The organism is Streptomyces sp. NPDC043876 (assembly GCF_056435825.1).
This window is the reverse complement of sequence record NZ_JBWKDV010000003.1, coordinates 113,300-226,320: the sequence shown is the minus strand read 5'-3', so window position 1 is coordinate 226,320 and position 113,021 is coordinate 113,300. Positions and strand designations below refer to the sequence as shown.

General features: G+C 74.6%; 98 protein-coding genes, 1 tRNA gene and 2 riboswitches (2 of these 101 running past the window's edge). Of the genes, 43 read left to right on the top strand and 56 right to left on the bottom strand.

Features of this window, described 5'->3' with window-relative positions; translation table 11 throughout:
* Window positions 1-86, top strand: the 3' end of a protein-coding gene (locus tag AC0693_RS10395) for a GNAT family N-acetyltransferase (RefSeq protein ID WP_478801486.1). Its footprint begins 1,690 nt before the window's first position; only the last 86 of its 1,776 coding nucleotides appear in the window; the start codon falls outside the window, past its left edge; it ends in the stop codon at window positions 84-86.
* Window positions 87-98: 12 nt separating this feature from the next.
* Here the strand turns inward: AC0693_RS10395 and AC0693_RS10390 are convergent, their stop codons facing one another.
* Entirely contained in the window at window positions 99-2,129 is a 2,031-nt protein-coding gene (locus tag AC0693_RS10390; RefSeq protein ID WP_478801485.1) for an AMP-binding protein, read from the bottom strand.
* Window positions 2,130-2,240: 111 nt separating this feature from the next.
* Between AC0693_RS10390 and AC0693_RS10385 the strand changes: the two genes are divergently transcribed.
* Entirely contained in the window at window positions 2,241-4,193 is a 1,953-nt protein-coding gene (locus AC0693_RS10385; RefSeq protein ID WP_469315738.1) for an ABC transporter ATP-binding protein, read from the top strand.
* A 20-nt stretch (window positions 4,194-4,213) separates the two neighbouring features.
* On the opposite strand, the gene AC0693_RS10380 is transcribed toward AC0693_RS10385, so the two are convergent.
* The 3 genes from AC0693_RS10380 to AC0693_RS10370 form a co-directional block, all read right to left on the bottom strand.
* On the bottom strand, window positions 4,214-4,858 hold the full coding sequence (locus AC0693_RS10380; RefSeq protein WP_356414285.1) for a hypothetical protein: 645 nt from the start codon (window positions 4,856-4,858) through the stop codon (window positions 4,214-4,216).
* Between the two features lie 283 nt (window positions 4,859-5,141).
* Window positions 5,142-7,358, bottom strand: a complete 2,217-nt coding sequence (locus AC0693_RS10375) for an ATP-binding protein (RefSeq protein WP_478801484.1) — start codon at window positions 7,356-7,358, stop codon at window positions 5,142-5,144.
* Between the two features lie 54 nt (window positions 7,359-7,412).
* On the bottom strand, window positions 7,413-8,123 hold the full coding sequence (locus tag AC0693_RS10370) for a FadR/GntR family transcriptional regulator (RefSeq protein WP_469315736.1): 711 nt from the start codon (window positions 8,121-8,123) through the stop codon (window positions 7,413-7,415).
* 172 nt (window positions 8,124-8,295) lie between these two features.
* Here AC0693_RS10370 and AC0693_RS10365 point away from each other — a divergent pair, with 172 nt between their 5' ends.
* The 3 genes from AC0693_RS10365 to AC0693_RS10355 all read left to right on the top strand — a co-directional run bounded on the left by AC0693_RS10365 (window position 8,296) and on the right by AC0693_RS10355 (window position 13,347).
* Entirely contained in the window at window positions 8,296-8,862 is a 567-nt protein-coding gene (locus AC0693_RS10365; RefSeq protein WP_469315946.1) for a gluconokinase, read from the top strand.
* 12 nt (window positions 8,863-8,874) lie between these two features.
* Window positions 8,875-10,275, top strand: coding sequence for a GntT/GntP/DsdX family permease (locus AC0693_RS10360; protein WP_478801483.1), 1,401 nt, complete (start codon window positions 8,875-8,877; stop codon window positions 10,273-10,275).
* Window positions 10,276-10,437: 162 nt separating this feature from the next.
* On the top strand, window positions 10,438-13,347 hold the full coding sequence (locus AC0693_RS10355; RefSeq protein WP_478801482.1) for a tetratricopeptide repeat protein: 2,910 nt from the start codon (window positions 10,438-10,440) through the stop codon (window positions 13,345-13,347).
* A gap of 50 nt (window positions 13,348-13,397) precedes the next feature.
* Here AC0693_RS10355 and AC0693_RS10350 read toward each other — a convergent pair whose 3' ends face one another.
* Window positions 13,398-14,216 (bottom strand): serine hydrolase, encoded by an 819-nt coding sequence (locus tag AC0693_RS10350; protein ID WP_478801481.1) that lies wholly within the window; start codon window positions 14,214-14,216, stop codon window positions 13,398-13,400.
* Window positions 14,217-14,470: 254 nt separating this feature from the next.
* Here AC0693_RS10350 and AC0693_RS10345 point away from each other — a divergent pair, with 254 nt between their 5' ends.
* Window positions 14,471-15,997: an MFS transporter gene (locus AC0693_RS10345; RefSeq protein WP_478801480.1), complete on the top strand. Its 1,527-nt coding sequence runs from the start codon at window positions 14,471-14,473 to the stop codon at window positions 15,995-15,997.
* 73 nt (window positions 15,998-16,070) lie between these two features.
* Window positions 16,071-16,736 (top strand): DUF6629 family protein, encoded by a 666-nt coding sequence (locus tag AC0693_RS10340; protein ID WP_478801479.1) that lies wholly within the window; start codon window positions 16,071-16,073, stop codon window positions 16,734-16,736.
* On the opposite strand, the gene AC0693_RS10335 is transcribed toward AC0693_RS10340, so the two are convergent.
* The 3 genes from AC0693_RS10335 to AC0693_RS10325 form a co-directional block, all read right to left on the bottom strand.
* Complete coding sequence (locus AC0693_RS10335) at window positions 16,700-16,927, bottom strand: DUF6126 family protein (RefSeq protein WP_478801478.1); 228 nt, start codon at window positions 16,925-16,927, stop codon at window positions 16,700-16,702. The genes AC0693_RS10340 and AC0693_RS10335 overlap by 37 nt on opposite strands.
* A gap of 18 nt (window positions 16,928-16,945) precedes the next feature.
* Entirely contained in the window at window positions 16,946-17,542 is a 597-nt protein-coding gene (locus tag AC0693_RS10330; RefSeq protein WP_478801477.1) for a helix-turn-helix domain-containing protein, read from the bottom strand.
* A gap of 72 nt (window positions 17,543-17,614) precedes the next feature.
* Window positions 17,615-19,183, bottom strand: a complete 1,569-nt coding sequence (locus AC0693_RS10325) for an ATP-dependent DNA ligase (RefSeq protein ID WP_478801476.1) — start codon at window positions 19,181-19,183, stop codon at window positions 17,615-17,617.
* Between the two features lie 130 nt (window positions 19,184-19,313).
* On the opposite strand from AC0693_RS10325, the gene AC0693_RS10320 reads away from it, so the two are divergent.
* The 7 genes from AC0693_RS10320 to AC0693_RS10290 all read left to right on the top strand — a co-directional run bounded on the left by AC0693_RS10320 (window position 19,314) and on the right by AC0693_RS10290 (window position 29,613).
* Window positions 19,314-22,058 carry an alpha/beta fold hydrolase gene (locus AC0693_RS10320; RefSeq protein WP_478801475.1) on the top strand — a complete coding sequence of 915 codons (2,745 nt, stop codon included), beginning with the start codon at window positions 19,314-19,316 and terminating at the stop codon, window positions 22,056-22,058.
* On the top strand, window positions 22,055-22,921 hold the full coding sequence (locus tag AC0693_RS10315) for an ABC transporter permease (RefSeq protein WP_356414314.1): 867 nt from the start codon (window positions 22,055-22,057) through the stop codon (window positions 22,919-22,921). The genes AC0693_RS10320 and AC0693_RS10315 overlap by 4 nt, the downstream gene beginning before the upstream one ends.
* A 295-nt stretch (window positions 22,922-23,216) precedes the next feature.
* The gene (locus tag AC0693_RS10310; RefSeq protein WP_478801474.1) at window positions 23,217-24,416 is read left to right on the top strand and encodes a substrate-binding domain-containing protein; all 1,200 of its coding nucleotides are present in this window, start codon (window positions 23,217-23,219) and stop codon (window positions 24,414-24,416) included.
* Between the two features lie 127 nt (window positions 24,417-24,543).
* Window positions 24,544-25,935, top strand: a complete 1,392-nt coding sequence (locus AC0693_RS10305) for an ABC transporter substrate-binding protein (RefSeq protein WP_478801473.1) — start codon at window positions 24,544-24,546, stop codon at window positions 25,933-25,935.
* 932 nt (window positions 25,936-26,867) lie between these two features.
* Window positions 26,868-27,716 carry a carbohydrate ABC transporter permease gene (locus AC0693_RS10300; RefSeq protein ID WP_478801472.1) on the top strand — a complete coding sequence of 283 codons (849 nt, stop codon included), beginning with the start codon at window positions 26,868-26,870 and terminating at the stop codon, window positions 27,714-27,716.
* Complete coding sequence (locus AC0693_RS10295) at window positions 27,713-28,588, top strand: carbohydrate ABC transporter permease (protein WP_478801471.1); 876 nt, start codon at window positions 27,713-27,715, stop codon at window positions 28,586-28,588. Before AC0693_RS10300 ends, AC0693_RS10295 begins: the two co-directional genes overlap by 4 nt.
* 26 nt (window positions 28,589-28,614) lie before the next feature.
* The gene (locus tag AC0693_RS10290) at window positions 28,615-29,613 is read left to right on the top strand and encodes a hydroxyacid dehydrogenase (protein WP_478801850.1); all 999 of its coding nucleotides are present in this window, start codon (window positions 28,615-28,617) and stop codon (window positions 29,611-29,613) included.
* On the opposite strand, the gene AC0693_RS10285 is transcribed toward AC0693_RS10290, so the two are convergent.
* Together AC0693_RS10285 and AC0693_RS10280 are read right to left on the bottom strand one after the other, a co-directional pair.
* On the bottom strand, window positions 29,601-30,410 hold the full coding sequence (locus tag AC0693_RS10285) for a sugar phosphate isomerase/epimerase family protein (RefSeq protein WP_478801470.1): 810 nt from the start codon (window positions 30,408-30,410) through the stop codon (window positions 29,601-29,603). The two genes, AC0693_RS10290 and AC0693_RS10285, sit on opposite strands and share 13 nt — an antisense overlap.
* On the bottom strand, window positions 30,407-31,483 hold the full coding sequence (locus AC0693_RS10280; RefSeq protein WP_478737665.1) for a LacI family DNA-binding transcriptional regulator: 1,077 nt from the start codon (window positions 31,481-31,483) through the stop codon (window positions 30,407-30,409). Before AC0693_RS10280 ends, AC0693_RS10285 begins: the two co-directional genes overlap by 4 nt.
* 185 nt (window positions 31,484-31,668) lie before the next feature.
* Between AC0693_RS10280 and AC0693_RS10275 the strand changes: the two genes are divergently transcribed.
* The 5 genes from AC0693_RS10275 (at window position 31,669) to AC0693_RS10255 (ending at window position 38,991) form a co-directional block, all read left to right on the top strand.
* Window positions 31,669-32,820 carry a Gfo/Idh/MocA family protein gene (locus AC0693_RS10275; RefSeq protein WP_478801469.1) on the top strand — a complete coding sequence of 384 codons (1,152 nt, stop codon included), beginning with the start codon at window positions 31,669-31,671 and terminating at the stop codon, window positions 32,818-32,820.
* Window positions 32,817-33,971: a dihydrodipicolinate synthase family protein gene (locus tag AC0693_RS10270; protein ID WP_478801468.1), complete on the top strand. Its 1,155-nt coding sequence runs from the start codon at window positions 32,817-32,819 to the stop codon at window positions 33,969-33,971. Before AC0693_RS10275 ends, AC0693_RS10270 begins: the two co-directional genes overlap by 4 nt.
* A complete protein-coding gene (locus tag AC0693_RS10265; protein WP_478801467.1) occupies window positions 33,968-34,801 on the top strand; it encodes a sugar phosphate isomerase/epimerase family protein in 834 nt (277 codons plus the stop codon). The genes AC0693_RS10270 and AC0693_RS10265 overlap by 4 nt, the downstream gene beginning before the upstream one ends.
* An 86-nt stretch (window positions 34,802-34,887) precedes the next feature.
* Window positions 34,888-37,281, top strand: a complete 2,394-nt coding sequence (locus AC0693_RS10260) for a polysaccharide lyase 8 family protein (protein ID WP_478801466.1) — start codon at window positions 34,888-34,890, stop codon at window positions 37,279-37,281.
* A gap of 75 nt (window positions 37,282-37,356) precedes the next feature.
* Entirely contained in the window at window positions 37,357-38,991 is a 1,635-nt protein-coding gene (locus AC0693_RS10255) for a N,N-dimethylformamidase beta subunit family domain-containing protein (RefSeq protein ID WP_478801465.1), read from the top strand.
* 17 nt (window positions 38,992-39,008) lie between these two features.
* Here the strand turns inward: AC0693_RS10255 and AC0693_RS10250 are convergent, their stop codons facing one another.
* Window positions 39,009-39,563: a DUF3291 domain-containing protein gene (locus tag AC0693_RS10250; RefSeq protein WP_478801464.1), complete on the bottom strand. Its 555-nt coding sequence runs from the start codon at window positions 39,561-39,563 to the stop codon at window positions 39,009-39,011.
* 302 nt (window positions 39,564-39,865) lie between these two features.
* On the opposite strand from AC0693_RS10250, the gene AC0693_RS10245 reads away from it, so the two are divergent.
* Window positions 39,866-40,261 (top strand): VOC family protein, encoded by a 396-nt coding sequence (locus AC0693_RS10245; protein WP_478801463.1) that lies wholly within the window; start codon window positions 39,866-39,868, stop codon window positions 40,259-40,261.
* Between the two features lie 55 nt (window positions 40,262-40,316).
* Here the strand turns inward: AC0693_RS10245 and AC0693_RS10240 are convergent, their stop codons facing one another.
* The 4 genes from AC0693_RS10240 to AC0693_RS10225 all read right to left on the bottom strand — a co-directional run bounded on the left by AC0693_RS10240 (window position 40,317) and on the right by AC0693_RS10225 (window position 43,491).
* Window positions 40,317-41,105 (bottom strand): ABC transporter ATP-binding protein, encoded by a 789-nt coding sequence (locus AC0693_RS10240; RefSeq protein WP_469315715.1) that lies wholly within the window; start codon window positions 41,103-41,105, stop codon window positions 40,317-40,319.
* On the bottom strand, window positions 41,102-42,163 hold the full coding sequence (locus AC0693_RS10235; RefSeq protein ID WP_469336222.1) for a FecCD family ABC transporter permease: 1,062 nt from the start codon (window positions 42,161-42,163) through the stop codon (window positions 41,102-41,104). Before AC0693_RS10235 ends, AC0693_RS10240 begins: the two co-directional genes overlap by 4 nt.
* Window positions 42,127-43,155 carry an ABC transporter substrate-binding protein gene (locus AC0693_RS10230; RefSeq protein WP_478801462.1) on the bottom strand — a complete coding sequence of 343 codons (1,029 nt, stop codon included), beginning with the start codon at window positions 43,153-43,155 and terminating at the stop codon, window positions 42,127-42,129. The genes AC0693_RS10235 and AC0693_RS10230 overlap by 37 nt, the downstream gene beginning before the upstream one ends.
* Window positions 43,156-43,191: 36 nt before the next feature.
* Window positions 43,192-43,324, bottom strand: a riboswitch (cobalamin riboswitch).
* Window positions 43,325-43,418: 94 nt separating this feature from the next.
* A tRNA-Trp gene (locus AC0693_RS10225) sits at window positions 43,419-43,491 on the bottom strand.
* A gap of 145 nt (window positions 43,492-43,636) precedes the next feature.
* Here AC0693_RS10225 and AC0693_RS10220 point away from each other — a divergent pair.
* The 5 genes from AC0693_RS10220 (at window position 43,637) to AC0693_RS10200 (ending at window position 51,623) form a co-directional block, all read left to right on the top strand.
* Window positions 43,637-44,212, top strand: coding sequence for a DUF4352 domain-containing protein (locus AC0693_RS10220; RefSeq protein WP_478801461.1), 576 nt, complete (start codon window positions 43,637-43,639; stop codon window positions 44,210-44,212).
* 194 nt (window positions 44,213-44,406) lie between these two features.
* Complete coding sequence (locus AC0693_RS10215) at window positions 44,407-45,741, top strand: glycoside hydrolase family 18 protein (protein ID WP_478801460.1); 1,335 nt, start codon at window positions 44,407-44,409, stop codon at window positions 45,739-45,741.
* A 256-nt stretch (window positions 45,742-45,997) separates the two neighbouring features.
* On the top strand, window positions 45,998-47,632 hold the full coding sequence (locus AC0693_RS10210; RefSeq protein WP_478801459.1) for a sigma-70 family RNA polymerase sigma factor: 1,635 nt from the start codon (window positions 45,998-46,000) through the stop codon (window positions 47,630-47,632).
* A gap of 245 nt (window positions 47,633-47,877) precedes the next feature.
* Entirely contained in the window at window positions 47,878-50,379 is a 2,502-nt protein-coding gene (locus tag AC0693_RS10205) for a helicase associated domain-containing protein (RefSeq protein ID WP_478801458.1), read from the top strand.
* 173 nt (window positions 50,380-50,552) lie between these two features.
* Window positions 50,553-51,623, top strand: a complete 1,071-nt coding sequence (locus AC0693_RS10200; protein WP_478801457.1) for a S41 family peptidase — start codon at window positions 50,553-50,555, stop codon at window positions 51,621-51,623.
* A gap of 54 nt (window positions 51,624-51,677) precedes the next feature.
* On the opposite strand, the gene AC0693_RS10195 is transcribed toward AC0693_RS10200, so the two are convergent.
* Complete coding sequence (locus AC0693_RS10195; RefSeq protein WP_478737691.1) at window positions 51,678-52,628, bottom strand: DUF1906 domain-containing protein; 951 nt, start codon at window positions 52,626-52,628, stop codon at window positions 51,678-51,680.
* A 146-nt stretch (window positions 52,629-52,774) separates the two neighbouring features.
* A complete protein-coding gene (gad, locus tag AC0693_RS10190) occupies window positions 52,775-54,193 on the bottom strand; it encodes a glutamate decarboxylase (RefSeq protein WP_469315707.1) in 1,419 nt (472 codons plus the stop codon).
* Between the two features lie 302 nt (window positions 54,194-54,495).
* Between gad and melC1 the strand changes: the two genes are divergently transcribed.
* Together melC1 and melC2 are read left to right on the top strand one after the other, a co-directional pair.
* Window positions 54,496-54,885, top strand: coding sequence for an apotyrosinase chaperone MelC1 (melC1, locus tag AC0693_RS10185; RefSeq protein WP_468468396.1), 390 nt, complete (start codon window positions 54,496-54,498; stop codon window positions 54,883-54,885).
* A complete protein-coding gene (gene melC2, locus AC0693_RS10180) occupies window positions 54,885-55,721 on the top strand; it encodes a tyrosinase MelC2 (protein ID WP_356412531.1) in 837 nt (278 codons plus the stop codon). Before melC1 ends, melC2 begins: the two co-directional genes overlap by 1 nt.
* Here melC2 and AC0693_RS10175 read toward each other — a convergent pair.
* Window positions 55,688-56,410: a response regulator gene (locus AC0693_RS10175; protein WP_469336080.1), complete on the bottom strand. Its 723-nt coding sequence runs from the start codon at window positions 56,408-56,410 to the stop codon at window positions 55,688-55,690. The genes melC2 and AC0693_RS10175 overlap by 34 nt on opposite strands.
* The gene (locus tag AC0693_RS10170) at window positions 56,407-58,017 is read right to left on the bottom strand and encodes a sensor histidine kinase (RefSeq protein WP_478801456.1); all 1,611 of its coding nucleotides are present in this window, start codon (window positions 58,015-58,017) and stop codon (window positions 56,407-56,409) included. The genes AC0693_RS10175 and AC0693_RS10170 overlap by 4 nt, the downstream gene beginning before the upstream one ends.
* A gap of 105 nt (window positions 58,018-58,122) precedes the next feature.
* On the opposite strand from AC0693_RS10170, the gene AC0693_RS10165 reads away from it, so the two are divergent.
* Together AC0693_RS10165 and AC0693_RS10160 are read left to right on the top strand one after the other, a co-directional pair.
* Window positions 58,123-59,520 carry a cation:dicarboxylate symporter family transporter gene (locus tag AC0693_RS10165; RefSeq protein ID WP_478801455.1) on the top strand — a complete coding sequence of 466 codons (1,398 nt, stop codon included), beginning with the start codon at window positions 58,123-58,125 and terminating at the stop codon, window positions 59,518-59,520.
* Between the two features lie 278 nt (window positions 59,521-59,798).
* Entirely contained in the window at window positions 59,799-61,556 is a 1,758-nt protein-coding gene (locus AC0693_RS10160; protein ID WP_478801454.1) for a S8 family peptidase, read from the top strand.
* 72 nt (window positions 61,557-61,628) lie between these two features.
* Here the strand turns inward: AC0693_RS10160 and AC0693_RS10155 are convergent, their stop codons facing one another.
* The 3 genes from AC0693_RS10155 to AC0693_RS10145 form a co-directional block, all read right to left on the bottom strand.
* Entirely contained in the window at window positions 61,629-62,303 is a 675-nt protein-coding gene (locus tag AC0693_RS10155; protein WP_478801453.1) for a (2Fe-2S)-binding protein, read from the bottom strand.
* Between the two features lie 88 nt (window positions 62,304-62,391).
* The gene (locus tag AC0693_RS10150; RefSeq protein WP_478801452.1) at window positions 62,392-63,456 is read right to left on the bottom strand and encodes an SIS domain-containing protein; all 1,065 of its coding nucleotides are present in this window, start codon (window positions 63,454-63,456) and stop codon (window positions 62,392-62,394) included.
* A 73-nt stretch (window positions 63,457-63,529) separates the two neighbouring features.
* Window positions 63,530-64,783: an MFS transporter gene (locus tag AC0693_RS10145; RefSeq protein ID WP_478801451.1), complete on the bottom strand. Its 1,254-nt coding sequence runs from the start codon at window positions 64,781-64,783 to the stop codon at window positions 63,530-63,532.
* Between the two features lie 336 nt (window positions 64,784-65,119).
* Here AC0693_RS10145 and AC0693_RS10140 point away from each other — a divergent pair, with 336 nt between their 5' ends.
* The gene (locus AC0693_RS10140) at window positions 65,120-65,812 is read left to right on the top strand and encodes a GNAT family N-acetyltransferase (protein WP_356412517.1); all 693 of its coding nucleotides are present in this window, start codon (window positions 65,120-65,122) and stop codon (window positions 65,810-65,812) included.
* Between the two features lie 40 nt (window positions 65,813-65,852).
* Here the strand turns inward: AC0693_RS10140 and AC0693_RS10135 are convergent, their stop codons facing one another.
* Genes AC0693_RS10135 through AC0693_RS10125 form a run of 3 tightly spaced genes read right to left on the bottom strand, consistent with a single transcriptional unit; the run spans window position 65,853 to window position 69,140 of the window.
* On the bottom strand, window positions 65,853-66,881 hold the full coding sequence (locus tag AC0693_RS10135) for a TolB family protein (protein WP_469315698.1): 1,029 nt from the start codon (window positions 66,879-66,881) through the stop codon (window positions 65,853-65,855).
* A gap of 28 nt (window positions 66,882-66,909) precedes the next feature.
* Complete coding sequence (locus AC0693_RS10130; RefSeq protein WP_469315697.1) at window positions 66,910-68,247, bottom strand: MFS transporter; 1,338 nt, start codon at window positions 68,245-68,247, stop codon at window positions 66,910-66,912.
* A 2-nt stretch (window positions 68,248-68,249) separates the two neighbouring features.
* Entirely contained in the window at window positions 68,250-69,140 is an 891-nt protein-coding gene (locus tag AC0693_RS10125; protein WP_478801450.1) for an alkaline phosphatase family protein, read from the bottom strand.
* Window positions 69,141-69,398: 258 nt separating this feature from the next.
* Between AC0693_RS10125 and AC0693_RS10120 the strand changes: the two genes are divergently transcribed.
* On the top strand, window positions 69,399-70,733 hold the full coding sequence (locus AC0693_RS10120; protein ID WP_469315696.1) for an alpha/beta hydrolase: 1,335 nt from the start codon (window positions 69,399-69,401) through the stop codon (window positions 70,731-70,733).
* Here the strand turns inward: AC0693_RS10120 and AC0693_RS10115 are convergent.
* Complete coding sequence (locus AC0693_RS10115) at window positions 70,711-72,183, bottom strand: carboxylesterase/lipase family protein (RefSeq protein ID WP_478801449.1); 1,473 nt, start codon at window positions 72,181-72,183, stop codon at window positions 70,711-70,713. The genes AC0693_RS10120 and AC0693_RS10115 overlap by 23 nt on opposite strands.
* 159 nt (window positions 72,184-72,342) lie before the next feature.
* Here AC0693_RS10115 and AC0693_RS10110 point away from each other — a divergent pair, with 159 nt between their 5' ends.
* Both AC0693_RS10110 and AC0693_RS10105 read left to right on the top strand, forming a co-directional pair.
* Window positions 72,343-72,669, top strand: a complete 327-nt coding sequence (locus AC0693_RS10110; protein WP_469315694.1) for a hypothetical protein — start codon at window positions 72,343-72,345, stop codon at window positions 72,667-72,669.
* Between the two features lie 114 nt (window positions 72,670-72,783).
* Complete coding sequence (locus AC0693_RS10105) at window positions 72,784-73,065, top strand: chaplin (protein WP_469315693.1); 282 nt, start codon at window positions 72,784-72,786, stop codon at window positions 73,063-73,065.
* Window positions 73,066-73,164: 99 nt separating this feature from the next.
* Here AC0693_RS10105 and AC0693_RS10100 read toward each other — a convergent pair whose 3' ends face one another.
* Complete coding sequence (locus AC0693_RS10100; RefSeq protein ID WP_478801448.1) at window positions 73,165-74,031, bottom strand: tyrosinase family protein; 867 nt, start codon at window positions 74,029-74,031, stop codon at window positions 73,165-73,167.
* A gap of 65 nt (window positions 74,032-74,096) precedes the next feature.
* Entirely contained in the window at window positions 74,097-74,471 is a 375-nt protein-coding gene (locus AC0693_RS10095) for a tyrosinase family oxidase copper chaperone (protein ID WP_478801447.1), read from the bottom strand.
* A 160-nt stretch (window positions 74,472-74,631) separates the two neighbouring features.
* Between AC0693_RS10095 and AC0693_RS10090 the strand changes: the two genes are divergently transcribed.
* Entirely contained in the window at window positions 74,632-75,054 is a 423-nt protein-coding gene (locus AC0693_RS10090) for an SRPBCC family protein (RefSeq protein ID WP_356412498.1), read from the top strand.
* Entirely contained in the window at window positions 75,051-75,485 is a 435-nt protein-coding gene (locus AC0693_RS10085; protein ID WP_469315690.1) for a MarR family winged helix-turn-helix transcriptional regulator, read from the top strand. The genes AC0693_RS10090 and AC0693_RS10085 overlap by 4 nt, the downstream gene beginning before the upstream one ends.
* A gap of 37 nt (window positions 75,486-75,522) precedes the next feature.
* On the opposite strand, the gene AC0693_RS10080 is transcribed toward AC0693_RS10085, so the two are convergent.
* The 7 genes from AC0693_RS10080 to AC0693_RS10050 all read right to left on the bottom strand — a co-directional run bounded on the left by AC0693_RS10080 (window position 75,523) and on the right by AC0693_RS10050 (window position 82,160).
* The gene (locus AC0693_RS10080) at window positions 75,523-76,350 is read right to left on the bottom strand and encodes a DUF6042 family protein (RefSeq protein WP_478801446.1); all 828 of its coding nucleotides are present in this window, start codon (window positions 76,348-76,350) and stop codon (window positions 75,523-75,525) included.
* A gap of 112 nt (window positions 76,351-76,462) precedes the next feature.
* A complete protein-coding gene (locus AC0693_RS10075; RefSeq protein WP_356412493.1) occupies window positions 76,463-76,585 on the bottom strand; it encodes a hypothetical protein in 123 nt (40 codons plus the stop codon).
* Between the two features lie 96 nt (window positions 76,586-76,681).
* On the bottom strand, window positions 76,682-77,566 hold the full coding sequence (locus AC0693_RS10070; RefSeq protein WP_478801445.1) for a helix-turn-helix domain-containing protein: 885 nt from the start codon (window positions 77,564-77,566) through the stop codon (window positions 76,682-76,684).
* A gap of 119 nt (window positions 77,567-77,685) precedes the next feature.
* Window positions 77,686-78,576 carry a geranyl diphosphate 2-C-methyltransferase gene (locus AC0693_RS10065; RefSeq protein WP_469315687.1) on the bottom strand — a complete coding sequence of 297 codons (891 nt, stop codon included), beginning with the start codon at window positions 78,574-78,576 and terminating at the stop codon, window positions 77,686-77,688.
* A 28-nt stretch (window positions 78,577-78,604) separates the two neighbouring features.
* Window positions 78,605-79,882 (bottom strand): family 2 encapsulin nanocompartment cargo protein terpene cyclase, encoded by a 1,278-nt coding sequence (locus AC0693_RS10060; RefSeq protein ID WP_478801444.1) that lies wholly within the window; start codon window positions 79,880-79,882, stop codon window positions 78,605-78,607.
* Between the two features lie 62 nt (window positions 79,883-79,944).
* Complete coding sequence (locus AC0693_RS10055) at window positions 79,945-81,357, bottom strand: family 2B encapsulin nanocompartment shell protein (protein ID WP_478801443.1); 1,413 nt, start codon at window positions 81,355-81,357, stop codon at window positions 79,945-79,947.
* Window positions 81,358-81,566: 209 nt separating this feature from the next.
* Window positions 81,567-82,160, bottom strand: a complete 594-nt coding sequence (locus tag AC0693_RS10050; RefSeq protein ID WP_469336119.1) for a GNAT family N-acetyltransferase — start codon at window positions 82,158-82,160, stop codon at window positions 81,567-81,569.
* 646 nt (window positions 82,161-82,806) lie between these two features.
* On the opposite strand from AC0693_RS10050, the gene AC0693_RS10045 reads away from it, so the two are divergent.
* Window positions 82,807-83,145 carry a MerR family transcriptional regulator gene (locus tag AC0693_RS10045; protein ID WP_356412489.1) on the top strand — a complete coding sequence of 113 codons (339 nt, stop codon included), beginning with the start codon at window positions 82,807-82,809 and terminating at the stop codon, window positions 83,143-83,145.
* An 82-nt stretch (window positions 83,146-83,227) separates the two neighbouring features.
* Window positions 83,228-84,322, top strand: coding sequence for a DUF5954 family protein (locus tag AC0693_RS10040; protein WP_478801442.1), 1,095 nt, complete (start codon window positions 83,228-83,230; stop codon window positions 84,320-84,322).
* 36 nt (window positions 84,323-84,358) lie between these two features.
* On the opposite strand, the gene AC0693_RS10035 is transcribed toward AC0693_RS10040, so the two are convergent.
* Entirely contained in the window at window positions 84,359-85,255 is an 897-nt protein-coding gene (locus AC0693_RS10035) for an NAD(P)H-binding protein (protein ID WP_469315682.1), read from the bottom strand.
* Window positions 85,256-85,308: 53 nt separating this feature from the next.
* Complete coding sequence (locus tag AC0693_RS10030) at window positions 85,309-85,812, bottom strand: DUF6817 domain-containing protein (RefSeq protein WP_468468614.1); 504 nt, start codon at window positions 85,810-85,812, stop codon at window positions 85,309-85,311.
* A 323-nt stretch (window positions 85,813-86,135) separates the two neighbouring features.
* On the opposite strand from AC0693_RS10030, the gene AC0693_RS10025 reads away from it, so the two are divergent.
* Window positions 86,136-87,065, top strand: a complete 930-nt coding sequence (locus AC0693_RS10025; protein ID WP_478801441.1) for a LysR family transcriptional regulator — start codon at window positions 86,136-86,138, stop codon at window positions 87,063-87,065.
* A gap of 234 nt (window positions 87,066-87,299) precedes the next feature.
* On the opposite strand, the gene AC0693_RS10020 is transcribed toward AC0693_RS10025, so the two are convergent.
* From AC0693_RS10020 to AC0693_RS10010, 3 genes are read right to left on the bottom strand one after another with little or no spacing between them, the layout of a single operon-like run.
* Window positions 87,300-88,427: an acyl-CoA dehydrogenase family protein gene (locus AC0693_RS10020; RefSeq protein ID WP_478801849.1), complete on the bottom strand. Its 1,128-nt coding sequence runs from the start codon at window positions 88,425-88,427 to the stop codon at window positions 87,300-87,302.
* Entirely contained in the window at window positions 88,406-89,587 is a 1,182-nt protein-coding gene (locus tag AC0693_RS10015) for an acyl-CoA dehydrogenase family protein (protein ID WP_478801440.1), read from the bottom strand. The genes AC0693_RS10020 and AC0693_RS10015 overlap by 22 nt, the downstream gene beginning before the upstream one ends.
* Window positions 89,584-90,558, bottom strand: a complete 975-nt coding sequence (locus AC0693_RS10010) for an NADPH:quinone oxidoreductase family protein (protein WP_478801439.1) — start codon at window positions 90,556-90,558, stop codon at window positions 89,584-89,586. The genes AC0693_RS10015 and AC0693_RS10010 overlap by 4 nt, the downstream gene beginning before the upstream one ends.
* A 166-nt stretch (window positions 90,559-90,724) precedes the next feature.
* Here AC0693_RS10010 and AC0693_RS10005 point away from each other — a divergent pair, with 166 nt between their 5' ends.
* On the top strand, window positions 90,725-91,711 hold the full coding sequence (locus AC0693_RS10005; RefSeq protein WP_478801438.1) for an SDR family oxidoreductase: 987 nt from the start codon (window positions 90,725-90,727) through the stop codon (window positions 91,709-91,711).
* Window positions 91,712-91,735: 24 nt separating this feature from the next.
* On the opposite strand, the gene AC0693_RS10000 is transcribed toward AC0693_RS10005, so the two are convergent.
* The 4 genes from AC0693_RS10000 to AC0693_RS09985 form a co-directional block, all read right to left on the bottom strand.
* Window positions 91,736-92,569: an enoyl-CoA hydratase/isomerase family protein gene (locus tag AC0693_RS10000; protein WP_478801437.1), complete on the bottom strand. Its 834-nt coding sequence runs from the start codon at window positions 92,567-92,569 to the stop codon at window positions 91,736-91,738.
* Between the two features lie 64 nt (window positions 92,570-92,633).
* Window positions 92,634-93,389, bottom strand: coding sequence for a PIG-L deacetylase family protein (locus tag AC0693_RS09995; protein ID WP_356412474.1), 756 nt, complete (start codon window positions 93,387-93,389; stop codon window positions 92,634-92,636).
* A 102-nt stretch (window positions 93,390-93,491) separates the two neighbouring features.
* Entirely contained in the window at window positions 93,492-94,814 is a 1,323-nt protein-coding gene (locus tag AC0693_RS09990; protein ID WP_478801436.1) for an alpha/beta fold hydrolase, read from the bottom strand.
* 204 nt (window positions 94,815-95,018) lie between these two features.
* Entirely contained in the window at window positions 95,019-96,104 is a 1,086-nt protein-coding gene (locus AC0693_RS09985) for an S-(hydroxymethyl)mycothiol dehydrogenase (protein ID WP_478801435.1), read from the bottom strand.
* Window positions 96,105-96,559: 455 nt separating this feature from the next.
* Window positions 96,560-96,805: riboswitch (cyclic di-AMP (ydaO/yuaA leader) on the top strand.
* Between the two features lie 4 nt (window positions 96,806-96,809).
* Here AC0693_RS09985 and AC0693_RS09980 point away from each other — a divergent pair.
* Window positions 96,810-97,592 carry a LysM peptidoglycan-binding domain-containing protein gene (locus AC0693_RS09980; protein ID WP_478801434.1) on the top strand — a complete coding sequence of 261 codons (783 nt, stop codon included), beginning with the start codon at window positions 96,810-96,812 and terminating at the stop codon, window positions 97,590-97,592.
* Window positions 97,593-97,641: 49 nt separating this feature from the next.
* Here the strand turns inward: AC0693_RS09980 and AC0693_RS09975 are convergent, their stop codons facing one another.
* Window positions 97,642-99,291 carry a beta-N-acetylhexosaminidase gene (locus AC0693_RS09975; protein ID WP_478801848.1) on the bottom strand — a complete coding sequence of 550 codons (1,650 nt, stop codon included), beginning with the start codon at window positions 99,289-99,291 and terminating at the stop codon, window positions 97,642-97,644.
* A 42-nt stretch (window positions 99,292-99,333) separates the two neighbouring features.
* Window positions 99,334-100,551, bottom strand: coding sequence for an MFS transporter (locus tag AC0693_RS09970; protein ID WP_478801433.1), 1,218 nt, complete (start codon window positions 100,549-100,551; stop codon window positions 99,334-99,336).
* Window positions 100,552-100,758: 207 nt separating this feature from the next.
* Between AC0693_RS09970 and AC0693_RS09965 the strand changes: the two genes are divergently transcribed.
* A complete protein-coding gene (locus tag AC0693_RS09965) occupies window positions 100,759-101,214 on the top strand; it encodes a MarR family winged helix-turn-helix transcriptional regulator (RefSeq protein ID WP_356412465.1) in 456 nt (151 codons plus the stop codon).
* On the opposite strand, the gene AC0693_RS09960 is transcribed toward AC0693_RS09965, so the two are convergent.
* The 4 genes from AC0693_RS09960 to pdxR all read right to left on the bottom strand — a co-directional run bounded on the left by AC0693_RS09960 (window position 101,192) and on the right by pdxR (window position 105,050).
* Window positions 101,192-102,010, bottom strand: coding sequence for a hypothetical protein (locus AC0693_RS09960; RefSeq protein WP_478801432.1), 819 nt, complete (start codon window positions 102,008-102,010; stop codon window positions 101,192-101,194). The two genes, AC0693_RS09965 and AC0693_RS09960, sit on opposite strands and share 23 nt — an antisense overlap.
* Window positions 102,007-102,741 (bottom strand): RNA polymerase sigma factor, encoded by a 735-nt coding sequence (locus tag AC0693_RS09955; protein WP_478801431.1) that lies wholly within the window; start codon window positions 102,739-102,741, stop codon window positions 102,007-102,009. The genes AC0693_RS09960 and AC0693_RS09955 overlap by 4 nt, the downstream gene beginning before the upstream one ends.
* 28 nt (window positions 102,742-102,769) lie before the next feature.
* Complete coding sequence (locus AC0693_RS09950; protein ID WP_468468465.1) at window positions 102,770-103,267, bottom strand: LAETG motif-containing sortase-dependent surface protein; 498 nt, start codon at window positions 103,265-103,267, stop codon at window positions 102,770-102,772.
* A 154-nt stretch (window positions 103,268-103,421) separates the two neighbouring features.
* Window positions 103,422-105,050: a MocR-like pyridoxine biosynthesis transcription factor PdxR gene (pdxR, locus tag AC0693_RS09945; RefSeq protein WP_478801430.1), complete on the bottom strand. Its 1,629-nt coding sequence runs from the start codon at window positions 105,048-105,050 to the stop codon at window positions 103,422-103,424.
* A gap of 29 nt (window positions 105,051-105,079) precedes the next feature.
* On the opposite strand from pdxR, the gene AC0693_RS09940 reads away from it, so the two are divergent.
* Together AC0693_RS09940 and AC0693_RS09935 are read left to right on the top strand one after the other, a co-directional pair.
* Window positions 105,080-106,060, top strand: coding sequence for an EamA family transporter (locus tag AC0693_RS09940; RefSeq protein WP_478801429.1), 981 nt, complete (start codon window positions 105,080-105,082; stop codon window positions 106,058-106,060).
* A 16-nt stretch (window positions 106,061-106,076) separates the two neighbouring features.
* The gene (locus AC0693_RS09935) at window positions 106,077-106,859 is read left to right on the top strand and encodes a crotonase/enoyl-CoA hydratase family protein (protein ID WP_478801428.1); all 783 of its coding nucleotides are present in this window, start codon (window positions 106,077-106,079) and stop codon (window positions 106,857-106,859) included.
* Between the two features lie 22 nt (window positions 106,860-106,881).
* On the opposite strand, the gene AC0693_RS09930 is transcribed toward AC0693_RS09935, so the two are convergent.
* From AC0693_RS09930 to AC0693_RS09905, 6 genes are all read right to left on the bottom strand, one after another.
* Window positions 106,882-107,487 carry a response regulator gene (locus AC0693_RS09930; RefSeq protein ID WP_478801427.1) on the bottom strand — a complete coding sequence of 202 codons (606 nt, stop codon included), beginning with the start codon at window positions 107,485-107,487 and terminating at the stop codon, window positions 106,882-106,884.
* A gap of 10 nt (window positions 107,488-107,497) precedes the next feature.
* Window positions 107,498-108,628, bottom strand: coding sequence for a sensor histidine kinase (locus AC0693_RS09925; RefSeq protein WP_478801426.1), 1,131 nt, complete (start codon window positions 108,626-108,628; stop codon window positions 107,498-107,500).
* Between the two features lie 148 nt (window positions 108,629-108,776).
* On the bottom strand, window positions 108,777-110,408 hold the full coding sequence (locus tag AC0693_RS09920; RefSeq protein ID WP_478801425.1) for a peptide-N4-asparagine amidase: 1,632 nt from the start codon (window positions 110,406-110,408) through the stop codon (window positions 108,777-108,779).
* A gap of 1,033 nt (window positions 110,409-111,441) precedes the next feature.
* Window positions 111,442-112,344 carry a DUF4097 family beta strand repeat-containing protein gene (locus AC0693_RS09915; protein ID WP_478801424.1) on the bottom strand — a complete coding sequence of 301 codons (903 nt, stop codon included), beginning with the start codon at window positions 112,342-112,344 and terminating at the stop codon, window positions 111,442-111,444.
* Window positions 112,341-112,994, bottom strand: coding sequence for a response regulator transcription factor (locus tag AC0693_RS09910; protein ID WP_356414072.1), 654 nt, complete (start codon window positions 112,992-112,994; stop codon window positions 112,341-112,343). Before AC0693_RS09910 ends, AC0693_RS09915 begins: the two co-directional genes overlap by 4 nt.
* Window positions 112,982-113,021 carry the 3' portion of a sensor histidine kinase gene (locus AC0693_RS09905; RefSeq protein ID WP_478801423.1) on the bottom strand. It continues 1,208 nt past the right edge of the window, so 40 of the gene's 1,248 nt are visible here — the last part of the coding sequence; its start codon lies off the right edge, out of view; its stop codon occupies window positions 112,982-112,984. The genes AC0693_RS09910 and AC0693_RS09905 overlap by 13 nt, the downstream gene beginning before the upstream one ends.

Here is a 113,021-nt window from a genome sequence, read left to right as displayed (position 1 = left end):
ACACCCGGGAGGCGGTGGACGCGGCCGAAGCGCTGGTCCGCGCGGAGGCGGCGGCCGTGGGGGCGATGTTCGGCGACTCCTTCTGACGCGCCTCTTCCTCAGGCGGCGCGGGACGGTTCGCGGGTGGCGAAGACGGCGACGATGACGGCGGCGATCATGAGCGGCACGTTGAAGGCGTAGACGAGGACGGCCTGGCGCGGCCAGTCCTGCTTCGCGGCGAGCCGGTAGAGGTTGTCCTGCGGCCACCAGGCGACCAGCAGGTAGACGAGCGCCAGGTGCGCGGCGGCCGTGAGGGCGCGCCCGCGGCCCTGTCGCCGCAGGGCCGGGCGCCCGACCAGCAGGAGCACCACCCCGAGGCCGAAGGACAGCCATTCGAAGCCGTACAGCAGGGTGAAGAGGGTCCTGTACCCGCTGGGGACCCCCGTGAGGTCGGTGGAGCCGGGCCAGAGGATCCCGGTGAAGGAGAAGGCGACCATGGCGACGAGCAGCGCCCCGCATCCGACCCCGCACGAGGTGGGCACCTCGCCCCCCGAGGCGGTGTACTTGCCGGAGGCGCGCACGCCCCGCCCGGGCGCCCCGGACACCGGCAGCGGGAGGGCGGCGCGGTCCTCCCGGCCCGAGCGGGCGCGGGGCAGCGCGCGCAGCCTGACCACCGCTCGCGGTATCTCCTCCTCGGGGAGCCGGGAGGAGAGGTAGCGGCCCAGGGTCTCGGTGTCGGGGAGTTCCCCGTCGGTGGACGCGTCGGTGGACCTGTCGGCGAACGCGTCGCCGGACGGCCCGGAGCCGTGCCGGGGCCGGGGCAGCGGGCCGCCCCCGGCGGGCGGGCTGACGCCCGGTGGGGCGACGTACGCGACGAGGCGCACCTTCGAAGGGCCGTCGGGAACGCCGCGCACCAGCGCCCCGCCGATCCCGGGGTGACCGCGCAGGACGGACTCGATCCGGTGGGGGTCGACGGTGCGGCGGCCGATCGTGATCCGGTCGCGGCGACGGCCGGCGAATTCCAGCAGCCCGTCCTCCCGGGCGCGGGCGAGGTCCCCGGTGGCGATGGCCGCGCCGCCCCCGGGCGGGGTGAGCCGGATCTCGCCGCCGGTGAGCTCCACCCGGAAGCCGGGGAAGGGGACGCCGATCAGGCTGACGCCCTCGGCCGCGTCCACCGGGCGCGGCAGCAGCGACAGCTCGAACCAGGTACCGGCGCCGGCGGTCTCGGTGAGCCCGTAGACGTTCACCAGGCGGGCGCCGGGGCGCAACGACAGGTGCAGGGCGGCCTGTTCGTCGAGGTGGAGCCGCTCGCCGCTGACGGTGACCAGCCGCAGCGACCACAGATCGGCGTCGGGTGCGCGGCGCGCGGCCTGCCCGCTCCCGGCGCCGAGCAGGCGGGGCGCGGACCCGGGGTCGGTGTGCAGGACGGAGACCCGCTCCTCGCGGATCAGGTCGCGCAGCTCTTCGTGGCTCCACTCGGAGCGCGGCGCCAGGACCAGGGCGCCGCCGGTGCACAGGGCCCGGGTCCAGCCGGTGGCGAAGCCGGTGAGGTCGGGCCGGGCGGTGATCAGGTGCCGGTCGTCGGGGGTGAGGCCGCCGGTCTCCGCCCAGCCGTCGTGGGCGGCGAGCAGCCGGGCGTGGTCGATCCGCACCGCCCGCGGCTCCTCGCCGCCGGTGAAGACGACCGCCGCCGTGTCGCCGAGGGCCGGCGCGGGGGCGTCCGCCGGTTCACCGGAGCGGGCGGCGATCGCCTCCGCCTCGGTGTCGAGGCAGATGACGCGCGGTCCGGTCCCCTCGTCGAGGAAGGGCAGGTGCGCGCGGTGCGTCAGGAGGGCGTACGGCGCGGTCGCGGCCAGGTTGCGCCGCGCCGCCGCGGGATGGTCCGGGTCGAGGAGGGTGTAGGCTCCGCCCGCCTTCAGTACGGCGAGCAGCGCGGTCAGGACCTCCTCCTGCCGGGCGCTGCCGATGGCCACGGTGGCGCCGGGCGGCAGTCCCGCGGCGAGCAGGTGGGCCGCCAGGCGGCGGGAGCGCCCGTCCAGTCGACGGTAGGTGAGGACGGTCGGGCCGCGGAGGACTGCGGGCGCCTCGGGCGTTTCCCGTGCCCATCGGCGGAAGCGGTGGAGCACGCTGTCGGCGGGTTCCCGGTTCATGAGCCGATGATGCCACCGGGCACCGACAGCGCACGAGGGTCCGTCCGCCGGGGCCTCGGCGCTCCACCGGACCTTGACCTCAACTTTCCTTGAGGTACTAACGTTCCTGGCATGTCTATGGAAATGACCGCCTGGTCCTCGCTCCACAACGCGCTCAACGCCCAGCAGGAGCGCCGGGCCCCCACCCGCGAGAGCCTGCGCCGGGTCGCCGCCTTCGCCCGCCCGCACCGCCGCGGGCTGCTGCTCTTCCTGCTGCTGAGCATCGTGACCGCTTTCCTCGCGGTCGCCACCCCGGTGCTCGCCAGCCGGGTCGTCGAGGCCATCGTCGGCGGCCGGGAGAGCGGGACGGTCACCCGGCTCGCACTGCTCATCGCACTGATCGCGGTGGTCGAGGCGGGCCTGGGCCTGCTGACCAGGAAGCTGTCGTCCACCCTGGGCGAGGGGCTGATCCTCGACCTGCGCACCGCGGTCTTCGACCACGTGCAGCGGATGCCGGTCGCCTTCTTCACCCGGACCCGGACCGGGGCGCTGGTCAGCCGGCTCAACAACGACGTGATCGGCGCGCAGCGGGCGTTCAGCAACACCCTCTCCGGGGTGGTCGCCAACACGGTGACGCTGCTGCTGACCCTGGCCGTGATGCTCAGCATCTCCTGGCAGATCACCCTGCTCGCGCTGGTGCTGCTGCCCCTCTTCGTCATCCCGGCACGGCGCACGGGCGCCCGGATGGCGCGGATGCAGCGCGAGGCGGCGGCCCTGAACGCCTCGATGGGCACCCAGATGACCGAGCGCTTCTCCGCGCCCGGCGCGACGCTGGTCAAGCTGTTCGGGCGGCCCGCCGATGAATCCGCCGAGTTCGCGGCGCGGGCGGCCCGGGTGCGGGACATCGGGATCCGTACCGCAGTCGCGCAGTCCGCCTTCATCACGGCGCTCACCCTGGTCTCCGCGCTCGCCCTGGCCCTGGTCTACGGGCTGGGCGGCTACTACGCGCTGCGCGGCACGCTGGACGCCGGTTCCGTGGTCGCGCTGGCCCTGCTGCTGACCCGGCTGTACGCCCCGCTGACCGCGCTGGCGGGGGCCCGGGTCGAGGTGATGAGCGCGCTGGTCAGCTTCGAGCGGGTCTTCGAGATCCTCGACCTGGAACCGCTGATCGCCGAGAAGCCGGACGCCCGCCGGGTGCCCGAAGGCCCGGTGACGGTGGAGTTCGACCGGGTGTCCTTCGGTTACCCGGCCGCCGACAAGGTCTCGCTGGCCTCGCTGGAGGAGGTGGCGACGCTGGACGCCCGGGGCGGTACGCAGGTGCTGCACGAGGTCTCGTTCCGCGCCGAGGCCGGGCAGATGATCGCACTGGTGGGCTCGTCCGGCGCCGGGAAGTCCACCATCGCGCAGCTCCTCCCCCGGCTGTACGACGCGGACGCGGGCGCGGTCCGGCTGAACGGGGTCGACGTGCGCGACCTCACCGCCGACTCGATCCGCGACACGCTCGGCATGGTCACCCAGGACGGGCACCTCTTCCACGAGTCGGTGCGCGCGAACCTGCTGCTGGCCCGTCCCGGGGCCACGGAGGAGGAGGTCTGGGAGGCCCTGCGCCGCTCGCGCCTGGACGGGCTGGTCGCCTCGCTGCCCGACGGGCTGGACACGGTGGTCGGCGAGCGCGGCTACCGGCTCTCCGGCGGCGAACGCCAGCGGCTGACCATCGCCCGGCTGCTGCTGGCCCGCCAGCGGGTGGTGATCCTCGACGAGGCCACCGCGCACCTGGACTCCACCTCGGAGGCGGCGGTGCAGGAGGCGCTGGGCGAGGCGCTCGCCGGCCGGACCGCCGTGGTGATCGCGCACCGTCTGTCGACCGTCCAGGCGGCGGACCTGATCCTGGTCGTCGAGGAGGGCCGGATCGTGGAACGCGGCACGCACACCGAGCTGCTGGCCCTGGGCGGACGGTACGAGGAGCTGTACCGGACCCAGTTCGCGACGGGGGGCGCCGCGGCCGGCGGCGCGTCCGCGGTCACGGCGGACGGGGCCGTGACGGGAACGGAAGCGGGAGCGGAGGCGGGCGCGGGAGCGGCGTGAGCCCGACCCCGTCCGGCCGCTCACTCCCCCTTCGGCGCCGCGGCCTCCGCCGGGAGCCGCCGCTCGGCGGGGGTGCCGAGCAGCCGTACGGGGAGTGCGCCCAGCCGCGCGTGCGGCGAGAACCACCACGTGGCCGCGCCCCAGGGGTCGTGGTCCGCGTCGAGCAGCCGGTTCACCTCGTGGACCACGGGGACGGGCCGCCCGTCGGCGCCGAACTGGAAGGCGGGCAGCCGGACGAAGCCGCCCGTGGCGCGCAGCCGGATGAGGCCCGGCCCGTAGGGGTCGCAGCCGCCCTCCAGCGCCTCCGCGTCGCCGACGGACGGCTCGGCGAGCAGCCGGTCGCGCACCTCGCCCAGCACCGGGCCGACCATGCGGTGCCCGTCCAGGACGAGGACGGCCAGGTCGTCCGCGATGAAGCCGAGGTGCCCGGCGGCCCGGGCGGACGCCGCCGGGGCGAGGCGGCTCTCGCCGGGGAACCGGTCGGGGAGCTGCTCGCCGAGCAGCCGGGCGGCCAGCAGGGCCGCGCGTTCGGCCACTTCACCGCCGGCCAGCCTTAACGAGGCGAGCAGCAGCGCGAGTTGGCGCAGTGCCACGGGTGCCAGGCGGGGGTGCAGGTCGTCCCATTCGGCGGCCGCGACGGCCAGGCGCGTATAGGGGTTCGTCACGTGGGCATCCGTTCACTGATCGTGGCTCCCGGACCGGAGCGGCTGGCGACCCGGCTCGCACGGTCGGACGTCCCGGCCCGACCCGCTTCCCTCACCCCGCGGGGCCCCACGACCGGGCGGAGGGGTGAGCGACATGCCGGAAGGATCGCACCGCACGCGCACCCGGACAAGCCGCGTCCGGTACCCGGGGGCCCCGGGCCGGACCGGGTGGCCGGAACCGGTGCCCGGGCCCGGACCGCGGACCGGTGGCACGGCGCGGGCCGGTCGCGGTCCCGGGGGGCGTTCAGTCCTGGTGGGGGCGGGCCCGCAGGAGGTGGCCGTGCCGGACGCCCTGCCGGAAGGCGGCCTCGTACGCCTGGTCGCCCAGCGCCCCGCGCGCGGTGCGCTCGGACTCCTCGCGTACGGACTTCAGTTCGGGCGTGCCGCGCTGCGGATGGCCGACCGCCTGCCAGTAGGCGTGGCCGGTGCCGTAGGCCCGGGCCGCGCCCGCGCCGTCGCCCTGGGCCGCCCGGGCGGCGGCGAGCAGGTCCAGTCCGAGGGCGGTGCCGAAGGTGTCGCCCAGTTCGCCCTTGCTCTCCAGCATCGCGCGGGCGTGCGCGGCGGAGGCGGCGGGGCTGCCCTCCCGCAGGGAGATCAGGGACAGCTGGTACTCGGCGTAGGCCCGCGTCCAGTGCTCCTCGCGGGCGGCGCAGCCGGCGCGCAGCACCTCGGCCTCGGCGCGGGCGTCGGTGAACAGGCCCATGGCGGTGAGGGCGAACACGTGCACGAGGTGGCAGCGCAGCCGGGCCGGGGAGTCGAAGGGCGTCCCGGGAGCCGCGCCGAGGGCGTTCTCGGCCACGACGCGCGCGGCGAGCGGACGCCCCGCCATGAGGTGGCTGAGGCCCAGCAGGTAGGCGGCGTCCAGGGCGAGGCACGCGTCCCCGTCCGGATCCGCCCCGGGATCCCCGGCCGCGCCCTCGGCCGGGAGGCCGGCGGGCCCGCCGTGCGGGGGTCCGTACCGGTCGTCGTCCGGGCCTTCGGAAAGGGAGGGGCCGGCGGATCCCGGCGTCATGGCCAGGGCCTCGCAGCCGACGGCGAGCTGGTGCGCGGCGTCCGCCTCGCCCTGGAGCAGCAGGGTGACCCCGAGGGCCCACAGCGCCCGCACCCGCACCGCGCGGGTGACCTCCTCGGGGCGCGCGGCGGCCAGGGCCCGCTCCAGGTGGGTGCGGGCGGCGTGCAGGTGGCCGCAGCAGGCCCAGAAGAAGCCGACGCGGCCCGCCAGGTCGAGGGCCCGGGCGGGGGCGGTGGCCAGGTAGTGGTCCAGGGCGGCGCACACGTCGCCGTGCGCCGCGCCGACCCGCCGGTATCCGGCGCGCTGGCCGGGACCGAGCCATTCCCGGTCGGCCCTGCGCACCAGGGCGAGGAAATGGGCGGCGTGCCGGGCCCGCAGGGCGTCCTGTTCGCCGAGCTCCGCGAGCCACATCGCCCCGTACTCGCGGATCGCGTCGAGCATGCGGTAGGAGCCGTCGGCGCCGCGCCGCACCACGGACTTGGCGACCAGGGCGGCCAGCAGCGGCGGCACCTGCGCCTGCGACAGCGGGGCGGCGGAGCAGACGGCGCGGGCCGCCGCCTCGTCGAAGGGGCCGCCGAAGACGGACAACCGCAGCCAGAGCAGGCGTTCGCGCGGCGCGCACCACTCGTGGCTCCAGCCGATGGCGGTGCGCAGCGCGCGGTGGCGGGGCGGCTGGAGGGGGCGGCCGGTGGCGAGCGCGCCGATCCGGCGGGTCAGCCGGTCGGCGAGTTCCTCGACGGTGTGGTCCGTCAGCTGGGCGGCGGCCAGTTCCAGCGCGAGGGGGATCCCCTGGAGGCGTGCGCAGATGGACCGGGCGGCGGCGAGCCGCTCCTCGGACCAGGGGGCGGCCGTGCGGGGCGCGGCCTCGGCGGCGCGGGCGCGGAAGAGGGCCAGGGCGTCCCCGGCCCCGGCGGCGTGCGGGAGCGGACCGATCTCCATGACGTGCTCCGCGGGCAGCCCGAGCGGCTGGCGGCTGGTGAGCAGCAGTACGAGGTGCGGCGCCGCGCCGAGCAGGGCGCGGGCGAGCGTACGGACGGCGGGGACCAGGTGTTCGCAGCAGTCGAGTACGAGCAGCAGGCGGCGGGCGCCGATCCACTCCCCCACGGCCTCCACGAGCGAGCGGGCGGTGTGGTCGGCGAGGCCGAGGGCGTCGGCCACCGTGTCGGCGAGCAGCCGTGCGTCGGGCAGGGGGGACAGGTCGGCCCAGTGGATCCCGTCGCGGAACCCCCGCCCGCCCGAGGCGATCCCGGCCGCCTGGCCGTCGACGGGGACGTCCCCGGCCAGGCGGGTCAGGGCCTGGCGGGCCAGGCGGCTCTTGCCGACGCCGCCCGGCCCGGTCAGGGTGACCAGCCGGTGGGCGCTCAACGCCCGGTCGAGCACGGCCAGTTCGCTGCGGCGTCCGACGAAGGACGCGGGCCCGCCCGGGGGCCCATCGGCTTGTGCCAGCACGGCACCAGTGTGGCCCACCGCGGAGCGCTTGCGGACCGGCCGGGCGGGGAGCGGCTACGGAGCGAGGACGTCCAGTTCCTCCAGCGCCCCCGCGGTGATCTCCCGGGTGAGCGCCTCGGCGCGGGCCGCGTCCCCCTCCCGTACCGCCTCGGCCACCCGCACGTGCAGGGTGACGGCGGCCGGGTCGGGGTCGGGGAACATCACCGCGTGCTGGGTGCGGCCGGTCAGCACCTCGGCGACGACGTCACCGAGGCGGGCGAACATCTCGTTGCCGGAGGCGTCGAGCACGGTTCGGTGGAAGGCGACGTCGTGCCGGAGGTAGCCCTCCAGCTGGTGGCCGCGCGAGGTGCGGACCATGCCGAGGGCCGCTTCGGTGAGGGCCGCGCACTGCTCGGGCGTGGCCCGTACGGCGGCGAGGCCGGCGGCCACGGGCTCGACGGCCGAACGCAGCACGGTGAGCGAGCGCAGCTGGCGGGGCCGGTCGGCGCCGGCCAGGCGCCAGCGGATCACCCGCGGGTCGTAGACGTTCCATTCGTCCGCCGGGCGCACGGTGACGCCGACCCTGCGGCGGGAGGCGACGAGCGCCATGGATTCCAGCACCCGGACGACTTCGCGGACGACGGTGCGGGAGGCGCCGAACTCCTGGGCCACCTCGTCGGTGCGCAGCACGCTGCCCGGCTGGTGCTCGCCCGCGGTGATGGCGAGGCCGAGGGCGTCGAGCACGTGTGCGTGGAGTCCCCCCGCGGGACCGCCCTCGGTTGTCATGGCGCAAGCGTACGGGGTGCGCAGCGGGGTCCCGTGCCGGGAGGATCACGAGAAAAGGTGTGATGTTTTATAGATGAACCCTTGAATAAGTACTACTTAATAGGCTTCAGTGGTGCCAGATGTCGATGAGGACATCGCCGAGAACAGCGAGGTATCCCCCATGGGCTACGGAGTGAGCACCGCCCGCGTCATCGTGGTGATGGGCGTGGCGGGGACGGGCAAGACGACCGTGGGGCAGCTGCTCGCCGCCGCGCTCGCCCTCCCCTACGCGGAGGGCGACGCCTTCCACCCGGCGGCCAACGTCGCCAAGATGGCGTCCGGCGTCCCCCTGGACGACGACGACCGCCGGCCGTGGCTCGACGCCATCGGCGAGTGGGCCCGCGGCCGCGGCGAGCGGGGCGGGGTGGTCTCGGCCTCGTCGCTCAAGCGCGCCTACCGCGACCGGCTGCGCGCCGCCGCGCCGGGCGCCGTCTTCGTCCACCTGACCGGCGAGCGGCCGCTGATCGAGCGCCGGATGGCCGCCCGCACCGGGCACTTCATGCCCGCCACCCTGCTCGATTCGCAGTTCGCCGCGCTGGAGCCGCTGGAGCGGGACGAGCGGGGCGTGAGCGTCGACGTCGACGGCTCGCCCGAGGACATCACCTCCCGGGCCCTGGCCGCACTGCGGCAGGTCCCACCGCCCGGCCCGCCCGAGGGGCCCGGCTCCCCCGCCCCCACTGCGACCCCCCGCGAAAGCTGAGGAACCGTCACCGTGACCATCACTCCCGGCGCCGGGGCCCTTGCGGCGGCCGTCGCCCCCATCACCTCGGCGGGCAACGCACGCCTGGGCATCGCCGTCCTCGCGGGCATCGCCCTCATCATCCTGCTCATCACCCGCCTCTCGATCCACGCCTTCCTGGCCCTGACCATCGGGTCACTGGCCCTCGGGGTCTTCGCGGGGGCGCCGCTGGAGAAGACCCTCGCGAGTTTCACCGCGGGCCTCGGTTCCACCGTGGCGGGTGTCGGCGTCCTGATCGCGCTCGGCGCGATCCTCGGCCGGCTGCTCGCCGACTCCGGTGGCGCGGACGAGATCGTGGACACGATCCTCGCCCGGGCCAAGGGGCGGGCCATGCCCTGGGCCATGGTGCTGATCGCGTCCGTGATCGGGCTGCCGCTGTTCTTCGAGGTCGGCATCGTGCTGCTGATCCCGGTGGTCCTGCTGGTGGCCCGGCGGGGCGGCTACTCGCTCATGCGGATCGGCATCCCGGCGCTGGCCGGCCTGTCCGTGATGCACGGCCTGATCCCGCCGCACCCCGGCCCGCTGGTCGCGATCGACGCGCTGCACGCGAACCTCGGCGTCACCCTTGCGCTCGGGGTGCTCGTCGCCATCCCGACCGTGATCATCGCCGGGCCGCTGTTCTCCCGTTACGCCGCCCGCTGGGTCGACATCCAGGCCCCCGAGCAGCTGACCACCGCGCCGTCCGAACCCGTGGACCGCGCGCACCGGCCGCGGTTCGGCGCGACGGTGGCCACGGTGCTGCTGCCGGTGGCCCTCATGCTGGTGAAGGCGCTCGTCGACATCGTCGTCGACGACAAGACCAACGGCGTGCAGAAGGTCACCGACATCATCGGCGCGCCGATGATCGCCCTGCTCGCGGCCGTCCTCGTCGGCATGTTCACCCTGGGCCGCGCGGCGGGCTTCACCCGCGCCCGGCTGTCGGTGACCGTGGAGAAGTCCCTGGCCCCAATCGCGGGCATCCTGCTCATCGTCGGCGCCGGCGGCGGTTTCAAGCAGACGCTGATCGACGCGGGCGTGGGCCGGATGGTGCTGGACCTGTCCGAGAGCTGGTCGGTGCCGGCCCTGCTGCTGGCATGGCTGATCGCGGTGGCCATTCGGCTCGCGACCGGTTCGGCGACCGTGGCGACGATCTCGGCGGCCGGCCTGGCCGCCCCGCTGGCCGCGGGGATGTCCACCACCGGAACCGCGCTGCTGGTCCTGGCGATCGGCGCGGGCTCGCTCTTCTTCAGCCACGTCAACGACGCCGGTTTCTGGTTGGTGAAGGAGTACTTCGGGATGGACGTCGGACAGACGCTGAAGACCTGGTCGGTGATGGAGACCATCATCTCGGTGGTCGGCCTCGGCTTCGTCCTGCTGCTGTCCCTGGTGCTGTAGGCCTGTCACTGGTGCTGAAGGCCGAGAACGCCCGGCACCGCCCCTGAGACCGGCCCCCGGACGACCCTGAGATGTCCCCGATCCCCGTCCCGATGCCCTGCCGCGTCCGCCGCGGCAGGGCATCATGCCCTCACGGGACGCGGCGGTGGGGCGGGGGGTCCGATGGGCGAACGGGCGGTCAGCCGGCAGGAGCTGATCCGGCAGCGGCGGCGGGGCGGGTTCGTCGGACGGCGCCGTGAACTGGCGGTGTTCGAGGAGAACTTCGCACGGCGCGCGGACGACCCGGCGTACCAGTTCCTCTTCCACGTGCACGGGACGGCCGGCGTCGGGAAGACCTCCCTGCTGCGCCAGTGGGAGGCCGCCGCCCGGCGCCGGCAGGCGGTCACCGCCTTCCTCGGCGACGAGGTGCACGGGGTCCTGGAGGCGATGGAGGCCGTCAGCTCCCAGCTCCTGCGCCAGGGCTTCCCGCTCAAGGCGTTCGACAAGCTGCTGGCCACCTACCACCTGCGCCGCCACGAAGCGGAAGCGGCGCCGCCGGACCAGGGACAGGAGCCCGGCGCCGCGGCCGCGGACCCCTCGCCCGCCGGCCGGCTGGTCGCCCGCGCCGGGATGGCGGGCCTGGGCCTGGTCCCCGGGCTCGGTCCGGTGGCCGGGGCGTTGGACCCCGGCGAGGTGGCGGCGGGCGCCGAACGGCTGCGGGTCGCGCTCAGCGCCCGCCTGCGCAGCCGCGAGGACGTCCAACTGGTGCTCTCGCCGCTCCAGGTGCTCACCCCGGTCTTCCTCGCCGACCTCGCGGCGGTCGCCGGCCGGGCGCCCTGGGTGGTGCTGTTCTTCGACACCTACGAGCGCACCGCGCCCGTGCTGGACGAGTGGCTGCGGGACGTGCTGATCGCCGAGCGGTACGGGCCCGTGCCGGTCAGCGTCCAGGTGGTGCTGGGCGGGCAGGGGCGGCTCGACCCCCGCTGGTGGGCCGATTCCCTCGAACTGATCGCGCCCGTGGCCCTCGACGTCTTCAGCGAGGAGGAGGCGCGGGCCCTGCTGGCCGCCCGCGGGGTGACGGGCGGGGCCGTGGTGGACCTGGTGCTGCGGCTGTCCGGGCGGCTCCCGGTCCTGGTGGACCTGCTGGCCCAGGCGCGCCCCGCGCACCCGGACGCGGTGGAGGACCCGTCCGACACGGCCGTGGAGCGCTTCCTCAAGTGGGAGGCGGATCCGCACCGCCGGGCCGCGGCGCTGGACTGCGCCCTGCCGCTGTACCTCGACGAGGACGTCTTCGCGGTGGCCGTGGCCGGGAGCGCGGGGGACGGGGAGCGGCCGGCCGCCGGCTACGGCTGGCTGCGCGGGCTGTCCTTCGTCACCGACCAGGCCGGGCGCTGCCGCTACCACGACGTGGTCCGGGCGGCGATGCTCCGGGTCCGGCGGGCCCAGTCCCCGGCCCGGTGGCGGAGGGACCAGCTGCGGCTGGCCGACGCGCTGCGCCGGTGGCGGCAGGACCGGGAGGGCGCGCGGCCGGGGGCCCGGGACCTGTGGGAGGACCCGGTGTGGCGCGAGCACCGGCTGGGCGAGATGTACCACCTGCTGTGCGCGGACCCGGCCGCGGCGCTGCCCGCGGCCCTGGACACGCTGGTGCACGCCTGTGACGCGGGGACCACCGCGGCCCACCGCGGCGCGTGGACGGCGGAGCGGGCGGGGCAGGACGCGGGGGATCCGGCGGTGGCCGCGCTGGGCCGGGCGCTGCGGGAGGCGGCCGACACCGGGGGCGGGGACACGGTGCGGATGCTGACGCTGCTGCTGGGCGCGCCGGCGCTGGCCGCGCCGTCGCGCGTGCTGGCCCACACGCTGCGGGGCCGGGACCACCGCAACTCCGGGCAGGACGCCCGGGCACTGGCCGACTACGGCCGCGCGCTGGCCCTGGACCCGGGCGCGCTGCGCGCGTACTTCGGCCGGGGTGCCACCCACGTACGGGCGGGCCGGTACGTGGAGGCGCTCGATGACCTGACCCTCTTCACGCAGCGGGAGCCGGGGGCGGCCCACGGCTGGCTGGAGCGGGGGAAGTGCCTGCACTACCTGGGCCGGACCGAGGAGGCGCTCGCCGACTTGGACCGGGCCCTGCTGCTGAAGCCGGAGGATCCGTGGACGCTCTGCTTCCGCGCGCAGGCCCAGGTCGGCCTGGGCCGGGCCGAGGAGGCCATGGCCGACTTCGACGCGGCGGTCGCCCGCGACCCGGAGGACGGCTGGATCCGTGCGTGGCGGGGTTCCGCGCTGCACGGCCTGCGGCGTTACGAGGAGGCGCTGGAGGACCTGGACCGCTCGCTGGAGCAGCGGCCCGAGTACGTGTGGGCGCTGGTCCAGCGGGCGGGGACCCTGGGGTCCCTCGGCCGGTTCGAGGAGGCACTCGCCGATCTGGACGCGGCCCTGCGGCTGCGCCCGGACGCCGGATGGGTCCTGGTCCGGCGGGGGCACCTGCTCCGGCGCACGCGTCGCCACGCCGCGGCGCTCGCCGACTTCGACGCGGTCCTCGCGGCCGACCCGGCGAACGGCTGGGCGCGGGCGGGCCGCGGCGAGACCCTGCGCTGCCTGGGCCGGACCGGGGAGGCGCTGGCCGAGTTCGACCGCGCGCACGCGCTGGACCCCGCCGACCCGTGGATCCTCGCCTGGCGCGGCCGTCTCCACCGCAGGTGCGGGCGCCTCGAACGGGCGCTGGCCGACCTCGACCGGGCGCTCGCCCTCGCCCCGGACAGCCCGTGGGACGTGTACGAACGCGCGCTGGTCCTGCGCCTGACCGGCGTCGGCGCGGACGCCGAACTGCGCCGCGCCGCCGACCTGTTCGCACGGGAGGCACAGGCCCCCGGGGTGGACGGCGTCCGCTCCCGCGGGAACCTGATCGTCGTCCTGTGCGCGCTGGGCGACTGGGAGCAGGCCGCGGCGCAGACCGCGGCGTTCCTGGCACCCGGCCGGCCGGGCTGGCAGATCGAAGAGGTACTGGCCGATCTGGCGGACCTGTGCGGTGTCCGGGACCCGGACCCGCGCCGCAGCGCCGAGCTGACCGCCCGGCTGACGGCGGCCCTCGGCTGAGGGTTCGTCGTCGCGTCGGGCACCGTCCCCCCGACCCGGGCTTCGCGCGCTCAGCCGAAGGCGGCCGCGCGGAAGGCACCCCGCACCGGCGCGTCGGCACAGGGCGCGACCAGCAGCGCCCAGCGGCCGCGCAGCGGCGAGACCCACAGGTCGGCGCCGCCCGGCCCGTGGTGCGTCCAGGTGTCCTGTCGACGGTCGGTGCCGGGGGCGGGGTGCCAGAGCAGGCCGCGGGCGGGCGTGAGTTCGCCGGTCCGGATCCGCAGGGATTCGGTGATCCAGGCACGGGTGAGCGGCTGGTCCGGTCCGGCGAGCAGGTGGCGCAGGAAGCGGCCGAGGTCCTCGACCGTCGAGTGGAGCAGCCCGGCGCCGGTGAGGACCGTCCGGACCATGCCGAGCGGATGCCAGACCCGGGTGGCCGCCAGGTCGGCCAGCGGACGGCCCGTGAGGTGTTCGGCGATGCCCCCGAGGGTGGCGCAGGAGCCGGCGTCCGCGGCGTGGGTGAGCAGGTGGTGGGCGGTGGCTCCGCCGGTGGCCTCGTCGCAGTAGGCGGTGAGCGGGGTGTGCAGGCTCAGCGCGCCCTCGGCGACCAGGGTGCCGATGACGGGCCAGAGGGCGACGACGGGGCCGAGGCCGTCGGCCTCGACGGGGGCGTCGGCCGGTCCGGACCCCGCGAGGACGCCCTCGCGGTCGCCGATCGCCCAGGTCGCGGCGGGCCCCGCGGCGGCTTCGGCGGCCGCCCTCAGCTCGTACGCGGCGGGCCGCTGCGCGGGTTCCGGCCGGATCGGCCGCTCCCCGCTCGCGGTGGCCCGGTCGGTCTGCGGCGTCGCGGGCATCTGCGGCGCCTGCGGTGTCGGCGGCGTGGGATTCATCGCGTTTCCCGGCTTTCCGATGATGGGACGGCGGAGACCCGGTCACGTTAGCCACGTCCGGCCGCCGGTACGGGCGCGCCGCCCCGGCATCGGCGCGCGCCACCCGAATGCCCGTACCGACCGGCCGGGACCGGCGAGATACAGCAGGTCGCCGTCGTTGTCGCTGCCGCCGTCGCGGGCCCGTCGTCGCCGGCGGCGATCCGGTCCCCTCCACCGGGTGGCTTTGGGCGGCCGGGCGGGTGAGCCTGGGAGGCATGGACGACGACGGCCCTTCCGGCCCGCAGGTGCGCCTCGACTCCGCGCGGGGCCGGTGGATCCTGTTCACCACCGTGCTCGGCTCCTCGATGGCGCTGCTGGACTCGACCGTCGTCAATGTGGCCCTGCCGCGGATCGGGCGGGACCTCGGCGCGGATCTCGCGGTGCTCCAGTGGACGGTCAACGCCTACCTGCTCACCCTGGCCGGGCTGATCCTGGTGGGCGGGGCGCTGGGTGACCGGTACGGCCGGCGGCGGATCTTCGTCCTCGGCGTGACGTGGTTCGCCCTGGGCTCGCTGCTGTGCGGGATCGCCCCCAACGCGGGGGTGCTGATCGCCTCCCGTGCGCTCCAGGGCATCGGCGGGGCTCTGCTCACCCCCGGTTCCCTCGCGCTGATCCAGGGTTCGCTGCATCCCGCGGACCGGGCGCGGGCGGTGGGCCTGTGGTCGGGGTTCGGCGGGGTGGGCGCGGCCGTGGGGCCCTTCGTCGGCGGCTGGCTGGTGGACGGGCCCGGCTGGCGCTGGGTGTTCCTGCTCAACGTGCCGCTCGCCGCGCTGTGCGTGCCGGTCGCGCTGCGGCACGTACCGGAATCGAAGGATCCGCAGGCGCACGGGCGGTTCGACGTCGGCGGGGCGGTGCTGGGGGCGGCCGCGCTGGCGCTGGTGACGTACGCGCTGATCGAGGCCCGGTCGGGCTCCGCGCTGGTGGTGGCGGCAGCCGTGGGCGGCGTGGCGCTGGCCGTGGCTTTCGTGCTGCTGGAGCGGCGGCGGGCGGATCCGATGGTGCCGCCCGGGATCTTCGCCTCGCGCCAGTTCACCGCCGTCAACCTGGTCACGCTGTGCGTGTACGCGGCCTTCGGCGGGTTCTTCTTCCTCTCCGTGCTCCAGCTCCAGGTGGTCGCCGGATACTCGGCGCTGGCCGCCGGCGCCGCGCTGCTGCCGACGACCGCGCTGATGCTGCTGCTGTCGGCGCGCTCCGGGGCGCTGGGCGAGCGGATCGGGCCGCGCATCCCGCTGACCGTGGGGCCGCTGCTGTGCGCGGCGGGGATGCTGCTGATGCTGCGGGCGGGGCCGGGGGCCTCGTACGTGCGGGACGTGCTGCCCGCGCTGCTGGTGCTGGGGGCGGGCATGGTCACCCTGGTGGCTCCGCTGACCGCGACCGTACTGGCCTCCGTGGACCCCGGCCGGGCGGGGCTGGCCAGTGGGATCAACAACGCGGCGGCCCGGGCCGCCGGGCTGCTGGCCGTGGCGGCGCTGCCGCTGCTGGCCGGGATGGGCCCGGACGCCTACCGCTCGGCCGACGGGTTCGACGCCGCCTTCGGCCGGGCCATGCCCTGGTGCGCGGGGGTGCTGGTGCTCGGCGCCCTGGTGGCGTGGGCGACCGTACGCTCCCCCGCGCCCGGGTCGGCCCGGCCGCAGTGCCGCACCCAGTGCGCGGTGACGGCTCCCCCGCTGGAGGCTCCCCGGGCGCCGGAGCGGCCGGAGCCGCCTGCGGCCGGCTCCCCCGCGACCGGGTCACCGGCCTGACGCGGCGGGCGGGCGGACCGGGGCGCCCGCTCGTACCGTGGGGATCACCTGTCACTCCTGCGCCGGGGGTCCCATGTGCTGGAGCGCGACGGCCGACCTGGCCGCCGGTACGGCGATCACCGCCGCCGGGCTGGTCTGCGTCGCCCGGGCGCGCCGGGCCCGCGATCTGCCGGTGGCAGCGCTGCCGGTGATCCTGGGCGGTCACCAGCTGGTCGAGGCGGCCCTCTGGCGCTCCGGGGGCGGCTGCGGCCCGGCCACCACCGCCTGGGCGGTGATCGCCCTGCCGCTGCTGGCGGCCTGGGTGCCGCTGGCCGTGCTCCTCGCGGCGGGGCCCGGTGCGGCGCCCTCGGTGCGGCGCCGGCTGCTCTTCCCCACCGCCGCGGGACTGGCCACCGCGGCGGTCCTCGCGTACGGCCTGGCCACCCGCCCGGTGACCGCCGAGATCCGCGGACACGTCATCGGCTACGGGGTGAGCGTGCCGTACGCGCCGCTCGTGGTCGCGGGCTATCTGGTCGCCACCCTCGGCTCACTGCTGCTGGCCGGGGACCGGCGGCTGCGCGTCCTGGGCGCGGCCATGGCCGCCGGGGCGGCGCTCTGCGCGCTGTTCTGGCGCCTGGAGTTCGCCTCGACCTGGTGCGCCTTCGCCGCGGTCGCGTCCCTGCTGGTACTGGGCTGGGTGCGCCGCGGTGAGGACGGGCCGGGTCACTGGTTCTTGGCGCCCAGGACGAAGAGCAGGTAGACGAAGAAGGCGAAGAGGTGCCCGACGAACAGGTACGCGACGAGCCGGATGATCAGGCCGCGCGGGAACTTGGATTCGATGCGCTTGACCACGGCGGGCCGCTGCGCGGGAGCCTGCGCCGGCCCCGCCGAAGCTTCCGGCGCTTTCGACACCTCTGACACCTCTGACGACACGTTCTCTCCCAGGGACATGCGGCGACTCCTCGGTTCTCAGTGGTGCGTGGTGGCCGCGCCGCCGAGGCACAGCCCGGCGAGGCCGCTCTGCAGCAGGGTGTGCACGAACAGCAGATCGGCCCCGCCCTCGGTGGCCGCGCCGATCCGGTGCGGGGTGAGCGAATCGAAATGGGCGCTGTCCCCCGGCTCCAGCACGTGCCGGGTCTCCGCCAGGTAGAGCCGCAGCCGCCCCTTGAGGACGTACAGCCATTCCTCGCCGGGGTGGACGCGGACCAGCTCGCCCTGCTCCCGGGCGTACGGCACGTGCACGCGCAGCGCCTGCATCGCGCGGCCCGGGCCGCCGGCCTGCCAGTACGTCCAGCCGTCGGCCTCGCGGGCGCCCGGCCCGCCGGCCCGTACGATGGGATCGGCCACGGCCGGGGTCTCCCCGAGCAGTTCCGAGACCGTCGTGGCGTAGGTGCGGGCGAGTTCCAGCAGCAGCGGCAGCGAGGGCTGTCGGCGGCCGGTCTCCAGGCGGGACAGGTGGGCGGGCGAGAGCCCGGCCCGGGCGGCGGCGGCCTCCAGGGTGAGGCCGGCCCGGCGGCGCAGTTCGCGCAGCTGCGGGGCGACCGTGGCGGAGGGCTCGGGGTTCATGCTCCGATTGAGCCAGAGTCTTGCCTGCCGGGCAATTTTCTTGCCCCAGAGGCAAAAAGCGGGCGGTCGCGGTCAGTCCGCGCTCTCCGCGCTCTCCTCGCTTCCCGCCGTCCCGGCCCCTTGGGCCAGTACGTCCTCCAGGGTGTCCGCCTCGGCCGCCGATTTGTCCGGCCGGTAGCGCAGGACCCGGGCGAACCGCAGGGCCACCCCGCCCGGATAGCGCGGGGACCGCTGGAGCCCGTCGTAGGCGATCTCCACCACCAGCTCGGGCCGGACCCGCACGGTGTAGCCGTCGTCCTCGACGGCCAGTTCGCCGAGCCGGGCGGTCTGCCAGCGCAGCAGCTCGTCCGTGAGCCCCTTGAAGGTCTTGCCGAGCATCACGAACGTCCCGTCGGCGCCCCGCGCCCCCAGGTGCAGGTTCGACAGCAGCCCGGTGCGCCGGCCGTTGCCCCGCTCGACGGCGAGGACCACCAGGTCGAGCGTGTGCACCGGTTTCACCTTCAGCCAGTGTTTGCCGCGCCGCCCGGCCGCATAGACGGAGTCCAGCGCCTTGACCATCACGCCCTCGTGCCCGCGGGCCAGGGCCTGCGACCAGAACGCGTCGGCCGCCTCCCCCGCCGCCTCCGGGTCCTCGACGACCAGGCGCCGTACCCGCGACTCCTCGGGCACCAGGGCGGCCAGCGCCGCGTACCGTTCGCGCACCGGCAGGTCCAGCAGCGGTTCCCCCTCGACGGCCAGGACGTCGAAGAAGGAGGGCGTCAGCGGGAGCGTCAGGCGGGCGGCGGCCACGTCGGTCCGGGAGCCGACCCGGCTCGCGACCTCCTGGAAGGGCACGGGCCGGCCGCCCGCCCCGAACGCGATCACCTCCCCGTCGAGCACGAACCGGTCCCCCGGCAGCGACCGCGCCAGCTCTACCACCTCGGGCAGCCGGCCCGTGATGTCGTCCAGCGACCGCGTGTACACGCCCACGTCGTCCCCGTCCCGGTGCACCTGCACCCGGACCCCGTCCAGCTTCTCCTCCACCGCGCAGGGCCCGAGCGCCGCCAGCGCCTCCCCCACCGACTTCGCGGTGCTCGCGAGCATCGGCTGTACGGGCGTGCCCACCCGCAGCGTGAAGGCGCCCAGCGCCTGCGCGCCCCCGGCCAGCACCGCGCCCGCCACCCGCGGCAACGACCCGTCCAGCATCACCGCCCGGCGCAGCGCGGTCTGCGGAACCCCCGCGGCCTCGGCGACCGCGGCCAGCGCCACCGCGTCCAGCGCCCCCTGGCGCACCTCGCCGGAGAGCAGGCTGCGCAGGAACCGCTGCTCCTGCCCGGTCGCCGAGCCCAGCAGTTCCGCGAGGATCCGCCGCCGCTCCCCCTGCGCGCCGGGGCCCGCGACCGAGGCGAGCACGGTCACCGCCTCGTCCACCGCGCGCACCGTGAGCGTGGGCTCGGCGGCGGCCTCGGTCTCGGCGCTCAGCGCGCGCCAGCCGATGCCGGGGCGGCCCTGCGGCAGCCGCCCGGCGAGGTAGGAGATCACCAGCGCGGCCTCGTCGGGAGGCGCCGCCGCGAACAGCGCGGCGAGCAGCGCCACCTTCTCGGACCGGGAGGAGGTCCCGGCCACCTCCCGGGACACCCGTGCGACATCGGCCAGCAGCATGGGGCCATCCTGCCCCGGCCGCGCGTACCGCGCCCGCGGTACGCGCGCCGAGCGGAGTAGTCCTCGAGGAGGTGCGGAGGTACGCCCGTGGGCGCTCGGGGCGGGGGCCGGGTGCGACTAGGGTTTCCGCATGAAGCTCCAACTGCCCCGGCGCCGCCGAAGCCGCCTGCTCGCGGGCGCCGCCGCGCTCGCCGTCGTCGCGGGGGCGGGCACCTGGACCGCCGCGGCCTCGGCGGACGACGCGCCGGCCGTGCACCGCCAGGACCGCCTCTTCGAGATGCCCGGTGCCGCCATCGACACCTCGTACTTCACCGCCGGGGGCGGCGCGAAACGGCCCGCCGTGCTGCTCGCGCACGGCTTCGGCGGCAGCAAGGACGACGTCCGGGCCCAGGCCGAGCAGCTGGCGCGCGACGGGTACGCCGTCATGACCTGGTCGGCCCGCGGCTTCGGCCGCTCCGGCGGCAAGATCGGTCTCAACGATCCCGAGTACGAGGTCAAGGACGTCTCCCGGCTCATCGACTGGCTCGCCACCCGCCCCGAGGTGCGGCTCGACGCGGCCGGGGATCCGCGCGTGGGCGTGAGCGGCGCCTCCTACGGCGGCGCGGTCTCGCTGCTCGCGGCCGCCTACGACCAGCGGGTGGACGCGATCGCTCCGGAGATCACCTACTGGAACCTGGCGGACGCGCTCTTCCCGAACGACGTCTTCAAGAAGTTGTGGGCCGGAGTGTTCTTCACGACCGGCTCCGCGGGCGGCATGCAGCCCGCGGGCGTCCCGGGGGCCGCCGGAGCGGCAACCGCCGGACCCGGCGACCCCCTCGCCGCCCCCGGCTGCGGACGCTTCCAGCCGGACCTGTGCGCCATGTACGAGCGGGTGGCGGTGGCGGGCAAGCCCGATCCGCAAGCCCGTGAGCTGCTGGAGCGGCGCAGCCCGTCCGCGGTCGGGGACCGGATCAAGGCGCCGGCCCTGATCGTGCAGGGGCAGGCCGATTCCCTCTTCCCGCTCGGCCAGTCCGATGCCATGGCGGCGGCGCTCACGAAGAACGGCGCCCCGGTCGCGGTGGACTGGGCGGCGGGCGGCCACGACGGCGGGATGCCGGAGGAGGGCCGCATCCACGGCCGGGTCACCGCCTGGTTCGACCACTACCTCAAGCAGGACGCCGCGGCGGACACGGGCCCGGCGTTCCGCGTCTCGCGCACCGGAGGAATCGATTCGACGGACGGCGCCGTCAAACTCCGCGGCGCCTCCGACGACCGCTACCCCGGGCTGGCCTCCGGCGGGCGGAGGATCGCGCTGACGGGCGCCGAGCAGACCTTCGCCAACCCGGCGGGCGGCGCGCCCCCCGCGCTCTCCTCGCTCCCCGGGATCGGCGGGCAGCTCGCCGGGCTCGGGGCGAGCCTCGCCCTCGACTTCCCCGGTCAGTACGCGCGCTTCGAATCGCAGCCGCTGGAGCGGGAACTGCGGATCACCGGCACGCCCACCGTCACCCTCAGGGTGCGCTCCAGCGCCGCGGACGGCTCGGCCGTGCTCTTCGGCAAGGTGTACGACGTCGGCCCGGACGGCCGGCAGCAGGAGCTGCCCAGCCAGCTGGTCGCCCCCGTGCGGGTGGAGAACGCCGCGCAGGGCGCCGAGGTGAAGCTCGCGCTTCCCGCCATCGACCACGGCGTCCAGCGCGGCCACCGGCTGCGGCTCGTGGTCGCGGCGACCGACCTGGGCTACGCCACCCCGGCCGCCCCGGCGACGTACGCGGTGTCCACGGCCGACGGGATCCTCACCGTGCCGTTCGCCGACGACGTGCGCACCGCCTCCGCGGCGCTGCCCGCCTGGACCTGGGCGCTGCCGCTCGGCGCGGCCGTACTGGCCGCCGCCCTGCTCGGCATCCGGCGCCGCGGCGGCGGATCGGCGCCGGACGCCCCGGCCGCAGGGACGCCCGGCGGGCCGGAGCACGAGGCGGCGCTGGACGGCGTACCGCTCCAGATCACCGGGCTGACCAAGCGGTACGCGAAGGCGCGGGACCGGTACGCGGTCCGCGACCTGTCGATGCGCGTCGAGAAGGGCCAGGTCCTCGGGCTGCTCGGACCCAACGGGGCCGGCAAGACCACCACCCTGCGGATGCTGATGGGGCTGATCTCGCCGGACGCGGGCGAGATCCGGGTGTTCGGGCACGCGGTACGGGCCGGGGCCCCGGTGCTGTCGCGGGTCGGCGCCTTCGTCGAGGGGGCGGGCTTCCTGCCGCACCTGTCGGGCCGCGCCAACCTGGAGCTGTACTGGCGGGCCACCGGCCGTCCCGCCGAGGACTCCCACATGGACGAAGCCCTGGAGATCGCCGGTCTCGGCGACGCGCTGGAGCGCGCGGTACGGACGTACTCGCAGGGCATGCGGCAGCGGCTGGCCATCGCCCAGGCCATGCTCGGCATGCCGGACCTGCTGATCCTCGACGAGCCGACGAACGGCCTGGACCCGCCGCAGATCCGGGAGATGCGGGACGTGATGATCCGCTATGCGGCGGGCGGCCGGACCGTCATCGTCTCCAGTCACCTCCTGTCGGAGGTCGAGCAGACCTGTACGCACCTCGTGGTCATGGACCGTGGCCGGCTGGTCCAGGCCGGGCCCGTGGCCGAGATCACCGGGGGCGGGGACACCCTGCTGGTGACCCTGGCGGGACCCGTCCCCGACGCGGCCGTCGAGAAGGTGGCCGCGCTGGAGGGCGTGGATTCGGTGGTGGCGGCCGAGGACGGGCTCCTCGTCCGGCTCGACGGGGCCACGGCCACCGCGCTCATCGCCGAACTCGTCCGGCTGGAGGTGCCGGTGACCGGAGTGGGACCGCACCGCCGGCTCGAGGACGCGTTCCTGACCCTGATCGGAGGTCCGGCGTGAGCGCCGTACAGGAAGTGGCGCCCGGATACCGGGCGAGCCGGACGCTGCCGCTGCGCGTCGAGGCCCTGCGGCAGTGGCGCAGGCGCCGCACGCTCGTCATGGGCGGGGTGCTGGCCGCACTGCCCTTCATCATGATCATCGCGTTCGCGGTGGGCGGCGGCTCGCAGGACGGCGGCCCGGGCGGCAACGGCCGGATCACCCTCATCGACACGGCGACCGCGTCCGGCGCGAACTTCGCGGCGACCTGCCTGTTCGTCTCAGCGGGTTTCCTGCTGGTCGTGCCGGTCGCCCTGTTCTGCGGGGACACGGTCGCCTCGGAGGCCAGCTGGTCCTCGCTGCGCTACCTGCTGGCCTCGCCGGTGCCGCGGGCGCGGCTGCTGTGGAGCAAGCTGGTGGTCGCGCTGGGCTTCAGCCTGGCGGCGATGGTGCTGCTGCCGGTGGTGGCCCTGGCCGCGGGCACCGCCGCCTACGGGTGGGGGCCGCTGAAACTCCCGACCGGCGGGGAACTGGCGGCCGGGGACACGCTGCCGCGCCTCGCGCTGGTGGTCGCCTTCGTCTTCGTATCGCAGTTGGTCACGGCCGGGCTGGCGTTCTGGCTCTCGACCCGGACGGACGCGCCGCTCGGCGCGGTCGGCGGGGCGGTCGGGCTGACCATCGTCGGGAACGTGCTGGACGCGGTGACCGCGCTCGGGTCCTGGCGGGAGTTCCTGCCCGCGCACTGGCAGTTCGCCTGGGCCGACGCCCTCCAGCCGCACCTGGAGTGGGGCGGGATGATCAAGGGCGCGGCGGTGTCCGTGTCGTACGCGCTGGTGCTGTTCGCGCTCGCCTTCCGGGGGTTCGCGCGCAAGGACATCGTGTCCTGAGACCCCCTGGTGCTTGCCGTGACCCGGAACGCCGTCTCCCCGCTCGGGGGAGGCGGCGTTCCGGCGTCGTGTGGAGCGGTGGGGCGGGGCATGGTGGGGCATGGTGGGGCGGGGTGGGCACACCGTCCCTATCGAATCGATCGCGAACGATCGAATCGATCGTTCGCGCGCCGCCGGTTATCTATGATGACGGCGGAGCGGAGCGGATGATCAGGGCGAGGATGGCCGCAGCGCCGCACACGAACCACCGCACGCCGGGCCGTACGCGCTCGTCGGCAGAGCCCAGGGGGACCCCGTGAGACCACATGTAGACCAGCGCCAGGCCCAGGTGCTCGCGCTCGTCCGGGCCCGGGGCAGCGTGCGGGTGACGGACGTGGCCCGCGAATTGGGCGTCTCCCCCGTCACCCTGCGCCGGGACATCGAGGCGATGGCCGCGCGGGGCGAGATCCTGCGGCTGCACGGGGTGATCAGCCGGGTCGAGCCCGCGACGCCCGGAGGGCGCCTCGGGGAAGGCGCGGCGGGCACCGCTCCCCGGGGCGACGCCGCGCCGGGTGGACCGGGCGGACCGGGCGGACCGGGCGATGCGGCGGGCCTCGTGGTCGGCATGGTCGTGCCGACCACCGAGTACTACTACGCGGAGGTGGTGCGCGGCGCCCGCGAGGTGGTCGAGGCGCGCGGCGCGCGGCTGACCGTGGGACTGACGCGCTACCTGCCGGGCGAGGACCGGACGCAGGCCGACCGGCTGCTGTCGACCGGGGCCGACGGGCTGCTGCTGACCCCCAACTGGGACACCGGATCGCCGGGCCCCGGCGAGGGGGTGTGGACGGCCGAGTTGCCGGTGCCGACCGTGTTGGTGGAGCGGTGGGCGCCGCCGGGGCATCCGGCGGCCGCCCTGGACCGGGTCGGGTCGGACCACGCCCACGGGGCGGCGCGGGCGGTCCAGCACCTGGTGGAGCTGGGCCACCGGCGGATCGCGCTGGCCTGCCAGGAGACGCCGACGAGCGCGCGGCTGCGGGCCGGGTTCGAGGCCGCCGTCGCGGCGCTGGGCCTGGAACCGGCGCCGCCCTGGCCGTCGGCCGGGCCCGGGGGGACGCCGGTTGCGGCGCTGTCGGTGGCGGACCGGTTCGCGCGGACGCTGGAGTACCTGTGCGAGGCGGTCGCCGGGGGCGGGGGCCCGGATGCGGGCAGGCGTGAGGGCGGGGTCACGGCCGCGCTGATCCACAGCGACACCGACGCGATCATGCTGATCCCGCGCCTCCAGGCGCGGGGGGTGCGGGTGCCGGAGGACCTGGCGGTGATCACGTACGACGACGAGGTGGCGGGACTGGCCGACGTACCGCTGTCGGCCGTCGCTCCCGCCAAGCGGGAGGTGGGGGCACGGGCGGCGGAGCTGCTGCTGGACCGGCTGTCGGGGGCCGACGAAACGGCGTACGGGCCGCACGGCAGCCCGCGGCAGCACCTGGAGCTGCTCCCCCGGCTGACCATCCGCTCATGAGGCGTCAGTTGAACTGATTGTTTCGATCGAGTCGTGCGTTCGCTCTTGACGGTGTGCGTGTTCGCACAAAAGATGGGCCGCGTTCTCCCATCCGCCGCCCGGAGCGGTCGCCCGTAGGAGTCGAACCATGTCGCGCAGCCTGCCTTCTTCCCGCATGCCGTCGTCCCGCCCCCTGCTCTTCCGTCCGCTGGCCTCCCGGCCGCTGCTCTCCCGGCCGCTGTCCCGTCTCGCCCTCACCGCCTCGGTCGCCTCGCTGGCCCTGCTCGCCACCGCGTGCGGGGCGGGCAAGGAGGGGACGGGGACGGCGGCCGAACCGGTGGGGTCGGTCGACCAGCCGGTCACGATCACGTACTGGTCCTCCAGCGCGGGCGCCCAGCAGACCGCCGACGCCTTCAACAAGACGCACCCGAACATCCGGGTGACCTTCTCGGCCGTGCCCGGCGGACCAGACGGCGCGGCCAAGCTCTCCAACGCCGTCAAGGGCGGCAACGCTCCCGACATCGCGACGATGGACTATTCCTCGCTCCCCGAGTTCGCGAGCGGCGGCAACCTGGAGGACCTGAGCGCGACCTCCGGCACGCTCGTCGCCGAGAAGTTCCCCAAGGCGGTCCAATCGCTGGTCGCCCTCGGCGGCAGGACCTGGGCGGTGCCCTTCGACGTCACGCCGCTCGAACTCTTCTACCGCAAGGACATCTTCGAGAAGCACGGGGTGGCCGTGCCGACGACGTGGGACGAGTACCGGCAGGCAGCGGAGAAGATCAACAAGGCCGACCCGTCGGTCCGGATCACCAACTTCGGCGGCGGCGACCCGGCCGTGCTCGCGGGCCTCTCCTGGCAGGCGGGCGCCCACTGGTACGGGACGGAGGGCGACCGGTGGAAGGTCGCCATCAACGACCCGGCCTCGCGGAAGGTGGCCTCGTACTGGAACGGACTGCTGGCGTCGGGCCTCGCGTCGAAAACCCCGCTGTGGGGCGAGGGCGAGGCGAAGGAGCGCTCGTCCGGTCAGGTCGCGACGGTCATCGGCGCCGCCTGGACGGCCGGTACGTTCCTCGCGAGCTACCCGGACCTCAAGGGCAAATGGGGCATCGCGCCGCTGCCCACGTGGGACGGGAAGCCCGCGACGGGGATGTACGGCGGCACCTCCTACATCGTGCCGAAGGGCAGCAAGCACACCCGGGCCGCGGCGGAGTTCATCGCCTGGGTCACCACCGACCCGGAGGCCGTCAAGGCCCGCCTCAGCTCGCTGAGGGCTCCCAGCAGCGCCCTGCCGGCCAACCCGGAGATGCGGGCCGCGGCCGCGAAGCTCTTCGACGCCTCGTACTTCGCCGGGCAGGACCCGTACGCCCTGGCCGGCGCGGCGGCAGACACCATCGTGCCCGGCTGGACCTGGGGCCCGACCCACCTCCAGGTCAACGCGGCCCAGAACGCGGCCGGGGCCGACCACCTCAAGGCCCTGAGCGAAGGCCAGAGCGCCGCCGAGAAGGCCATCACGTCCCGCGGCCTGGGCCTGGCCCACTGATGCCCCCGCCCCGCCCGCGAAACCCCCGAACGCCTCCCGGTCGCCCCACGCAACCCGATACCGGCCCGACCACACCCGTGAGCACGGACAGCACCACCGGCACGGCGCCTGACACGCGGCCCACCCGCGGCACAGGCAACGCCGACGGCACGGTGCCGGCCCCCGCCCCGGGCAGGGGCACGGGCAACACCCCCGGCACGGTGCCCAGCCCTAGGCCCGGGTCCGGCACTGAGCCCGGGTCTGGCCTTGGGTCGGAGGCCGGCACTTGGCCCGGGTCCGGCCCTGGACCCGGGTCCGGCACTTGGCCCGGCCTCGGCGACAGCCCCAGGCTCTTGGACGGCCCCGAGCCGGCCGCCGCTACGAGATTTACCCCCGACGCGGTCGCCTTCGGCGTGGGGTTCGGCTATGGCTCCGGCACGGCACCCAACGCAGGTCATGGGGCCGAGCCCGGCACTTTTGCCGACCTCGGCGACGGCCCAGGTCGCGTCGGCGGCCCCGGGCCGGCCGCCGGGACGCAAACCAGCCCCGGCACGGGCGACGCCCCAGGCGCCGCGCCCGCCACCGCCCTCGACACGGGGCCCCGCCTTGGCAACCGCCCTGGGCCGGCCGCCGGACTGGGGACCAGCCCAGACACTGCCATCGCCTCCGGCGCGGAGCCCACCACCGGCACCGGACCGGGGCCCGGCACCGGACCGGCGGGCGCCCGCCGAACGGGGTTGGACACCGGTCCCGGCTCGGCAGACGCCCGCGTAACGACGCCGGGCATCGGCACAAGGCCCACCACCGGCACCGGCGCAGCTACTGGCACCGGCGAAACCACCGGCACGGGATCCACCACCGGCACCGGCGAAGCCACCGGCACGAGGGCCGGTTCGCAACGCCGAGCCAAGGGCAGCCGCCTGCCCGGCACGGTATCGGCCCCCGTGCTCTTCATGGCTCCCTTCTTCCTCCTCTTCGCCCTCGTCACCGTGGCCCCCATCGGGTACGCCGCCTGGTTGAGCCTCTTCCACGACGAGCAGTCCGGTCTCGGCTTCGGCGGCACGCAGCGCGTGTTCAGCGGAATCGGGAACTACACCAACGCCCTCGGCGATCGCCTCTTCCTGGCCTCCTTCCGCCATGTCGCCGTCTACTGCCTGCTCTACGTCCCGGTCATGGTCGGCGGCGCCCTGCTCCTCGCCCTCCTGCTGGACTCCACCCTCGCCCGCGCCAAACGGTTCTTCCAGATCGCCTTCTACCTGCCGCACGCCGTCCCCGGCCTGATCGCCGCCGTGATCTGGCTGTACCTGTACACCCCCGGCCTGAGCCCGGTGCTGGACGTCCTCGACGGCGCCGGACTCTCCTGGAACTTCTTCGGCCGCGACGAGGCCCTGCTGTCCGTCGTCAACATCTCGGCCTGGCAGTGGATGGGCTACAACATGATCATCTTTTTCGCCGGGCTCCAGGCCGTACCCCGGGAGACCCTGGAGGCCGCCACCATGGACGGCGCCGGAGCCATCCGCACCGCGTTCCAGGTCAAGGTGCCGAGCATCCGGCCCACCCTCGTCCTCACCGTGCTGTTCACCTGCGTCGGCGCGGTGCAGCTCTTCGACGCACCCCAGTTGCTGCAACTCCGGGCCAACGAAATGGGCGAATCCTGGTCCCCGACGATGTACATCTTCAGCGCCGCGTTCAAGAGCCACGACTACGGCCTCGCCGCGGCGGCCGCCCTGCTCCTCGCCCTGGTCGCGGGAGCCGCCTCGTACGTCGTCACCAAGCTCGGCAACCGCTGGAGGGCCGCATGACCCACACGCTCGCCCGGCCCGCCGTACGGCGCGGGCCCTCCGGCCTCCTCTCCAAAGCCGCCGTCAACGCCGCCCTGCTGCTGGTCGCCCCCTACACCCTCATGCCCCTCGCCTGGCTGGTCATGGCCGCCACCAAGAACCGGCGCGACCTCTTCGCCACCGATCCCTACGCCTTCGGCGCCTTCCACCTCCTCGCCAACCTCCGCGATCTCTTCTCGTACAACGACGGCATCTTCGGCCGCTGGCTCGGCAACAGCCTCCTCTACACCGTGATCGGCTCCGCGGTGTCCGCCCTCATCAGCGTGGCCTGCGGATATGCCTTCCACGCCTACGACTTCCGGCACAAGGAACGGCTCTTCGGCGTCGTCCTCGCCGGTGTCCTGGTACCCGCGACCGTGCTCCAACTCCCCCTATACCTGATGGCCTCGGCCGCCGGGGCCGTCAACACCTACTGGGCCTATCTGGTCCCCGCCCTCGTCAACCCCTTCGGGGTGTACCTGGCCCGGGTGTTCGCCGAGGGCTACGTCCCCGACGAGGTGCTCGCCGCCGCCCGGATGGACGGCGCGAGTGAACTGCGCGTCTTCACCCACGTGTCGTTCCCGATGCTCCGGCCCGGGTTTGTGACCATCTTCCTGTTCACCTTCACGGCCATCTGGAACAACTTCTACGGCGCGCTGACCATGCTGAACGACGAGCGCCTCTACCCCGTCAGCCTCGGCCTGTTCATGTGGAACCGCAGCGTCTACCAGCAGCCGGAGCTGTACCCCCTCGTCATTACCGGTTCGCTCGTCGCCGTCGTCCCGCTGGTCCTGGCCTTCCTCGGTCTCCAGCGCTTCTGGCGCTCGGGTCTCACAGCGGGAGCCGTCAAGTGATCCACCGTCCCGTCACCCTCCTCGCGATGAGCCCCGGCACCCGCGCCGCCGTCCTGAGCGATCCGCGGACCCTCTCCGAACTCCACCGGATCGCCGATGTGGACCCCGACCTCCTTCTCACCGACGCCACCGACCTCACCGACCCCGCCGCCCTGGCCGGTCACCGGCTCGACGCCACCGAGGTGCTGCTCACCGGCTGGGGCTGCCCGCCGCTGGACGCGGCGGCCCTGGAACGGATGCCCCGACTGCGCGCGGTGGTCCACGCGGCCGGCAGCGTCAAACACCACGTCACCGAGGCCTGCTGGGAACGCGGGCTGCTCGTGTCCAGCGCGGCCTCGGCCAACGCGGTGCCCGTCGCCGAGTACACGCTCGCCGCGATCCTCTTCGCCAACAAACGCGTGCTGGAATCGGCTCACCTCTACCGGACCACGCGCGGCCCGATCGACCTGCTGAGCCGCTATCCGGCCGTGGGCAACTACCGCCGTACGGTCGGCCTGGTCGGGGCCTCCCTGATCGGGCGGCGGGTGCTGGAGCTGCTGCGCCCCTTCGACCTGCGGGTGCTCGTCTACGATCCGTACGCAGACGCTGCCGAGCTCGAAGCGATGGGCGCGGAGTCCGTCGCCCTGGACGAACTGCTGTCCCGCAGTGACGTGGTCAGCCTCCATGCCCCCGCGCTCCCCCGGACCCGCCACCTGCTCGACGGGCCCCGGCTCGCCCTGATGCGGGACGGCGCCACGCTGATCAACACCGCCCGCGGCGCCCTGGTCGACACCGCGGCGCTGACCGAGGAACTGGTCTCCGGCCGCCTGCACGCCGTGCTGGATCACACCGAACCGGAAGTCCTGCCCAGCGCCTCCCCCCTGTTCAACCTGCCGAACGTGCTCCTCACCCCCCATGTGGCCGGTTCGCTGGGCGGGGAGCTGGACCGTCTGGCGGCCACGGCCATCGAGGAGTTGGAGCGGTACGCCCGCGGTGCCGGTTTCCGCTACGCCGTCGATCCGGGCCGACTGGCCTACTCGGCGTGAGCCGCCTCCTTCCGCGCCGCCCGCACCAGCCCGGCCAGGTGCTCCCGGCCCGAGGTGAGCAGGCCCGGCAGCTCTTGTGCGCCGGGGTACCAGCGTCTCTCGTACTCCCAGCACAGCCAGCCCCCGGGCGGCGCCGCGGCCACCGCCTCGGCCAGCGGGAGCGTCCCGCACCCCAGGCCCAGTGGGGTCAGGTCCGCAGCCGATGCCACGTCCTTCACCTGTATGTAGCCCAGGTGGCCGGTCAGTTCCCGGGCCGACCGGGCCGGGCTCTCGCCGCCGAGCCAGGTGTGCAGTACGTCCCAGAGGACGCCCGCGCCGGGATGCCCGACGCGGTCCAGTACCCGGGCGGCGTCGGCCCCCGTGCGGTGGGAGTCGTGGGTCTCCAGGAGGATCCGGACTCCCTCCCGCTCGGCGAACGGCGCGACGGCGGCGAGTCGGCGCACTGCCGTCGCATCCGCTGCGGAAGGTTCCCGGTCTCCCCCGCCGGGGAAGACCCGGACGTAGGGGGCACCGAGGTCGGCGGCGAGGGCGGTCAGCCCCCGCAGTTCGTCGAGGACCGGTTCGTCGGGCCCCTCGGCCGCGACCCGGGCGTAGCCGGCGACGGTGAGGATGCCGACCCCGGCGGCGGCGAAGGCCTGGACCGCAGCGGTCCGGTCGGTGGCCGGGGAGCCGCGGTGGAGGGACTCCTCGGGATGGACGCGGAGTTCCACCCCGTCGTATCCGTGGGTGGCGGCAAGGGCCGCGGCCTCCCCGAGCGGGGTGCCCGGCATGCCGAGCGTGGAGAAGGCGTACTTCATGACCGGCTCCCGGTGGGTGGGGGCGCGGTGGAGCCGCGCACCATCAGTTCGGTGGGCAGGGTGGTGATGCCTCCGGGCGGGGGCAGTCGGCGTCCCGTGACCAGCTGCGCGGCGAGCGTGCCGGCTTCCCGCAACGGCACCCGCACCGTGGTGAGGGCCGGGGCCGTGTCCACGCAGAAGGGCAGGTCGTCGAAGCCCGCCACGGACACGTCCTCGGGGATCCGTATCCCCTCCTCCCGCAGGGCTGCGGCGACTCCGGTCGCGACCGTGTCGTTGGCGGCGACGACCGCGGTGAAGGACGCTCCGCGGCGCAGGAGTTCACGGGTGGCGTCATAGCCGGCGGAGCGGTCGAAGCTCGCGTGCACGGTCAGTGGAGCGCAGGCCCTGGCCAGGGCGGGATCCTGGCGGTGCAGGGCGGCGCGGTGTCCGGCGAGGCGTTCGCGGGTGGTGCTGAGACCGGGGGGCCCCGCGACGTAGGCGATCCGGCGGTGTCCCAGGCTCAGCAGGTGTTCCGCGAGGCGGAACGCGCCGCCGTGGTCGTCGAACATGACGGTGGCGACGGGCAGCGCCGCCGGAACGGGCAGCGGAGGGCGGCCGCACAGCACCACCGGGACGCCGGTGGAAGCGATCCGGGTGACGCGGGCGGTCAGCGCCGCGGTGTGCGCGGGCTCCTCCGCGGCGCCGCCGGTGAGCACGACGCCCCCGGCCCGCTGGCCTTCGAGCAGGGTCAGGTAGGCCAGTTCGGCCGCGGGCTCGCCTTCGGTGTTGCAGACCACGGCGAGCCGCCGGCCCCCGGGGTGGCCGCTCTCCGGGCCGAGTGCGCTCTGCAGCGAACCGGCGAGGATGCCGAAGAAGCTGTCGGCCACGTCATGGACGAGGACACCGACCAGGTCGGAGGTGGCCGCCGCGAGGGCGCGGGCCGGACCGTTGGCCACATACCCGAGTTCCTCGATCGCCCGCTCCACCCGGGTCCGGGTACCGCCCGCCACGGGGTATCCGCCGTTGAGTACGCGCGAGACCGTCGCGGGCGATACACCCGCGTGGTCCGCGACCTCTGCCAGAGTCACCGCCATCACTTGGCCCCTTCCGTGCTGCCCGGACCTCGTCCGGTCCGGTGTGTGGAGCTCCATGGTCGCAAATTTAGAAAGCGCTTTCTATCACCCGAAAGAGTCTTGCCGCGCCCAGATCCACAGCTCTAGCCTGAACACAGTGAAAGCGCTTTCTATCGAGCACCGGCAGCACGGAGAAGGAGGTCACCATGGAGCGCAGGACGATCAAGATCGCCATGAACGGCGTGACGGGGCGGATGGGGTACCGCCAGCATCTGGTCCGTTCCCTGCTCGCGCTGCGCGAGCAGGGAGGGCTGGACCTGGGCGACGGCACCGTGCTCTGGCCCGAGCCGGTGCTGGTGGGCCGCCGGGAGGCGGCGCTGCGCACCCTCGCCGAGCGGCACGGCCTGGAGCACGTGAGTACGGACCTCGCTGCCGTCCTCGCCGATCCCGAGGTGGAGATCTACTTCGACGCCCAGGTCACCAGCGCCCGCGAGGCGGCTCTGGCCGAGGCCATCACCGCGGGCAAGCACGTCTACTGCGAGAAGCCGACCGCGCTCACCTTCGCGTCGTCCCTGCGGCTGGCCGGGCTCGCCGCGTCCGCCGGGGTCAAGCACGGCGTGGTCCAGGACAAGCTGTTCCTGCCCGGTCTGCTGAAGCTGAAGAGGCTGATCGACGGCGGCTTCTTCGGGGAGGTCCTCTCCGTGCGGGGCGAGTTCGGCTATTGGGTCTTCGAAGGGGACTGGCAGCCCGCCCAGCGGCCCTCCTGGAACTACCGCTCGCAGGATGGCGGCGGCATCGTCGCCGACATGTTCCCCCACTGGGAGTACCTGCTGCACGAACTCTTCGGGCCGGTCCGCACGGTGCAGGCACTCACCCGCACGCACATCGGCCGCCGCTGGGACGAGGACGGCAAGCCCTACGAGGCCACGGCGGATGACGCGGCCTACGGCATCTTCGAGCTGGAGGGAGGGGCCGTCGCCCAGATCAACTCCTCGTGGGCGGTGCGGGTCCACCGGGACGAGCTGGTGGAGTTCCAGGTGGACGGTACCCACGGTTCGGCGGTGGCGGGTCTGCGCGACTGCCGCGTCCAGCACCGGGCGGCGACCCCCAAACCCGTCTGGAATCCGGACCTGCCGCAGACCGAGCCGTTCCGGGCCCAGTGGCAGGAGGTTCCGGACAACACATCCTGGGACAACGGGTTCAAGGCGCAGTGGGAACTCTTCCTCAGACACGTCGTGCGGGACGAGCCCTGGCAGTGGGACCTGCTCGCCGGAGCGCGGGGGGTGCAGCTCGCCGAGCTGGGCTTGCGCTCCTCGGCGGAGGGCCGGCGGCTGCCGGTTCCGGAGGTGGCGCTGTGAGCATCCGACTGCCCTCGGCGGACGGCGGGCTCCGCGTCTACGAGCCCTGCGCCGACCCGTTGGAACCGCTCGCCTTCCTCCCGGCCCGCAGCCGCCGGTTCTACTCCGCCGCACATGTGGTCGCCGATCCACTGGCCGCCTGCGCAGTGGGCCCGCCCGCGGTCGACTGGGGGAGCACGCTCGCCTTCCGACATCGGTTGTGGGCCCAGGGACTCGGGGTGGCCGAGGCGATGGACACCGCGCAGCGCGGGATGGGGCTCGACTGGCCCACCGCCGCGGAGTTGATCCGCCGCTCCGCAGCGGACGCCCTGGCGGTGGGGGGCCGGATCGTCTGCGGGGCGGGTACCGACCAGCTTCCCCCGGGCAGGCACACCCTCGCCGTGATCACCGCCGCCTATGAGGATCAGCTGGCCCACGTCGAGGCGTGCGGCGCCCCGGCCGTCCTGATGGCCTCGCGGGCCCTCGCCGCCGCGGCCCGAGGTCCGGAGGACTACCTGGAGGTGTACGGGAGGCTCTTGCGCCAGAGCGCCCGGCCGGTGGTCCTGCACTGGCTGGGCCCCATGTTCGACCCCGAGCTGACCGGCTACTGGGGGCACCAGGACCTGGACGACGCGACCGACGTCTTCCTGAAGCTCATCGCCGAGCATCCGGAGAAGGTGGACGGCATCAAGGTGTCCCTGCTGGACGCCGGCCGCGAAGTGGACATCCGGCGGCGGCTGCCCGCCGGGGTGCGCTGCTACACGGGCGACGACTACCACTATCCGGAACTGATCGAGGGAGACGAGCACGGCGCGAGTGACGCGCTGCTGGGCATCTTCGACCCGATCGCCCCGCTGGCCGCGCGGGCCGCCTCGGCCCTCGACGAGGGAGATCCGGTGCGGTTCCGGACACTGCTGGACCGCACGGTGGGCCTGGCGCGGCACGTGTTCGCCCCACCGACGCGCTACTACAAGACCGGGGTGGTCTTCCTGGCCTGGCTGGCCGGACACCAGGACCACTTCACGATGCTGGGCGGGCTCCAGTCGGCCCGCTCCCTCCCCCATCTGGCCACCGCCTACGAGGAAGCCGATCTGCTGGGTCTGTTCCCGGATCCGGAGCGGGCGGAGCGCCGGATGCGCCGTCTCCTGGCGGTCCACGGGGTGGCGTCGTGACGGGGGCGCCGGCTCGGCTGAGCCTCAATCAGGAGACGATCCGGCAGTGGTCGGTGCCCGAGCTGGTGGCCGGATGCGCCGCCGCGGGGGTGACGGCGGTCGGGTTGTGGCGCGATCCGGTACGGGCCTTCGGGGTGCGGGAGACCGCGAAGCTCGTCGCGGACGCCGGGATCCGGGTCAGTTCGCTGTGTCGCGGCGGGTTCTTCAGCGCCGCCGAACCCGGGGAACGGGCGGCCGCGCTCGAGGACAACCGCCGGGCCGTGGTGGAGGCGGCGGAACTGGGCGCCGACGTGCTGGTGCTGGTGTCGGGCGGGCTGCCCGAAGGGGACCGGGACCTGGTGGGGGCTCGGGAGCGGATCGCCTCGGTCCTGAGTGAGCTGGCGCCGTGGGCGGCCGCCCACGGGGTGCGGCTGGGCATCGAGCCGCTGCATCCGATGTTCGCCTCGGACCGCTGTGTGGTCTCCACCCTCGGCCAAGCGCTCGACCTCGCCGAGCTGTTCCCCGCCGAGCAGGTGGGGGTGGTGGCGGACGCCTACCACGTGTGGTGGGACGAGCGGCTCCCCGCCGAGCTGCGCAGGGCGGGTGAAGGCGGGCGGATCGTGTCCGTGCAGGTGGCGGACTGGGTCACGCCGCTCCCCGAGGGCGTACTGCTGGGGCGTGGGCAGCTCGGCGACGGATGCATCGACCTGAGGTCCTTCCGCGAGCTGGCCGACGCGGCGGGTTACCGGGGGGCGGTCGAGGTGGAGATCTTCCAGCCGGGTCTGTGGGCCCGGGACGGCGCGGAGGTGCTGCGGGAGGTGATCGAGCGCTACCGCGCCCATGTCGAGTGACCGATCGGCCGATGGCCCTGGAACGGCGATTCGGCGATTCGGCGATTCTGCGATTTGACGGATCCACGGACCGAAAGGAGTTGGCGATGACGGATTCATGGAGTCGGCGTGCCTTCCTCTCCACCGCGGGCGGCGGTGCGTTCCTCCTCGGGGCGCCCGCCGGACGGGCGGCCGCCGACGCGGCGGGGGATGTCCACGACGGCATGCGGGCGGTGTGGCGCGGCCTCGTCCTGGGCGGTGATCCCGACATCGCGGCCGAGCCGTTCCGCTCCCGGCTGGCCGCGCTCGGCGACATGACCGGGGGCTGGATGGCCGCCATGGCACCGGGTCCCGGTTCGCTCTGGCCCGACCTCGGGTTCTCCACGGATCCCGAGATGCTGATGCAGAGCTACTACCGGCTGCGGACCATGGCGGAGGCCTACGTCCGGCCCGGGACGGGGTTGACGGGCTCTGCGGCCCTGCGTACGGCACTGCTCACCGGACTGGACCACCTCCACGCCCAGGCCTACCACGCGGGACGGGCGCCGTACGGCAACTGGTACTGCTGGCAGATCGGTGCACCGCAGGCGCTGCTGGACCTGTGCGTGCTGCTGTACGAGCAGTTGTCGGCGGAGCGGATCGCCGATTTCTGCGCGGCCGTGGACCACTTCGTGCCGGACAGCGCGGTCGGTGCGTACAGCGGGACGAGTACCGGCGCGAACCGGGTGGATCTGTGCCGGGTGCTGGCGGTGCGCGGCGTGGTCGGGAAGCAGTCGGCCAAGATCGCCCTGGCCCGGGACTCCCTCGCGCCGGTCTTCCCCTACGTGACCGCTGGGGACGGTCTGTACCGCGACGGGTCGTTCATCCAGCACTCCTGGGTGCCGTACACGGGCACGTACGGTGCGGTGCTGCTCGGCGGCCTGGGCATGCTGGCCGGGGTGCTGAAGGGGACGCCCTGGGCCCTGACCGATCCCGGGGCGCAGATCGTTTTCGACGCGGTGGAGCGGGCGTGGGCCCCCTTCCTCTACAACGGCCTGATGATGGACTGCGTCTCCGGCCGGGCGATCAGCCGGGGTCTGGCCGCGGCGGACGTCCGGCAGGTGCGGCAGGACGACCACGCCCGGGGCCACGCGGTGCTCGCCGGGATCGTGCTGCTCGGAGAGGGAGCGAGCGCCGCCGAGCGGGCCCGCTGGCGGGCGCTGGTAAAGGGGTGGATGGCGCGCGATTACTACAGCCGCCCGCTCGCCGACGAGTCCCTGCCCCTGGCTTCCTTGATCCGGCTGGCCGCGGTCGCGGAGGACCCGGCGGTCCTGGCCGCGCCGGAGCCGGTCGGCCACCGGGTGTTCGGCGCGATGGACCGGGCCACGCACCGGCGGCCCGACTGGGCGGCGTCCCTCTCCATGGCCTCGCGGCGCATCGCCCACTACGAGACGGGCAATGGGGAGAACTTGCGCGGCTGGCACACGGGCAGCGGAATGCTCTCCTGGTGGGGCGCCACGTACGGGAACGGGCAATACGCCGATGCCTTCTGGCCGACCGTGGACCCCTACCGGCTGCCCGGGACCACCGTCTCGCGCAAGGTGCTGGCCGACGGCGCGGGGGGCGACTGGGGGGCCTCCCGACCGGACGCGGTGTGGGTGGGCGGCTCCACGGACGGGGAGTTCGCCTCGGTGGGCCAGCACCTGCGAGGGCTGTCCAGCACTCTCACCGCCCGCCTGTCCTGGTTCTTCCTGGCCGACACGATCGTGTGCCTGGGCGCGGGGATCCGGGCCACGGACGGCGCCGTCGTCGAGACCGTCATCGACAACCGCAATCTCGGGCCCTCCGGTACGCACGCACTGACGATCGGTGGCGCGGTCCAGCCGGCGAACCCGGGCTGGTCCGCGGCCTTCCCCTCGCCGGGCTGGGCCCACATCGCGGGGTTCGGCGGGTACGTCATATCGGGGGCGGGCGCGTTCCGGGCCTTGCGGGAGCAGCGCAGCGGACGGTGGAGCGACGTGAACCGGAGCGGTTCCCCCAGCGTGCTGACGCGCCGCTACCTGACCCTCTGGTACGACCACGGAACCGATCCCACCGCGGGGTCGTACGTCCACCAGATACTCCCGGGCGCCACCCCGGCACAGACCGCGGCGCGGGCCGCCGCCCCCGGCTGGTTGACCGTCCTGGCCAACTCGGAGGTGGCGCAGGGCGTGCGCGTCCCGTCTGTGGGATTCACCGGGGTGAACCTCTGGCAGGCGGGGACGGCCGGTCCGGTGGAGGCGGGCGGACCGTGCTCGGTGACCATCCGGGAAAGGGCGGACGGGACGGCGAGGGTCCGGGTCTGCGATCCGTCCCGGACCCGGACCGCCTTGACCGTGGTGTGGCACCGGCCCGTCACCGGGGTCCTCTCCCGGTCCGCGGGAGTGGTGTCGGCCGCCCCCGGCGCCGTATTGCGGCTGGAGTTCGCCGATCTCACCCGCTCGGCGGGGGCCGCCGAGGAGGTGATGGTGCGTCTGGGCTGAGGAACCGGGGGGCGCGAGAACACGTCGTCCTGCCCGGTTCGAACACACCCGAACGGGTGACATACCGTGCCCTTCATGGATCAGCAGCACATCGCCGGGCACGGCGAAGGAGCGGGCAGGCGACGGTTCCTCACGATCGCGACGGGCGCGGCCGCGGTGGCCGGACTCGGCACCGCGGTGGCGGGCTGCGCGCAGGGCGCGGACTCCGCCGACGGCCCGGGCGGGGGCCGTGCGCCGGGCGGCGGCCCGAAGCCGTCGGGTTCCGCCGGTTCCGGGGGGACGGCGGGGGCGCACGCCTTCGACGTCAAGGCCGAGAACGCGCGGCCGGGCAACGCCGACTGGGCCGTGACCAAGGCGGGACCCGCGCGGGCGATCGAGGGCTTCGCCGACCGGGTGAGCGTCCTCGCGGGTGAGTCGTTCGGGCTCCACGTGTCGACCACGGCACCCCGGTTCACCGTCTCCGCCTACCGGATGGGCTGGTACGGCGGAGCGCGGGCGCGTCTGGTGTGGCGGTCGCAGGCCATCACCGGTGCCCGTCAGCCCGAGGCCTCGGTGGAGCAGGGCACGCGGATGGTGCGGGCCCGGTGGGCGCGGACCACCACCGTCGAGACCAAGGACTGGCCGGAGGGCAGCTACCTGCTGCGCCTGGACGCGCAGGGCGGCGAGGGCCAGCGGTTCGTCCCGGTCACCGTGCGGTCGGCCACGACCAGGGGCCGCACCGTCATCGTCAACGCGGTGGCGACCTGGCAGGCGTACAACAAGTGGGGCGGGTACAGCAGTTACGACGGCCCGAGCGGCGGCTTCGCCTCCCGTTCCCTGTCGGTGACCTTCGACCGGCCGTACGAGTACGACGACGGCGCGGGGCTGTTCCTGGTCTACGAGGCCCCGCTGATCGCCCTGGCCGAGCGGCTCGGCATACCCCTCGCCTACACCACGACCACCGACGTGGCCCGCGAGAAGCGCCTGCTGGAGGGGGCCACGACGGTCGTCTCGCTCGGGCACGACGAGTACTGGTCCCCCGAGCAGCGCGCGCACATCACGGCGGCCCGGGACGCGGGGAGCAACATCGCGATACTCGGCGCGAACTGCTGCTACCGCCGCATCCGCCTGGAGGAGAGCGACCTCGGCCCGGACCGCACCGTCGTCTGCTACAAGACGTCCTACGCTCAGGACCCGGGCTTCACCCGGGGTCACCCGGCCACCGTGGACTTCCGTTCCGCGCCCGGGGCGGACCCCGAGAGTTCGCTGCTGGGCGTGATCTACGACGGCTACCCGGTGGACGCCCCGTACGTGGTGACCAACCCGGGGCACTGGCTCTTCGAGGGCACGGGCGTGAAGCCCACCGACCGTTTCCCGCACCTGGTGGGAGTGGAGTACGACAAGGTCAGCACCGGTTTCCCGACGCCCCGGCCGATCGAGATACTGGCCCACTCCCCCGTGGTGTGCGAGGGCCGGCCCAGTCACCAGGACACCGCCTACTACACGACTCCGAGCGGCGCCGGCGTGTTCGCCACCGGGACGATGCGCTGGGTCGAGGCCCTCGACGCGAAGGGTGACGGGCGCGGCGGCGCCAACCACGGGCTGGACGCGCGCGCCGGGGCGCTGACGACCCGGGTGACGGAGAACCTGCTGCGGGTGTTCGCGGCGGGCCCGGCCGGCCGGACGCATCCGGCCCAGGACAACGTCAAGGCGGTGTACGGCGGTGCGTGACCGCGCCGACCGGCGACTCAGCGCGCCCGGTCGCGCTGCGGCCCGGTGCCGGTGCACGGAGTCCCCTCCGGGGTGAACGAGTGCCGGAAGGTGAAGGCGTGCGGCGCCGGGCCGTGGGCATGGAGGTGTTCCAGCCTGGAAACCCCGTCCTGCCAGGTGGGTGTCACATCGTCGGAGGTCCACCAGAACGCGTAATTCGGGTGTCCCGTCCTCTCGAACCAGTCGTGGCGCCTGTTCAGCGCCTCGCGGTGCGAACCGGTGTAGATGGCTTCGAAGGCGGGGCGCAGATCGGTCCAGAGGGACAGGGTCGCCGCCAGGGCGGTGGTTTCCGCCGTGCGGCCCTTGCCGTACCAGGCCGGCACGGCGAACTCTCCCCACGCACCCCAGTCCGCGTCGAAGAGCGCACCCCGGCCGCCGCCTTCTGCCGCTTCGGCGTGCGCGAGGTACCCGGGGTACTGGCTGATCGTCCGGTAGACGGCCTCACCACTGTCGTAGAACGCGCGGGTGAGAGGTCCGGGATCGGCGAGCGGTGAGGTCAGGACGCCGAAGGTGTACAGGGCAAGACGGGGCATGCGTCTCTCCTTGGGGACGGGCCGCTTGATGTGGAGGACGGGGATCGCCGGACGGGGAACTCCTGCGCAACCGTGGGCGATCGCCGCGACCAGGTGAAGGTAACCGCCTGGGCCGGACCTGTCGAAGTTGCGTTTCGCCGCTCCAAGTGGCCTCCCGCACCGGCTGGGCCGCCTTCGGTGCTCGGGCCGTCCGCGCTTCGCGGCGCCGACCGTTTAGGATCGTGTTCACGTCATCGCGTGCCGGTCACCGTCCGGGTGAGGCATGGAGGTGACCGTGAGGTGCCTTACGGAGGCATTCACCCATGTCGGTCGAGTTGAACCACACCATCATCCATTCCCGGGACGGCCGGGAGTCGGCGCAGTTCCTGGCGCACGTCCTCGGACTCGAAGTCGGCGCCGAGTGGGGGCCCTTCATCCCCGTCGGCACCGCCAACGGCGTCACGCTGGACTTCGCCACCGTCCCGTCCGGGACCATCACCCCTCAGCACTACGCCTTCCTGATCTCCGAGGCGGAGTTCGACGCGTCCTTCGCGCGGATCCAGGCCGCAGGCGTCCCGTACTTCGCCGATCCGATGCAGAAGCAGCCCGGCGAGGTCAACCGCAACGACGGTGGCCGGGGCCTGTACTTCCTGGACCCGTCCGGGCACGGAATGGAAATCATCACCCGCCCCTACGGCAGCGGCGCGACCCCGCAGTAAACCGCGCCGGGCGGGTCCGGGGACGGCCGTCCCCGGACCCGCCCGGACCGCCCGCTCACGGCAGATAGACGATGTGCGGCGCCCCCGTCGTCGGGTGGACCTGGATGCGCGTGCGCACGCCGTACACCTCGGCCAGGAGTTCCTCCGTCAGCACCTCGCCCGGCGGCCCCGAGGCCACCGCGCGGCCCGCGTCCAGGACGTACAGCCGGTCGCAGAAGGCCGCGGCGAGGTTCAGGTCGTGCAGGACCAGCAAGGCCGTGGCGGGCAGGTCCCGGACCAGGCGGAGGACGTCCAACTGGTAGCGGATGTCGAGGTGGTTGGTGGGCTCGTCGAGCGCGAGCAGGGCGGGGTCCTGGACGAGGGCGCGGGCCACCAGCGCGCGCTGGCGCTCGCCGCCGGACAGTTCGTCGAAGCGGCGGGCGGCCAGGGCCTCGGCGCCGACCGTCGCCAGCGCTGCGGTGACGCGCCGGGCGTCAGCCGGCCCGTCCTGTTCCCAGAACCGCTTGTGCGGACCACGCCCCATGGCCACCACCTCGCGCACGGTCAGCCCGAAGGTGCCGCTCGCGTCCTGCGGCACGACCGCCACCCGCCGGGCCCGCTCCTTGACGCCCAGAGTGGCCGCGTCCACGCCGTCCAGGAGCACCCGGCCTGCGGTGGGCCGCAAGGTGCCGTAGACGCAGCGCAGCAAGGTGGTCTTGCCGCTGCCATTGGGACCGACCACGCCGACCGTCTCACCGGGGCGGGCGGTGAGGTCGATGCCGCGCAGCAGGGTGTTCCCGTCGACCTCGTAACGTACGGCCTCGGCCCGCAGTTCCAGCGGCGCGGAGGTCACCGGCGCCGTCATCCGGCCACCCCCTCGGAGCGGCCGGAACGCCGCAGCATCCACAGGAAGAACGGCCCGCCGATCAGCGCGGTGACGACGCCGACCGGTATCTCCTCGGGCGCGGCGGCGGTACGGGCGACCAGGTCGGCCAGCGTCAGGAACACGGCCCCGCCCAGCGCGGCCACCGGCAGCAGTGCCCGGTGCCCGGCTCCCACGACCATCCGGGCCGCATGGGGAACCATCAGCCCGACGAACCCGATCGCGCCGCTGAAGGCGACCAGCACCCCGATGACGAGAGAGGCCAGCACGAAGGCGGCGGCCCGGAAGCGTCCGGTGTCGAGTCCCAGGGTGCGCGCGTCCTCCTCCCCCGCGAGCAGCAGGTCGAGCGGCCGGGCGAGGGCGAGCAGCAGTCCGGTCCCCACCGCCAGGACCACGGCGGCCACGGCCAGTTGGTCCCAGCGCGCCCCGCCGAGGCCGCCGAGCGTCCAGAAGAGGATGGACCGGACCTGCTCCGCCCGGGCCGAGAGGACCAGCGCGAGGCTGGTCAGCGCGGAGAGCACGTACTGGACCGCGACGCCGGCGAGGATCAGCCGCCCGGTGGTCATGGCGCCGCCGCGCCGGGCGAGGGCGTACACCGTGACGAGGGCGCCGAGCGACCCGGCGAAGGCGGCGAGGGGCAGGGTGACACTGGTCGCGACGCCCGCCCCGAGGCCGAGCACGATGACGGCCACGGCGCCCGCCGAGGCGCCGGAGGACGCGCCGAGCAGGAACGGATCGGCCAGCTGGTTGCGTACGAGGGCCTGCAGCACGGCGCCCGTCACGGCCAGCCCGGCTCCGACGGCCATGGCGAGCAGCACGCGCGGCATCCGCACGTCCCACACGATGGAGGCGAAGGCGCCGGGACGCGGTCCGGCCAGGACGATGTCCAGCACCCGGCCGGGAGCGATCCGCACCGGCCCCAGGGCCAGGCCCGCCACCGCGCCGCCGACCAGCGCGAGGGCGAGGAGGACGAGGACGAAGGGGGCCCGGCGGCGGTCCGCCGTCACGCGGCGTCGGGGTGCAGCCGGCCGGCCAGGGATGTGACGGCGTCGGCGACGCGCACCCCGAGGACGGCGGAGGACAGCGGAAGGACGACGAAACGGCGGTCCCTGATCGCGGGAACCCGCGCGAGGGCCGGATCGTTCACCAGACGCTGCTTCTTCGCTTCGACGCTCGTCCCGCCGTAGTCGTAGATCAGCACGGTGTCGGGCTCGCGTTCGATGACCTTCTCCCAGGACACGTCGCCGAAGGTGTCCTTGAGGTCGGCGAACACGTTCCTTCCGCCCGCGAGGGAGACGATCTCGTTGCCGATGCCGTTGCCGCCCGAGGTGAAGGCGGCGGCCTCGCCGGAGTCGTAGACGAAGACGTTCGGGCGCGCCTTGTCCTTGACGCGGGCGGTCACCGCGTCGATGCGGCGCTGCTCGTCCTCGATCAGCCTCGCGCCCCGCTCGGGCACGCCGAAGGTGCGGGCGACTTCGGTGATCTCGGTCTTCAGCTGCTCGAACCGGACCGGTCCGGGGGTGCAGTACTCCACGCTGAGCCGGGTGTTGATGCCGCTCTTGCCCAACGCGGCGCGGTCGCGGCCCTGCGCGGCGTCGAAGGCGCTGGAGTAGCCGCCGTAGACGAAGTCGGGGTCGGCGCCGAGGAGCAGCTCCTTCGAGGGGTACTCCTTCGCCAGCACCTTGATCTTGTCGTAGGCCGGCCGGTAGGCGGGCAGGACGGCGTCGTCGAGGTAGGCGGTGCCCGCCATCCGGTCCCCGAGGCCGAGGGCGAGCAGCATTTCGGTGGCGTGCTGGTTCATGGCGACGGCGCGGCGGGGCGGCGCCTTGTACGTCGTCGTCACACCGCAGTTGGTCACGGTGGACGGGAATCCCCCGCTCCCGGGGGCGGCCGCCGACCGGGTGGTTCCGTCCGGCGCGACGCCGTCGCGGGCCCCTTCGTCCGGGGTGGCGGCGCAGGCGGCGAGCGGTATCAGGAGCGCCAGGGCGGCGAGCGGGCTGAGCGCGCGCAGGGCGGCGCGGAAACGCGGCATGGCGAAGCCTCTCCGGGGGATCCTCGTCCCCTGGTCGAAGTGAAGAGGCGGCGCGTCAGTGTCTGACTCCCGGGCCGCGAGGGCCCGGTCACAGTGGCGGGACCGTACCGGTTTCACACCGGTTTCCTGGTCCGCGCCGCCCGGGTAACCCGGCCGAGTCTGCCAGACCGGCCGCGCCCGGGCCATCGGCGGGGCGCGTCGGCACCACGCGAAAGCCCAGGGGGAGCGGGCTCCCACCTGGGCTGTGGCGGATCTTCTTCGTGCAGGGGCGGCAGGACTCGAACCTACGGCATTTGGTTTTGGAGACCAACGCTCTACCAACTGAGCTACGCCCCTCCGGTGGAACCAGCTTCGCACGCGGCGGGCGGATGATCCAATCACTTCCACGATGTGGTCGCCCGGCCCGTGGGAACCACGCGGGTGGCGGGGCACGGAGAAGGGACGGATGGTGGAGGTGTCCCGTGCCCGAGGAGGTCCCGCCGTGCGCCGTCTCCGGTCCCCCCTGGCCACCCTCGCGCTCGCCGTACCGGTCCTGCTCGGTCTCGGCGCCGGGCCGGGGACGACGGCCGCCGGACTCATGGCGACGGCCGCCGCCGGGCCCGGGGCAACCACCGTCAGCGGGCCCGTGGCGACGGCCGCCACCGACCCCACCGGCGAGACCATCGCGCTCCGCGGCAACCGCCCGGGCGAGCTGCTCGACGTCACCCTCGTCGCCGTGACCGACCCGGCGGCCCCGCGCGCCGCGCACGCCCTGCGGGATCCGGCCGGGCGCCTCGTCGCGGTCGAGTTCCGCCTGCTCAACACCGGTACAGCCGCTTACGCCGACCCGCCGCGCAGCGGCTCGTACCTCCTGGACGCCGACGGTGAGCGCCATCCCGGCGTGGCGTTGCCGACGACGGCCGGGGCCGAGTTCCCCGAAGGACGGTCCCTGGCGCCCGGCGACTCCGCCACCGGCTGCGTCACCTTCGAACTGCCGCAGGACGCCCGCGCCTCGGCCGTGCAGTTCGCACTGAACAGCGGGTCCGCCGACGACATCGGCCAGTGGAGCCTGCCCTGAGCCGGACCGCCGGCCGCCCGACCCCGCGGCACGTACGCCACCTGCACCCCTGACCACGCCCGCCACCCGCGCCCTTGACCACATCGGCCGCCCGCCCCCTTGACCACTCTGGTCCAGACCAATAGCTTCCGGATGCACAGCACGCGCACAGCACGGCTCAGGAGCACCACTCCCCGCATCCGCAAAGGAAGCCCATGCGCCGCAGTACGCTCGGCAGGCTGGCCGCCGCCGCCTGTTCCCTGTCCCTCCTGGCGGCCATCGCGCCCGCCGCAGGAGCCGCCACCGCCCCTTCCGAGGGCGGCTCCGGTCACGGACGCGCCTACCACCGCGTCGGATACTTCACCCAATGGGGCGTCTACGGACGCGACTTCCAGGTCAAGAACCTCGAAACGGGCGGCGCCGCCGCCAAGCTCACCCACGTCAACTACGCCTTCGGCAACATCGGCGCGGACGGCACGTGCTTCACCGGCAACGTCCCCGGCGAGGCCGACGCCTGGGCGGACTACGGCCGTCCGCTCGACGCCGCGGGCTCGGTCGACGGCGTGGCCGACACCTGGGACCAGCCGCTCGCCGGCAATTTCAACCAGCTGCGCGAGCTGAAGGCCCGGCATCCGGGCCTCAAGGCACAGATCTCCCTGGGCGGTTGGAGCTGGTCCACGCACTTCTCGGACGCCGCCCGGACACCCGCCTCGCGCAAGGCGCTCGTCGCGTCCTGCATCGACCTCTACATCAAGGGCAATCTGCCGCAGGACGGTGCCCGCGGCGGCGCGGGCGCGGCCGCGGGCCTCTTCGACGGGATCGACCTCGACTGGGAGTGGCCGGGGTCGGCCGGGGACACCGACACCACCCACCGCCCGGAGGACAGGCGCAACTTCACGGCGCTGGTCCAGGAGTTCCGTACCCAGCTCGACGCCTACGGGCGGACCCAGAAGAAGAAGTACCAGCTGACCGCCTTCGTCCCGACCGCCCCCGCCAAGATCGACGCGGGCTTCGAGGTCCCGAAGATCATGCGGAACCTGGACTTCGTCACGCTCCAGGGTTACGACTTCCACGTCTCCGGCGAGAAGACCACCGCCCAGCAGTCGGCCCTGTACGCGCGGAACGACTTCAGCGTCGACGGGACGGTGGACGCGTGGCTGCGGCGCGGGGCACCCGCGGGCAAGCTGGTCATGGGCATGCCTTTCTACGGTCAGGGCTGGACCGGGGTCACCGGCGGCGGCGACGGCATGGGCCGCCCGGCGACCGGGCCGGCGCCCGCGACGTGGTCCGCCGGGTACGAGGACTACAAGGCGCTGAGGAAGCTGGCCGACTCCGGCGCGTACACCCTGCACCGGGACCGCCGGGCGGGCAGCGCGTGGCTCTTCGACGGCACGACGCTGTGGACCTACGACGACCCGCAGGTGCTGCGCACCAAGACGGCGTACATCCGCGAGCACGGCCTCGGCGGCGCGATGTTCTGGTCGCTGGACGGCGACACGGCGGACGGCGAGCTGATGACGGCCGTGGACCGGGGGCTGCGCGGCCACTGACCCGACGGCCGGCGGGGGCCCCGGGTGGCGCGAACCGACACCCGTCCGGCACCGGCCCCCGCCCCGGGAGAGGGTCCCCCGACCGGCCGCGCGGCCGGCCCCGGGGTCCCTCCGTCGGCCCCTTCCATCGGCCCCCCGTGCGCCCCCCGCCCCCTTGTGCGAGAGAGTGCTCACCGATAAGTGTTATCGGGGCCCCGCTCGGCGGTCTCCCAGGTATTGGGCACCATCGACCGCCGGTACGGACAGGGATCATCACATGAGTACTCAGCACATCGCAGCGCTGGTGTCGGCCGCCCGCGCGGGCGATCCGGGGGCGCAGGACGAACTCGTCGGCGCGCACCTGCCGCTCGTCTACAACATCGTCGGCCGGGCCCTGAACGGCTCCGTAGACGTGGACGACGTGGTCCAGGACACCATGCTGCGCGCCCTCGACGGCCTGGGCGGGCTGCGCTCCGACGAGAGCTTCCGGTCGTGGCTGGTGGCGATCGCGATGAACCGGGTACGGGCGCACTGGCAGGCCCGCAGCACCGGACCCGACGCGAGCGGGCTGGAGGCGGCGCGGGAACTGGCCGATCCCGGCGCCGACTTCGTGGACCTGACCGTCGTCCAGCTGAACCTCACCGGGCAGCGGCGCGAGACGGCACGGGCCACGCGCTGGCTGGAGCCGGACGACCGGGCGCTGCTGTCGCTGTGGTGGCTGGAGTGCGCGGGGGAACTCACCCGGGCGGAGGTCGCGGCGGCGCTGGAGCTGTCCCCGCAGCACACCGCGGTCCGCGTGCAGCGGATGAAGGCGCAGCTGGAGTCCGCGCGGGTGGTCGAGCGGGCGCTGGACGCCCAGCCGCCGTGTGAGGCCCTGCGCGCCGTGGCGGCCGGCTGGGACGGGCTGCCGTCGGCGCTGTGGCGCAAGCGAATAGCGCGGCACGCGCGGGAGTGCGTGCGCTGCGCGGGCCTGTGGAACGGCCTCGTCCCGGCGGAGGGGCTGCTGGCCGGGCTGGCGCTGGTCCCCGTGTCGGCGGCGGTGCTGGCCGCGGTCCGCCAGGCGAGCACGGTTCCGGCCGCGTTCGCGTACGACGCTCCCTCCCCCGGCGCCGCGAAGGGCCCGGGGGCGCACGCGGCCGGTGCGCGCCATGACGCGGGCCGCGGTGCGTCCCGCAAGCGGCGGCGCACGCGCCGCAGGGTCATCGCGGGCGGTGTGGTCGTTGCCTGTATGGCCGGTGGTGGGGCGCTGTACCTCGGGGGCGCGCTGCCCGGCTCGGGCGAGACCGGGACGACCGCCGCCGCTCCCGGCGCGCCGCTGGCCGCGCTCTCCACGACGGGGGCGGTCGTCCCCTCCGCCTCCGCTTCGGGTTCTCCGTCGGCCTCCGCCTCTGCGTCCGCCTCGCCCTCTCCCTCGGCGTCGGCGTCCTCCTCCGCTTCCGCCTCGGCCTCCGCATCGACTTCGGCCTCGGCGAGCGCGAGCGCGAAGCCGACCCCGAAATCCTCGGCTCCGCGTCCGGCGGCCGCCGCGCCGCAGGGGACCGTGGCCCAGGTGATCGCGCTGGTCAACCAGGAGCGTGCGGCCGCGGGCTGCGGCCCGGTCAAGGACGACGCGCAGCTGCGCGCCGCCGCGCAGGACCACTCGGACGACATGGCGGACCGGGACTTCTTCGCGCACAGCAACCCCGACGGCGCCGACCCGGGCAAGCGGATCACCGCCGCCGGGTACCGCTGGTCGACGTACGGCGAGAACATCGCGATGGGCCAGCAGACGCCCGCCTCCGTCATGGACTCCTGGATGAAGAGCCCGGGGCACCGCGCGAACATCCTCAACTGCTCGTTCAAGGACCTCGGGGTCGGCGTCCGCCAGGGGGCGGGCGGTCCGTGGTGGACCCAGGACTTCGGCGCCCGCTGACGTTCCGCAGCAGCCCTGACGCTCCCCGGCCGGCGCCGGCGGGACGCGCTCGCCCGCGTCCCGGAGCGTTCCGCGGCACGGGGCGCCGCCCGCGTCCGCGCAGCGCCGTCCGGCCGGAGCGCGGCCGTCCGCTCAAGGACCGCTCGATGACACACCCCGCGTCGGCCCTGAATGCTTCAATTTCGGGGCAGGATAGTCACAGGAGCCGAATCGGCTGATCAGACGGGGCGAGCGGAGTACACCGGATGGCGAGGAAGGTCCTGCGTCCGCATCAGCGCGAGGCCGTCGACGCCGTCGTGCGGGCACTGGAGCTGCCCCCGGGCGGGCAGCCCCCGGAGGCCGGGCTGCGCACCCAGGTGATCATGGCCACCGGATCCGGGAAGTCGCTGGTGGCCGTCCGCTCCGCCGAGGCGCTGGGGGCGGGGCGGGTACTGGTCCTGGTGCCCTCGCTCGACCTGCTCGTGCAGAGCGTCGCCGCCTGGCGCGACGGCGGCCGTACCGGTCGCTTCCTCGCCGTGTGCTCGCTGCGAGGGCCGGAGGCGGGCGTGCCCAGCACCACCGATCCGGAGCGGATCGCCGCATGGTGCCGCCCGGTGTCACGGGTGACGGTCTTCGCCACCTACGCCTCCCTCGGCCTCGGCATCGTCGAACGGGCCCACCAGGCCGGGCTGCCGGCCTGGGACCTGGTCGTGGTCGACGAGGCCCACCGCACGTCCGGGCGGATCGGCAAGCCGTGGGCGGTGGTGCACGACAACGCGCGGATCCCGGCGGTCCGCCGGCTGTACATGACCGCCACGCCCCGGATCTGGCAGGACCCCGAGACCACCGGTGACCTGCGCGTCTCCCCCGCCTTCGGGGGGTCCGAGGAAGCGGAGGGGCCGCAGGGCCCCGCGGAGTCACGGGCCGCCTCCGGGCATCGGAGCGCCGTCGGCCGCGCGCCCGGCGGGGCGCTGGTCGCCTCGATGGAGGACGATCCGGACGGCCCGTTCGGCGCGCGCTGCCACACGCTGTCCCTGTCCGAGGCCATCGACCGGGGCATCTGCGCGCCGTACCAGGTGGTCTGCGTGGACGTCAGCGACCCGGAGTTCCAGGCGGCGGTGCTGCTCGGCCCGGAAGGGCGCTCCGACGCGGTGCGCGGCGCCCGGCTGGCCGCGCTCCAGACCGCGCTGGTCAAGGCGGCCGCCGAGCAGGGCTTCCGGCGGACCCTGGTCTTCCACCACCTGACCCGGGAGGCCGAGGCGTTCGCGGCGGGCCTGCCCGCGGTCGCGGCCCGGCTGCGGATGACCAGTCGGGCGCCCCGTCCGGTGTACCCGCGCACGGTGTGGGCGGACTGGCTGGGCGGCCAGCACCCGGCGGCGCACCGGCGGCGGGTCCTGGACGCCTTCGCGGCCGACCGGATCGCGGAGAAGGCGTTCCTCGGCAGTGTCCGGGTGCTGGGCGAGGGCGTCGACACCAAGGAGTGCGACTCCGTGTTCTGGGCGGACGTGCGCGACTCGATGCCGGACCTCGTGCAGGCCGTGGGCCGGGCGCTGCGGATCCGGCCCGGGGAGGGGAAGGTCGCCTCGCTGGTGGTGCCGGTCCTGCTGGAGCCGGGCGAGACGCCGGAGACGATGCTGACCTCGCGGGCGTACGGGAGCCTGGCGCGGCTGCTGGAGGCGCTGCGGGCGCACGACAGCAGGCTGGTGGAGTCGCTGGCCCAGCCGCAGCGGCCGAGCCGGACGCCCGCGCCCCCGGCGGCGGCCGGAGCGCCGGGCGCTCCCGGCGCGGCGGCCCGGGCCCTGCTGAGCTTCTCCACGCCCCGCGATCCGGCGCTGCTGGCCGCCTTCGTCCGGCTGCGGGTGCTGCACCCCGAGCACGAGCACTGGCGGCGCGGGCTGGCGGCCGCCGCCGTCTACGCGGCCGCGGCCGGGGACCTGAAGGTGCCCTTCGGGTTCAAGGCGCCGTCGGGAGACGGCTGGCCGCCCGGGCTCGCCCGGTTCCCGCTCGGGCAGTGGATCTCGGACGCCCGCCGCGCGTACCGCCGGGGCGCGCTGGGTCGGCAGCGGACGGCGGAACTGGACGCGCTCGGAATGGTGTGGAGCGCCTTCGACGTGGCCTTCGAGGAGGGGCTGTCGGCGGCCCGCGCATGGGCCGCGGCGCACGGCCACCTGCTGCCGCCGGTGGAGGCGACCTGGGAGGGGCACCCGGTCGGCGTCTGGGTCAAGAACCAGCGCGCCGCGGCCCGCCGCGAAGGCCCGGGCGCCCTGTCGCCGGAGCGCCGCGAGGCCCTGGACGACATCGATCCGGGGTGGTGTCCGGACTGGGACATCTCCTGGCAGCGCGCCTACCGGCTGACCCGCATGCGGCTGGAGGCGGGCGGGACACTGCCGACGGGCCCCGGCGAGGCGCTCGTACAGGGCGAGGACCTCGGGCAGTGGCTGCGGACGCAGCGCCTGGGCTGGGACCGGCTGACCGGCGCGCAGCGGTGGCTGCTGGAGCACACGCTGGGGACGGGCCCGGCCGAGGAGTCCGAACGCCCCCGGCCGCGCCGGGCGCACGCCGACGCGTGGGCGGCGAACCTGGCCGCCGCCCGCCGCTTCCGGGAACGGGAGGGCCACCTGCGCGTGCCGCGCACCCATGTGGAGCCCCTGGGCGGTGAGCAGCTCCGGCTGGGGTCCTGGATCGCCAACCAGCGCTCCCGGGCGGCCGCCCTGACCCCGGAGCGGCGCGCGGCCCTGTCGGAACTGGGGATGCGCTGGGCCTCCTGACCGCCGCGCCCGCCCGTCGGCGCACCGCCGAGGGGGCGGCCGCCCCTTGTGCCGGGGCCGTTCGCTCGCGAAGATGATCTTCCGGCGGGTCCCCCGCACAACCGGGTGGACGTGGACCGCCGCCGTGCCGGGCGTCCGCCCGCCGTACGCGCAGCCCAGGGAGGCGGTCCGGCATGACCCCGACGAGGTCCTCGCCACGGTGGACCGGCGTGCGGTCCGCGGTACGCCGCTGGCGCGCCGCCCCGGCGTTCCTGGCGGTCGTCCTGCTCGTGGCCGGGGACGGCTGGAGCGCGTCCGGTTCCGCCGGCCGGCAGGCGCCGCAGAGCGCGCGGGCCTACCTCGCCGCCGCGCTGGACGTGATGGAGGCCCGTTCCGTGCGCCGGAACCAGGTCGACTGGCCGCGCCTGCGGCGGACGGCCTTCGCCCGGGCCGAGGGGGCGCGCACCCCGTCGGACACCTACGCCGTGATCACGGAGGCGCTCGCGGAACTCGGGGACCACCACAGCACGTTCCTGACCGGCACCGAGGCGGCCATCTCCCGGCAGCGGACCGAGGACACGTTCACCGGTCTGACCGGCCGCCGCCTCCCCGGCGCGGTGGGGTACCTCGCGCTGCCGGCCGTGGGCGGGGCCGACGAGACCCTGGACCGCTACGTGCGCCAGGGCCGTGCGGCGGTCGGGGAGGCGGAGCGGGAGGGCGGGGCCTGCGGCTGGATGCTCGACCTGCGGCAGAACACCGGCGGCAACGTCTGGCCGATGTTCGCCGTCGCCGCACCGCTGCTCGGTGAGGGGAAGGTGGGCGCGTTCGTCACCGCGGACGGCGCCGCCACGCCGTGGTCCGTCGAGAACCGCAGGCCGCGCCTCAACGGTGAGGAATCGCCCTGGGGGCCAGCCGATCCGCTCGGGACGCCGGACCCCCCGGTCGCCGTGCTGACCGACGGCGGCACCGCCAGTGCGGCGGAGGCCCTCCTCATCGCCTTCAAGGGGCGCCCGGACACCCGGACCTTCGGAACGAGCACCTACGGCGTACCCACGGGCAACGACGGTTTCCCGCTCTCCGACGGCGCGGTCATCAACCTCACCACGGAGCTGGACGCCGACCGCACCGGCCGGACCTACGACGGGGCGATCCCGCCCGATGAAGAAGTGCCCGCCTCCCGCGCCGGCATCGGTACGGACCGCGACGAGGTGGTCAAGGCCGCCGCCCGGTGGCTGGCCGGGCAGGGCACCTGCCGCCGGCCCTGACCTCCGCGGGACCGCGCCGCAGGGCGCCGTCCGCGGGGACACCGGGGCGGCCGGTCAGCCGTGCCTGCGGGTGGGCGCGGCCGCGACCGGGGCGTCGAGGAGGTTGCGGTCGATGGTGAGGGTCACCCCGCCGTGGGTCTCGCGCACGTTGCCTCGGTACTGGTGGATCCGCCGGTGGCCCGGCCACAGCCCGGCGGCCAGGGCGCCGCTGTCGGCGGTGTCCGCGCGGTGGTCCCAGCGCGCGTACCAGACCGCGTCCGGCAGCGGCGAGGTGCCGGACCGGGCCGCGACGGCCAGGTCGGCGAGGCCGGAGCCGAGGCTGGAGTAGTACCCCGCGCGGTGCCCGGCCCGGTGCAGGCGCTGGGTCCAGCCGCTGGCGAAGTCGACCACCGCCCGCGCGCAGCCCGGGTCGGCGGAGCGGTAGGCCTCGATGTCCAGGTACACCGGCGTGCCGTCGCCGAGGCCCAGCGCCCGCAGTGCGGCCAGCGCCTCGGCGGCCTCCTCGCGGCCCTGTTCGACCGCCCGCGCCGGATCGATCCTGCGGGGCTTGTGCGCGTACTCCGTGCAGGGCGCCTGCCGTCCGATGTGGACCGGGACCAGCCGCCAGCCCATGGCCTGCACCCGGCGGACCCACTCGGCGGTGAGCCGCGGCTGCGCGCAGTGCCGCTGGCTGCCGCTGGTGTAGATGCCGACGGCCCCGTACGGGCTGTGGTCCCACCAGGCCCGCATGGCCGCCTCCGAGGGCGCCGTGCAGGCGTCGAAGCCTTCGCCCCGGAACACCTCGGGGGCCCGCCGGGGCGGCCCGCGGTCGGGCAGCACCCGCGGGGTCAGGGCCCGGGGCGCGGCGGGGCCGGGCGACGCCCCCGGGCCGCCGCGCGCCCCGGCCGGGGCCGCCCCCGGGCCGCAGAGCACGAGGGCGACGGCGAGGGCGGTGAGCGCGGTGACGCGGACGGGGGGCACGCCATCGCGGGCGGTACGGGCGCCGCGCACGGGGGGTCGGATCATGTGTCCCACGGTCCGTGCCCCGGCCCCGCCCCCGGCGCAGCCCGCGCCGGGCGGCGGCGAAGTTCATCCGTGCGCGGCGGCGCCGGCCGGTCCGCCGGTGGCGACCGCGCCCGGCCTGCGCGTGCCCGGTGCGCGTCGGCGGTGCGTCAGTGGTGGAAGCCCGGTTGCGGGGTGGGGGCGGCGGTCGGCGGCGCCTTCGTCAGGTGCTCCACGGCCCGGCGCAGGTCCCCCACCAGCAGGGCGATCTGATCGCGGGTCACCCCGTGCCGGATCAGCACGCGCTGCACGACCGTCTCGCCGCGGTCGGCGGGCAGCGGGTAGGACGGCACCTGCCAGCCCCGCATCCGCAGCCGGTCGGAGAGGTCGTACAGGGTGAAGCCGCTCGCTCCCGGGTCGGTGAGGGCGTAGCAGACGGCGGGCAGGCCGCCCTGGCCGTCGTACAGGAGGGTGAAGGGGCCCATGTCGCGGATCTGGCGGGCCAGGTAGCCGGCGGTGTCGGCGCAGGCCTGCTGGACGCGCCGGTAGCCGCCGCGGCCCAGCCGCAGGAAGAGGTAGTACTGGGCGATGATCTCGCCGCCGGGGCGGGAGAAGTTGAGGGCGAAGGTCGGCATGTCGCCGCCGAGGTAGTCCACCGTGAAGACGAGTTCCGCGGGGAGCAGGTCGGCGGTGCGCCAGACGATCCAGCCGACGCCCAGCGGCGCGAGTCCGTACTTGTGGCCCGAGGTGTTGACGGAGGCCACGCGGGGCAGCCGGAAGTCCCAGACGACGTCGGGGTGCAGGAAGGGGGCGACGAAGCCGCCGCTGGCCGCGTCGACGTGGACGGGGACGTCCCAGCCGTGCTCGGCCTGGATCCGGTCGAGTTCGGCGGCGATCTCGGCGACCGGCTCGTAGTCGCAGGTGTAGGTGACGCCGAGGATGGCGACGACGCCGATGGTGTTCTCGTCGACGTACGCGGCGAGCTGGTGGGGGCGCAGGCCGGTGGCGCCGGGTTCCAGCGGCACCTGGCGCAGTTCCACGTCGAAGTACCGGGCGAACTTCTCCCAGCAGATCTGAACCGGTCCGCACACCAGGTTCGGGCGGTCGGCCGGTTTGCCCTCGGCGCGGCGGCGGGCGCGCCAGCGCCATTTGAGGGCGAGGCCGCCGAGCATCGCGGCCTCGCTGGAGCCGGTGGTCGAGCAGCCGGTCGCGGCGCCTCCGGGCGGGGCGTTCCACAGGTCGGCAAGGATGTTGACGCAGCGCGCCTCGATCTCGGCGGTCTGCGGGTACTCGTCCTTGTCGATCATGTTCTTGTCGATGCACTCGCCCATCAGGCGGCGCACGCCGTCGTCCGACCAGGTGGTGCAGAAGGTGGCCAGGTTCTGGGCCGCGTTGCCGTCCAGGAGCAGCTCGTTGTGGAGCAGCGAGTACACGACCTCCGTCGGCGAGTGCTCTTCCGGCATCCGGTACTTGGGCAGCACCTGGCCGCTGAGCGGAGACGCGAACACGTCCGTGGCGACGTCGTCGGTGTGGTCGTCCCTCGTGCGGGGCGCTCCGGTGGGCGCGTCCTTCATCTCATGAAGTGCCATATCGGGACTATACGGGCGCCCCATGCGGAGCGGCCGGGAGGCGGGCGGGACGGCGCACGCAGAGCGGTTCGACCGAACGCTTCCGGTCGACTCCGCAGTGTGACCCTTCACATAGTCATCACATATGCCAGAAGAACTTGCGCTCACCTAGGGTCGGAACGGGCGATCTTCTCGTTCCGGCCCGCGGATCCCGCACGTACGGGAAGATCCCCCATATGGTTTTCTGCGCAACTTATCGGCAGATGTCCTGATCACGGCCAACCGGTTGAGCGGCCCGCGCGCCCGTGATCATCCTTCCTCCCATGAACCAGATCAGCCGCCGCCGGGTCCTCGGGACCTCTGCCGGCGCACTCACCCTGCTCGGCCTCGCCGCCACCGCGCACGCCGCCACCCTGCCCGCCGCCGCGACCGTGCCCGCACCCCGCGCGGGCGACACCCTCGACGAGGTCTACCAGGGCCGCCGGATCCGGATAACCCCCGCCCAGGGCGGGGACCACCACGGCGGCCACCACGCCCCCGGCCTCCCGACCGTCCGGATAGACGGCGCCGAACTCCACGTGATGCGCAACGCCGACTCCAGCTGGATCAGCGTCGTCAACCACTACGAGACCTTCCCCGACCTGCCCTCCCTCGCCCGCGCCGCCGTGCGCGAACTCCAGGGCGCCGCCCTCGTCCCGATGGGCGGCATGTGATGACCGTGCGCAAGAACCAGGCGACCCTGACCCCCGCCGAGAAGCGCGCCTTCACCTCGGCGCTGGTCGAACTCAAGCGCACCGGCGGCTACGACCGGTTCGTCACCACGCACAACGGCTTCATCATGGGCGACACGGACAGCGGTGACCGGGTGGGCCACCGCTCCCCCTCCTTCCTGCCCTGGCACCGCCGCTTCCTCATCGAGTTCGAGACGGCCCTGCAGCGGATCGACCCGGCCGTCGCCCTCCCCTACTGGGACTGGACCACCGACCGCACCCCCCGCTCCTCGCTGTGGGCCGCCGACTTCCTCGGCGGCACCGGCCGGGCGCGCGACGGGCAGGTCATGGACGGCCCCTTCGCCCACTCCGCCGGCAAGTGGCCGCTCGCCGTCCGCGTCGACGGGCGCGAGTACCTGCGCCGCGCGCTCGGCACCGGCGTGGCCGAGCTGCCGACGAAGGCCGAGGTGGAGTCCGTACTGGCCCTGTCCGTCTACGACTCGGCGCCGTGGAACAGTTCCTCCAGCGGCTTCCGCAACCACCTGGAGGGCTGGCGCGGCCCCAACCTGCACAACCGCGTGCACGTGTGGGTGGGCGGCCAGATGGGCACCGGGGCCTCGCCCAACGACCCGGTGTTCTGGATGCACCACGCCTACATCGACAAGCTCTGGGCCGAGTGGCAGGCCCGGCACCCGCGGTCGCCCTACCTGCCCGCCGCGGGCACTCCGGACGTGGTGGACCTGCACGACACGATGCGGCCGTGGAACGACGTGACCCCCGCGGACATGCTCGACCACCGGAAGTTCTACACCTTCGACGTGGAGCCCGTCGCGCCCTGATCGTCGGCGGCCAGCCAGCGGTAGTGCAGTTCGGGGCGGCCGACCTGGCCGTACCGGGGCGTGCGGGCCGCCCGCCCGGTGTCCACCAGGTGCTCCAGGTAGCGCCGGGCGGTGATCCGGGAGGTGCCCGCCGCCGCGGCCGCCGCTGCCGCCGTCAGCCCTTCGGGGGCCGCCCGCAGCAGCGCGGCGAGCCGGTCCAGGGTGGGCGCGCTCAGGCCCTTGGGCAGCTCGGCGGGCCGGGGCGCCCGCAGTGTGGCGAGCGCCCGGTCCACGTCGTCCTGTCCCGCCGCCTCGCCGGCGGCGCCGCGGAACTCGGCGTAGCGCAGCAGCCGTTCGCGCAGGGTCGGGAAGGCGAAGGGCTTCAGCACGTACTGCACCACCCCCAGCGAGACGCTCTCGCGGACCACCGCCAGGTCGCGCGCCGAGGTCACGACGATCACGTCCACCGGGTGCCCGGCGGCGCGCAGACCGCGCGCGAAGCGCAGTCCGTTCCCGTCGGGCAGGCCGAGGTCGAGCAGCAGCAGGTCGACCCGGGTCCGCTCCAGGGCGCGGGTCGCCGCCGACAGCGTGTGGACCGCGCCGACGGCGGTGAAGCCGGGCACCCGGCCGACGTACAGGGCGTGCGCGGCGGCGGCGACGGGGTCGTCCTCGACCACCAGCACCCGCACCCGCGCGTCCTCGCCGCTCATCCCCGCACCCCCGGGGCCTGCGGCGAATGCGGCACGAGCGGCGCGAGCGGCAGCCGTACGGTGAACTCCGCGCCCCCGCCCGGCACATCGGCGGCGCTCACGCTGCCGCCGTGCCGGTGCGCGGCCTGGCGCACCAGCGCGAGGCCGAGGCCGCGCCCCGCCCCCTTGCCCGACCAGCCGCGCCGGAACACGTCGGCGCCGGCGGGCAGTCCGGGCCCGTTGTCGGCGACGCGCAGCAGCAGTTCCCCGTCGGCGGCGCGGACGGTCACCCGGACCCGCCCTCCGGCGGTGCCCGTCAGGGCGTCCACGGCGTTGTCGATGAGGTTGCCCAGCACCGTGACCAGGTCCCGGGCCGGGGGCACGCCGGCCGCGGCGGCCGGCGGTGCGCTGTCGTGCGTGACCACGAGTTCGACGCCGCGTTCGTGCGCCTGGGCCGCCTTGCCCAGCAGCAGGGCGACCAGGACGGGTTCGCCCACGGCGGTGACCACCTCGTCGGTGAGGGCCTGGGCCAGCTCCAGTTCGGCGGTCGCGAAGTCCACCGCCTCGTCCGTGCGGCCGAGTTCGATCAGGGACACGACGGTGTGCAGGCGGTTGGCCGCCTCGTGGGCCTGCGAGCGCAGCGCCTCCGTGAAACCGCGCTCGTGGTCCAGCTCGCCGGTCAGCGACTGGAGGTCGGTGTGGTCACGCAGGGTGACGACGGTGCCGTGCCGGCCGCCGCCCGCCACCGGTGAGCTGTTCACGACGAGGACCCGGTCGGCGCTCAGGTGCACCTCGTCGACCCGGGGGCGGTCGGCGAGCAGGGCTCCGGTCAGCGGTGCGGGCAGGCCGAGCGCGTCCACGCCCCGGCCCCGCACCTCGCCGCGCAGGCCGAGGAGTTCGCGGGCCGCGTCGTTGATGAGGGTGACCCTGCGCTGCCCGTCGAGCATCAGCAGGCCTTCGCGGACGGCGTGCAGGGCCGCCTGGTGGTAGTCGTGCATCCGGCTCAGCTCGGCCGCGTTCATGCCGTGGGTGTGGCGGCGCAGCCGGGCGTTGACGACGTACGTGCCCGCGCCGCCGAGCGCCAGGGCGCCGGCCGCGACCCAGGCGAGGGCGGCCAGCTGGCCGCCGAGCCGGTCACTGATGGCGCGGACCGTGATCCCCGCGCTGACCAGGGCGATCACCCGGCCGTCGGCGGTGACCGGGGTGACCACCCGGATGGACGGGCCGAGGGTGCCGGTGTAGGTCTCGCTGAAGGTCTCGCCACGCAGGGCGGCCGCCGTGTTGCCCAGGAAGCGCTCGCCGATCCGGCGCGGATCGGGGTGGGTCCAGCGGCGTCCGTCCGGGGACATGATCGTCACGAAGTCGACGCCCGTGTCGGCGCGCACCCGCTCCGCGTAGGGCTGGAGCGCGGCGGAGGGGTCGGCCCCGCCGACCGCCTCCCGCACGGAGGGCGAGTCCGCGACCGCGCGGGCCGCCGCGCCCGCCTGGCGCCCGGCCGCCTCCTCGGCCTGGCGGCGCGCGGTGGCGTACGCGAAGACCGCGCATCCGGCGACGACCAGCGCGACCAGCACCACCTGCATGGCGAAGAGCTGACCCGCGAGGCTGCGCGGACGGGGGAAACGGAACATGACGCTCAGTGTGCACCCGGCCGTGAACTCAATGAACGCAAGGGTGACCGGGGTCACAGGCTGGGCGATGGTCGGCGCGGGACGTATTCATCTTCAGGAGGCGACGTGGCCGCCAGGCGCGACAGAACCCATTATCTCTACATCGCGGTCATCATCGCGGTGGTGCTCGGCATCGTGACGGGCCTGGCCGCGCCCGGCACTGCGGTCGAGCTGAAGCCGCTGGGCACGGGCTTCGTGAATCTGATCAAGATGATGATCTCGCCGGTGATCTTCTGCACGATCGTGCTGGGCATCGGCTCGGTCCGCAAGGCCGCCAAGGTGGGCGCCGTCGGCGGGCTCGCGCTCGGGTACTTCATGGTGATGTCCACGGTCGCCCTCGCCATCGGGCTGCTGGTGGGCAACCTGCTGGAGCCGGGCAGGGGGCTGCACCTGACCGAGGCCGTGCGGGGCGCGGGCGAGGCGCAGGCAAAGGCGGGCGGGGCTCAGGACACCACCGAGTTCCTGCTGGGGATCATTCCCAAGACGATGGTGTCGGCCTTCACCGGGGGCGAGGTGCTCCAGACGCTGCTGGTGGCGCTGCTGTGCGGGTTCGCGCTGCAAGCGCTGGGGACGGCGGGCGAGCCGGTGCTGCGCGGGGTCGGGCACTTGCAGAAGCTGGTCTTCCGGGTGCTCGCGATGATCATGTGGGCGGCGCCGGTGGGCGCGTTCGGGGCGATGGCGGCGGTGGTCGGCGCGACCGGCGTCGACGCGCTGAAGTCCCTCGCGGTCATCATGATCGGCTTCTACACCACCTGCCTGCTCTTCGTGATCGTGGTCCTCGGCACCCTCCTGCGGCTGTGCACGGGCGTCAGCGTCTTCGCGCTGCTGCGCTACCTGGGCCGCGAGTTCCTGCTCATCCTGTCCACCTCCTCCTCGGAGTCGGCGCTGCCGCGGCTGATCGCGAAGATGGAGCACCTGGGCGTGTCCCGGCCGGTGGTCGGGATCACGGTGCCGACGGGGTACTCCTTCAACCTGGACGGCACCGCGATCTACCTGACGATGTCCTCGCTCTTCATCGCGGAGGCGATGGGCAAGCCGTTGGCGCTGGGCGAGCAGATCTCGCTACTGCTGTTCATGATCATCGCCTCGAAGGGGGCCGCCGGGGTGACCGGCGCCGGCCTGGCCACCCTGGCGGGCGGCCTCCAGTCGCACCGGCCCGAACTGGTCGACGGCGTCGGCCTGATCGTGGGCATCGACCGGTTCATGAGCGAGGCGCGGGCGCTGACGAACTTCGCGGGGAACGCGGTGGCGACCGTACTGATCGGGACCTGGACCAAGGAGTTCGACCGCGGCCGGGCCACCGAAGTCCTCGCCGGGCGGCTTCCGTTCGACGAGGCGACGCTGACGGACGACGGGCACGGCGGCGAGACCCCGCAGGGCGGCGGCGACGCGGGCCACGAGGACGCGCGGTCCGCCCCGATGCCCGGGCAGCCGGCCGGGGGCAAGGACGGCGTACCGGTCTAGAACGGCACACGCCGGTACGCGCGCCGGACCGGCCGGGCAGGGCTCTCCCCCCACGGTGCCCCGCCCGGTCGGCGCCGACACCCCGGGCTGATAGGCGATTTTCAGCCACCCATCCGAGAACCGGCGTGCGGTGAAAGGTACTTCCGCAGAGGGGCACGCGTCTGACATCTTGCGTCCACCACTCGTTTCGTACGGCCCGGTAGGTACCACCAGCACCACCGGGCCCTTCGGAGGACGCATTGATACCCCACATATCCAGCCGACCTCGACGTACCCTCGTGCTGGCCGCCGCCCTCGGCGCCGCACTGACCTTCGGAGCCCCCGCCGCGCTCGCCGGCACGGCTCCCGTGACCTCGTCCGGGGCCCCCGCCCCGGCTCCCCGGGCCGCGGCCCCGGCTTCCCAGAGTGCGACCTGGGCTGCCGGCACCCGTGCCTACCTCGTGATCACCGCTCCCGGTGACAGCTCGGCCGTCCGCTCGGCCGTGGCGGCCAACGGTGGCACGGTGTTCTCGAACTTCGACGCCATCGGCGTGATCGTGGCCCACTCGGCGTCCGCCTCCTTCGCGTCCACGATGCGCGGGGTCAGCGGCGTCCAGAAGGTCGGCGCCACCCGGACCTCGGACGTTCCGGCCGACGCCTACAACCCGGCCCTGCCCGCCAACCCGGCGCAGTCGGCGACCGGCACCGGCGAGCCCGTCCGCGCGGACATGAGCCAGATCAAGGCGGACCAGGCCTGGGCCGTCAACCCCGGTTCGGCCTCCGTGAAGGTCGGCATCCTGGACACCGGTGTGGACGACCAGCACCAGGACCTGGCGCCGAACTTCAACGCGGCCGACTCCGTCTCCTGCGCCTACGGCAAGCCGGACACCCGCGCCGGCGCCTGGCGTGACGTGGACACCCACGGCACGCACGTCGCGGGCACCATCGCCGCCGCCAAGAACGGCAAGGGCGTCGTCGGCGTGGCACCCGGTGTGAAGATCTCCGCGGTCCGCGTCGCCGAGCCGGGCAACTCGTTCTTCTTCGCCGAGAACACCATCTGCGGCTTCGTCTGGGCCGGTGACCACGGCTTCAAGGTCACCAACAACAGCTACTACACGGACCCGTGGCAGTTCAACTGCCCCGACAACATCGACCAGGCCGCCATCATCGAGGGCGTCAAGCGCGCCCAGGAGTACGCCGAGGGCAAGGGCTCGCTCCAGGTCGCCGCGGCGGGCAACGAGAACTACGACCTCGCCCACAAGACCACGGACTCGGCGAGCCCGAACGACTCGACGCCGACCACCCGGACCATCACCAACGCCTGCCTCGACATCCCGACCGAACTCCCGGGCGTGGTCACGGTCGCGGCGAACGGTACGGGCACCACGAAGGCCTCGTTCTCCAACTTCGGCGCGGGCGTCATCGACGTCGCGGCCCCGGGCAGCGACGTCTACTCCACCCTTCCGGGCGGCAAGTACGGCACTAAGAGCGGTACGTCGATGGCCACTCCGCACGTCGTGGGCGTCGCCGCACTCCTCGCGAGCGCCAACCCGGGCATCACCCCGGCCCAGTTGCGCGACAAGCTGGCCACCCAGGCCAACGACGTGCCCTGCCCCTCCGACAGCCGCTGCACCGGGACCACCGCCAACAACGCCTTCTTCGGCGAGGGCCAGGTCGACGCGCTGAAGGCGGTCGGCGGCTCCACTCCGCCGACCGGCAAGTACTTCGAGAACACGGCGGACTTCGCGATCAACGACAACGCGACCGTGGAGAGCCCGATCACCGTCAGCGGGGTGAGCGGCAACGCGCCGGCCACCCTCAAGGTGGGCGTGGACATCAAGCACACCTACATCGGTGACCTGAAGGTCGACCTGGTCGCACCCGACGGAAGCGTCTACACCCTGTCCAACCGGGCGGGCGGCGGCACGGACAACATCGTCCAGACCTTCACCGTGGACGCCTCCCCGGAGGTCGCGGGCGGCGTCTGGAAGCTCCGTGTGAACGACAACGCCAACGCCGACACCGGCAAGATCGACGCCTGGAACCTCACCTTCTAGGGGTCCGGCCCGTCGTCGGGGCCATCGGGGAGCGGCGCGACCGCTCCCCGGTGGCCCCGTTCGTTTCGCCCCCTACCTGGTGCGCAGCACGCAGTCTCCGCACAGACCGCCGCCGGGCGCCTTGTAGTAGAGGCAGCAGCTGCGCCGTACGAAGGCCACGCCGAGGCCCTCCTCGTGCACGAAGGTGCCGGTGCGGCCCAGCGGCCCGCCGTCGGCCAGTAGCGCCGCGGCCAGGGCCACGGCGCCGCCCGCCGGGACCCGGTCGATCAGCACCCGCAGGGCCCCGACCAGGCCGGAGGCGGCATTGCCGCGCAGCACCTGCGGCGAGAGCGCGAAGCGGGAGCGGAGCCCCGCGTCCAGAACGGCGAGGTTCCCGAGCACCGTGGCCCCGAGCTCCTCCCCCGGCAGGTCCGCCGGACGGGGCAGCCACAGCTCCAGCGACCCCGCCTGCGGCAGCCGCCACCACACCCGGTCGGGGGCCAGGTCCGGCACCCGCCCGGACAGCGCCGCGCAGCCGAGCCCGAGGGACCACAGCCGGGAGGCGATGCCGAGCTGCGCGGTGGAGGCGGCCACCCGGCCGGGGCCGGTGCCCATGCGGCGGCCCACCTCACCGACGTACTCCCCGAGCCGCTCGCCGTACAGCTGCGACAGCGGCCGGAACCCCGGCCCGGGCGGCTCCGCGGCGGACGGGGCGGTGAAGAACGGCCCGACGGAGGCCAGCCGCCGCAGTACGTCGTCCAGGTCCATGGCCCGATGATCGCAGGCCCCGGACGGCGCCCGGGAGCGGGGTCACCGGCCTCCGTCCGCCCCGTTCCGCCCGGGCAGGGGGACCTGCTCAGCGCACCGGGGAGCGGGCGGCCCCGCCGAAGTCGGCCCCGTCCAGCCCGCCTTCCTTGGTGTCGTCGTTCGCGAAGACGAAGGACTCGATCGGCAGGCCGCGTTCCGCGCTGAGCTGGGCCACCAGTTCCTGGACGACCACGGTCTCCAGGACCACCCGGACAGCGTCCGCGCACCGCGGCAGCCGGACGACGGCCGCCCCCGCGGCCTCCGCGGCCTCCGCGGTGGTGACCAGCAGGGTCAGGTGGCCGGCCCCGGCCAGGGTGCGGGCCAGTTCGATCTCGCGTCCGTCCCCGAAGACGAGGTGCAGGGTGTTGCCCGCCGACTCCATCCCGCCGTGCAGGTAGTTGCGGGTGGCCGACGCGGCCGCCGTCATCCGTACGACCTCGCGCAGGAGGAGCGCGCCTTCCTCGGCGGAGGCCCGGGAGGCCCCGGCGGCCACCGCGTCGGCGGCGACGCAGCGGGCGCCGCGCTCCCGCAGCCCCGCGATGACCTCGGCGGCCTGCCCGTGGACGGCGGCGCTCCGCTCGGCGATCCGGTGCCAGGGGTCGTCGGCCGCGGGGCGCCCTGTGATCGCTCCCGCGACCAGGTCGAGGGCCACGACCGTGCCGGTGTATCCGATGGTGGAGGCGTAGGAGTCGGGCTCGTTGCCGAGGTCGACGGTGAGGTCGGCGAGGGTGCCCAGCGGCGAGGCGGCGACGTTCAGCAGCGCGGTCCGCGTGATGCCGGGGGCCGCGCTGCGCAGGGCCGCGACGGTCTCGCAGCTGCGGCCGCCCTGGGAGACGGCGATCAGGCAGTCGGTGTCGAATCCGGTGGTGCCGCGCTCGATCTCGCTGGCGAGCACCCGCTGGGTGACCACTCCGGACGCGCGCAGCTGCCGCACCGGGGCGGCGAGGGCCGCGTAGGAGGCGCCGATGCCGGTGAACAGCGGGCGGCGGGCGGTGCGCAGGGCGGTCGTTCCGGGGCCCGCCAGCCGGGTGCGGACGCGGTCGGCGATGCGCTCCAGCGCGGCTCCCTGGCCGGCCTGGCCCTCCAGGAAGGTGATGCGGGATCCGGACGTCATGTGTGCTCCGCTGCTCTCGGGGGCAAGACCGGCGACGCTACCGGTTCCGCGGGCCCGCGACGCGGCACTCGCGTCAGCTCGTGGACGCGGCCCGTACGACGGCGGGCCCGCCCGCGCCGGCCCGCTCGGCGGAGGCCGACGCCCAGCGCACCGCCGGGCCCATCGCCCAGGAGGCCGCCAGCAGCACCGCGCCCAGCAGCAGCCAGCCCGGGATCCCCCACAGCAGGAGCAGCGAGGTCAGCAGCAGCGGCCCCAGGGTCCGCGCCACCGGCACCCCGGTGCCGAAGAAGCCCTGGTACTGGCCGATCCGCTCGGGCGGGGCCAGCGAGAAGCTGATCTGCCAGGACCCGGCGGACTGGCGCATCTCGGCGTGCACCTGGAGCACCGCGCCGAGGACGAGCAGGGCGGCCGCCGCCCAGGCACCGGCGGGCAGCGCCGAGAGCGCGAAGGCGACGCAGGAGGCGGCCATCACCAGGCCCGAGCTCCGCACGGCGGTCCGCGCGCTGCCCAGATCGCCCACCGGACGCGCCATGCGGACCTGGAACAGCATCACGGCCACGGTGTTCAGCACGAACAGCGCCGACACCAGCCAGCCCGGCGCGTGCGTGCGCTCCACGATCCACAGCGGGATGGCGAGGCTCAGCAGCGGCATCCGCAGCAGCAGCACCGCGTTCAGCAGCGTGACCAGCGCGTACGGGCGGTCCCGGAGCACCGCGAGCCGCGGCTCTCCGGCCCCGCGCCCCGGCAGCGGTGCCACCGGGGGCAACCGCAGCAGCACCCCGGCGCAGACCAGGAAGCTCACCGCGTCCAGGACGAAGACCAGCCGGTACGCCGGGCCGGTGTCGGCGCTCAGCGCGAGCCCGCCGATGGCCGCGCCCAGTGCCAGGCCGCCGTTGAGCATCGACTGGAGGTGGGCCAGGACCCCGGTGCGCTCCTGCGGAGCCACCAGCCCGGCGAGCAGCGCCTGGCGGGCCGCGGCGAGCCCGCACTGGGCGGTCGCGTACACGCAGGCGGCGAGCAGGAACGGCCAGAAGGAGGAGATCAGCAGGAAGGAGGCGACCGCGGCGGCGGTGGCCAGGGCCAGCAGCACCGAGGTGCCGCGGGGGCCCCGCCGGTCGGCGAGGGCGCCGATGGGCACGCCCGCCACCGAGCCGACGGCCCAGGCGACGGTGAGACCGAGGCCGATCTGCGCGGGCGACAGACCGACCACTCGGGTGAAGTAGAGCGCCGAACACACGTAGTAGGCACCGTCACCGACGGAATTGCTCAGCTGGGCGGCGGCCAGGCGGCGCGGCGCGCCCGGCGGCGGCAGGATCCGTATCCTCATCCGACCATTTCAGCAGGCGTCCGGGCCGGACGAAGGCCGCAGGTGGCGGTAGTGCCGGTGAGCCTTTTGCCGGCGCCAACAGCCCCGGTGGTTTGGGGTGCCGGGGGCGTCGGCGGAGCCGGAATCCGGGTGCTCCGGGACCGCCGCGCGGGCCGTCCGGAATCGGTGTCGCGCCGTTGCCGAAAGGGGGGTTCATATGCGGACTTCGAGGAGTTACATTGAGCCACTCGCGTTCACCTGACAGCCCGTTGCCTTTCACTCGCGTTTTGCGCGGGGGGTGACGTCACGAGCGCATGCTGTGCCACCACCCCACCGCCTAGAAGGACCGAAGGCTCCGTGCCCGTACCCGTACTCCTCGCGGGCCGCACCGTGCGGCTCGAGCCCCTCGCCCCCCGCCACACCGAGGCCCTGGCCGTGGCCGGGGCCGAGGATCGTACGACTTACGCTTTCACTCCCGTGCCCCACGGGCTGCAGGCGTCCCACGAGTACATCGACCGCGCCCTCGCCGATCAGGCGGCGGGTCGATCGCTCCCCTTCGCGGTGGTCAGAGCCACCGACGGACGGGTGGTCGGATCGACCCGGTTCCTGGAGCTCGACTACTGGCAGGGCCCCCTGGTGTGGCCCGCTGTGCCGGGAGTCCCGTACGGCGACCCGGCCACGGCGATCCCCGATGCCGCGGAGATCGGGAACACCTGGCTGTCGCCGGGTGCCCAGGGAACCGGCATCAACACCGAGGCGAAGCTCCTCATGCTCCGCCATGCCTTCGAGACCTGGGGGGTCCGCCGGATCTCACTGCGCGCCGACGCCCGCAACACCCGCTCCCGCGCCGCCATGGAGAAACTCGGGCTGACCTGCGAAGGGGTCCGCCGGGCCCATTCCCGGGGGCTGGACGGAGCGGTGCGCAGCACCGCTTTCTACTCGGTGCTGGACGAGGAGTGGCCGGCCGTGCGCTCCGTCATCGAGCTGCGGATCCGGGGGCGACGCCCGCGCCGCTCCCGCCGGGCCGCCGAATCGCTGGTCCCGGCCTGAGCGGCCCGCGGTCCCCCGCTCCGGCCTTCCTCGTCGGCGTTCAGCCGAGGAAGGCCGGGGCGAGGGCCGAGGGCATGAGCCGGGCGGGGGCGCCGCTGCCGTCGGCCGGTACCGCGTACAGGTCGGCGCCGAAATCGCCGGGCAGGGAGTAGACCACCGTGTGGTCGTCCGTCCACACGGCCTGGTCGTCGACGCTCCGGGTCTCGGCGAGCGGGGTTTCGGCCCCGGAGGCCAGGTCCAGGGCGTAGAGCCGCCACGGCGCGTCGGCGGGGGCTCCCGCCACGCGCTTCTTGAAGACGATCCGGGCGCCGTCGGGTGAGAGCGAGGGGCACTCGACGTTCTCGCGGACCGTGGTGAGGGTGCGCTCCACGAGGTCGCCGCGGACCAGGTGGGTCGCGCCGCCGGTGGCGAGGGTCGCGTAGAAGGTCCGCTCGTCGGCCGCGAAGGTCACGCCCCAGAAGTTCACGTCGGCCGCCCGGTAGGTCCGGCCGTCCTTGCGGATCGTGAAGTCCTCCAGGGAGGCGTCGTACCTTCCGGTGCGCAGGTCGAGGACCGAGGTGCGGGTGGAGAAGTCGGTCCCGGCGTACGAGTCCCCGCCGACGAAGACCGTCCAGGCCACCAGGTGCCCGCCGGGCGAGACCCGGGCGCGCGTCGGTATCCCGGCGAGCGGACGGCTGGAGACCTCCTTGAGGTGCGCGTCGAGCACCACCGCCGTGTAGCTGTCCTGCACCCCGCCCTTGACCTGGCGCAGGCAGATCCCGGTGCCCGCCGCGGCGTGGAAGCGCAGGCAGGAGACGCCGGAGGCGGTGCGTTCGCCGTCCGGCCGGCCGGCGGGCACGGTGGCCAGTTCGTCGCGGTGCGGCCCCCAGGCCATGTTGCGGAACACGATCCGGCGGCCGCCGTCGCCGGGGGTCAGCGCGACGTGGCCCGGGGTGACCCGCGGGCCGCCGGCCTGTTCCCGGTTCTTCTCCTCGGCGCGGGAGGAGGCCCGCACGACGGAGACCACCCCGATCCCCGCGAGGAGGAGCACGGCGGTGAGCAGGATCAGGATCCGGCGCTGGAGGGTCATGGGTGGGGGCCTTTCGGGTGGGGACGCGTCAGTGCGGGGCCGTGACGGCGGGGTCCGCTCCGGCGTCGGGTCCCTCGTCGGGGCGCAGGCGGGCGCACACGGCGGTGGCGAGGGCGAGCAGGACGGCGGCGGTGGTCAGTGCGGGCCGGGATCCCCAGGCGGTCCAGGCGGCGCCGAAGGCGAGGGAGCAGACGAAGCGGGCGAGTGCCTGGCCGGTCTGGACGAGGGCGAGTCCCGCGCCGCGGTGCTCCTCGGGCACGGTGCCCGCGGCGGCCGCCATCAGGACGCCGTCGGTGGCGGCGTAGAACCCGCCGTGCAGCAGGAGCACCGCGTAGGGCAGGGCGGCCCCGCCGGCTCCGGCCAGCAGCAGCCCGTAGGCCAGCAGCAGGGCCATATGTCCGCCGAGGAAGACGCGGCGGCGGCCGATCCGGTCGGCGAGCCGGCCCAGCGGCACGGCGAGCAGGAAGAACGCGGCGGCGGTGCCGAGCGGCAGCAGGGCGAACCAGCGGTCGGCGATCCCGGTGGTGCGCTGGAGCAGCAGGAAGACGAAGGCGTCGCTGACCGTGCACAGGCCCAGCAGCAGGGCGCAGAGGCCGATCCGGCGCAGCGCGGGGCGGCGCAGCAGGTGGACGGAGGCGCGCAGCGAGGGGCGCGCGGCGGCCTTGGTGTCCCCGGCGCCCCCGTCCGTGCCGCGGGTGTCCGTGCCGCGGGCATCCGCACCGCGGGGCACGAAGAGCACCAGGACGAGGACGCCGAGGGCGGCGACGCAGGAGCTGACGGTGAAGACGGCGTCGTAGCCGTCGGCGGCTCCGCGCAGGATCACGAAGGCGAGCACCGGACCGATGAGCGCGCCGGCGGTGTCCATGGCCCGGTGGGCGCCGAAGGCCCGGCCCCGGTTCTCGGGGGTGCTCGCCAGCGAGATCAGGGCGTCGCGCGGGGCGGTGCGCAGGCCCTTGCCGGTCCGGTCGAGCGCGAGGACCGCGCCGATGGCGGGGAGGGTGTGCGCGAGGAGGAGCAGCGGCTTGCAGAGCGCGGAGAGGCCGTAGCCCAGTCCGGCGAGCAGCTTGTGGCGGTGGAAGCGGTCGCCGAGGTGGCCGCCGGTGAGCCGGACCAGGGCGCCGACCCCGTTGTAGAGGCCGTCGAGCAGGCCGAAGCCGAGCGGGGAGAGGCCGAGTCCGGCGACGAGGTAGAGCGGCAGGACGGCCGCGACCATCTCCGAGGAGACGTCGGTGATCAGGCTGACCGTGCCGAGGGCGAGGACCGTGGGGGCGAGCGCGGCGCGCCGCCCCGGGCGGGTGCCCGGGGCGACGGCCGGTGCGCTGGTCACGGCGGGCGCGGGGGTGCCGCGGCTGTCCGCAACGTACATCGTCAGCCGGCCCAGATCCCGGTGATCTCATGGGCGGTGGCGGCGTTCCCGGCGTGGGTGGTCAGGCCCGCCAGGCCCTCCAGGGTGCGCAGTACGTCGTAGTGGTTGTAGGTGGTGGCGGAGGTGGAACCGGGGACCACGGGCTGGCCGTAGAGCACGGTCGGGATCTTGTTGCCCGCGAGCCGGTTGTCCTCGTCGAAGGTGACGACGAGGAGGCTGTTGTGGGTCTTGGCCCAGTCGGCGTAGGCCTTGAGGTTGTTCTTGAGCCAGGTGTCACCGGTGCCGACCGAGCAGTCGTGCATGTCGCTGCACAGGTTCGGGACGACGAAGGAGACCTTGGGCAGGGTGGTGTAGTCCGTCGGGAACTGGGCCATGGTCTTGGCGGTGCTGGTGGGCACGTTGGAGAAGGCGAACCAGGGGTTGTGCTTGCGGGCGTACTTGCCGCTGCTGCACGTGGTGGAGCCCTGGCTGGGGAGGGTCTCGTTGTAGCTGCCCCAGGTCTTGCCGGCGGCTATCAGCTCGGAGGCCAGGTTGGGGGCGGAGCTGAAGCCGGGGGTGTAGCAGCTGTCGTCGGTGACGCCCTGGTGGGAGCCCGAGAAGAGCTGCATGTAGTTGGGCTGGCTGGGGTGGGTGACGCCGAACGACTGGCTCAGGCCGGCACCGCCCGACTTGAGCGAGTTGATGTAGGGGGCGCTGGAGCTCCCGATGACCTGGTTGTAGGCGTGGTTCTCGAACACCACGACGACGACGTGGTCCGGGGCGGGCAGCGACGCCGCGTGAGCGGGCTGGGCCGTGCCGAGCGAGGTCCACAGGGCGGCGAAGGCGGCGGTGAGGCCGATCGCGGACGCGAGGGCGGTGGTGCGGCGGGGCCGTGACGAGGGCAGGCCGAACACGGGGATACCTCCGGCTGATGGGGGGTGTTCTGGGGGCGGCGCGGACGCACCATACCGATGGGCATGTGCAGGGGCCAGAGAGCGCGGACCAACGGAAGGAGAACGCGCGCTGCACGCTCGGTGCCGGGTAAGAAGGTGCCCTGGAGGAGACAAAGAAAATGGAAAATTAGGAACCTGAGGGCTCTGTCGTTCATCCTTCGAACGGAAGAAGACCACCCCCGCCGCCGCGGGGCCGCAGACAGCCGGAGAGCCCCGCACATGTCGTATTCGCCCGACGGGCCGTACCAGCCGTACCAGCCGTACCCGCCGGAGGGGCAGCGATCCGACGGGCCCTACCAGCAGCAGCACACGCAGCCGCTGCCGCGCCAGCAGTCCCCGCGGCAGGAGCAGTACGCCGGGCAGGGCCAGGGGCAGTACCAGGGGCAGGGTCCCGGCCAGGGCCCGTACCCGGGGCAGCAGGGCCAGGACCGCCACCGCGGCGTGCAGCCCGGTGAACTGTGCCCGACCTGCGGCCACGTGGCCCCGGACGCGCAGGAGGAGCGCCGCCCGTCGCGCGTCAAGCGCTGGGTCATCGGCGGCGTTTGCGTGCTCGCGCTCGCGGCAATCGCGGCGGGCGCGATGACGTACTTCGAGATACCCCCGTTCACGGACAAGGGCACCGCGGTGTCCTTCGGCAAGCCCGACGCGGGCGGCCAGGCGGGCGGCACGCAGCAGGCGCCCAACGCCAAGGCGCTGATGCCGACGGGCCCCAAGGCCGAGTTCGCCAACTCGATGACGCTGGACGACGGCACGCACGTGGCCGTGACCACCATCACGGGCAAGAAGTCCGGCTTCAAGGGCAAGGTCTGGGTCTGGGCCCCGAAGGAGTACTTCGACCCGAAGTACGCCAAGAGCGGCTTCCCGGTGATGATCGCCCTGCCCGGCGGCGCCGGATACCCGAACAACTACTGGATGGGCACCGACCTCGGCCTCCAGAAGAGCATCGGCAAGTGGTCGGCGGAGGGCAAGGGCAAGCCCTTCATCCTGGCCATGCCCGTACTGAACCCGGCACCCGACGACAACGGTACCTACTGGGACGGATCCGATATTCCGGGTCAGCCCAAGATGGGCACCTGGCTCACCGACGACGTCCCGGACCTGATGCGCGAGAACTTCCGCACCATCAAGTCCCGTGACGGCTGGGCCTTCATGGGTTCCTCCACCGGAGGCTTCGCGGGCCTCAAGGCGGTGCTGAAGTACCCGGAGAAGTTCAAGGCCGTGATCGCCTCCGGCCCGGACGTCGTTCCCGACTCGCTGCTCTGGAAGGGGCACGAGCAGGAGAAGGCCGCGAACAACCCGGAACTGCTGGCCAAGGAGCTCATCGCGAAGAAGGGCCCGGACGTCTACCTGGCCTTCCAGGTCGGTGACAACGAGAGCAACAAGAAGACCCTGCCGGACGTGCAGAAGTTCATCGCGAACTACACCAAGGGCCCGATCCACACGAGCCTGCGCGTCATCCCGGGCGGCCAGCACAACGCCAAGACCTACGTGCCGAACATGGGCGAGGGCCCGATCCAGTACATCAGCAAGGTCATGGAAGGACCAGTGGAGTAGCGGCTCCCCGCCGCGCCACCGCCCCTCCCCCTTCCCCTTCGTGCTCCGGCCCGCCGAACGTCCTCGGCGGGCCGCTGCCGTCCCAGGGCTCCCAGCCCGGGCTCCCGGTCACCGCGAAGCGCACCCAGGCCGCGTGCATCTCGTCGGCGAGCGCCTGCGGCGCGTCCGGACCGGTCAGCCAGGTGCTCTCCGGCACGTCGAGGGTGTCGAACACGAAGCCCAGCTCCAGCGCGTGGCAGGCACCGAGCCCGGGCAGGCCGGAGGGCCAGCCGAACTCGTAGAGGTAGCTCGGCGCCCCGCGCCCGGCTCCCGCCAGCCGGCGCAGCGGATCGCGCAGCAGCTGGTCGGTCAGCAGCCGGCCCACCAGGTCCGCCGAACTCATCCCGGGCAGCGCCTCGCGCAGCTCCCGCACGGCGAGCCGGTCCTTGCCGCTGCGGTGCCGGGCCAGCGCCACGGCCAGCGGGCCGAGCTGGTCGAAGAGCCGCATGGCCCCGCTGGGGGCGAGCCACAGCCGGTGCTCCTGCGCGGTCCAGCCCACCAGCAGGGGTATCTTCCGCGCCGCGCGGCCGTCCACGACCGCGTCGAGGGGGTCCTCGGGCAGCGTGTCCGGGTCGGTGACGAGGAAGAAGGCGGGCCCGCCGAGCAGCGGTCCGGAGCGGCGCAGCACGGCGGCCTGGGCGGCGAGCAGGGCGTCCGGGTCCACCTCGGCGAAGGCCTTGGCGGTGGCGGGCACCTTGAGCAGCGAGGCCATCCGGCGGACCATCGGCCGGACCCGGTCGCGGGGGAAGACCTCGGGGGCGCCGCTCTGCAGGACCGCCTGCGCGAAGAGACCGGCGGCGCGGGGCGCGGCGAGCAGGGCGCCCGCGCTGATGGCCCCCGCCGATTCCCCGAAGACCGTGACCCGGGCGGGGTCGCCGCCGAATTCCGCGATGTTGTCCCGCACCCATTCCAGGGCCGCGATCTGGTCCAGCAGGCCCCGGTTGGCGGGCGCGTCGGGGAAGAGGCCGTAGCCGAGGACGCCGAGCCGGTAGTTGGCCGTGACCAGGACCACTCCGTCGCGGGCGAAGGCGGAGCCGTCGTAGACGGGCACGGCGCCCGATCCGCGGGTGAGGGCGCCGCCGTGCAGCCACACCATGACGGGCAGCCGCTCCCCGGGACCGGCGGGCGTCCAGACGTTGAGGTTGAGGCAGTCGTCACCGGGGATGTCGGGGTCGGCGAGGAGCGCCGCGAACCGCTGCGGGTAGGGCACTTTGGGTGCGGTCGGACCGTACGCCCCCGCGTCCCGTACGCCGTCCCAGCCGCGCGGGGGCGCGGGCGCGGCGAAGCGCAGAGCGCCGACGGGCGCGGCGGCGTAGGGGATGCCGCGGAAGACCGAGACGCGGCCCTCGGACCGCCCTTCGAGCACTCCGTGCCCGGTCGTGGCCCTGGGGCGGGCTCCCGATGCGCTCATCGCGTCCTCCTGTATCCGCTCCTGGGCGCACGGTCGCACGTCCACCTACGGGTGACAAGGCGTGACCCGGAGCGGGTGCGGGCGGGTTGGACCCCGGACGGGTGCACCCGCACCGGCCGTTCCACACGTTCCGTACGTTCCCCGAGGGGCGAGACCTCCATGCGCATCCACCACACCATCCGAGCGGCCATCGGGCCGGTGCTGCTGCTGGCCGCGGCGGCGGGAGCCGCGGGCACGGCCACGGCCACGGCCGCCGGCACGGACTTCCAGTACATCGGCCAGGACGACAAGGCCCACGCGCTCCCCGCGCGCGCGGGGTGCCACGCGGCGGAGGGCGGCGGTTCGCGGGGCGTGGTGAACCAGACCCGGCTGCGGGCCGCGCTGTACCGGGAACCGGGCTGCAAGGGCGAACCGGCCGCCTACGTCCTGCCGGGGACGAGCGCGCCCGTAACCGTCTATTTCGCCTCCGTACGGCTGTCCGGGTAGTCCCGACCCCACCAGGTGGACGCAGCGGCCGTGACTCCGGGGCGGCCGCGGCGTTGTACGCCATGTCAAATGCCGCAGACTCTGCGGCGCCCCGTTCCTTACTAGGAGATCTTGATGTCGCGTATCGCGAAGGCACTCGTCGTCACCGCTGCCGCCGGTAGCGCCCTGGCCGCCGGCGCCGGTCTGGCCGCGGCCGATGCCGGAGCGCACGGTGCGGCGGTCGGCTCCCCCGGTGTCCTCTCGGGCAACCTGCTCCAGGTTCCGGTCCACGTTCCCGTGAACGTCTGCGGCAACACCGTCAACGTGATCGCCCTGCTGAACCCGGCGTTCGGCAACACCTGCGTCAACGCGTCGGGCGGCGGCGACCACCACACCCAGGGTGGCTACGGCGGCTGACCGCTGCCCACCGCATGACCGCTGTTCCGTGAGGAAGGCCCCCGCCGTTCGGCGGGGGCCTTCCTTTCGTGCTCCGCGCCCGCCGGCGCGGCGGGCCCGTCAGGTCTCGTAGCGGTAGAGGCCGCCGTGCCCGAGCAACTCGCGCGGCGTGACCCCCCAGGGCGGCATCGGCTCGTCCAGGGCGATCACCCGGCCGTGCTGGAGGTCGTACTCCGGCGGCGGGGTCGCCGGCAGGTAGCCGGAGGTGGGGTGGCGCTGCTGCCAGCGGTCCCAGACGAGGTCGACGAAGGCGTGGTGCAGCCAGAACACCGGGTCGTTGGGGGCCGTGCCGCCCGTCATGTGTCCGCCGACCCACTGGTGGACCTTGTTGTGGTTGCGCCAGCGCTCGCTCTTGGGCGCGGCCCAGCCCTCCAGCTTGTTGCGGAAGCCGCCCGCCCGCGCGGTGGAGTCCCAGGGGTCCGAGTCGTAGACCGGGTCGTCGAGCGCCGTCTGCAGTTCGGCGGCGGTGGGGAGGCTGATGGGGTTCTGCGGGCGGCCGAGGTTTCGGGTCAGGAAGCGGGACTCGGTGACGCCGACGGTGACCGTCCAGTTGCCGCGCGCGTGGGCGAAGGGGCCGGTCATCACCTGGCGGTCGCCGTCCCGGCCGGTGCCGCCGAGGAAGTCCTCCGCCCAGAGGGAGGAGACGGGGCTGTTGTCGGTGGTCCAGTCCCAGTACGGGATGGAGACGCCGGAGTCGAGCGTCCGCAGCTGCTTCTCGAACTCCAGCAGGTAGCGGCGGTGCCACGGGAAGAACGACGGCGACATGTGACCGACCCGGAGTTTGCGGTCCCGGTCCGGCACGAAGTACTTGTCGTGGGTGCGCACGAAGGCGTCGTAGGTCCCGTTGCGCTTGAGCTCCAGCACGGCGGCCGTGAACCGCTTCTTCTGCGCGCTGGTGAGGTTCTTCTGGTTCTGCCGGGTGTACACGCGGGTTTCCTCCCCTGTCCCCTTGTCCCGTCGGGTGCGGCCGTACGGTCCGGACGCGACGGGCGTCAGCCGTGGTGCGGGGCGCCCGCCGCGAGGGCCAGCCGGGCGGTCCCCAGCTCGTCGACCGCCGCCCGGGCCAGTTCCAGCGGCGTCGCGAAGGACTCGAAGTGGTTGACCCCGCTGAGGTAGCTGCCGTCGGCGCGGCGCATGACGTGCAGGGGCCGGCCGTCGATGTGGATCCCGTCCCGGCCGACGGCGATGTGCCGCCCGCGGTAGGTCTCCTCCGTGAGCGGGGCCGGGGTCAGCGTCTGCCGGGGACGCCGGGCGCGCAGTACGGGGGTCAGGGCGGCCCCGGTGACGGCGAGCACGGCGGCCGTGAAGACGGTGCGCAGCGCCATACGGCGGGTCGGTGGGGCGGTCGGGCCGGTGGCCGCGTGCATGCGTTCTCCCTCGTTCGGTGGCAGCGCTACGGGGTCTAACGCCGCGCGGCGGACGAGGTCACCGCGTGCCGCCGATCGCGCACCCCGCTGGACAGATAGTCTGCGCGTAGATAGTCTGTACACAGATGAATCGCCCGCACGATCACCGAGGAGAACCGCCATGTGGGACTACGAGCACGCTGTGGAGACCGACGCCCCCGCCGAGGCGATCTGGGCGCTGTGGGCCGACGTACCGAACTGGGGCACCTGGAACGGCGAGATCGAGCGGATCGACTTCGAGGGCCCCTTCGCCGTCGGCGCCGGGATCACGATGACCCCTCCCGGTGACTCGCCCATCGAACTGCGCGTCACCGACCTGGTCCCCGGCACGTCCTTCACCGACGAGGCCCGCATGGGCGGACTCGTCCTGCGCACCGCGCACACCCTCGCCCCGCTGCCCGGGGGACGGACCCGTATCGTCTACCGCATGGAGATCACCGGTACGGGCGCCGACGAGGTCGGCCCGCAGATCGGCCCCGGCATCACCGCCGACTGGCCGGAGACGATGGCCGCGCTCACCGCCCTCGCCGCCCGGAGCCGATGACCGTGCAGCCCGGCGAGAGCCCCGGATTCCTGCTCTGGCACACCACGCTGCGCTGGCAGCGCGGCATCGCGGCGGCCCTGGCCCCGCTGGGCCTGACACACGTCCAGTTCGTCCTGCTCGCCTGCACCTACTGGATGAACGGCCAGGGCGAGCACCCCAACCAGCAGGCCCTGGCCCGGCAGGCGGGCACCGACGTGAAGATGACCTCGCAGGTGCTGCGCACGCTGGAGCAGAAGGACCTGATCGCCCGCGAGGTCGACCCGGACGACACCCGCGCCAAGCGGCTGCGCGTCACGGACGCCGGCGCCGAACTGGCCCCGCGGGCGATGGCCGCCGTCGAGGAGGCCGACGCCCGCTTCTTCCGGCCGGTCCCGCTGGCCGACACCCTCGCCCTGCTGGGCCGGCTCGCCCGTCCGGACGGGACGCCGTAGGCGGGCGCGGCCGTACGGCCGCGCCCCGGGCGGCGGTTCAGGCGCGGCCCACCTGGATGCGGCCCTCCGCGACGCTGCGCCAGTCCACGACGATCTGGAAGCGGGCGTGCGCCGGCAGGTTCCGCGCGGCGACCGGCGCCGGCGGATCGCCCCGGTACATCGCGAGGTCGCCCTGCTCGTCGGCGAGGTGGTCGAGGGCTTCCCGGATCCGGTCCGCCGGAAAGCCGGTGGCCCGCTCCAGCCGCTGCAACGAGGTGGACACCCGCTCCGGTCGGCGCAGGGTGTCGGTGAAGTGGGCGAGCAGCGCCTGCTCGGCCGGTGCGACGCCGTCGTGGCGACGGATCCGCCGGATGCGCTCCAGCAGGTCGGCGGGCAGCGGGAGCACGTCGTCCGGGCGGGGCAGCTCGTCGGGCACCGACCAGCGCCCCTCCGACTCCCGCGCGAGGCCGAGGCGTTGCATGACGGCCGCCAGGTCGCGGACGGTCGAGGGCGCGGGATGGGGCAGGGAGCGCAGCGCCTCCTCGAACCACTGCCGGTGCGCGGCGGCGGCCGCCGTGATCCGCGCCGCCTCCTCGGGGCTCTCCGCGAGCTCCACGCCCTCCTGGTCGAGCCACAGCAGCGGCGAGTCCAGCCCGTCGTCGCCGAGGCGGTACTTCCGCTGCCGGTCCCGGTCGCCGAGGACCTGGAGGGCGATGTCGTCGAGGCTCCCCTCCGCCCGCCGGCGCATCGCCGTCGCGAACAGCATGGCGAGCACCATCGCCTGGTGGCGCGGCGGCAGGACGAGGGTCCAGCAGCTCGTGAACCAGTCGGGGTGCAGGGACAGGGACCCGTCGGGCGCGTGCGCGGGGGTGGTGCGGGCAGGCATGCGGTCTCCGCTCGTAGCTCGTCGTACTACCGGGTAAACGACGAGGGAGCTCCGGAGTGCCGGTCAACCGTGCGATGACCCGGACCACTCGGCCGTCGGGAGCGGTACGGCGTCAGCGGCCGTCCGGTCCGCCGCCCTCGCGGCGGTTGCGGTTGCGCCGGCTGAGGGCCCCCACCAGGCCGATCAGGCCACCGGCGAGCGCGCCGGACACGAGGATGCGCAGCAGGTCTTCCATCGAGAACGTCCCCCTGGTCGGATTGCCGGTCGGCTACGACGGGGACACTATCGACGGTCGCGGGGCCTGGCTTGGACAAAATCGACCTCGCCGCTCTCAGAGGGCCAGCGCGCCCTCCGCCAGACCGACGGCCGCCACCCGCCCCGGGGTGGTCCCGGCCAGGGCACGGAATTCGCGGTTCAGGTGCGCCTGGTCGTAGAAGCCGCAGGCGGCGCTCACCTCGACGGGCGGCGCCGTGTCGTGCGTGAGGAGCCGCATGGCCCGGTGGAAGCGCAGCACCCGGCCGGACATCTTGGGTGTCAGGCCCACCTGTTCGGTGAAGCGGCGGGTCAAGTGCCCTTGGCTCCAGCCCACTTCGGCCGCGATGCGGCGGACCGGGACCGCTCCCTCGGCGGCCGACAGCAGCCGCCAGGCGTGCCCCACCTCGGGCGCGGGCAGCGGACCGGTGTCGAGCCGGGCCGACAGCGCGTGGTCCAGCAGGTCGAACCGGGCGCCCCAGTCGCGGGCGGCGGCCAGCCGTTCCACCAGTACCTCGGCCCCGGGGCCGAGGACGTCGCGCAGTTCGACGACCCGGTCGGTCAGTTCGCTCATCGGCATGGCGAACAGCCGGAAGGCGCCCAGGGGGGTCAGTTCGAGCCGGATCGCCTCCTGGCCACCGGGGTGGTCGCACACCCGGGGCCCGTTCTCCAGCCCCGCGACGAGCGAGCCGGTCACCCGGCTGGACGGGCCCGCGTCCCCGAGCCTGCGGATGTGGGCGAAGGGCTCCCCCAGGCTGATCACCACGACCGCCCGTCCGGTGGGGACCAGCCGCACCCGGTAGGGCGAGGGCGAGGCCGCCACCTCCCCGTACCCCGCGTAGCTGTGCACGATCGGGCGCAGGCGGGCGGGCCACGGCCGGGTCACCCGCCACCGCTCGCCCGCGCCCACCCGAGCCACCTCGACGCCCCGACCGGCCACGCCCGCGCTTCCGACCAGCGGCATGCCCCACCCCCTCCGCTCGGCCCCAGCATCCCAGAGGGACCGCCCGGCGGTGTGCCCGGCCGCCGGGCCCGCCGGGGGCCGGCCCGGCGGCTCGCGGCGGCGGTGGCCCGACCGGTCCGTCAGACGCGGTCGGCCGCGATGAGGACGTACTGGAAGGAGCCGTCCCGGTAGGAGTTGATGAACGCCTCCTCGATGCCCGTGACCAGGGAGGACGTGGCCCGCAGCTCCCAGTACGGCAGGGTGTCCGGTGTCAGGTCGATGACGGCCTGCGGGACGAGGCGGTTGTCGGCCATGGCGCGCAGGTACTCCCGGCGCGAGTGGATGTTGCACTCGAAGTGGGCGTTGATCTGGGAGACCCACTTCGAGGGCTGGCCGTAGCGCGGGTTCCAGCAGCCGGTGATGGTCACGTAGCGGCCGCCGACGCCGAGGACGCGGGAGTGCTCGGCGAAGAGGTCGTGCAGGTCGACGTACATGCTCGACTCGTTGTTCCACGAGGCGGCGGCCCGCCCGGTCTCGAAGGGGGTGTCGAGCATGTTGCAGACGCGGGCGCGGACGTGGTCCTGCACGCCCAGTTCGCGGGCCCGGTTGTTGGCGAACTCGGCCTGCTTCGCCGACAGGGTCACCCCTTCGACCCTGCACCCGAAGCGCTGGTGGGCCATGACCATCGAGCCGCCCCGGCCGCAGCCGGCGTCCACCAGGGTGTCGCCCTGCCCGATGGCGCCGAGGTGGTCCAGGAGGACTTCGGCCTGCGCCGATTCCAGGCGGTGGAGTTCGGCGATCAGCCTCTTCTCGTACGCGCTGTCGCCTGCGTCGCCAAGGGCCTCGCGGTCGACGTCGCCGATGCCGTAGTGATGGTGGTAGAGCCCGTCGACGTCACCGAGGCGCAGGTTCACGGGCCGGGCCTCGTGGTCCCAGTACCGCGCGATGTCCCCCTGGTAGGCGGTCGCCGGGGTGGGGATGAACACGGAGGCCGAGGAGGCGGGGGCGGTGCCGAGGTTGGTACCGGTCATGGAGAATCAGTCCCATCTGTGCCGCGACTTACCAGAAGTCGGGGAGGCTGTAGCGGTAGGTGTTGCTCTGGTGCCAGTAGTGGTTGCCGTCGACCCACACGGCGACTCCGCGCAGGAAGCGCAGCACGCTCGGCAGGGGGCAGGCGAGGGCCAGGTCGGCGGCTTCGGCCTCGAAGGCGTGCATCAGCTCGTTGTGGATCTCGACCGCCTTCAGGTAGGCGTCCCGTTCCGAGGCGCCTTCGCGGTCGGCGATCACCACCGGCAGGTTCAGGTGCCGTCCGGGGGCGGCCAGTTCCTTGGTGTACGAGTAGAGGTCGTTGACGATGGTCGTGGCGTTGCCCGCGAGCGCGATGACCCGCTGCATGGCGGGCTGCGCGTGCAGGTCCGCGGGGAGTTCGTAGCCGCCGATGGTGTCGGTGATGGTGGGGCAGGGGCGGAAGTTGTTGAACTGCCGCATCGCGAGGTACTCCCACACCTCGGGCACGTGGTCCGTCTGGGCCCACGCGGCCTCGGCGAGGTAGCCCAGGTGCAGGCGGCTCATGTCGTGCCGGTACCGGTCGGCCTGGGAGGGCGTGGACTGCCGTACGAAGTACTCCATGGCGGAGCGGTAGGCGCGCCGGGGGGCGTCCGCGTGGAGGGACTGCGCCCACTGCGGCGCGTACTCCTGCGTGGTGTGCAGGGGGTCGAGCGCGGTGTGGGCGAGCAGGAGCCGGCCGCCGAGGCCGACCGGCGAGCCGCCGTGGTCCTCGCAGTAGCAGTCGTCGAGGGCGTTCTCGGCGACCATCAGCCGCGTGGCGATCATCAGGTGCTCGATGGTGGGGGCGTCCGGGTGGCAGGCGACCATGTACCGCCCGACGGAGAAGCCGTCGAACTGGTCCTCCCAGTCCTCGGGGTACAGCTGGACCTCGTCCAGTGCCCAGGCCTTGATCCTGCGGCTGACCTCCTCCACCCGCACCGCGTCCGGCTCCGCCACGGGGTGGTGGTAGAGCCCGGGGACGGGTCGGCCCGTCGCCGGTCCGGGGAGCGGCGACGGACCGGGATCCGCGGCGGACGGGGGGACCGGCGGCGCCACGGGCTCCGGGCGCGGGGTGAGGCGCAGGCCCGCCGTCCCCAGCCCGTTCGGGCCGCGCAGGACCCGTTCCAGGGCGGAGGGCGGGCCGGGCAGGGGGGCGGCGGAGGGCGGCGGCGCGGGGGCCTCGGGCGGGGCGGGGGCGGGGGCGGGGGCACCTGCGAGGACGTGGGCGCCGAAGCGAGTCGCGGCGGTCGGCGGGCTCGGCCGCAGCGGGGAAGGCCCGGGCTCGGGCATCCGTGGCTCCTTGGTGGGGTGGGCGGGCCGCCCGGGATCCGGGTACGCCCGGACGGAAGGACTCAGTCGCGCCTGCGCGCGATCTGTACGTTCTCCAGCACGCCGAGCGCGTCGGGCACCAGGATCGCGGCGGAGTAGTAGGTGGTGACCAGGTAGGAGATGATCGACCGCTCGTCGATGCCCATGAAGCGCACGGACAGGCCCGGCTCGTACTCCTCCGGCAGCCCGGTCTGCGTCAGGCCGATGACGCCCTGGTTGTCCTCGCCGGTGCGCATGCAGAGGATGGAGCTGGTGTTCTCCTTGGTGATGGGGATCTTGCTGCAGGGCAGGATCGGGACCCCGCGCCAGGCCGGGACCTGCTGTCCGCCGAGGTCGACGTGGTCCGGGTAGAGCCCGCGGGTGTTGAACTCCCGGCCCACCGCCGCGATGGTCCGGGGGTGGGCGAGGAAGAACTTGGAACCGCGCCGGCGGCAGAGCAGGTCGTCGAGGTCGTCCGGGGTGGGCGGGCCGGAGTGGGTCTGGATCCGCTGCTTGAAGGAGGCGTTGTGGAGCAGGCCGAACTCCCGGTTGTTGATGAGCTCGTGCTCCTGGCGCTCGCGCAGCGCCTCGATGGTCAGCCGGAGTTGCTCCCCGGTCTGGTTCATCGGCTCGTTGTAGAGGTCGGCGACCCGGGTGTGGACCCGCAGCACGGTCTGGGCGAGGGAGAGTTCGTACTCGCGCGGGTGCAGTTCGTAGTCCACGAAGGTGCCGGGCAGCTCGGCCTCGCCGGTGTGGCCGGCGGACATCGCGATCTCGGCCTCGCCGTGCTTGTTCTGCCGCTGCGAGGGAAGCGCGCTGAACCGGCGGACGTGGTCCCGCAGGTCCGGCGAGCCGGACAGTACGGCGGCGAAGTCGGCGCGGGACAGGGTGAGCAGGGTGCCCGCGGTCTCGGCGGTGACCGTGCAGTCCCAGCGGGCGTCGGCGTCCAGCAGGGCGTCCTCGCCGAACTGCTCGCCGTCGGCGAGGACCGCGACGGCCACCTCGTCGCCGTATGTGCCGACGGAGGTCTGGGAGACCCGGCCGTGGGCGATGAGGTGGACCTGCTCCGCGGCGGCGCCCCGCTCGGCCAGGACCTCGCCGGACCGGAAGTCGCGCTGGACGCACCGGTCGGCGAGCGCGGTCAGCACCTCCAGGTCCTCGAAGCCCTTCAGCAGGGCCAACTCCCCCAGTTCGCGGGGGATCACGCGCACGCTCCCGCCGTCCTGGACGAATTCGACGCGGCCGTCGCCGACGGCGTAGCTCAGCCGGCGGTTCACCCGGTAGGTGCCGCCCTTGGTCTCCACCCAAGGGAGCATCCGCAGCAGCCAGCGGGAGGTGATCTCCTGCATCTGCGGGGCGGACTTGGTCGTGGTGGCGAGGTTACGGGCGGCCGCCGTGCCCAGGCTGGCTTGCCGAGGCGGCTCCACCTGGGCGTCCGGGCTGGTGTCAACGGTCATCGGCGGGATCTCCTTGGTGTGCGCGAGGCGGCGATCGGCGTCCCGGATGCGTGGTCGCCCTCGGCGAGGGCACACCGCGCACAAGATGCGGCAATCGGACCAGAACCGTTGAGAACGCTAGTGGCCCCCGCCATTCGCCCTCGCGAACCAGGTGGCATTTACCTCGAAGCGGTGATCTTGTCCCGCGTCGGGTTTGAACGCCCGGGACGTCACCCCACCGGCGGCGATTCCCGGTGCCGGCGCAAATCCAGCATGCAGAAGACCTTGTCGTAGCGGCGCCGCCCGACGGCGACGAAGTCGGGCAGCCGGCCGTACTCGCTGAAACCGAGCGAGTGGTAGAGGTGCAGGGCGCTGCCGTTGTCGCCGCGGGCGTCCAGGGTGAGGACCTCGATCCCCGCCCGGTCCGCGTCGGCGATCAGGGCGGCCGTCAGCGCCCGGCCGATGCCGCGGCCGTGCGCGGCGGCCTCCACCGCGACCTTCTCCAGGTCGGCGTGCGGGCGATGGGTGGGGCGGGCGTAGCGCGTCCAGTAGCCGAACCCGGCCAGGCGGCGGCCGACGTACGCGGCGCGCAGGGACGCGTCCCCCGCGTGGGCGGCGGCGATGACGCGGTCGAGGAGTCCGGCCACCTCGTCCGGCGAGGGGGGTTCGACCCAGCCGAGCGCCGCACCGCCGCGGACCAGGTCGGCCAGGATCCGGTGGGCCGACGCCGCGAACGCGGGCCGGAGCTCCGGATCGGCGGCCACCTCCCCCGCGTCGAAGAGCCGGAGATCGCCCGCCGCACCGCTGTCCGTCGTCCCGTTCATGGTCTGCAGCCTAGCCAGGCCGATTAGCTCACCGATGGACACGCAGAAATCTGTGCTCGACGGAGTAGACATTGCGTTGCGACGTGGTTATGGTTTCTCTCGTAGCCGAGATCGACCAAGGCCCGGAGAGACGAACTGCCGGGCACGTAGTTGCAGTAGTTCAGTAGTTCTTGCAGGACACGCAGTGTGCAGAGCGGTGCGGTGGTGGAGTTTCGAAGCCAGGGCTTGTGCAGGACGGCGACGGGACTGACGACCGGACCGGGTGGCCCGCGGTGATCAGGGGCCGCCGAGAGCAATAGTCCGGTAAAGGCGTCGGCTGCGGACGCGCGTACCGGACGCAGAGCAGGACCCGCAGTACGCAGTTCAGCAAGGCAAGTGATCGACCCAGAGGGAAGAACGGAGGAGCAGAGCGCCATCAGGATCGCCCGGGCGGAACCACTGAGTCCGGGTACCGCAGGACATCGATAGTGAGGTGGTCTCCGGTCAAGCAACCGCGATCCCCGCGCCTCCGGCCGCATGCCGACCGGATCCGCGGAAATAGAAGGCCGGCGCAGGACTGAGGCCGGCAGATGGTGTAGCAGTTCCTTCGGGGCCTTGGTGCCGTATGGCACCAAGGCCCCTCCACGCGTTCCACAGAGAGGTGCAAATGACGGCAAACGACTCGTTCGGCCGGCTCGATGACGACGACTACCCCGCCTACACCATGGGCCGGGCGGCCGCCATGCTCGGAACCACCCAGGGGTTCCTGCGCGCCATCGGCGAAGCCCGGCTCATCACCCCGCTGCGCTCCGAGGGCGGGCACCGGCGCTACTCCCGCTACCAGCTGCGCATCGCCGCCCGCGCGCGGGAACTCGTCGACCAGGGCACCCCGGTCGAGGCCGCGTGCCGGATCGTCATCCTGGAAGACCAGCTGGAAGAAGCACAGCGCCTGAACGCCGAATACCGCCGCGCCGGCGAGGTGGCGCAGCCCCCGGCCGCGGTCTGACGGTCCCCTCCGCCGCGGCCCGGGAGGGGGAGGGATCCCCGAATCGGCAGCGGTGCGGGGCTCCGGTCGCCAGGATGGGGGCATGGAGCATGGGGATGCGGGGCGGAGCGCGGGGCGGCCGATCGTGGTGCGGGTACCGGTCGAGCCGGTGGAGGCCGCGATGGAGGCCGACCCGGTGGACGCGGCGGCCCGGGTCGGCGAGGTGGTCGTGCGCGGGCCGCTCTTCGGGGTGGCGGCGCAGTATCCGGGTGATGCGGGGCGGTGGCACGTGGTCGTCGCGATCATGGAGCCGTGCCCGCAGATCGCGCGCGACAGTCTGAACTCGAAGCTGTGGTTCCGTGCGAAGGACGAGGCGAAGGACCGGGCGGAGCGGCGGGCACTGCTCGCGGCGGTGGCCCGGCTGGAGACCGAGCGGGTCGACGAACTCGACGTGGCCGGGACCCGGTACCGGGTCGTGCGGGCCGAGGAGTACGCGGGCTCGGGCCCCGACGGGATCGAGCAACCGCGCCCGACCGACCCGGAGCCACTGGTTCCCGACTGGGTCCGCGGGGCGCAGGGGCCGGAGATCGACGACGCCCTGGTCCTCGACCCGGACGAGCCGGTTCCGCCGACCCGGGCCGGGGAACAGCTGGCCCTGCGCGGTCTGCGCTACAGCGGAACGCGGTTTCCCGAAGCGGTGCTCGCCGACTCGCGGCGGGCCCTGGAGAGCCACCCGGACGTTCTGGTGCTGCCGCCTGCCTTCACCGTCGTGGAACGGACGAGCGCCCGGCACTGGGAACCGGTCAGCGGTCCGCACGTCAGTGCGCACGAAGCCCGCAAGTCCATGGACTTCACCCTGACCTGGGCGTGGCCGCGGATGCGCGGGCTCATCCCCCTCGACGCCGACACGAGCGCGGACGCCCGTACCGAGACCCGGGACGCCGGGGCGGGCACCGTTCCCGGCGCGCGCAACGGTGAGCTGGCCGCGTACGCCGAGGCCGCCGACGCGCTGCGTGCCGGGCGCGTGAACCGGCTGGAGTTCCAGGGGACGGTGTACCAGATCGCCCGCACCCGGCGTCTGCTGCGCTGGGGTCCCGACGGGCCCGAGGGACCGCGCCCCTCCGACGTCAACAGCCAGGAACCGACCCGGATCCACCTGGCCCTCGACGAGGACGGCAACGTCGTTCCCGAGGCGTGAACCCGCCGGGCTCCTCCGCTGCCCGCCCCGCGCGCATCATCCCGGGGCGTCGGCGAGCCGGTGGCGCAGGTGGGCGTGGGCCCAGGCGGCCAGGGAGGTCGGGGTGGTGGTCCGGACGGTGCGGCGCTGCTCGGGTACGAATCCTTCGCGCAGACCCGTCGACATGCCCATGACGGCCTCGACCAGGCCGTCGGTCATCCCGGCCCCGCGGAGCCGAGTGCGCATGGCCTCGTCGGTGATCCGTTCGACGCCGATCGGCCGGCCGGTGGCGGTGGTGAGGATGTCGGCGACCTGCTGCCAGGTGAGGTCGGCGGGTCCGTGGACCGCCTGTACCGCGCGTCCCGACCAGGCGGGAGAGAGCAGGCGGGTCGCGGCGACCTCGGCGATGTCGCGGGGCGCCACCCAGGCCATGGGCTGGTCCAGCGGAAGGATCACCGGGAGGGTGCCCGTCCGCAGGGCGTCGAGCTGCAGCTCCAGATTGGTGAAGAAGTAGCCGCAGCGCAGATGGGTGACGTCGGTGCCCGTGTCGGCGGCGGCCGCGTCCAGCGCGGTCTCGGTGTGTGCCAGGCCGTCGATCTCACCCGCTCCGTGCCGTTTCTCCGCCCCGACGCTGCTCTGGAAGACGACACGGCCGATGCGGTTCTCCCTGACTGCGCGGACCACGGCGGCGGTGGCGCGCGCGTAGTCGGCGAGGGGGTCCTCGCCCCCGGTGGTCGGGTCGACCCAGAACAGGGCGTCCACCGCACGGGTGGCGGCCGCGACCGCGTCCGGGTCGTACTGGTCGACCCGCACGGCGTCCACTTCCCCGCGGATCCCGGGGGCGAGCCGGCCGGGGTCGCGCAGCAGCACGCGCGGCCGGATCCCGGCGCGGATCAGCGTGGTGACGACGTGCCGGCCGACGTTGCCGGTCGGAGTGGTGACGGCGATCTGCATGGCGTCCTCTCGTTCGGTACGGGCGGTCCCTTTACGCGCCGCCCGCGTCCGGTTCATTCGAGCAGGCTGCGGCAGTCCGCCCGGGCAGGACCGCTCAGCAGCGGCCGCAGTCGGGTGAACAGGGTGAGCAGTCCGATGCGCGCCTGCCCCCGGAAGACGGGGTCGATGTCGGCGAGGTCGAGTTCGTTGGCGGCCGTCAGCTCGGCGACGTCGCGCCGCTGCTGCGCCGACGGGACGTGGAGGCCTCCGGTGAACCGGTCGCGGAAGGCGCCACCGGGCTCCGCGAGCGTCGGATACGTGGCATGCCGGTCGCACGACGCGTAGAGGTGGACGAGGGCTTCGGCCTCGGCGCCGATCACCTCGGCCAGCACCGTGCGGCGCTCAAGGCTCAGCAGGGCGGTGGGGAATCCGTCGGTCCCGTAGCAGGCGTGGCACAGGCCCGCCAGCTGGAGGGCCGGACGGGCGTCCCACCGGGCGAGCCGGGCGCGGACGCGCTGGAGGTGGGCGAGGAGGGTGCCGCCGGGGTGGGCGATGTCCGCGGCCCCCCGTTCGTACAGGAGCGAAACGGCCCGGCCGGTGACCGTGTCGCCGCGGGCGGCAGCGGGCCGGGAGCCGGGTGCTGGACCGGGCGCGGGGTCGGGCGCTGGACCGGTGGCAGGGGGTGCGGGCACGGGGCGGTCCTTTCGGTCCCTCGACGGCAGAGGTCGACACCCGTCCGTGCCTCCGCCTCTGGTCCGGACCCGGCGGAAGCGCCGGACGGGTTGCCGCCTGGGCCCTGCACACGATCCTCCTGAAACAGCGGACCCCAGTCAATCCTATGATTTTCTCGCCATGTCCCAGCTCTGGCTAGGGAGTTGGGGGGAAGGTTAGCGTGGGCGACATGACTCTGGACGACCTGCGCGTCTTCGTGGCCGTGTGCCGGGCGGGCAGCCTCAGCGCCGTCGCCCGCCAACTGGAGCGGACCCAGTCGGCGGTGAGCCAGCACGTGAAGCGGCTGGAGCGGGAGGCCGGTGTGGCCCTGCTGGAGCGCCAGCCGCGCGGGGTGGTGCCGACGCAGGCCGGGCGCGTCCTGTGCGACGCCGCGTCGGACGGCATCGCGGGCCTGGATCTGGCGCTGCGGCGCATCGCGGACCTCACCCATGGCGAGAGCGGCTCCGTCCGCGTCACCACGGGCGGCACCACGGTGCGGCACTTCATGTCCGAGGCGATCGTCGCCTTCCGGCAGCGCTACCCGAAGGTCAGTCTGGAGTTCCGGACGGAAACGTCGAGCCGCAGCTGTTTCGACGCCCTCACCGCCGGAAACCTCGACCTCGCCTGGGTCACGATCGACGGCCCCGTGCGCGGCATCGAGCAGCGCCCCGTCGTCGCGCTGCCCTGGGTGCTGGCCGTCCGCGCCGACGACCCGCTCGCGGGCCGACCGTACGCCGGCCCGGCCGATCTCGCCGGCAGCAGTCTCATCCGGCTCCCCCACAACTCCACCTCGGGGGCGCGCCTGGACGCCGCGCTCGCCGAGCTGGGTGTCCGCGGCGGCTCCGACACCGGCGTCGCCGACTGGGACACCGCGCTGCTCCTGGCCGAACTCGGTCTCGGTCACGCCGTCGTGCCCGCCCTGCCGGGGTGGCGGATCCCGGGGGACGGTCCCCTGCGCCTGGTCCCGCTGCCCGACCTGCCGCCGCTCCCGGTCGGCTGGGCCGTGCGCCGCTGGGACGCGCTGACCCCGCTCGCCCGGGTCTTCGCCGACGCCGTGGCCCGCGGCTGCGGCGCGCGGGACGCCCCTGCCCGGCCCGGGAAGGACGCCGAGCCCGGGTGAGCGGCCGGGGGCCGGGGCTCATTGTTCCCGGCGACGCAGGCGGCAAGGCGGACGGGCGCGAAGTCCTCGGGGCCGGTTGCCGTCAGGCACCGGCCGCCCGGGCCGGCGCGGTGTGCGCGTCCGGGCCGACTGCGCGGCCCCGGGGCCGCTACCGGCCGCCGGCGCCTGGTCCAGCATGACGCTCCCGCCTGGACGTTCCCGCCCGGTGCGTTCACGACGGCCGTACGGATGCCCTCAGGGCGCCGGGAGTTCGGCGAACTCGGCCACCAGGGACCGGTGGTGGCCCGCGGTGCCGAGGGCCAGGGAATCGGCCTTGGCGCGCTTGAGGTAGAGGTGCGCGGGGTGTTCCCAGGTCATGCCGATGCCGCCGTGCAGCTGGACGCACTCCTCGGCGGCCCGGACGGCGACGCCCGAGCAGTAGGCCTGGGCGACGGCCACGGCCAGGGGCGCGTCCGGGGCCGAGGTCGCCAGGGCGTCGGCGGCGGCGCGGGCCACCGCCCGGGCCGAGGCGACGTCCAGCCACAGCTGCGCGAGGCGGTGCTTGAGGGCTTGGAACGAGCCGATGGGCCGGTTGAACTGGTGCCGGGTGCGGACGTGGGCCACGGTCTCCTCCAGGCACCACTGCGCGAGCCCGAGCTGCTCCGAGGCCAGCAGGCCCGCGCCGGCGAGCAGCGCCCCCGCGATCGCGGCGCGGGCGCCGGCGGGATCCGCGAGCCGGGTGCCGCGCGCCCCCTCCAGGGTGACGGCGGCCAGCGGCCGGGTCAGGTCGAGCGGGACCTGCGGGTCGATCCGGGCCTGCTCGGCGGGAACGGCGTACAGCCCGGTGTCGGCGAGGACCAGCAGCGCGTCGGCGGCGGCCGCGTCGGCGACCGCGGTGACCGTGCCGCCGAGCACCCCGTCCCCGGCGTCCCGCACGGCGACGGGCGGCGCTCCGGGGGCGAGGGTGAGCGGCAGGACCGGGACGCACACGCGGGTGCCCGATGCCAGCTCGGCGAGCAGCCCGGCGACGGCGGGGTGCTGGCAGTCGCACTCCAGCAGGATCGCGGTCGCCAGGACGGAACTGGTCAGGTAGGGGACGGGGGCGACGGCCCGGCCCAGTTCCTCCAGGACGACGGCGGCCTCGCGGTGGCTCGCCCCCTGCCCGCCGAGCTTCTCCGGCACCAGCAGTCCGGCGGCGCCGATGCCCGAGGCGAGGGTGGACCAGAGCTCCGGGTCGTGGGGGCTGCCGCTTTCCAGGCGCCCGAGGAGGGCCGCGGGGGCGCAGCGGTCGGCGAGCAGCGCCCGCACCGCCGAGCGCATTTCTTCCTCGGTGTCGGAGTAGAGGAGGTCGGGGGTGGAGGTCATCGGGCCAGGTCCTTCCAGGCGAGGTCCTTGTCGTCGCGCGGCTCGGGGGGCAGGCCCAGGACGCGTTCGGCGACGATGTTGAGGAGGACCTCGCTGGTCCCGCCCTCGATGCTGTTGCCCTTGGCGCGCAGGTAGCGGTATCCGGCGTCGCGGCCGGTGAAGTCGACCAGTTCGGGGCGGCGCATGGTCCAGTCCTCGTACAAGAGGCCTTCTTCGCCGAGGAGTTCCACCTCCAGGCCGCTGATCTCCTGGTTGAGGCGGGCGAAGGTGAGCTTCATGCCCGAGCCCTCGGGTCCGGGTGCTCCGGCGGCGAGCTGCTGGCGCAGCCGTTCACCGGTGAGGCGGGCCACCTCGGCCTCGACCCACAGGCCCAGCAGCCGCTGGTGCAGGGCGTGGGTGCGCAGTGCGGGGCGTTCGCGCCAGGCGGCGGCGACGGGCGCGATCATGCCGCCCTCGCGCGGGATCCGCATGCCGCCGATGGAGACGCGTTCGTTCATGAGGGTGGTGCGGGCGACCTCCCAGCCCTGGCCGACCTCGCCGAGGCGGTGGGCGTCGGGGATCCGTACGCCGGTGAGGAAGACCTCGTTGAACTCGGCTTCGCCCGTGATCTGGCGCAGCGGCCGGACCTCGACGCCGGGGGCGCTCATGTCGCACAGGAAGTAGGTGATGCCCTTGTGCTTGGGCACGGCGGGGTCGGTGCGGGCGATCAGGATGGCCCAGCGGGCAGTGTGCGCGCTGGAGGTCCACACCTTCTGGCCGTCGACGATCCAGTCGTCGCCGTCGCGCACCGCGCGGGTGCCGAGCGCGGCGAGGTCCGATCCGGCGCCGGGCTCGCTGAACAGCTGGCACCAGACCTCCTCCCCCACCCACAGGGGGCGCAGGAAGCGGCGCTTCTGCTCGTCGGTGCCGTAGGCGAGGAGGGTGGGCGCGGCCATGCCGAGTCCGATGCCGATGCGGCGCGGGTCGTTGTCGGGGGCTCCGGCGGCTTCGAGTTCGGCGTCCACGACCACCTGGAGGGCGCGCGGGGCGCCGAGGCCGCCGAGGCCCTCGGGGTAGTGCACCCAGGCGAGCCCGGCGTCGAAGCGGGCGCGCAGGAAGTCGGCGCGGGGGGTGTCGGCGGGCGGGTGGGCGGCGAGCAGCGCGCGGGTGCGGTCGAGGACGTCGTCGGCGGTGGTCACCGAGCACCTCCGTCCAGGGCCGGTACGACGACCAGGCGGCCGGTGGTGGTGCCGTCGGCGAGGCGCTGGACGGCGTCGGCGGCTCCGGCGAGCGGGACCCGTTCGCTGACGAGGGGTTTGACGGCGCCGTCGGCCGCGAGGCGGGTGAGTTCGGTGTGGCAGGCGAGGACGGCCGCCGCTTCCCTGCTCGCGTACAGGCCCCAGTGGAGGCCGACAATGGCGTAGTTCTTGACGAGGGCGTGGTTGAGGGCGGGGGCCGGGATGGTGCCGCTCGCGAAGCCGACGACCAGGATCCGGCCCTCGAAGGCGACGCATTTGGCGGAGGCGGTGTAGGCGTCGCCGCCGACCGGGTCGTAGACGACGTCGGCGCCCCGGCCGCCGGTGAACTCCTTGACCCGGGCGACCAGGTCCTCGGTGTGGCGGTCGATGACCAGGTCGCAGCCGAGTTCCTCGGCGGCGGCCGCTTTGGCCTTGCCGCCGACGACGCCGATGACGGTGGCTCCGGCGGCCTTGCCGAGCTGGACGGCGGCGCTGCCGACGCCCCCGGCGGCGGCGTGCACGAGGAGCGTCTCGCCGGGCTGGAGCCGGGCCCTGCGGTGGAGGCCGAACCAGCCGGTCTGGTAGCCGATGTGCAGGGCCGCGGCCTCGGCGTCGTCGAGGCTGTCGGGCGCGGGCAGCAGGGCGCGCGCGTCGGCGATGACGTGGGTGGCGAAACCCCCGTGCGGGAGGGCCGGGTTGGCGATGACGCGGCGGCCGTCCTCGGTCTCGCCGCAGATCTCGACGCCGGGGGTGAAGGGCAGCGGCGGCCGGATCTGGTACTGGCCCCGGCAGAGCAGGGCGTCGGGGAAGTTGACGTTGGCCGCGAGCACCTTGAGCTTCACCTGGCCCTCGCCGGGCACCGGTTCGGGAATCTCTTCGAGGCGCATGGCCTCACGGGGCTCACCCGGGGTATGTACTCGCCATGCCTGCATCCGGGGCCTCCAGCCGCCGTCGGGGAACCACGCTCCGCGGGCATACTAAGCGGTCGCTTGCCGTGTTGGGAACCCATGCGGGCCGTTGGGGAACCAGTTCCTCCGGACCGCCGCCGACCGCTGCGCGCCCCTGGTGATCTGAGCCCGGGCGCGCTATCGATGCCCCATGCAGCTCCCCGAGAACCCCCCGGCCGGACGGCCCGCGCCCGCCACCCCGACGCCCCCTGCCGCACGGGCCGCGTCACCTTTCCCGCGCAAGCCGCCCCCGCCCGGTGGCCTGCCCGGGCCGCCGCCCCTCGGCGCCGCCGCGCTCGCGCCCGGGACGTACGCCGGTCAGGTCGTCCTGGTCACCGGCGGCGGCAGCGGGCTGGGCAAGGCGATCGCCGCCGAGTTCGCCCGGCTCGGCGCGGACCTGGTGATCGCGAGCCGCCGCGCGGAGCGGCTGGAGGCGGCGCGCGAGGAGCTGGCGGCCGTCCCCGGGGCGGGCCGGGTGAGGGCGGCCGCGTGTGACATCCGGGACCCGGAGCGGGTCGCGGAGGTCTTCGACGCCGCCGAGGCCGCGCTCGGCCTGCCCGACGTGCTCGTCAACAACGCGGCGGCCAATTTCCCCTGCCCGGCGGAGGACCTCTCCCCCAATGCCTGGCGGGCGGTGGTCGACATCACCCTGACGGGCACCTGGTTCATGACCCGCGAGTTCGGCCGCCGGCACCTGGCCGCGGGTACGCCCGGGTCGATCGTCAGCATCGGCGCCTCCTACGCCTGGACGGGCGGCCCCGGCTTCGCGCACAGCGCGGCCGCCAAGGCGGGGGTGAAGAACCTGGTGGAGACCCTGGCGGTGGAGTGGGGACCGTACGGGATACGGATCAACGGCCTCGTGCCGGGCCTCTTCCCGCACGAGGACATGACCGAGGACATCCGGGGCGGCCTCGACCGGGCGGGCTCCGGGGCCGAGGACGCCCGCCAGCCCGCGCTGCGGATCGGCCGGCCCCGTGAGCTGGGCTGGGCGGCGACCTTCCTGGCCTCGCCCTACGCCCGCTTCGTCACCGGGCACACGCTGGTGGTGGACGGCGCGAACTGGCAGCGCCGTTCCGTGGTCGCCCCGGGGGTGGTCCCGGTCCGCGAGCAGCTGGGCCGCGGGCCCTTCGAGGCGTGAACGGCGCGGCGGGGCGGGGGCGGTTCAGCGCCCTTCGAAGCGCGGGGTGCGGCGGGCGGCCTTCGCGGTGTAGCCCTCGCGACAGTCCTCCGAGGTCAGGGTCAGGGCCGCGGTCATCGCCACCCGGTCCAGGGCGCCCGGCAGGTTCGCGTCGGCGTAGGCGTCGATCGCCCGTTTGATGCCCTGGACCGCGAGCGGGGCGTTGGCCGCGATCTCCGCCGCCAGGGCCCGCGCCTCGGCGTCCAGGTCCGCGCGGGTGGTCACCCGCTGGACGAGGTGCAGCCGCTCGGCCGTCGCCGCGTCGATCCGGCGGCCGGTCAGCGCGAGCGTCTTCGCCCAGCCCGCCCCGGCCTCGCGGGCGATGCGCAGGTCGCCGCCCGCGTCCACCGCCACGCCCAGCGAGGCCTCCGGCAGGGCGAAGACGGCGTCGTCCGCGGCGACCCGGATGTCCGCCATCAGGGCCAGCTCGAAGCCGAAGCCGAGGCAGTAGCCCTGGACGGCGGCGACCACGGGCTGCGGGAGCCGGGCGAACCCGGCGAAGCGCTCGTGCGCCCAGCGGACGCCCTCGTAATAGTCGCGGGTCCGTTCGGCGGGCGAGGTGGCGGTGAAGGCTCCGCCGGGGGCGGTGACGTCGATGCCCGCGCAAAAGGCCCGCCCCTCGGCGCGCAGGAGCACCGCCCGCACGGAGCCGTCGAAGCGGATCCGGTCGGCGAGCAGCCCGAGCTGACGGGTGGACTCCCAGCTCCAGCCGTTCAGCTTCCCGGGACGGCACAGGGTGAGGACCGCGAGTCCGTCCGCGACCTCCAGACGGATCCGTTCCTCACCCTCCCGGATCTCCGTGGACACCGTGTCGATCACGCCCAGCCCCCCCTCGCATCTGACGGTGCGTCAGGATAGGGGTGAGGTGGTGGCGGGGGAAGGGTCAGCGCGGGAAGACCTCGAACGCCACGGCGGGCCGGCCGCCGAACCGGGGCGCCACCCGCTCGGCGTTCGCGGTCAGGAAGCCGCGCACGTAGGTCTCGGGGTCCTCGTCCGTCAGGCCCTCGATGTACGCGCGGTGCTCCAGCAGGGACGCGACCGACCGCTCGAAGCCCGGGCCCGCGTCCACCGCGTGCGTGGGCGTGGCGGTGCCGGCCACCGCCACCCAGCGCACCCCGTTCCAGGGCTCCAGGCCCTGCTCGGTGAGGAGTTCGGGGAAGATCCAGCGGTTGCCCGCGTCACCGGCGGCGTCCAGGGTGGCCCGGCCGACCGCCCGGTGGTCGGGGGTGTTCCAGTACCCGCCGCCGCCCTCGCCGCCCCAGGTGTCCCGGTGGTTCAACGTGACGACCAGTTCGGGGCGGTGGCGGCGGATCGCGGCCGCGATGTCGCGGCGCAGGCCGAGACCGTACTCGATCACCCCGTCGCGGTGGTCCAGGAACTCCACGGAACGCACGCCGACGACGGCCGCGCTCGCGCGCTGCTCGGCCTCGCGCAGCGGGGCACACTGCGCGGGTCCGAGCCCGTCGATCCCCGCCTCGCCGCGCGTGGCCAGTACGTAGACGACCTCCCGGCCGCCGTCCGTCCAGTCCGCGACCGCGGCCGCCCCGCCGTATTCCAGATCGTCCGGATGGGCGACGACGGCCAGCGCGCGCTGCCAGTCGGTGGGCATCGGTTCCAGCTGATTCGGTGCATCGGTCATGGGGCGCACGATAGGCGACGGGCCCGGCGGACGGACGCCGACCTGACATACCCGGGGACGGCACGGCGGGCCGGGTGGACCGCCGCGCCGTAGCCCGGCGGCTCAGACCTCGTCGCGGACCAGGGCGAGCAGGCGGTCCAGGACCCGGGGGCCGCCCGCGCGGACCCCGTCGTGCTCGAACTCGTCCGTCACCCAGGTGCGCAGGCCGCGGACGGCCCGGGCGGTGGCCAGCGAGTGGGCCGTGTCGACGTACATGTCGTCGTGGTAAACGGCCGCCGCCACCGGCACCTCGTTCGCCGCGAGGCGCGCCGGGTCGTAGAGGGGCTGCCAGCCGGTGCGGGCCGCGAGGGCCTCCGCGGTCGCGCGGAGCGGGGCCAGGGCCGGGTCCGTGGTGAAGTGCCAGGGGTGGATGCTCTCGCCGGTGAAGAGGAGCGGCTCGTCCCCGGCCAGGGTCTTGGCGGCGTCGAAGCGGGAGTCCGCGGCGCGGACCCGTTCGGCGGCCCAGGCGGTGGGGGCGGCCGGGTCCTGGGCGTAGATCGCCTCGTGCAGGAGCGCGTACAGCGGGTGCCCGGCAAAGGACAGCAGCGGCCGGACGCCGTCCAGGAAGGCGTCGGAGAGGGCGGGTCCTGCGGGGGTGGGGACGAAGGCGTCCTCCAGGAGGTAGTGCAGCTGGTGGCTGCCGTCACCGCCGCCGAGGAGGATCCCCAGGGACTGGAAGGCCTCGGGGGTGAGCGGGTGGCCGCCGGGGAGTTCGGTGGGGTGCTCGGCGAGGTGGGCGGCGATGGCGCGGGCGCGTTCGACGTCCATCGGGTAACGGGCGTAGTGCGCCAGGTTCTTGCGCTCGACGCGCGGGAGCGCCGCGGCGTAGACCTCGTCGGCGGTGGCGTCGAGGGACGGCAGGCCGCCGGTGATCAGCGCGGCGCTGAGCCCCTCGGGCGCGGCGCCGAGGTAGTGGGTGACGCAGAACCCGCCGAAGCTCTGGCCGAGTACGGTCCAGGGCGCGCCGCCGGTGAGGGCGGGGCGGATGGCTTCGCAGTCGCGGACGATCGCGTCAGCGCGGAAGTGGGCGAGGTAGTCGGCCTGTTCGGCGGGGCCGCCGCGCAGCGGGAGGGTCTGGCGGTTCGCGGGGGTGGAACGGCCGGTGCCGCGCTGGTCCAGGAGGAGGACGCGGAACTCGGTCAGGGCCCGGTCCAGCCAGGCCTGGCGGCCGGTGAAGCGGCGGGCGCCGAAGCCGGGGCCGCCCTCCAGGTAGAGCAGCCAGGGCAGCGTGGCCGGGTCCTTGCCCGTCGCCACGGCCTCGCGGGCGTACAGCTCGATGCGCTCGCCGTCCGGGCGGTCGTGGTCCAGCGGGACCGTGAAGCGGTGGTCGGTCAGGACTACGCCGGGCTGGCGGTAGCTGCGGCTCTGGCTGTGGCTGTGGGTCACGGACGATCCAAGGGTCGGGTGTGGTGGGTTCCGGTGCGGTGGGTTCCGGTGCGGGTCGTGCGGGCCCGGTGCGGTGGGTTCCGGTGCGGGTCGTGCGGGCCCGGTGCTGCCTCCGGCGGCGCCTCAAACGCCGGCGGGGCTGATATCGCCGTCGCCGGGGCTGATGTGGCGGCCCCGGGACGGGGGGTGGCCCGGGGCTCGTGGTCAGAAGAGGACGACCGAGCGGAGGACTTCGCCGCGTTCCATGCGGGCGAAGGCTTCCTCCACGTCGTCGAGCGCGATGGTCTCGGAGACGAACGCGTCGAGGTCGAGGCGGCCCTGGAGGTAGAGGTCGATCAGCAGCGGGAAGTCCCGCTCGGGCAGGCAGTCCCCGTACCAGGAGGACTTGAGGGCGCCGCCGCGGCCGAAGACGTCGAGCAGCGGGAGTTCGAGGGTCATCTCCGGGGTGGGGACGCCGACCAGCACCACGGTGCCGGCCAGGTCGCGGGCGTAGAACGCCTGCCGGTAGGTCTCGGGGCGGCCGACGGCGTCGATGACCACGTCCGCTCCGTTGCCGCCGGTCAGCGCCTGGACCGCCTTGACCACGTCCTCGGTCCGGCCGTTGACGGTGTGGGTGGCGCCCAGCCCCCTGGCCTGTTCCAGCTTGCGGTCGTCCAGGTCCACCGCGATGATCCGGCCCGCGCCGGCGAGCCGGGCCCCGGCGACGGCCGCGCTGCCCACGCCGCCGCAGCCGATGACGGCCACCGAGTCGCCGCGGCCGACGTTCCCGGTGTTGAGGGCCGCGCCGAGGCCCGCCATCACCCCGCAGCCCAGCAGCCCGGCGGCGGCGGCCGAGGCCGCCGGGTCCACCTTGGTGCACTGGCCGGCGGCGACCAGGGTCTTCTCGGCGAAGGCTCCGATGCCCAGCGCCGGGGAGAGCGGAGTGCCGTCCTCCAGGGTCATGGACTGGGTGGCGTTGTGGGTGTCGAAGCAGTACCAGGGGCGCCCGCGCTTGCAGGCGCGGCAGCGGCCGCACACGGCGCGCCAGTTGAGGATCACGAAGTCGCCGGGGGCGACGCCGGTGACATCGGGGCCGACGGCCTCCACCACTCCGGCGGCCTCGTGGCCGAGGAGGAAGGGGAAGGCGTCGTTGATGCCGCCCTCCCGGTAGTGCAGGTCGGTGTGGCAGACCCCGCAGGCCTGGACCTGGACGAGCGCCTCGCCCGGCCCCGGGTCGGGCACGAGGATCGTTGTCGTCTCCACCGGCGCGCCCTTGCTCCGTGCGATGACCCCTCGTACGCGATGCGTCACGTCATACCCCGCTCTCCTGTGATCCGTCCCGTGCTGCGAACGTACACGGCGGGAGCCTCCCGGCGGGGCCACCGGCACACTTCGGGCGGCCGACGGCGCCCGGGCGCCGGACGCCTGGGTCCCGCAGACGCCCGGGGCGCCCCCCGGGCGCGCGGAACTGCCGGAGGAGGCGCGGCCGGTGGAGGTGCGAGAAACACCTTTAGAGGCAGCTAGGGGTGATTTGCCCTTGAATGCGGAACGGGCGCCCCGGCGGTGATGTGAGTCACGCGGAACAGGCCGGACCGCCGCCACCCGTAAAAGATCCGGAAGGTTCAATTCCGGGCCCCGCAATGAAATTCGGGATCCACGGCCCGTACGGGTGTGACGCATTCCGCGGACCGGTACCGATAAGACGATCACCACGCGGAATTCGCCCCTTGTTCCCGCCCTCCCTCTTCGTTTACGGTCACCGCAATCCAGGTGGAACGCCGAATCCTGCCGCCACCCGGAAACCCATCCCACTTCACGTACGGCAGGAGCGGGGGAACCAGGTAGGCCGCCGGTCCGGATCATGAATCCGGACCGGCTCGGGGTGAAGTCGCACCACCGGCACGCACGTCTTCGTCATGCCCGAGGCATGTCCGGAACACGCGTGCCGCGGTGCGGCCGGACAGCTCCCGTCCGAACCCGACAGCTCACCTCGCAGGCGACGGAGAGGAATGCGCCATGTCCGCATCGGGCAAGCACCGCCGTCCCAAGAACAGCCGGGTGGCCCGTCTGGTCGCCGTCGCGGGCACCGGCGGTTTCGCCCTCGCCCTCCCGCTGATCAGCGCCTCCGGGGCGGAGGCCGCTCAGCCGGCCGCGGCCGCCAAGGCGCCCACCGCTTCCACGGCCGCGACGAAGGCCGCCGCCCCCACGGTCTATTCCGTGGTGCCCGGCGACACCCTTTCCAAGATCGCGCAAACGCATTCCGTGAGCGGCGGCTGGAAGAAGCTGTACGCGGACAACCGCTCGGTGATCGGCAGCGACCCGTCCGTCATCCGCCCGGGAACCAAGCTGACGATCGGCGGGGCCGCAAAGGCGAGTTCGGGATCGGCCAAGGCCACCGCCACGGCCCTGGCCGCCCATCGGAATACCACGGCCACGCCCGCCCGCGCCGACCGTTCCGCACGGCCCACCACTCTGTACGCCAACAACCTCGACGGGTGGATTCGCCAGTCGCTGGAGATCATGGCCCAGCACGGAATTCCCGGAACCTACGACGGAATTCACCGCAACGTGCTGCGCGAGTCCTCGGGCAACCCGCTCGCCATCAACAACTGGGACTCCAACGCGGCCGCGGGCATTCCCTCGAAGGGCCTCCTCCAGGTCATCGACCCCACCTTCAGGGCCTACCACGTGCCCGGCACGTCGTCCGACTCCTACGACCCGGTCGCGAACATCACCGCCGCCTGCAACTACGCGGCCGCCCGCTACGGTTCGATCGACAACGTCAACGGCGCCTACTGAGCGGACCCCGGGCGGAGCACGCCGCGCGGGCCGGTCCCGGGATCCCGCCTCACCTCAGGCGGTCGGCCAGCGCGGTGAACTGACTCCACGTCGGCCCGGGCGGCCGCGGGTCCCAGACCTTTTGGGCGAGGGCGGCCAGCGGCAGCCGGATCCCGGCGGCGACCTGCGCCTGGGTCTGCGATCCGGCCAGGTCGCACCAGACGGCGAGCCGGGCGCCCAGGATCCGGTCGGCGTAGCGGGCGGGCACGGCCTCGGTGCCGCGCAGCACGAGCGGGGTCCACTGTTCGTAGATCCGCCGGCCGGTCGGGTAGGTGAAGTCGTTGGGCTCGCCGAGGACGTAGTACAGGTACTCGTCGTTGAGGTTGACCACGGGCCGGCCCTCGCGCAGGTACTCCAGGGGCGGGCGGGCGCCGATCTCCTTGCCCGTCCAGTACTCCACCTCGATGTCCCGCGCGGCGGTGGCCGCGCCCCCGGTGAAGAAGCCGTCGTTCCACGCCTTGGGCTGCCGGCCGGCGGCCCGGACCACGGACGCGCGGTCGTTCAGCCAGCCGGTGGCCAGGTCGAAGACGCGCGCCCCGGCGCCGTACCGCTTCCGGGCGGCCGCCGCGAGCTGCGGGAAGGAGGCCTGCGGGTCCTTGACGACCAGCGCCTGGTACTCGTCGGCGCCGACGTGCCAGCGCGCGCCGGGGAAGAGCGGCAGGTATTCGCGCAGCAGCTCGTCGACGAGCCGCGCGGACGCCGGGTCGGAGATGTCCACGGCGCCCTTGACGGCCCGCCCGGCCGCGTCGCGCAGCTGGAGGGCGGGGTGGGCGCGCAGGACGGCGCCCAGGTGTCCGGGCGAGTCGATCTCGGGGACGACCTCGATGTGCAGGCTCCGGGCGAGGGCCACGATGGCGCGCACCTCGGCCTGGCTGAGGTGCGGGTCGGAGACGATCTCGGGGTGGCTGACGGAAGCGATGCGGAAGGCCTGGTCGTCGGAGAAGTGCAGGCCCAGCTGGTTGAGCTTGAGGTCGGCCATCTCGCGCAGCCGGTCCTCGATCCACGGCGCGGTGAAGTTCTTGCGGGCTATGTCGAGGTTCAGGCCGCGCTGCGGGCGGTCCGGCGCGTCCTTGACCGTTCCCTCGCCGATGGATCCGGCGCCGCGGACAGCCTGTTCGAGGGTGCGCGTGCCGTAGAAGACCCCGGCGTCGTCGGGCCCGGTGATGCGGACGCCGCCACCCCGCACGGTGAGGGTGTAGGACTCCGGGGCGGCCTTGGCGCCGCTCGCGGGGGCCTTGTCGAGAGCGAGTTCGAGTTCCACGTCGCCGGGCCGGAGCGGGCCGCCGTCCTCGGCGTAGCCCAGCTCCAGGTCGCGGGCGAGCATCTTCCCCTCGTCGCCGAGGGCGGCCGCGTCGGCGCGGGCGACGACGACCCGTGCCTGCGGGGCTGGCTTCCAGCCGGGGCCGCGCGCCGCTTCGAAGGTGCGGACGGCCGGGATCGTCCGCGGCGCGGTGGACAGGGGGTAGCTGCGGCTCGGTGAGGGGGCGGGGGCGCTGGACGCCGACGGGTCGGGGCTGCCCGGGGCCGCCGGTGAGCTGGCGGCCGCGGGGCCGTCCGTACGGCCGCTCGCGGGGGCCGACGTACAGCCTCCGGCCGCGAGCGTGGCCGCCGCGACGGTCACGGCCGTCGCGGCGGTGCGTATCTTCCCGGTTCGCCCCATGGTCACCTCACATCCCCCACCAAGCTCCCACCGGGCGGCGCACTACGCGACTCGGAGCGGTGCTTCCTCGCGCTCGCCGGCGGCGCCGCCCGCCGCGACCAGTCGGCCGGCCCGGGCGGTGCGCCGCTCCAGGGCGCCGGAGAGGAGGGCGAGGACCAGCGCGGAGGCGGCGAGGGCGGCGCCGACCCAGTTGGGGGCGGTCCAGCCCAGGCCGCCCGCGATGACGAGCCCGCCGAGCCAGGCGGCGAGGGCGTTGCCGAGGTTGAAGGCGCCGATGTTCACGGCGGAGGCCAGGGTGGGGGCGCCCGCGGCCTGGTCGAGCACCCGCTTCTGGAGCGGCGGCACCGTGGCGAAGCCGAGGGCGCCGATCAGGAAGATGGTGAGCGCGGCGGCGGCCTTGTGGTGGGCGGTCACGGTGAACAGGGCCAGGACGAGCGCCAGCGCGCCCAGCGTCGCGTAGAGCATCGGCATCAGGCGGCGGTCGGCGAACCGGCCGCCGAGCAGGTTCCCGCCCACCATCCCGAGCCCGAAGAGGACGAGCAGCCAGGTGACGGAGGTGTCGGCGTAGCCCGCGACGTGCGTCATCATCGGGGTGATGTAGGTGATCGCGGCGAAGACCCCGCCGAAGCCGAGCACGGTCATCGCCATGGCGAGCAGCACCTGGACGTTGCGGAAGGCGGCCAGCTCGTGCCGCAGCCGTACGCCCTCGGGGCGCGGCAGGTCGGGGACGAGCCGGGCGATCCCCAGCAGGCCGAGGACGCCGAGACCGGCCACGATGACGAAGGTGACCCGCCAGCCGAGGTGCTGGCCGACCAGGGTGCCGAGCGGGACGCCGACGACGTTGGCGACGGTGAGCCCGGTGAACATCATCGCGATCGCGCCCGCCTTCTTCTCCGGGGCGACCAGTTCCGCGGCGACGACGGCGCCGATGCCGAAGAACGCGCCGTGGGCGAGGGAGGCGAGCACCCGGCCGGCGAGCATGACCCCGAAGGCGGGGGCGAGGGCGGAGAGCAGGTTGCCCGCGACGAAGAGGCCCATGAGCAGCATCAGCATGCGCTTGCGGGGCACGCGGGTGCCGAGGACGGTCATCAGCGGCGCGCCGAGGACGACCCCGAGGGCGTACCCGGTGACCAGGAATCCGGCGGTGGGGATCGAGACGCCGTAACCGGCGGCGACCTCGGGCAGCAGGCCCATGATCACGAACTCGGTGGTGCCGATCCCGAAGGCCCCGATGGCGAGGGCGAGCAGGGCGAGTGGCATGAGGAGAAACCCTTCGGCGGTGCGCTGTGTGTGTGGGGGGGAGGCGCGGCACGCAGCCACCCGGGGAACCCGGGACGAAGCCGTTGCCGCAGCGCCTTACGAGCGTCCACATTAATTGCACACGCAGGATAGCTGCAAGCGCGGGCTATCGCGGATGTGCCCTATCCTGAAGGGGCGCGTGTCCCGCGCGTGACGCGAGGAGGACCCATGACCGCCACGGACGGCGCCCCGACCGCCCTCTCCCAGGGCTGGTGCGCCCTCTCCCTGCTGCACGGCAGGATCGAGACCCACATCGAACGCGCCCTCCAGGCGGGCCACGGGCTCAGCGTCCGCGAGTACTCGCTCCTCGACGTCCTCAGCCGCCAGCACAACGGGCCCGGCGGGCACCTGCGCATGCACCAGGTCGCCGACTCGGTGGTGCTCAGCCAGAGCGCGACCACGCGCCTGGTCACCCGCCTCGAAGACCGCGGACTGCTCAGCCGCTACCTCTGCGACACGGACCGCCGGGGCATCTACACCGACGTCACCGAGGCGGGGCTGGCCCTCTTGGCGGCCGCCCGGCCGACCAATGACACCGCGCTCCGCGAGGCCCTGGACGCGGCCGCCGCGCACCCGGACCTCGCGCCGCTGGTCGCGGCCGTCACCGGCCCGGCGGCGCGCTGAGACTCGGGGACGTGGAGCCCTGCGGGGTGGGGGAACCGGAGCCGGAGGGGACCGATCCGGGACCGCCGGCCGTGGCGGGCGGGCGGGACGGCTGGTTCGACGGGGTGCTCCGGGAGGCCGAGGGGGTCCGGGGCACCGCGGTGGACGCGCCGGCGGACGGACTCGCCGAGGGGGCGACCGAGGGCTCCGGGGACCGCTCCACCCCTTCGGGCGAAGGGGTGGGCCGCGGTGACGCGGGCAGCGGCGGCGGGGACGCGGGGGGCACGGGCCGCGGGCTCTGATCGGGCGCGAGGGCGACGTACCCGACCGCGACCGCCGCGGCCGCGGCCAGCCCGGCCAGCGGCAGGGCGAACCGGCGCAGCGGCAGGGACGACAGCCGCCGCAGGTGCGGGCCGGGGGGATCGGCGGGCCGCAGCCCGCGCACGGTGACCTGCTCGGCGCGCGCCGACAGCGCCGCCCGCAGCCGCCGCTCGACGGGCCGCTCGCCGTCCCCGCCCTCTCCCCCGTCCCCGTCGTCCCCACCGCCGCCGAAGTCGCCGGAGCCGGAGTCGGAGCCGGGCACGATCCCGTACGGTCCGCTCGTTCGGGCGGCGGGGCCGGGGGCGAAGGCGTGGCCGGGGCGGCCGGCGCCGGTGGCGGGACGGGCGGTGCCCGCGTCGAACGCGCCGCCGTCGAACGCGCCGCTCTCGAACGCGCCGTTGCCCGACGCGCCGTCGCGGAACGCCGCGCCGTCGGTGCGGCCGGAGCCGGCGGGGGTGGAGGCCCAGGGCCGGGGGAACGGGGTGGGGGTGGTCATATCCGGCCTTCCAGGATGCGCTCCAGCGCGTCCAGGGCGCGGCTCGCGGTCGACTTCACCGCGCCCCGGCTGATCCCGAGGGTGGCTGCTATCTCCGCCTCGCTCAGGTCGGCCCAGTACCGCAGCACGAGCACCTCGCGGCGGCGCGGAGTCAAGTGGCCGAGGGCGGCCAGCACTTCGCGGTGTTCCTCGTCGAGGACCACGTACTCCTCTGCGGACGGTACGTCGGCCTCGGCGGGCGGGGTCCAGGCGCGGACCGTGCGCCGGCGCCGCAGCACGGAACGGGCCGTGTTGACCACGGCCGTCCGGAGGTAGCCGAGGGCGTTGTCTATCTCGGTGATGTGCTCGCCGTGGCGCCGGTACAGGGCCGTGAAGGCGTCCTGGACCACGTCCTCGGCGGTGGCCGGATCGTCCACGAGGAGCACGGCCAGGCGGACCATCCGCAGCCGGTGCGCGTGGTACAGCTCGGTGACCGTGGGCGGCCGCTCGAAGGCATCGCCGTCGGCGCCGGTGAACCCGTCGGCGAACGGGGCCGCGTAGGCACCTGTGGACGCCCTCGGCGGGCCGGCCCGGCCCGCCACCGCCCGCCCCCGGCCGGCCTCGTCGCGGACGAGCCACCCGGCCGGCCCGCGCAGGGCGCGCAGGAAGCGGGCGCCCCGCCCCGCCCGGCCGGAGCCGGGCGGGACGAGGCGTACGTGTGGTGCGGGCCGCAGCGCGGCGGGGTACGGCATGAGCAGGGCGTTCCTCGGGTGGAGCACGTCAGTGGCCGGCGCGGCGCCGTACGGCGTACAGGGTGCCACCGCCCGCGATGAGCAGCGCCGCGGCGCCCGCGCCCAGGGCGATGGTGGCCGGGTTCCCGCCAGTATGCGCGAGCTCCGGAGCGGTGGGCGCGGAGGGTGCGGCGGAGGGCTGCTGCGCTCCGGCGGAGGGCTGCTGCACGCCGGCGGAAGCGGACGGAGCGGAGCCCGGGACCGCCACCGACGGGGAGGAGCTGGGCTCCGCGGGGCCGGGGGTGGCCGGGCCGCTCGGACGGACGCTGGGGGAACTGCTCGGGGTGGCGGTGGAACCGGCACCCGCGCCGGCGCTCGGGGCGACGCTCGGCGCAGCGCTCGACGAGGGCGTGGCCACCCCGGCGGCGTACGCGGGGGCGGCCAGGGAAACGAGCGCCCCCGCGGCGGCGACGGCGAGGGCCGCGCGGCGCACGGCCGGGGCGAGGGGACGTGCGGCGGAGCCGGAAGCGTGCTTGACGATCTTCAAGGTGGTTCTCCACGGTCGGACGGAGGGCGCGGAATTTCGCCCTTCACCCCCGCACGACGCGCGACCCCCGCCGAGGTTGCCGGGGTGCGCGAAAAACTTTTCCCGGGTCCTCCCCCTCAGGCCGCAGGGGTGCGGAGGCGGCTCCCGGCGGCGGTCAGGAGCCGGGTGGGGCGACGCGGCGCAGGGCGGTCCCCAGTACGGCGATCCCCTCCTCGATCTCGCTCGCGGGGCCCGCCGCGTAGCCCAGCACCAGACCGGGCGGACCGGGCAGCAGCCGGTGCCAGGACAGCGGATGCGCCTTGACCCCCGCGTCCAGCGCGGCGGCGGCGAGGTCGGTGTCCGAGAACCGGGCGTCGGCGCCGCCCCCTCCCCCGGGTGCGCCCGGACCCCCGAAGGTGACCGTCAGGTGCAGTCCGGCCGCCGCGCCGTGCACCCGCGCCCCGGGCAGGTGGGCGCCGATGGCCCGCAGCATCACGTCACGGCGCGCGCGGTGGCGCCGGCGGACGAACCGCAGGTGGCGTTCCAGCTCCCCCGACGCCATGAGGTGGGCCAGGACGAGCTGAGGAAGGACCGCGTTGCCGAGGTCGGCGTTGCGCTTGGCCGTGACGACGGCCTCGTGGAGCCGCGGCGGGACGAGGAGCCAGCCCACCCGGAGCGCGGGGGCGAGGAGCTTGGAGACGCTGCCCGCGTAGCAGACCCGCTCGGCCAGCAGCGAGCGCAGCGCGGGGACGGGGGCGCGGTCGTAGCGGTGCTCGGCGTCGTAGTCGTCCTCGATGATCAGCCCGTCCTCCTCGGCGGCCCAGCCCAGCAGGGCGCGGCGGCGCTCGCCGTCCAGCACCACCCCGGTCGGGAACTGGTGGGCCGGGGTCAGCAGGACCGCCTTCGCGCCAGTGGCCCGCAGGGCGTCCACGCGCAGGCCGCCCTCGTCCACCGGCACGGGGACGGTGGTGAGCCCGCCGTATTCCAGTTGCTGCCGGGTCCCGAGCGAGCCGGGGTCCTCCACGGCGATCCGGTCCACCGCCCGCGCCCGGAGCACGGCCCCGAGCAGGCCCAGCGCCTGGGCCACGCCCGCCACGACGACCACCTCGCCCGGGTCGGCCCTGATCCCCCGGCTGCGGGCGAGCCAGTCGGCGACCGCCGTCCGCAGGGCCGGGGCGCCCCGGGCATCCCCGTAGCCGAAGCCGGACGGCGGCAGGCTTCCCAGGACGGCGCGCTCGGCCCGCAGCCAGGCGGAGCGCGGGAAGGCCGCGAGGTCGGGGACGCCGGGCGAGAGGTCGATCCGGCAGGGGGCGGCCCGGAGCGCGTCGACCGCCCCCGCCCGCGCACCGGAGCCGAACAGGGCCCGCGCCGCCGCGCCCGGTGCCTGCCCCCGGGCCTCGGCGGCGGCCGTGCCCGGCGCGGAGCCGGGCGGTGGCGGGGCGGCCACGACCGTGGTGCCGAGGCGGCCCCGGCCCGCCACCTGACCGGCCTCGGCGAGGCGCTGGTAGGCCTCGGTCACGACGCCGCGCGCGACGCGCAGCTCCTCGGCCAGCACCCGGCTCGCCGGGAGGCGGCTGCCCACGGGCAGGCGGCCGTCCGCGATCGCCGCGCGGAGACGGTCGGCCAGCCATGCGGTGCGGCCGCCCGGCGGCGCCTGGCCGATGTCGAGCTGGAGGAAGTCGGAGCCGAGGGCGGAGGGGACGGAGGGAGCGGAGGGGGCCGAGGGAACGGAGCCCAGGGGCGCCACCGGGTCTGCGTCCCCGGTTTTGGACCTCTGGATCTCGGCATCTTTGGACCTGCTCATGGGTCCATTGTCGGCACACAGTGGACAGCATGACCACCACCTCCCTCCCGGCCCCGGCCGCCGTCCCTTCCCCCACCGGTCCTCCTGCCGGCACCCGCTCCGCCGTCCGCTCGCTCGGCCCGGGCGTGCTCGGCATGGCGCTGGTCGGCACCAGCGTCAACGTCTCCGCCACGCTCACCGACGCGCCCCTCTTCACCGCCCAGGCCGTCCGCTACGCCGCCGCCTCCTTGATCCTGCTGGCGCTGGCGCGGGCGGCCGGGGTGCGGCTGGTGCGGCCGCGCGGGTGGGAATGGCTGTGGCTGGCCGGGATCGCGGCCACCGGGCTGGTCGTGTTCAACATCGCCGTCGTGCGCGGGGTCGCGCACGCCGAACCCGCCGTCATCGCCGTGGCGGTGGCCTGCGTACCCGTCCTCCTCGGGGTGATCGGTCCGGTGCTGGAACGCCAACGGCCGAGCCGCCGGGTCCTGTTGGCCGCGCCGGTCGTGGTGGCGGGCGCGGTGCTGGTGGAGGGGACGGGGCGGACCGACGCGGCCGGGGTGGCGTGGGCGGCGCTCGCGCTGGCCTGCGAGGCCGGGTTCACCCTGCTGGCGGTGCCGGTGCTGCGGCGGCACGGCGCGTGGGGCGTGTCCGTGCACTCGGTGTGGCTGGGCGCGGTGATGTTCCTGGTCCTCGCGGCGGCCACGGAACCGGCGTCCTCCGCGGCCGCCCTGGGACCCCGGCAGTGGGCGGCCGTCGGGTACCTGGCCCTGCTGGTCACGGCCGCGGCCTTCGTGCTCTGGTACTCGACGGTGGCCACCGTCGGCGCCGGACGGGCCGGGCTGCTGACCGGCGTGGCCCCGCTCGCGGCCGCGGCCGGCGGCGCGGTCACGGGCGGCGGCCCGCCGGGAGCGGCCGTGTGGGCCGGGCTGGCGGTGGTGCTCGTCGGCCTGGCGCTCGGCCTGCGTCCGGCGGGCGGGCCCGTACCGCGGTCCGCGCCGGACTCGGCACAATGGGCCCCTTCGGGCGGCTGAGCCAAAGGGGTGCACGGTGGAGGACGCGAACGCAGCGGTACGGATCGAGCGCGACGGGCCCGTCTTCACGGTGGTCCTCTCGCGGCCCGGGGCCCGCAACGCCGTGGACGGGCCCACCGCCGAGCGGCTGGCCGCGGCCTTCCGCGCCTTCGAGGCGGATCCGGACGCCTCCGTCGCGGTGCTGTGGGGCGAGGGCGGTACCTTCTGCGCGGGCGCCGACCTCAAGGCCATCGGCACCGGACGCGGCAACCGGGCCGAGGCCGAGGGGGACGGACCGATGGGTCCCACTCGAATGCGGCTGAGCAAGCCCGTGATCGCGGCGGTCGCCGGGCACGCGGTGGCGGGCGGGCTGGAACTGGCCCTCTGGGCGGACCTGCGGGTCGCCGAGGAGGACGCGGTCTTCGGCGTGTTCTGCCGCCGCTGGGGCGTGCCCCTGATCGACGGCGGTACGGTCCGCCTCCCCCGGCTGATCGGCGAGAGCCGGGCGATGGACCTGATCCTCACCGGACGCGCCGTACCGGCGGCCGAGGCGCACGCCATCGGGCTCGTCAACCGCCTGGTTCCGGCGGGCCGTTCACGCGAGGCGGCGGAATCCCTCGCCCGCGAGATCGCCGCGTTCCCGCAGCTCTGCCTGCGGCACGACCGGCTGTCGGTGCTGGAGCAGCACGGCCTTCCCGAACCGGAAGCCCTCGCCGGGGAGTTCCGCCACGGCCTCGTTCCGCTGACCACCGGCGAAACCCTCGCCGGCGCGGCCCGCTTCGCCGGGGGCGCGGGCCGTCACGGCTCGTTCGGCGCCTGAACCGCGGTCCGCGGCGGGGTAGTCAGAGCCAGCCCTGGCGGCGGGCGGCGCGGACGGCTTCCATGCGGTTGCGGGTGCCGGTCTTTCCGATGGCCGCGGACAGGTAGTTGCGTACCGTCGACTCCGACAGGTGCAGCCTCGCCGCGATGTCGGAGACGGTCGCGCCGTCGGCGGCCGCGGTCAGGACGTCGCGTTCGCGGGGGGTCAGCGGGTTCGGGCCCACGCTCAGGGCGGCCGCGGCGAGCGCGGGGTCGACGACCGTCTCCCCCGCCAGCACCCGCCGGATCGCGGCGGCCAGCTCCTCCACGGGGCCGTCCTTGACGAGGAAGCCGCCGGCCCCCGCCTCCATCGCCCGGCGCAGGTAGCCGGGGCGGGCGAAGGTGGTCAGGATCAGGACCCGGGTGCCGGGGCAGCGGGTGCGCAGTTCGGCGGCGGCGTCGAGGCCGCTGAGACCGGGGAGTTCGATGTCGAGGAGGGCCACGTCGGGCCGGGCGGCCAGGGCCGCGGGCAGGATCTCGTTACCGGCCGCGACCTGGGCCACGACCTCGATGTCCTCCTCCAGCCCGAGCAGCAGCGCCAGGGCGCCCCGCATCATCCCCTGGTCCTCGGCCAGCAAGACCTTGATCATCGCGTCCTCCTCAGCCCGTGCTCTCGTCGACCGGGAGTTCGGCGACGACCCGGAACCCCCCGCGCGGCTGCGGACCACTGCACAGGGTCCCGCCCGCCGCCGCGAGGCGCTCGGCCAGTCCGGTGAGCCCGCTGCCGGGCGCCGCCGAGCCTACGCCGCCCCCGTCGTCCGCGATCACCACGCGGGCCCGTTCCGCGCCGCCGGTCACCTCGATCGAGCAGTGCGCCGCGCCGCTGTGCCGGACCGCGTTGGTGACCGACTCGCGGACCACCCAGCCCAGCAGGGCCTCGGCGCGGGGGGTGAGCGGCGGCCCGGACCGGTGGACGGCGGGCTCGATCCCGGCCGCGGTGAGCGCGGCGCGGGCCCGGTCCAGCTCCTCCGCCAGGCTCGACTCGCGGTAACCGGTGACGGCCTCCCGGATCTCCACGAGCGCCTGCCGTCCGATCGACTCGATGTCCACGATCTGCGCCACGGCCGCGTCCAGGTCGCGCGGGGCGATCCGGCGGGCCGCCTCGGACTTCACCACGATCACCGACAGGGTGTGCCCGAGCAGGTCGTGCAGGTCCCGGGAGAAGCGCAGCCGCTCCTGCTCCACCGCGCCGCGCGCCAGCTCCTGCCGGGTCTCGCGCAGCTCGGCCACGGTCTCGGACAGGGCGAGGATCGCGGCGGTCACCATCCCGGAGAGGAAGGTGCCGTAGAGGATGCCGCTGACCCCGCCCCACCCCTCGTGCCACCAGGCGACCGCGCCGGCCACCAGGCTGAGGCCGAGCATCACCGGGGTGACGCGGCGGCCGCGGACCACCGCCCCGGTGGCCAGACCCAGCAGCGGGAAGAAGAGCAGCCAGTTGCCGCCGTAGGCGAGGGCCAGGGCGAAGGTCACCGCGCCCAGCGCGGCCAGGCTGATCCGGGTGCTCAAGGCCGCCCGTTTGCGGGGGACGAAGGCGCGGAACACCACGCTGATGTAGAGGGAGTTGAACACCAGCACGCCCAGGGCGCCGATCCACGGCTGCGGTGTCCGCCCCTGGAAGAGGTTGGACACCGCCCCCATGCCCATGAGCAGCCAGGGCAGCAGGGTGAAGCCGTTCGGCGCGCCCATCGGGCCGCGTTCGCAGTCGGTGGCGGGCGGGGCTGTCGTCGTCATGCCCCCCACCGTAGGGACCGGGGCCGCCCCGGCGGCAGAGCCGCCCGTACGGACCCGGACGGTACGAATGTCACGGCCGCCCGGCGCCTCCCCTGCGCGGGGAGGCGGACCCGGGCGCGGGGAGGCGGCCCGGGCCCGCGGTGGCGGGTCAGCAGCGGCGCAGGTCCTGGGTGAGGGTCCCCTGGACGCTGGTCACCGTGCGGTCGTAGCAGCCGCCGGAACCGGTGAGCCGGTAGCGCTCGCTGCTGGTGCCGACCGCGTGGCGCTGTTCGCGCGGCACACCGGCCGTGTAGGAGGCGTCGCCGGTGTAGCGGTCGTCCAGCCGGGACCAGGACAGCCGGGCGCCGTCGTCGCGCACGGCGGCCGTGTCGGCCCGGTCGCCGAGGGAGATGACAGTGCGCAGCCGCCCGTCGGCGCCGAGGGTGGTCTCGCCGTTCATGGCGTAGGCGCGCCGGGTGCTGGTGGTGGTGCGGCCGCTGGTGACGCTCTCGTCGTCCGACCAGTCCGCGACGAGGGCGTCCTGGTTCTCCCCGTCGGTCCAGCGGTGGACGGAGGTGTTGGCCAGGGTGCGGCTGACGGTGGTCGTGACGCGGCCGTGCGAGGTGTTCAGGTATCCGCTGACGGTGAGCCGGTGTCCGGCCGTGGTGTCGACGCGGTGCTGCGGACCCGGCGTGTAGACGCTGGAGTTGGCCGGTTCGCTCTGCTCGCTGCGGGTCAGCGCGCCGGTGACGACCTGGCGGCCCGGGTCCTGCCAGAGCAGCACGTTCGCGGGCGTGCTCCAGCCGCTCTGCCCGGCGGGCACTCCGGCGACGGAGACCTCCACGCGGTGCGCGCGGCCGTCGTTGAGGAGTCCGGCGAAGGGGGTGAGGTCGTAGACGACGGGCTGCACGTCGAAGGCGCGGGGCGCGGGGGTGACGTACCAGAGGAAGGGGTTCGACCAGCCGCCGGTCCACACGGTGGGGAACGGGGCCGCAATGCCCGCGAGTTGGCCGTCCACGGCGATGCGGACCTCGCGGTAGGGCCCCTCGGCCGCCTTGCAGGAGTACGGGGCGGCGTCCGGAGTGGCCAGGTACCAGAACTCCTCGCAGCCGCCGCCCGAGCCGGTGGCGTAGACCTCGGCCAGGATCCGCTCGGTGTTGCGCGGGGTGGTCAGCGTCGGGGAGGTGAGCGGGAGGACCCGGTCGGGGACCTCGGCGGCCGGGCGGCCCCGGCCGTGCTCGGCGGCGTAGAAGGTCAGCGTCACCTTGACGTCGATGACCCCGGTGTAGGTGTCGTCAACGACGTTGCCGATGAGCATCTCGACCGGCTGCGCGGCGCGCAGGGTGGGGCTGTAGCGGGTGACGTCCTTTTCCACGGACCAGGCGATGCCGTCGGGCGAGGGCTCGGGGGTGGAGGTGCGCAGGATCTCGACGCCGCCGACGGAGAGATGGCCGAGCCGGTCGAACTGGCGGCCCTTGACCTTGCCGTCGAGGCGGAGCACCACCTTGCTCCAGGAGGCGCCGCAGCCGGTGGGGGGCGCGTAACTCCCCCGGTACGGCGTGAAGTCGCGGAACTGGGCCTCGGCGAGGGTGACTTCGCAGGAGCGCGTGGCCGGTTTCGCGACGGGCGGGGCGGCGGTGAGCGGATCGTGCCAGTCGCTGCCGAACTCGGCGGGCGGGGTGGCGGCCGCCGGAGCCGGGGTGGCGGCATCCGGCGCGGCGGCGGCCGGACCCGCGCCGGTCAGCGCGGCCGCGGCGAGCACGAGGGCGCCGAGCGCGCCCGCGATCGTGTGTCGTCTCATGACCGCGAAGTCAAACCCGCGCCGGCCCGGTGCCGCCAGGCCCGCAACGCCCCGCTGGCGCATTCCCGCCGGTCGCCTGGCGGCGGGCCCGGGGCTGGGAGGGCGCGAGTTGCGGCCGGGGCCCGGAGCCGAGCGGCGGCGGGTCCCGGCCAAGGCGGAGGTCCGCATGCACCGGAGCTCGGGGCCGAGGGCCCATGGGCACTGCTCCGGGCCGAGAACGGCGGGCACCGGCTGCGAACCAAGGACGGTCGGCGCCGGGGCCCGCCCGGCGCGCCGGTCGCGGCGGCCAGGGGACGGCGACCGGCGGCAGGGCTGGGCCGCGGGTCGGCGCAGCCCGGCGGCGGCGTTGGGCAGCGGCTCGGCGGTGGCGTTGGGCCGCAGCCCGGCGGTGGCGCTGGGCAGCGGCCCGGCGGTGGCGTTGGGCCGCAGCCCGGGAGTGGCGCTGGGCAGCGGCCCGGCGACGGGGCCCGCGGCCGGAGACGGCAAGCACTGGGGCGGGGCCCGGAGCCGAGGTCCGCGGGCCCCGGGGCTCGGGGCTCGGGGCTCGGGGCTCGGGGCTCGGGGCTCGGGGCTCGGGGCTCGGGGCTCGGGGCCGAGGGCCGTGGGCCCCAGGGCTCGGGGCCGAGGACGGCGGGCTCCAGGGCTCGGGGCCGAGGACGGCGGGCGGCTGCGGCGACCGGCGGGGTCCGCGGGCGGCGGGCCCGGGCGCCCGGAGCCGAGGGGCGGCGGGACCCAGCCGAGGCCGAGGTCCGCGGACACCGGCGCCCGGAACCGGTGCCCGTCCGCACCGGCACCCGGAGCCGGTGCCCGTGCGCACCGGCGCCCGGGACCGAGGTCCGCATGCACCGGCGCCCGGGACCAAGGCCCGCGGGCGCCCGGGCCCGGGGCCGGGGGCCGCGAGGCAGCGCTTCGGGCTGGGGGCGGCGCTGCCAGGCGGCAGAGGTGTGGGGTGGCGTCGGGGCGTGTGTCGGCGCCCTCCGTCCGGCCGTACGCGGGGCGGTCGGGGTGGGAGCGGGGGTCCCGCGCCGGGCGGCTACGGGTAGCCCGCCGCCGCCCGGCCCGACTCCGTCGAGAGGTCGAGGGTGCCAGGCGCGGCCGGATCCGCCATGCCCGGGGCCACGTCCAGGCGTCCGCTGCCCGCTCGGCTCGTCACCCGGAAGCGGGTGGCGACGGGCAGGGTGAGCGCGATCCTCCCCGAGTCGGTGCGCGCGGCGAGCCGGTCCGGCGGGGCGAGGAAGCGGGCGTCGACCATGCCCGAGCCGGCGCGGAGGTCCGCTTCCGGGGAGGTGAGCGCGGTGGCTTCCAGCGCGCCCGAGCCGACGACGGCCCGCAGCGGGCCGCGCAGCGCGGTCAGCCGCACGGCGCCGGAGTCCGTCCGCACGTCGACGGCGCCGCCGAGGCCGCTGATGTCGACCTTGCCCGATCCCCCGGTCACCGTGACCGGGATGCCCACCGGCACGGTGACGCCGAGGTCGACCCCGCAGCCGCCGCCCGCGTCGAGCACGCCGCCGGCGCCCGGGCAGCGCGGCGTGAGCCGCAGGGTGCCGCCGAGGCGGCTCACCTCGATCTCCGGGCGCGCCAGGGACCAGCGGAGGTCCGCGCGGTAGGCCACCCGCTGGTCCCCGCGGGGGCTGACGGTCACCGCCGCGTCCCCGGCGTCGATCTGCAGCGCGGTGACCGTGAACCCGCCGCTGTCGCCGCGCAGCACCCCGCTCTCGGCGGACCGGTGGCTCCAGGCCTTCCAGGCGGCCGGCGCCACGATGAACACGGCGCTCAGGGCCGCGGCCACGGTCCACGCGGTGCGGCGCCGGGGCCGCGGGCGCTGCGCCGCAGCCCCGGGCCGCGCCGGAGCCGCCGCGCCGGTCGCGGCCGCCGCACCCGCAGCCGCCCCCGCCGGGGAGGCACCCGTACCGCCGTCCCCGCGCACGCGGCTCACGGGGACCCGTCCAGGAAGCGGAGCACCGCGAGGACCCGCCGGTGGTCGCCGTCGGCCTGCGGGAGGTCGAGCTTGGCCAGGATGTTGTTGATGTGCTTGGCCACCGCGCTCTCGCTGATGACGAGTTCGGCCGCGATGCCCGCGTTGGAGCGGCCCTCGGCCATCAGCGCGAGCACCTCGCGCTCGCGCGGGGTCAGCCGGTCCAGGGGGTCCAGTCCACCGCCCCGGCGCAGCAGCAACTGCGCGACCACCTGCGGGTCGAGGGCGGTGCCACCGGCCGCGACCCGCTTGAGGGCGTCGATGAACTCCTCGACGTCGGCGACCCGTTGCTTGAGGAGGTAGCCGATGCCCCCGGTCTGGGTGGCCAGCAGGTCGGCGGCGTAGCGCTCCTCGACGTACTGCGAGAGCAGCAGCACGGAGGTGCCCGGCCACTGACGGCGGATCATCAGCGCGGCGCGGACGCCCTCGTCGGTGAAGCCCGGCGGCATCCGGACGTCGACCAGGGCGAGTTGGGGGGCGTGCTCCTCGACGGCGGCGAGCAGCCCCTCGGCGTCCCCGGTCTCGGCGGCCACCTCGAAGCCCGCCATTTCGAGGACTTTGACCAGCCCTATTCGCAGCAGCACCGAGTCCTCGGCGATCACAGCGCGCACGGCAGCTCCACAGTCACGGCGGTCGGG

Coding starts and splice junctions, on each gene's coding strand:
- AC0693_RS10390 (WP_478801485.1), bottom strand. CDS start 2,129: ATGAACCGGGAACCCGCCGACAGCGTGCTCCACCGCTTCCGCCGATGG.
- AC0693_RS10385 (WP_469315738.1), top strand. CDS start 2,241: ATGTCTATGGAAATGACCGCCTGGTCCTCGCTCCACAACGCGCTCAAC.
- AC0693_RS10370 (WP_469315736.1), bottom strand. CDS start 8,123: ATGACAACCGAGGGCGGTCCCGCGGGGGGACTCCACGCACACGTGCTC.
- AC0693_RS10355 (WP_478801482.1), top strand. CDS start 10,438: ATGGGCGAACGGGCGGTCAGCCGGCAGGAGCTGATCCGGCAGCGGCGG.
- AC0693_RS10350 (WP_478801481.1), bottom strand. CDS start 14,216: ATGAATCCCACGCCGCCGACACCGCAGGCGCCGCAGATGCCCGCGACG.
- AC0693_RS10345 (WP_478801480.1), top strand. CDS start 14,471: ATGGACGACGACGGCCCTTCCGGCCCGCAGGTGCGCCTCGACTCCGCG.
- AC0693_RS10340 (WP_478801479.1), top strand. CDS start 16,071: ATGTGCTGGAGCGCGACGGCCGACCTGGCCGCCGGTACGGCGATCACC.
- AC0693_RS10335 (WP_478801478.1), bottom strand. CDS start 16,927: ATGTCCCTGGGAGAGAACGTGTCGTCAGAGGTGTCAGAGGTGTCGAAA.
- AC0693_RS10330 (WP_478801477.1), bottom strand. CDS start 17,542: ATGAACCCCGAGCCCTCCGCCACGGTCGCCCCGCAGCTGCGCGAACTG.
- AC0693_RS10325 (WP_478801476.1), bottom strand. CDS start 19,183: ATGCTGCTGGCCGATGTCGCACGGGTGTCCCGGGAGGTGGCCGGGACC.
- AC0693_RS10320 (WP_478801475.1), top strand. CDS start 19,314: ATGAAGCTCCAACTGCCCCGGCGCCGCCGAAGCCGCCTGCTCGCGGGC.
- AC0693_RS10305 (WP_478801473.1), top strand. CDS start 24,544: ATGTCGCGCAGCCTGCCTTCTTCCCGCATGCCGTCGTCCCGCCCCCTG.
- AC0693_RS10300 (WP_478801472.1), top strand. CDS start 26,868: ATGGCTCCCTTCTTCCTCCTCTTCGCCCTCGTCACCGTGGCCCCCATC.
- AC0693_RS10295 (WP_478801471.1), top strand. CDS start 27,713: ATGACCCACACGCTCGCCCGGCCCGCCGTACGGCGCGGGCCCTCCGGC.
- AC0693_RS10290 (WP_478801850.1), top strand. CDS start 28,615: ATGAGCCCCGGCACCCGCGCCGCCGTCCTGAGCGATCCGCGGACCCTC.
- AC0693_RS10285 (WP_478801470.1), bottom strand. CDS start 30,410: ATGAAGTACGCCTTCTCCACGCTCGGCATGCCGGGCACCCCGCTCGGG.
- AC0693_RS10280 (WP_478737665.1), bottom strand. CDS start 31,483: ATGGCGGTGACTCTGGCAGAGGTCGCGGACCACGCGGGTGTATCGCCC.
- AC0693_RS10275 (WP_478801469.1), top strand. CDS start 31,669: ATGGAGCGCAGGACGATCAAGATCGCCATGAACGGCGTGACGGGGCGG.
- AC0693_RS10260 (WP_478801466.1), top strand. CDS start 34,888: ATGACGGATTCATGGAGTCGGCGTGCCTTCCTCTCCACCGCGGGCGGC.
- AC0693_RS10255 (WP_478801465.1), top strand. CDS start 37,357: ATGGATCAGCAGCACATCGCCGGGCACGGCGAAGGAGCGGGCAGGCGA.
- AC0693_RS10250 (WP_478801464.1), bottom strand. CDS start 39,563: ATGCCCCGTCTTGCCCTGTACACCTTCGGCGTCCTGACCTCACCGCTC.
- AC0693_RS10245 (WP_478801463.1), top strand. CDS start 39,866: ATGTCGGTCGAGTTGAACCACACCATCATCCATTCCCGGGACGGCCGG.
- AC0693_RS10240 (WP_469315715.1), bottom strand. CDS start 41,105: ATGACGGCGCCGGTGACCTCCGCGCCGCTGGAACTGCGGGCCGAGGCC.
- AC0693_RS10230 (WP_478801462.1), bottom strand. CDS start 43,155: ATGCCGCGTTTCCGCGCCGCCCTGCGCGCGCTCAGCCCGCTCGCCGCC.
- AC0693_RS10215 (WP_478801460.1), top strand. CDS start 44,407: ATGCGCCGCAGTACGCTCGGCAGGCTGGCCGCCGCCGCCTGTTCCCTG.
- AC0693_RS10210 (WP_478801459.1), top strand. CDS start 45,998: ATGAGTACTCAGCACATCGCAGCGCTGGTGTCGGCCGCCCGCGCGGGC.
- AC0693_RS10205 (WP_478801458.1), top strand. CDS start 47,878: ATGGCGAGGAAGGTCCTGCGTCCGCATCAGCGCGAGGCCGTCGACGCC.
- AC0693_RS10200 (WP_478801457.1), top strand. CDS start 50,553: ATGACCCCGACGAGGTCCTCGCCACGGTGGACCGGCGTGCGGTCCGCG.
- AC0693_RS10195 (WP_478737691.1), bottom strand. CDS start 52,628: ATGATCCGACCCCCCGTGCGCGGCGCCCGTACCGCCCGCGATGGCGTG.
- gad (WP_469315707.1), bottom strand. CDS start 54,193: ATGGCACTTCATGAGATGAAGGACGCGCCCACCGGAGCGCCCCGCACG.
- melC1 (WP_468468396.1), top strand. CDS start 54,496: ATGAACCAGATCAGCCGCCGCCGGGTCCTCGGGACCTCTGCCGGCGCA.
- melC2 (WP_356412531.1), top strand. CDS start 54,885: ATGACCGTGCGCAAGAACCAGGCGACCCTGACCCCCGCCGAGAAGCGC.
- AC0693_RS10175 (WP_469336080.1), bottom strand. CDS start 56,410: ATGAGCGGCGAGGACGCGCGGGTGCGGGTGCTGGTGGTCGAGGACGAC.
- AC0693_RS10170 (WP_478801456.1), bottom strand. CDS start 58,017: ATGTTCCGTTTCCCCCGTCCGCGCAGCCTCGCGGGTCAGCTCTTCGCC.
- AC0693_RS10155 (WP_478801453.1), bottom strand. CDS start 62,303: ATGGACCTGGACGACGTACTGCGGCGGCTGGCCTCCGTCGGGCCGTTC.
- AC0693_RS10150 (WP_478801452.1), bottom strand. CDS start 63,456: ATGACGTCCGGATCCCGCATCACCTTCCTGGAGGGCCAGGCCGGCCAG.
- AC0693_RS10145 (WP_478801451.1), bottom strand. CDS start 64,783: ATGAGGATACGGATCCTGCCGCCGCCGGGCGCGCCGCGCCGCCTGGCC.
- AC0693_RS10135 (WP_469315698.1), bottom strand. CDS start 66,881: ATGACCCTCCAGCGCCGGATCCTGATCCTGCTCACCGCCGTGCTCCTC.
- AC0693_RS10130 (WP_469315697.1), bottom strand. CDS start 68,247: ATGTACGTTGCGGACAGCCGCGGCACCCCCGCGCCCGCCGTGACCAGC.
- AC0693_RS10120 (WP_469315696.1), top strand. CDS start 69,399: ATGTCGTATTCGCCCGACGGGCCGTACCAGCCGTACCAGCCGTACCCG.
- AC0693_RS10115 (WP_478801449.1), bottom strand. CDS start 72,183: ATGAGCGCATCGGGAGCCCGCCCCAGGGCCACGACCGGGCACGGAGTG.
- AC0693_RS10110 (WP_469315694.1), top strand. CDS start 72,343: ATGCGCATCCACCACACCATCCGAGCGGCCATCGGGCCGGTGCTGCTG.
- AC0693_RS10105 (WP_469315693.1), top strand. CDS start 72,784: ATGTCGCGTATCGCGAAGGCACTCGTCGTCACCGCTGCCGCCGGTAGC.
- AC0693_RS10095 (WP_478801447.1), bottom strand. CDS start 74,471: ATGCACGCGGCCACCGGCCCGACCGCCCCACCGACCCGCCGTATGGCG.
- AC0693_RS10090 (WP_356412498.1), top strand. CDS start 74,632: ATGTGGGACTACGAGCACGCTGTGGAGACCGACGCCCCCGCCGAGGCG.
- AC0693_RS10085 (WP_469315690.1), top strand. CDS start 75,051: ATGACCGTGCAGCCCGGCGAGAGCCCCGGATTCCTGCTCTGGCACACC.
- AC0693_RS10080 (WP_478801446.1), bottom strand. CDS start 76,350: ATGCCTGCCCGCACCACCCCCGCGCACGCGCCCGACGGGTCCCTGTCC.
- AC0693_RS10075 (WP_356412493.1), bottom strand. CDS start 76,585: ATGGAAGACCTGCTGCGCATCCTCGTGTCCGGCGCGCTCGCCGGTGGC.
- AC0693_RS10070 (WP_478801445.1), bottom strand. CDS start 77,566: ATGCCGCTGGTCGGAAGCGCGGGCGTGGCCGGTCGGGGCGTCGAGGTG.
- AC0693_RS10065 (WP_469315687.1), bottom strand. CDS start 78,576: ATGACCGGTACCAACCTCGGCACCGCCCCCGCCTCCTCGGCCTCCGTG.
- AC0693_RS10060 (WP_478801444.1), bottom strand. CDS start 79,882: ATGCCCGAGCCCGGGCCTTCCCCGCTGCGGCCGAGCCCGCCGACCGCC.
- AC0693_RS10055 (WP_478801443.1), bottom strand. CDS start 81,357: ATGACCGTTGACACCAGCCCGGACGCCCAGGTGGAGCCGCCTCGGCAA.
- AC0693_RS10050 (WP_469336119.1), bottom strand. CDS start 82,160: ATGAACGGGACGACGGACAGCGGTGCGGCGGGCGATCTCCGGCTCTTC.
- AC0693_RS10045 (WP_356412489.1), top strand. CDS start 82,807: ATGACGGCAAACGACTCGTTCGGCCGGCTCGATGACGACGACTACCCC.
- AC0693_RS10040 (WP_478801442.1), top strand. CDS start 83,228: ATGGAGCATGGGGATGCGGGGCGGAGCGCGGGGCGGCCGATCGTGGTG.
- AC0693_RS10035 (WP_469315682.1), bottom strand. CDS start 85,255: ATGCAGATCGCCGTCACCACTCCGACCGGCAACGTCGGCCGGCACGTC.
- AC0693_RS10025 (WP_478801441.1), top strand. CDS start 86,136: ATGACTCTGGACGACCTGCGCGTCTTCGTGGCCGTGTGCCGGGCGGGC.
- AC0693_RS10010 (WP_478801439.1), bottom strand. CDS start 90,558: ATGCAGGCATGGCGAGTACATACCCCGGGTGAGCCCCGTGAGGCCATG.
- AC0693_RS10005 (WP_478801438.1), top strand. CDS start 90,725: ATGCAGCTCCCCGAGAACCCCCCGGCCGGACGGCCCGCGCCCGCCACC.
- AC0693_RS09995 (WP_356412474.1), bottom strand. CDS start 93,389: ATGACCGATGCACCGAATCAGCTGGAACCGATGCCCACCGACTGGCAG.
- AC0693_RS09980 (WP_478801434.1), top strand. CDS start 96,810: ATGTCCGCATCGGGCAAGCACCGCCGTCCCAAGAACAGCCGGGTGGCC.
- AC0693_RS09975 (WP_478801848.1), bottom strand. CDS start 99,291: ATGGGGCGAACCGGGAAGATACGCACCGCCGCGACGGCCGTGACCGTC.
- AC0693_RS09970 (WP_478801433.1), bottom strand. CDS start 100,551: ATGCCACTCGCCCTGCTCGCCCTCGCCATCGGGGCCTTCGGGATCGGC.
- AC0693_RS09965 (WP_356412465.1), top strand. CDS start 100,759: ATGACCGCCACGGACGGCGCCCCGACCGCCCTCTCCCAGGGCTGGTGC.
- AC0693_RS09960 (WP_478801432.1), bottom strand. CDS start 102,010: ATGACCACCCCCACCCCGTTCCCCCGGCCCTGGGCCTCCACCCCCGCC.
- AC0693_RS09955 (WP_478801431.1), bottom strand. CDS start 102,741: ATGCCGTACCCCGCCGCGCTGCGGCCCGCACCACACGTACGCCTCGTC.
- pdxR (WP_478801430.1), bottom strand. CDS start 105,050: ATGAGCAGGTCCAAAGATGCCGAGATCCAGAGGTCCAAAACCGGGGAC.
- AC0693_RS09940 (WP_478801429.1), top strand. CDS start 105,080: ATGACCACCACCTCCCTCCCGGCCCCGGCCGCCGTCCCTTCCCCCACC.
- AC0693_RS09930 (WP_478801427.1), bottom strand. CDS start 107,487: ATGATCAAGGTCTTGCTGGCCGAGGACCAGGGGATGATGCGGGGCGCC.
- AC0693_RS09925 (WP_478801426.1), bottom strand. CDS start 108,628: ATGACGACGACAGCCCCGCCCGCCACCGACTGCGAACGCGGCCCGATG.
- AC0693_RS09920 (WP_478801425.1), bottom strand. CDS start 110,408: ATGAGACGACACACGATCGCGGGCGCGCTCGGCGCCCTCGTGCTCGCC.